The sequence below is a fragment of the Leclercia sp. EC_58 genome, assembly GCF_019584355.1.
Lineage (GTDB): Bacteria > Pseudomonadota > Gammaproteobacteria > Enterobacterales > Enterobacteriaceae > Enterobacter.
Window position 1 is genome coordinate 1827142 of sequence record NZ_VDAM01000001.1, and the last position, 115343, is coordinate 1942484.

Genomic DNA, 115343 nt, shown 5'->3' on the forward strand with positions numbered 1-115343 from the left:
CTGGCAAGGCTGGGACGGAAGTCACTGTCGTTCTCAAAATCGGTGGAGCTGCATGACAAGGTCATCGGGCATTATCTGAACATAAAACACTATCAGTAAGTTGGAGTCATTACCGCGAACAGCATGCGGTTGTTGCGCTCGATCGCTACGCCTCTTTTAGCCAGCCATGGTATGACACGCCAGATAAGCAGGCCTGTGTAGCTTATCAGGGGATGGCGATGGTCAGCGTATTAAATATCGTCTCGCAAACTCATCTGGTTGCCATCGCCCCGCGCTGGCTGGCTGAAGAGTTTGCCGAGCCGCTGAGCCTGCGGATTATGCCGTTGCCGCTGAACCTTAACTCACGCACCTGCTATCTCTCATGGCATGAAGCGGCCGGTCGCGATAAAGGTCATCAGTGGATGGAAGAGCTGTTGGTTAGCGTCTGCCGTCGATAAATGTGGTCAGGATAAATTTCAGTATTATTGTTATTTATCCTGACTTTTTTTTCGTTTCTGAAATTTTATTCTGTTGAGGATATTTTCACTGCCCTTTGCTGGCCGTAAAAATGCATGAATTACTGTGCCGCCCCCATTTTAAATGATGAACGCTCACTCACCTTCGTTCTCGTAGTCGATTTATCCATAACAAATATTAATACCTTGTTTTTCTTCTTTTGTGATCCTGCGCCAGCCGGGGTTTGCTAATTGCCTGCCTTCCGGCGAGCGGTTATGGTAACTGTCACTCTGCACAATAAAAATCGCCAGGGGTAACCCTGACAAAAAAGACGGCGCAGTGCATATTTCTCCTGTCCGTCTGAAACGATAAGCCTGGAGGCAAATCATGGAGATGTTGTCTGGCGCCGAAATGGTCGTCCGATCGTTAATCGATCAGGGCGTGAAGCAAGTGTTCGGTTACCCTGGAGGCGCGGTCCTCGATATTTACGACGCACTACATACCGTTGGCGGTATCGAACACGTCCTGGTGCGTCATGAGCAAGCCGCCGTACATATGGCTGATGGACTGGCACGTGCGACAGGTGAAGTGGGGGTCGTGCTGGTGACATCGGGTCCTGGCGCGACGAACGCCATTACGGGTATCGCTACCGCCTATATGGATTCCATTCCGATGGTGGTGCTCTCCGGTCAGGTTGCAACCTCGCTGATTGGCTATGATGCCTTTCAGGAGTGCGACATGGTCGGCATCTCCCGTCCGGTGGTGAAACACAGTTTCCTGGTCAAGCAGACGGAAGATATTCCGGGCGTGCTGAAAAAGGCCTTCTGGCTGGCGGCCAGCGGGCGTCCGGGGCCGGTGGTGGTGGATCTTCCGAAAGATATTCTCAACCCGGCCAATAAATTGCCTTATGTCTGGCCGGAGTCGGTCAGCATGCGTTCGTATAACCCTACTACCCAGGGACATAAGGGGCAGATTAAGCGTGCCCTGCAAACCCTGATAGCGGCCAAAAAGCCGGTGGTCTACGTTGGCGGCGGGGCGGTGAACGCCCAGTGCGAAACGCAGCTGCGTGCGCTTATCGAAAAGCTGAACCTGCCGGTGGCCTCCTCATTAATGGGACTCGGGGCGTTCCCGGCTTCCCATCGTCAGGCGCTCGGCATGCTCGGTATGCACGGCACGTACGAAGCCAATATGACGATGCACAACTCCGACGTTATTTTTGCCGTTGGGGTGCGCTTTGACGATCGTACCACCAATAACCTGGCGAAATATTGTCCTGATGCCACGGTGCTGCACATTGACATCGATCCCACCTCGATTTCCAAAACCGTGCCGGCGGATGTGCCAATTGTGGGCGATGCGCGTCAGGTGCTGGACCAAATGCTGGAGCTGCTGGCGCAGGAAAATTATGCCCAGCCGCTCGACGATATTCGTGACTGGTGGCTGCAGATTGAGCAGTGGCGTGCGCGTCAGTGCCTGAAATACGATACCCAAAGCGAGAACATCAAGCCGCAGGCGGTGATTGAAACTATCTGGCGTCTGACCAAAGGCGACGCTTACGTGACCTCGGACGTCGGCCAGCACCAGATGTTTGCCGCCCTCTATTACTCGTTTGATAAGCCACGTCGTTGGATCAACTCCGGCGGTCTGGGCACCATGGGCTTTGGCCTGCCCGCCGCGCTGGGCGTGAAGCTGGCATTACCGGAAGAGACGGTGGTCTGCGTGACCGGCGATGGCAGTATCCAGATGAACATTCAGGAACTCTCCACCGCGCTGCAGTACGAGCTGCCGGTGCTGGTGCTCAATCTGAACAACGGCTATCTGGGGATGGTGAAGCAGTGGCAGGATATGATCTATTCCGGTCGCCATTCGCAGTCCTATATGAATTCATTGCCGGATTTTGTGCGTCTGGCAGAGGCTTACGGCCACATTGGTATGCGTATCAGTCATCCGGCAGAGCTGGAAGCGAAGCTCAGTGAAGCCCTTGAGCACGTTAAAAATAACCGCCTGGTCTTTGTCGATGTGGTTGTGGATGGCACCGAGCATGTTTATCCGATGCATATTCGCGGCGGCGGTATGGATGAAATGTGGTTAAGCAAAACGGAGAGAACCTGATGCGCCGGATATTATCTGTATTACTGGAAAACGAGTCCGGTGCGCTGTCGCGCGTGATTGGGCTCTTTGCACAGCGTGGCTACAATATTGAAAGCCTGACGGTAGCGCCGACAGACGATCCCACGCTTTCCCGCATGACCATCCAGACGGTGGGCGACGCCAAGGTGCTGGAGCAGATCGAAAAGCAGCTGCACAAACTGGTGGATGTCTTACGCGTCAGCGAGCTGGGGCAGGGGGCCTACGTTGAACGTGAAATCATGCTGGTGAAAATTCAGGCCACCGGTTACGGGCGTGAAGAGGTGAAACGCAATGCGGATATCTTCCGCGGGCAGATAATCGATGTCACACCGTCTATCTATACCGTTCAGCTTGCCGGCACCAGCGATAAGCTGGATGCTTTCCTCGCCTCGGTGCGGGATGTGGCAAAAATTGTCGAAGTGGCGCGTTCAGGCGTTGTGGGACTTTCCCGCGGCGACAAAGTGATGCGTTAAGGATAAAAAGTTCGCCTCTCTATTGCCCGGTGCGAGTAACCGGGCTTTTTTTTGCGCACCGATGCCGGTGTCGCGACAAAAGCGGTTGCCGCACAGACTATTCTGCGTTTAGATGTTACAAGATTTAGCCATAACCCTGACGAGGTCATGGACTCTTTTCTTTCTTTTAAGGGGTAATTGTGAAACTGGATGAAATCGCCAGGCTCGCCGGTGTGTCGCGAACGACGGCAAGCTATGTGATTAACGGTAAAGCGAAGCAGTATCGTGTCAGCGACAAGACCGTTGAGAAAGTCATGGCAGTGGTTCGTGAACATAACTACCATCCGAATGCTGTCGCAGCAGGTCTGCGTGCCGGGCGTACCCGTTCGATCGGCCTGGTGATCCCGGATCTGGAGAACACCAGTTACACCCGGATCGCCAACTATCTTGAGCGTCAGGCGCGTCAGCGCGGCTATCAACTGTTGATCGCCTGCTCAGAAGATCAGCCCGATAACGAAATGCGTTGCATCGAGCATCTCCTCCAGCGCCAGGTCGATGCCATTATCGTTTCAACCTCGTTACCTCCGGAGCATCCTTTCTATCAGCGTTGGGCTAATGATTCCTTCCCGATTGTCGCCCTCGACCGTGCATTAGATCGCGAACATTTCACCAGCGTGGTGGGTGCCGATCAGGACGATGCTGAAATGCTGGCGGCAGAGCTGCGTACCTTCCCGGCGGAAAATGTCCTCTACCTGGGGGCGTTGCCGGAACTCTCCGTGAGCTTCCTGCGCGAGCAGGGTTTCCGCACCGCCTGGAAAGACGATCCCCGTAAAGTGGATTTCCTCTATGCCAACAGCTACGAGCGCGAAGCCTCGGCGCAGCTGTTCGAGAAGTGGCTGGAAACCCATCAGATGCCGCAGGCGCTGTTCACCACCTCTTTTGCCCTGTTGCAAGGGGTGATGGACGTGACGCTGCGCCGCGAAGGCAAGCTGCCGTCCGATCTGGCGATTGCGACCTTTGGCGATCACGAACTGCTCGATTTCCTGCAGTGCCCGGTGCTGGCAGTCGCCCAGCGTCATCGTGACGTGGCAGAACGGGTGCTGGAGATTGTGCTGGCGAGTCTCGATGAGCCGCGTAAGCCTAAACCGGGGCTGACGCGCATCCGTCGTAACCTCTATCGTCGCGGCATATTGAGCCGGTCATAAGAGATACAGGGCAGTGGAAACTGCCCTGAATTTATTGCTATTAATCCGCTCAGGAATGCCCTTATTCTTTTTAAGATAATTCTATAAAAAACATCGCCTCACAGCCTTATTATTTCACTTTGCTATTTAAAACTTCTTTTCATGTTTATTTAAAAGCCATTAATGACATTATTTGTATTATTTTGTTACACAACCGATCATCATTGCTGAATTATCAACCATTTTTGCCCCCTGAATTTTCCGCCATCCGCTTATCAGCGTTCGACGCGGCGGCAGCGTTGAATCTGGCGCTGTTCACCCCTGACGATATGGCTTAAAATGCCGCCCGCGTCGCAAACTGACACTTTATATTTGGTTGCGACGAGATGAGTGATTTTTAACGCTGCTCTGCATATTGGAGTTTTTTCTCACAAATATTCATCACGTTAATTTTGCCTCGCCAGTTGTACGGTTAATAGCCTGATTAACTTCCGTTCGTAAATCAGTAACATTTAGACTGATGTCGCGGAAGTCCTGGCTTGACAAGCTTTTCCATCGCTCCGTAAACTCCCTTAAGTGGGAATTTGTGGGTAAAAGTGGTGAGGAGGGGTGAGACTGGCATGTTCCGTGGAGCGACGTTAGTCAATCTCGACAGCAAAGGGCGTTTGTCGGTACCAACCCGATATCGCGACCAGCTGAACGAGAGCGCTTCTGGTCAAATGGTCTGCACCATTGACATCAACCACGCCTGCCTGTTGCTTTACCCCTTGCCTGAATGGGAAATCATTGAGCAAAAGCTGTCTCGACTGTCGAGCATGAACCCGCAGGAACGCCGCGTGCAGCGGCTGTTATTGGGTCATGCCAGTGAATGTCAGATGGATAGCGCGGGGCGTTTATTGATTGCGCCAGTGCTGCGGCAGCATGCGGGTCTGACAAAAGAAGTGATGCTGGTCGGACAGTTCAATAAGTTTGAACTGTGGGATGAAACGGCCTGGTATCAACGGGTCAAGGAAGATATCGACGCTGAGCAGTCTGATTCCGCGACATTGTCGGAACGATTGCAGGATTTGTCTCTATAAATATGATGGAAAATTATAAACATACGACGGTGCTACTGGATGAGGCCGTCAATGGCCTGAATATTCGTCCTGATGGCATCTATATTGATGGCACTTTTGGCCGGGGTGGCCACTCACGTTTAATCCTCTCCCAACTGGGCGCGGAAGGCCGTTTGCTGGCGATCGATCGCGATCCGCAGGCCATTGCCGTGGCAAAAACTATTGATGATCCACGCTTTTCTATTGTTCATGGTCCTTTCTCTGCGCTGGCTGATTACGTCAGCGAGCGCGATTTAACCGGCAAGATCGACGGCATTCTTCTCGATCTTGGCGTCTCCTCACCGCAGCTTGATGACGCTGAACGTGGCTTCTCCTTTATGCGCGACGGTCCGCTGGATATGCGTATGGATCCGACGCGCGGCCAGTCCGCCGCCGAGTGGCTGCAAACGGCTGATGAAGCGGATATCGCCTGGGTGATCAAAACCTTCGGCGAAGAGCGTTTTGGCAAGCGTATCGCGCGCGCCATCGTTGAGCGCAACCGCATTGAGCCGATGACCCGTACCAAAGAGCTGGCTGAAGTGATCGCGGCGGCAACGCCGGTGAAGGATAAGTACAAACATCCCGCCACCCGTACTTTCCAGGCAATTCGCATCTGGGTGAACAGCGAGCTCGAGGAGATCGAGCAGGCGCTGAAAAGTTCGCTTGGCGTACTCGCGCCGGGTGGTCGCCTGTCGATTATCAGCTTCCACTCGCTGGAAGATCGCATCGTGAAGCGTTTTATGCGCGAGCAAAGCCGCGGTCCGCAGGTTCCGGCCGGTTTACCGATGACGGAAGAGCAGCTCAAAAAGCTGGGTGGCCGTCAGCTGCGCGCATTGGGCAAGTTAATGCCGGGCGAGGCAGAAGTGGAAGAGAATCCACGCGCCCGTAGTTCAGTGCTGCGTATTGCAGAAAGGACGAGTGCATGATCGGCAAAGTGGCAGGCACCTTAAGCAAGGTCAAAGAGACGTTAGGCAGCAACGAGCGTCATGCGTTGCCGGGCGTGATCTGGGACGATCTGTTGCGTTTCGGCAAGCTGCCACTGTGCCTGTTTATTTGCATCATTGTGTCGGCGATCACCGTCGTGACCACCGCGCACCATACCCGTTTGTTAACGGCGCAGCGCGAACAGCTGGTGCTGGAGCGTGATGCGCTGGATATCGAGTGGCGAAATCTGATCCTTGAAGAAAATGCGCTCGGCGATCACAGCCGGGTGGAACGGATCGCAACGGAAAAGCTGCAGATGCAGCATGTTGATCCCTCTCAGGAAAATATCGTAGTACAAAAATAAGGAAAAACGCGACGCATGAAATCCGCGGCGAAGGCGCTAAAACCAAAACGTCAGGAAGAACAGGCCAGCTTTATCAGCTGGCGTTTTGCGTTGCTGTGCGGCTGCATTTTACTGGCGCTGGGTTTCCTGCTGGGACGCGTGGCGTGGCTGCAGATCATTGCCCCCGACATGCTGGTGCGCCAGGGCGATATGCGCTCCCTGCGCGTTCAGGAAGTCTCGACATCGCGTGGCCTGATCACCGACCGTTCTGGCCGCCCGCTGGCGGTCAGCGTACCGGTGAAAGCGATCTGGGCGGATCCGAAAGAGCTGCATGACGCTGGCGGGATCTCCCTGGATAACCGCTGGAAGGCGCTCTCTGACGCGCTGAAAATGCCGCTCGATCAGCTGGCTGCTCGCGTCAATGCTAACCCGAAAGGGCGCTTTATCTATCTGGCGCGTCAGGTTAACCCTGACATGGCCGACTACATCAAAAAATTGAAGCTGCCCGGCATTCACCTGCGTGAAGAGTCGCGTCGCTACTACCCGTCCGGAGAAGTGACCGCCCACCTAATTGGCTTTACCAACGTCGACAGCCAGGGGATTGAAGGCGTTGAGAAGAGTTTCGATAAGTGGCTGACCGGTCAGCCGGGCGAGCGCGTGGTGCGTAAAGACCGCTATGGTCGCGTGATTGAAGATATCTCTTCAACCGACAGCCAGGCGGCGCACAACCTGGCGTTGAGTATTGACGAGCGTTTGCAGGCGCTGGTCTACCGTGAGCTGAATAACGCCGTCGCCTTTAACAAAGCGGAATCCGGCAGCGCCGTGCTGGTGGATGTCAGCACCGGTGAAGTGCTGGCGATGGCCAACAGCCCGTCTTACAACCCGAACAATTTTACCGGCACGGCCAAAGACGCCATGCGTAACCGTGCCATCACCGACGTCTTCGAGCCGGGTTCCACGGTGAAACCGATGGTGGTGATGACCGCCCTGCAGCGCGGTATCGTCAATGAAAACACCGTGTTGAATACCGTGCCTTACCGCATCAACGGTCACGAGATCAAAGACGTGGCGCGTTACAGCGAATTGACCCTCACCGGGGTTTTACAGAAGTCGAGTAACGTTGGCGTTTCTAAGCTGGCGTTAGCGATGCCGTCCTCAGCGTTGGTAGAAACTTACTCACGTTTTGGGCTGGGAAAGGCGACCAATTTGGGGTTGGTCGGAGAACGCAGTGGCTTATATCCTCAAAAACAACGGTGGTCTGACATAGAGAGGGCCACCTTCTCTTTCGGCTACGGGCTAATGGTAACGCCGTTACAGTTGGCGCGTGTCTATGCAACGATTGGCAGCTATGGCGTCTATCGCCCGCTCTCAATTACCAAAGTTGATCCCCCGGTTCCCGGTGAGCGTATCTTCCCGGAATCGATCGTCCGTACCGTCGTTCACATGATGGAAAGCGTGGCGCTGCCCGGCGGCGGCGGCGTGAAGGCGGCGATCAAAGGCTATCGCATCGCGATCAAAACCGGTACGGCGAAAAAAGTCGGGCCAGATGGCCGCTACATCAATAAATACATTGCATATACCGCAGGCGTTGCGCCTGCGAGTAATCCGCGTTTTGCGCTGGTGGTCGTCATCAACGATCCACAGGCGGGTAAATACTACGGTGGCGCCGTTTCCGCGCCGGTCTTCGGTGCCATCATGGGCGGCGTACTGCGCACCATGAACATCGAGCCGGATGCGCTGGCAACGGGCGAGAAAAGTGAATTTGTAATTAATCAAGGCGAGGGAACAGGTGGCAGATCGTAATTTGCGCGACCTTCTTGCTCCGTGGGTAACAGGCTTACCTGCGAGAGAACTGCGAGAGATGGTACTCGACAGCCGTGTGGCTGCCTCGGGCGATCTTTTTGTGGCAGTCGTAGGTCATCAGGCGGACGGGCGTCGGTATATCCCGCAGGCGATAGCGCAAGGTGTTGCTGCCATTATTGCTGAGGCAAAAGATGAGGCCACTGACGGTGAAGTCCGTGAAATGCATGGCGTGCCGGTCATCTATCTCAGCCAGCTGAATGAACGTCTCTCTGCGCTGGCGGGACGTTTTTATAACGAACCCTCTGACCGGTTGCGTCTGGTTGGCGTAACCGGCACCAACGGTAAAACCACCACCACGCAGCTGATGGCGCAGTGGGCGCAACTGCTGGGTGAAACCAGCGCGGTGATGGGGACCGTGGGTAATGGTCTGTTGGGCAAAGTGAACCCAACGGAAAATACCACCGGCTCTGCCGTTGACGTACAGCACGTGCTCGCCGGTCTGGCAGGGCAGGGCGCGACCTTCGCGGCGATGGAAGTCTCTTCTCACGGGCTGGTACAGCACCGTGTCGCGGCGCTGAAATTTGCCGCCTCTGTGTTCACTAACCTGAGCCGGGATCACCTCGATTACCATGGCGACATGGAAAACTACGAAGCGGCGAAATGGCAGCTGTATGCCACGCATCACTGCGGTCAGGCGATCATCAACGCCGATGACGAAGTGGGTCGCCGCTGGCTGGCTAAGCTGCCAGATGCCGTTGCGGTCTCCATGGCCGATCATATCAATCCGAACTGCCATGGCCGCTGGCTGAAGGCCACCGACGTGACCTATCACGATAGCGGCGCGACCATTCGCTTTGCTTCGAGCTGGGGTGAAGGGGAAATCGAGAGTCGCCTGATGGGGGCATTCAACGTCAGCAACCTGCTGCTGGCTCTCGCGACCCTGCTGGCGCTGGGTTATCCGCTGGCGGAACTGCTCCGTACCTCCGCGCGCCTGCAGCCGGTTTGCGGCCGCATGGAAGTCTTCACCGCCCCAGGCAAACCGACGGTGGTGGTGGATTATGCCCACACGCCGGATGCGTTGGAGAAAGCGCTGGAAGCCGCGCGCCTGCACTGCGCCGGTAAACTGTGGTGCGTCTTTGGCTGCGGCGGCGATCGCGATAAAGGCAAACGTCCGCTGATGGGCGCCATTGCTGAACAATTCGCGGATATCGCGGTCGTGACCGATGACAACCCGCGCACCGAAGAGCCGCGCGCCATCATCAACGACATTCTGGCCGGTATGCTGGATGCGGGCCGTGCCCGCGTGGTGGAAGGCCGCGCAGAAGCGGTGACTAACGCCATCATGCAGGCTAACGAGAACGATGTGGTGCTGCTGGCCGGTAAAGGCCACGAAGATTATCAGATTGTCGGCACCAACCGTCTGGATTACTCCGACCGTGTAACCGCGGCGCGTCTGCTGGGAGTAGTGGCATGATCAGCGTAACGCTAAGCCAGCTTGCGACGATCCTGCGCGCAGACGTCAGCGGCGATGAGATGAGTTTCGATGCGGTGACCACCGACACGCGTAAAATCACCCCTGGCTGCCTGTTTGTGGCGCTTAAGGGTGAGCGTTTCGATGCGCACGATTTTGCTGAGCAGGCGAAAGCCGCGGGCGCAGGTGCGCTGCTGGTAAGCCGTAAACTGGATATCGACCTGCCGCAGGCGGTGGTAAAAGATACCCGTCTGGCGTTTGGTGAACTGGCGGCATGGGTTCGCCAGCAGGTTCCGACGCGCGTTGTGGCGCTGACCGGCTCCTCTGGTAAAACGTCCGTTAAAGAGATGACGGCCGCCATCCTCACCCAGTGTGGCAATACTCTCTATACCGCAGGCAATCTGAACAACGATATTGGCGTACCGATGACGCTGCTGCGTCTGACCCGCGAGCATGAGTTTGCGGTAATCGAACTCGGTGCCAATCACCAGGGGGAAATCGCCTGGACCGTTAGCCTGACGCAACCGGAAGCGGCGCTGGTGAATAACCTGGCGGCGGCACATCTGGAAGGCTTCGGCTCGCTCGAAGGCGTGGCAAAAGCGAAGGGCGAGATCTACACCGGCCTGCCGGCCAACGGTATCGCCATTATGAATGCCGATAATAACGACTGGCTGAACTGGCAAAGCGTTATCGGGGATCGCAAAACCTGGCGCTTCTCGCCTAATGCTGCGAACAGCGACTTCACCGCCAACAACATTCATGTGACCTCTCACGGCACCGAATTTACGTTGCAGACCCCAACGGGGAATGTGGACGTACTGCTGCCGCTGCCGGGCCGCCACAACATCGCCAATGCTCTGGCGGCGAGTGCGCTGGCGATGGCCGTCGGCGCGCCGCTGTCTGCTATCAAAAGCGGGCTGGCAAACCTCAAAGCTGTTCCCGGACGCCTGTTCCCGATCCCGCTGGCGGAAAACAAACTGCTGCTGGATGACTCCTACAACGCCAACGTCGGCTCCATGACCGCTGCGGTACAGGTGCTGTCTGAGATGCCAGGCTATCGCGTGATGGTGGTTGGCGATATGGCCGAGCTGGGCGATGAGAGCGAAGCCTGCCACCAGCAAGTGGGCGAGGCGGCAAAAGCCTCCGGTATCGATCGCGTATTAAGCGCCGGTCACCTCAGTAAATTTATCAGCCAGGCCAGCGGCGTCGGTGAGCATTTTGCCGATAAAGCGGCGTTGATCGCTCGCCTTAAGGCACTGGTTGCAGAACAACAAATTGTGACAGTTTTAGTGAAAGGTTCACGCAGTGCTGCCATGGAAGAGGTTGTGCACGCTTTACAGGAGAATGGGACATGTTAGTTTGGCTGGCCGAGCATTTGGTCAAATATTATTCCGGCTTTAACGTCTTTTCCTACCTGACGTTTCGCGCCATCGTCAGCCTGCTGACTGCGCTGTTCATCTCATTGTGGATGGGTCCGCGCATGATTGCCCGTCTGCAAAAACTCTCTTTTGGCCAGGTAGTACGTAACGACGGTCCGGAATCACACTTCAGTAAACGCGGTACGCCGACCATGGGCGGCATTATGATCCTCACCGCGATTGTGGTGTCGGTGCTGCTGTGGGCTTACCCGTCAAACCCGTACGTCTGGTGCGTGCTGGTGGTGCTGATTGGGTACGGAATTGTCGGTTTTGTCGATGACTACCGCAAAGTGGTACGTAAAGACACCAAAGGTCTGATCGCCCGCTGGAAGTATTTCTGGATGTCGGTGATTGCGCTGGGCGTGGCCTTCGCGCTCTATCTGGCAGGAAAAGACACCCCTGCTACCGAGCTGGTGGTGCCGTTCTTTAAAGATGTGATGCCGCAGCTGGGCCTGTTCTACATTCTGCTGGCCTACTTTGTGATTGTCGGTACCGGCAACGCGGTAAACCTGACCGACGGTCTTGATGGCCTGGCCATTATGCCAACGGTCTTCGTCGCGGCGGGCTTTGCCCTGGTGGCGTGGGCGAGCGGCAACATGAACTTCGCCAGTTATCTGCATATTCCTTATCTGCGTCACGCCGGTGAGCTGGTGATCGTCTGTACGGCGATTGTCGGCGCAGGTTTAGGCTTCCTGTGGTTCAACACCTACCCGGCGCAGGTCTTTATGGGCGACGTGGGTTCGCTGGCACTGGGCGGCGCGCTGGGCATTATCGCCGTGCTGCTGCGCCAGGAGTTCCTGCTGGTGATCATGGGCGGTGTGTTCGTGGTTGAAACCCTGTCGGTGATCCTGCAGGTAGGCTCCTTCAAGCTGCGCGGTCAGCGCATCTTCCGGATGGCACCTATCCATCACCACTATGAACTGAAAGGCTGGCCGGAACCGCGCGTCATCGTGCGCTTCTGGATTATTTCGCTGATGCTGGTGCTGATTGGCCTGGCAACGCTGAAGGTACGTTAATCATGGCAGATTACCAGGGTAAAAAAGTCGTTATCATCGGGTTAGGCTTAACTGGCCTCTCCTGCGTGGACTTTTTCCTCGCGCGGGGCGTCACGCCGCGCGTGATGGATACGCGTGTCTCTCCGCCTGGTCTGGACAAACTGCCGGAACAGGTTGAACGCCACCTTGGTGGTCTGAATGATGACTGGCTGCTGGCAGCCGATCTGATTGTGGCCAGCCCCGGTATGGCGCTGGCGCACCCTTCACTGAGCGCCGCGGCCGATGCGGGCGTTGAGATTGTCGGTGATATCGAGCTGTTCTGCCGCGAAGCGCAGGCGCCGGTTATCGCCATTACCGGTTCTAACGGAAAAAGCACCGTCACAACCCTGGTGGGTGAGATGGCGAAAGCGGCGGGTAAAAATGTCGGCGTTGGCGGCAACATTGGTTTGCCGGCGCTGATGCTGCTGGACAAAGGCTGTGAGCTGTACGTACTGGAACTCTCCAGCTTCCAGCTGGAGACCACCTCCAGCCTGCATGCGGCCGCGGCCACGATCCTGAACGTGACGGAAGATCATATGGACAGGTATCCGTTTGGTCTGCAGCAGTATCGCGCTGCCAAACTGCGTATTTATGAAAATGCGAAAGTCTGCGTCGTTAACGCCGATGATGCCCTGACCATGCCGGTACGCGGCGCCGATGACCGCTGCATCAGCTTTGGTATCACCATGGGTGATTATCATCTGAACCGTCAACTGGGTGAAACCTGGCTGCGGGTGAAAGGTGAGAAAGTGTTGAACGTGAAGGAGATGAAGCTTTCCGGTCAGCATAACTACACCAATGCGCTGGCGGCGCTGGCGCTGGCGGATGCCGTCGGTCTTCCACGTTCCTCCAGCCTGCAGGCGTTAACCACCTTTACCGGACTGGCGCACCGTTTCCAGCTGGCGCTGGAGCATAACGGCGTGCGCTGGATCAATGATTCCAAAGCCACCAACGTCGGCAGCACCGAAGCGGCGCTGAACGGCCTGCACGTCGATGGCACTCTGCATCTGCTGCTGGGTGGCGACGGTAAATCCGCCGATTTCACCTCTCTGAAGCAGTATCTCTCCGGCGATAACATCCGTCTCTACTGCTTTGGTCGTGACGGCAGGGAACTGGCTGAACTGCGGCCTGAGATTGCCGAGCAGACCGAAACCATGGAACAGGCAATGCGCCTGATTGCCCCTCGCGTGAAGCCGGGCGATATGGTGCTGCTCTCTCCAGCCTGCGCCAGCCTCGATCAGTTTAAGAATTTCGAACAGCGGGGGGATCTCTTTACCCGCCTGGCGAAGGAGTTAGGCTGATGCGTTTCTCTCTCCCTCGCCCAAAAATGCCGCGCCTGCCAGGATTTGGCATCCTGGTCTGGATCTCGTCGGCATTAAAAGGCTGGGTCATGGGCTCCCGGGATAAAGACTCCGATAGCCTGGTGATGTACGACCGCATGCTGCTCTGGCTCACGCTGGGGCTGGCGGCGATTGGTTTTATTATGGTGACCTCGGCTTCGATGCCCGTCGGGCAACGACTGGCGAACGATCCTTTCCTGTTTGCCAAGCGTGATGGGCTCTACATCATCCTGGCGTTCTGTCTGGCGATGGTGACGTTACGCCTGCCGATGGCGTTCTGGCAGCGCCACAGTACCGCCATGCTCATCGCCTCGATCGTGATGCTGCTGATCGTGCTGGTGGTCGGGAGCTCGGTGAACGGGGCATCGCGCTGGATTGCTTTTGGCCCGCTGCGTATTCAGCCGGCGGAATTTACCAAGCTGTCGCTCTTCTGCTATCTCGCCAACTACCTGGTGCGTAAGGTGGATGAGGTGCGTAACAACCTGCGCGGCTTCTTAAAACCGATGGGCGTGATTCTGGTGCTGGCGGTACTGCTGCTGGCCCAGCCGGACCTCGGGACCGTGGTGGTGCTGTTCGTCACCACGCTGGCGATGCTGTTCCTGGCGGGGGCGAAACTGTGGCAGTTCATCGCCATCATCGGGATGGGGATCTCCGCGGTCGTGCTGCTGATCCTCGCCGAGCCGTATCGTATCCGCCGCGTGACCTCTTTCTGGAATCCCTGGGAAGATCCATTCGGCAGCGGTTATCAGCTGACCCAGTCATTGATGGCCTTTGGCCGCGGTGAAATGTGGGGACAGGGGCTGGGGAACTCGGTCCAGAAACTGGAATATTTACCCGAGGCGCATACCGACTTCATCTTCTCCATTATTGGGGAAGAACTGGGTTATATCGGTGTGGTATTAGCGCTATTAATGGTATTCTTCGTCGCTTTCCGTGCGATGTCGATTGGCCGAAAAGCGCTGGTTATCGATCACCGTTTTTCAGGCTTTTTAGCCTGCTCAATCGGGATCTGGTTTAGCTTCCAGGCGCTGGTTAACGTAGGTGCCGCAGCAGGTATGCTGCCAACCAAAGGTCTGACGTTGCCGTTAATCAGTTACGGTGGTTCGAGTCTGTTGATCATGTCGACCGCCATTATGTTCTTGTTACGCATAGATTATGAAACGCGTCTGGAAAATGCCCAGGCGTTTACACGAGGTTCACGATGAATCAACCGAAGCGGTTAATGGTGATGGCGGGCGGTACTGGCGGACATGTGTTCCCCGGGCTCGCGGTTGCGCACCATTTAATGGATCAGGGCTGGCAGGTACGCTGGCTGGGAACCGCCGACCGCATGGAGGCCGATCTGGTGCCGAAGCACGGGATTGAGATCGACTTTATTCGTATCTCCGGCCTGCGCGGCAAGGGGATCAAAGCGTTGCTGCTGGCGCCGGTGCGTATTTTCAACGCCTGGCGTCAGGCGCGGGCGATCATGAAGCGTTTTAAGCCGGACGTAGTGCTGGGGATGGGCGGTTATGTCTCCGGTCCTGGCGGACTGGCGGCGTGGTCGCTCGGTATTCCGGTTGTGCTCCACGAGCAGAACGGTATCGCGGGCCTCACCAATAAATGGCTGGCGAAAATTGCCAGCAAAGTGATGCAGGCTTTTCCAGGGGCATTCCCGAAAGCCGACGTGGTAGGCAACCCGGTGCGTGTTGACGTGCTGGCCCTGCCATTGCCGCAGGAGCGACTCGTTGGCCGTGAAGGGCCGGTGCGGGTGCTGGTCGTGGGGGGCTCTCAGGGCGCGCGCGTGCTGAACCAGACTCTGCCGCAGGTTGCGGCGAAGCTCGGCAGCGCTGTGACCATCTGGCATCAAAGCGGAAAAGGCGCGCAGCAAACGGTAGAGCAAGCCTATGCCGAAGCCGGACAGCCGCAGCATAAAGTGACCGAATTTATCGACGACATGGCGGCAGCATATGCCTGGGCCGATGTCGTGGTCTGCCGCTCCGGCGCGCTGACGGTGAGCGAGATCGCCGCCGCTGGTCTGCCGGCGCTGTTTGTGCCGTTCCAGCACAAAGATCGTCAGCAGTACTGGAATGCGCTGCCGCTTGAGAAAGCTGGCGCCGCGAAAATTTTTGAACAGCCGCAGTTTACCGCCGACGCGGTCGCCACCACCCTGGCGGGCTGGGACCGGGAGACATTACTGGCGATGGCGCAGCACGCACGTGCCGCCGCGATCCCGGATGCAACGGAGCGGGTGGCGAAAGAAGTGAGCCTGGCAGCCCAGGCGTAACCCTCGCAGCGCGTGTTGCGCTGCACGATTTTTTTGAAGTAGTCGATGGCGTTTAGAGAATGAATACACAACAACTGGCGAAACTGCGTTCAATCGTGCCCGAGATGCGTCGCGTCCGGCACATTCACTTTGTTGGCATCGGCGGCGCCGGTATGGGCGGTATTGCCGAGGTGCTGGCAAATGAAGGCTACCAGATCAGCGGGTCCGATCTGGCGCCGAACCCTGTTACGCAACAGTTGGCGTCGCTGGGTGCGACCATCTATTTTAATCACCGCCCGGAAAACGTGCTTGATGCGAGCGTGGTCGTGGTCTCCAGCGCCATTCCCGCCGATAACCCGGAAATCGTTGCCGCACATGAAGCGCGTATCCCGGTGATCCGCCGCGCGGAGATGCTGGCCGAGCTGATGCGTTTTCGTCACGGCATCGCCATTGCCGGTACGCACGGTAAAACCACCACTACGGCGATGGTCTCCAGTATTTATGCCGAAGCGGGTCTCGATCCGACCTTCGTTAACGGCGGCCTGGTCAAAGCGGCGGGCGTACATGCTCGCCTGGGGCACAGCCGTTATCTCATCGCGGAAGCGGATGAGAGCGACGCCTCGTTCCTGCATTTGCAGCCGATGGTGGCGATTGTGACCAACATCGAAGCCGACCATATGGATACCTACCAGGGCGACTTCGAAAATTTAAAGCAAACCTTTATAAACTTTTTGCACAACCTGCCGTTTTATGGACGTGCGGTCATGTGCGTTGACGATCCGGTGATCCGCGAGCTGCTGCCGCGTGTCGGACGTCAGATCACCACATACGGTTTCAGCGAAGATGCTGATGTCCGCATAGAGAGTTTCAAACAGATCGGTGCGCAGGGGCATTTCACCCTGGCGCGTCAGGATAAAGAGCTGTTGCAGGTAACGCTTAACGCGCCAGGGCGCCATAACGCCCTTAACGCTGCGGCAGCCGTTGCGGTCGCCACAGAGGAAGGCATTGACGACGAGGCGATTCTGCGGGCGCTGGAAAGCTTCCAGGGAACCGGGCGCCGTTTTGATTTCCTCGGCGAGTTTCCGCTGGATGAGGTTAACGGCAAAAGCGGCACCGCAATGCTGGTGGATGACTACGGACACCACCCGACAGAAGTGGATGCCACGATCAAAGCGGCGCGCGCGGGCTGGCCGGACAAAAATCTGGTTATGCTGTTCCAGCCACACCGTTACACCCGTACCCGTGACTTATACGACGATTTCGCTAATGTGCTCTCACAGGTTGATACGTTGCTGATGCTGGAAGTGTACTCAGCGGGTGAGACGGCCATTCCGGGTGCCGACAGCCGTTCGCTGTGCCGTACCATTCGTGGGCGCGGCAAGGTCGACCCGATTCTGGTCTCCGATCATGCCCAGGCGGCAGCCATGCTTGCCCCGGTATTGACCGGCAATGATTTGATTCTGGTGCAGGGGGCAGGAAATATCGGCAAAATCGCCCGTACACTGGCCGAAATCAAACTTAAGCCGCAAATTTCGGAGGAAGAGCGCCATGGCTGATAAGATTGCGGTCCTCGCTGGCGGCACCTCGGCTGAGCGCGAGGTCTCCCTGAATTCCGGCGCCGCGGTGCTGGCAGGGCTGCGGGAAGGTGACGTTGATGCGCACCTGGTCGATCCGAAAGAGACCGACGTGACGCGCCTGAAAGAGATGGGTTTTGACAAAGTGTTTATCGCGCTGCACGGTCGCGGCGGTGAAGATGGCACGTTGCAGGGCTTGCTGGATATCATCGGCCTGCCTTATACCGGCAGCGGCGTGATGGCGTCGGCCATCTCCATGGACAAACTGCGCAGCAAACTGCTCTGGCAGGGCGCTGGCTTACCGGTTGCGCCGTGGGTGGCATTGACCCGTCGTGAATTTGAGCAGGGCCTTGCCGAAAGCGTGAGCGAGCGTATTGCTGCCTTGGGTTTACCGGTGATCGTTAAGCCCAGCCGTGAAGGCTCAAGCGTAGGAATGTCTAAAGTAGATAAAGCTGACGATATATCATCTGCATTAGCGCTGGCATTTCAACATGATGAAGAAGTTCTGGTGGAAAAATGGCTAAGCGGACCGGAATTTACCGTTGCGATGCTTGGTGAAGAAATTTTACCGTCAATTCGTATCCAACCTGCCGGAACCTTCTATGATTATGAGGCGAAGTATCTCTCTGATGAGACGCAATATTTCTGCCCAAGTGGTCTGGAAGCGGAGCGTGAAGCCATTTTAAATGCTCTGGTGCTGAAAGCCTGGCATGTACTTGGCTGCCGTGGTTGGGGACGAATTGATGTGATGCAGGATAGCGACGGGCAGTTTTATCTGCTGGAAGCCAATACCTCACCGGGTATGACAAGCCACAGTCTGGTGCCGATGGCGGCTCGCCAGGCGGGAATGAGCTTCTCGCAGCTGGTGGTTCGCATTCTGGATCAGGCGGGCTGATATGTCTCAGGCTGCGCTGAACACGCGAAACCGCGACGAGGAAGAAGAATATACTTCCCGGCGGAGTAATGGAACGCGTCTTGCAGGGATCACCTTCCTGCTCGCCGTGCTGTGTACTGTGTTTGTTAGCGGCTGGATGGTGCTCGGCTGGATGGAAGATGCACAACGTCTGCCTCTGTCGAAACTGGTAGTAACGGGTGACCGTCACTACACGCGTAATGATGATATCCGTCAGTCGATCCTGGCATTAGGATCGCCCGGCACCTTCATGACGCAGGATGTAAACATTATTCAGAGTCAGATTGAGCGCCTGCCGTGGATTAAACAGGCAAGCGTCAGAAAGCAATGGCCTGATGAATTGAAGATTCATCTGGTTGAATATGTACCCATTGCGCGTTGGAATGATCAGCATATGGTTGACGTAGAGGGAGTTTCTTTCAGCGTCCCGGCCGATCGTGTCAGCAAGCAAAATTTACCTATGTTGTATGGGCCGGAAGGCAGCGAAAACGAAGTGCTGGAAGGTTTTCGTAGCATGGGGAAAGTGCTGGCTAAGGATCGTTTTACCCTGAAACAGGCTGCAATGACGGCGCGTCGTTCCTGGCAGTTGACGCTGACGAACGATATTAAGCTGAACCTGGGGCGGGGTGACACGATGAAGCGTCTGGAACGTTTTGTAGAACTCTATCCCGTTCTGCAGCAGCAGGCGCAGGCTGAAGGCAAAAGGATTAGCTACGTTGATTTGCGCTATGACTCAGGCGCATCGGTCGGGTGGTCCCCGGCCCCGGTTGAGGAACCTAATCAGCAACAGAATCAGGCTCAGGTACAGGCAGAATAACAATGATCAAGGCGACGGACAGAAAACTGGTAGTAGGACTGGAGATTGGCACTGCGAAGGTTGCTGCTTTAGTAGGGGAAGTTCTGCCCGACGGTATGGTCAATATCATTGGCGTGGGCAGCTGCCCCTCCCGTGGTATGGATAAAGGTGGGGTAAACGACCTCGAGTCGGTGGTGAAATGCGTACAGCGCGCCATCGATCAGGCCGAACTGATGGCAGATTGCCAGATTTCCTCCGTGTATCTGGCACTCTCTGGCAAACATATCAGCTGCCAGAACGAGATCGGTATGGTGCCGATCTCAGAAGAAGAAGTCTCGCAGGAAGACGTCGAGAACGTAGTGCATACTGCGAAGTCGGTGCGTGTCCGCGATGAGCATCGCGTACTGCATGTGATCCCGCAGGAATACGCCATCGACTATCAGGAAGGCATTAAAAATCCGGTAGGACTTTCAGGCGTGCGTATGCAGGCAAAAGTGCACTTGATCACATGTCACAACGATATGGCGAAGAACATTGTTAAAGCCGTGGAACGTTGTGGCCTGAAAGTTGACCAACTTATTTTCGCCGGTCTGGCGGCAAGTTATTCGGTGCTGACCGAAGACGAACGTGAGCTGGGCGTCTGTGTCGTCGATATCGGCGGTGGTACTATGGACATGGCCGTCTATACCGGCGGTGCGCTGCGCCACACTAAAGTTATCCCTTATGCAGGGAATGTGGTCACCAGCGATATCGCGTATGCCTTTGGTACGCCACCGAGCGATGCTGAGGCGATTAAAGTGCGCCACGGGTGTGCGCTGGGCTCCATCGTGGGCAAAGATGAGAGCGTCGAAGTGCCGAGCGTCGGCGGTCGTCCGCCGCGCAGCCTGCAGCGCCAGACGTTGGCCGAGGTCATTGAGCCGCGTTATACCGAGCTGCTCAACCTCGTGAACGAAGAGATTTTGCAATTACAGGAACAGCTTCGCCAGCAGGGGGTTAAACATCATCTTGCGGCGGGGATTGTATTAACCGGCGGCGCGGCGCAAATTGAAGGTCTTGCGGCTTGCGCTCAGCGCGTGTTCCATACGCAGGTGCGCATTGGGGCACCGCTGAACATCACCGGTCTGACGGATTATGCTCAGGAGCCGTATTACTCAACGGCAGTGGGCTTGCTTCATTACGGGAAGGAAACCCATCTTAGTGGCGAAGCAGAAGTAGAAAAACGCACGTCGGTGGGTTCGTGGTTTAAACGAATCAACACCTGGCTGCGAAAAGAGTTTTAATTTTTGTAAGAGACCGGAGAGAATTAACGGTTTCAGGCGACAGGCACAAAACGGAGAGAAACTATGTTTGAACCTATGGAACTGACCAACGACGCGGTGATTAAAGTCATCGGCGTCGGTGGCGGCGGCGGTAATGCTGTAGAGCACATGGTGCGCGAGCGCATCGAAGGTGTTGAATTCTTCGCGGTGAACACCGATGCGCAGGCACTGCGTAAGACGGCTGTTGGCCAGACAATTCAGATCGGCGGCGGCATCACCAAAGGGCTGGGCGCTGGGGCAAACCCGGAAGTCGGCCGTAACGCTGCAGAAGAAGATCGTGAAGCACTGCGTGCAGCACTGGATGGTGCAGACATGGTGTTTATTGCCGCAGGCATGGGCGGTGGTACCGGAACCGGTGCTGCGCCAGTTGTTGCGGAAGTGGCTAAAGATTTAGGTATCCTGACTGTTGCTGTTGTGACCAAGCCTTTCAACTTTGAAGGCAAGAAGCGTATGGCGTTTGCAGAGCAGGGTATCACCGAGCTGTCCAAGCATGTGGACTCGCTGATCACTATTCCAAACGACAAACTGCTGAAAGTGCTGGGTCGTGGCATCTCTCTGCTGGACGCTTTTGGCGCGGCGAACGATGTCCTGAAAGGCGCAGTCCAGGGTATTGCCGAGCTGATCACCCGTCCAGGCCTGATGAACGTCGACTTTGCTGACGTGCGCACCGTGATGTCCGAAATGGGCTACGCGATGATGGGCTCCGGCGTGGCGAAAGGTGAAGACCGTGCAGAAGAAGCCGCTGAAATGGCGATCTCTTCTCCGCTGCTGGAAGATATCGATCTCTCTGGCGCGCGCGGCGTGCTGGTTAACATCACTGCGGGCTTCGACCTGCGTCTGGATGAGTTCGAAACCGTGGGTAACACCATCCGTGCGTTCGCGTCTGACAACGCAACTGTGGTAATCGGTACTTCCCTTGATCCGGAAATGAACGATGAACTGCGCGTAACGGTTGTTGCGACCGGTATCGGCATGGACAAACGTCCTGAGATCACCCTGGTGACCAACAAAACTGCACAGCAGCCGGTGATGGATCGCTACCAGCCGCACGGCATGGCGCCATTGACCCAGGAGCAGAAACCTGCCGCTAAGGTGGTGAATGACAATACGCCACAAACGCAGAAAGAGCCGGATTATCTGGACATTCCAGCATTCCTGCGTAAACAAGCTGATTAAGAATTAGCTGGAATTAGGGAATTTACGCTCTTTGTGCTAAACTGGCCGCCCGATAGTGATGTACACTCTCGGTTGGATAAGTAACTTGGCGAGATTATACGATGATCAAACAAAGGACATTAAAACGTATCGTTCAGGCGACAGGTGTCGGTTTACATACCGGCAAGAAAGTCACCCTGACGTTGCGCCCTGCGCCGGCCAATACCGGGGTCATCTATCGTCGCACCGACTTGAATCCACCGGTAGATTTCCCGGCTGATGCCAAATCTGTGCGTGATACCATGCTCTGTACTTGCCTGGTAAATGAGCATGACGTGCGGATCTCTACCGTAGAGCACCTGAATGCCGCCCTGGCGGGTCTGGGTATCGACAACATTATTGTTGAAGTCGATGCGCCGGAAATCCCGATTATGGATGGTAGTGCTGCACCGTTCGTCTACCTGTTGTTGGACGCCGGTATCGAAGAATTGAACAGTGCGAAGAAATTCGTACGTATCAAAGAGACCGTTCGTGTCCAGGATGGCGACAAATGGGCTGAATTCAAGCCGTTTAATGGTTTTTCGTTGGATTTCACCATCGACTTCAACCATCCGGCGATTGATTCCAGCACCCAGCGCTATGCGATGAACTTCTCTGCTGATGCGTTTATGCGTCAGATCAGTCGAGCGCGTACGTTTGGTTTCATGCGTGATATCGAATATCTGCAGTCCCGCGGCCTGTGCCTGGGCGGCAGCTTCGATTGTGCCATCGTTGTTGACGATTATCGCGTACTGAACGAAGACGGCCTGCGTTTTGAAGACGAATTCGTTCGTCACAAAATGCTGGATGCAATCGGCGACCTGTTCATGTGTGGTCACAACATCATTGGTGCGTTTACCGCGTATAAATCCGGTCACGCGCTGAACAACAAATTGTTGCAGGCTGTTCTGGCAAAACAGGAAGCCTGGGAATATGTGACCTTCGAAGACGAAGCTGAACTGCCACTGGCATTCAAAGCACCGAGCACGGTTCTGGCGTAACGGTAAATTCCGTTATGTAAATTCGACTGGTTGACCTGGCACTCTCTCCGGCCAGGGAGACCAGTCGTTTTTGTTTTTATCTTCCCCGTATCGCTGTAGTCAATGGCGCGTTTGCTGATTTCATCACCATTTTTAACCTCCTCTGTGGCGCAATACTGCTGCTGCAACCCGGCTTTAGTGTTACTATCTTTGCGCGAAAATATAAAAATCATACGGTGAGCCGAAGGTTCATTTACTTGTGGTGGGGCAATTGAGCGGAATTCTGACGCGCTGGCGACAATTTGGCAGACGTTACTTCTGGCCGCATCTCCTTCTGGGGATGGTCGCGGCGAGTCTTGGCCTGCCCGCGCTCAGTAGTAACACCGAAACCGCAAATCCGGCAAAGACCACTACCACCCGCCACGATCTGAGCACGCGGGTCAATTTCACGAATCTCGCCCTGCTGGAAGCGAACCGCCGACCCAACTTCACGGTAGATTACTGGCATCAGCATGCGATTCGTACCGTCATCCGGCATCTCTCCTTTGCCATGGCGCCACAGGCGTTACCCGTAGTTGATGAGCCTCTCCCGGTACAGGCGCATCATCTGGCGCTGCTCGATACACTCACAACGCTGCTTACGCAGCAAAGCAAGCCGCCGGTTATTGTCCGTCAGGTCGCGCTTGCCGCATTTTATCCACAGACCGCTTTCTCCGTCTCCGCCTGGATTAGCCAGGTGCAGGGCATCCGCGCCGGACCTCAACGCCTCAGCTAAATTAACCCTTGTTCACTATCTTAATTTAACTGCCCATCATGGGGTGTTTGAGAATTTATTATGTTAATCAAATTACTAACTAAAGTTTTCGGTAGTCGTAACGATCGTACCCTGCGCCGCATGCGCAAAGCCGTCGGTGTTATCAATGGCCTTGAGCCAGCGATGGAAAAACTCTCTGATGAAGAGTTGAAAGCCAAAACCGCTGAATTCCGTGCCCGCCTTGCAAAAGGTGAAACCGTTGAAAGCCTGATCCCGGAAGCGTTCGCCGTTGTGCGTGAAGCGAGTAAGCGCGTGTTTGGCATGCGTCATTTCGACGTGCAGCTGCTGGGCGGGATGGTGCTGAACGACCGCTGCATCGCCGAGATGCGTACCGGTGAAGGTAAAACCCTGACCGCGACACTGCCTGCCTACGTCAACGCCCTGTCGGGTAAAGGCGTGCACGTAGTGACCGTCAACGACTATCTGGCGCAGCGTGACGCCGAAAACAACCGTCCACTGTTCGAATTCCTCGGTATGACCGTCGGGATCAACATGTCTGGTTTGCCAGCGCCTGCGAAACGCGAAGCCTATAACGCCGACATCACCTACGGTACCAACAACGAATACGGCTTTGACTACCTGCGTGACAACATGGCCTTCAGCCCGGAAGAGCGCGTCCAGCGTAAGCTGCACTATGCGCTGGTGGATGAGGTGGACTCCATTCTGATCGACGAAGCGCGTACGCCGCTGATCATCTCTGGCCCGGCTGAAGACAGCTCCGAGATGTATCGTAAAGTCGATAAAATCATTCCGCACCTGATCCGTCAGGAGAAAGAGGACTCCGACACCTTCCAGGGTGAAGGTCACTTCTCCGTTGACGAAAAAGCCCGTCAGGTGAACCTGACCGAGCGCGGTCTGGTGCAGATCGAAGAGTTGCTGGTTGCCCAGGGCATTATGGAAGAGGGCGAGTCACTCTACTCCCCAGGCAATATCATGCTGATGCACCACGTGACCGCGGCGCTGCGTGCGCACGTGCTCTTTACCCGTGACGTTGACTACATCGTTAAAGATGGCGAAGTCATTATCGTCGATGAACACACCGGTCGTACCATGCAGGGTCGCCGCTGGTCCGACGGTCTGCATCAGGCGGTTGAAGCCAAAGAAGGTGTCGATATCCAGAACGAAAACCAGACCCTGGCATCCATTACCTTCCAGAACTACTTCCGTCTGTACGAGAAGCTGGCAGGGATGACCGGTACGGCGGATACCGAAGCCTTCGAATTCAGCTCCATCTATAAGCTGGATACCGTAGTCGTTCCAACCAACCGTCCAATGATCCGTAAGGATATGCCGGACCTGGTCTACATGACCGAAGCGGAAAAAATTCAGGCCATCATTGAAGATATCCGCGATCGTACCGCTGCAGGCCAGCCGGTGCTGGTGGGGACTATCTCCATTGAAAAATCGGAAGTGGTCTCCAATGAGCTGACCAAAGCCGGTATCAAACACAACGTGCTGAACGCCAAGTTCCACGCTAAAGAGGCCGATATCGTTGCCCAGGCGGGCTATCCGGCAGCTGTGACCATCGCCACCAACATGGCGGGTCGTGGTACCGACATTATGCTGGGCGGTAGCTGGCAGGCTGAAGTAGCTGCGCTGGAAAACCCAACCCCGGAACAGATTGCGCAGATCAAAGCCGACTGGCAGGTTCGTCACGATGCGGTTCTGGCTGCGGGCGGTCTGCACATCATCGGTACGGAACGTCACGAATCTCGTCGTATTGACAACCAGCTGCGTGGCCGTGCGGGTCGTCAGGGTGATGCTGGTTCATCCCGCTTCTACCTGTCGATGGAAGATGCGTTGATGCGTATTTTCGCCTCTGACCGTGTGTCGGGCATGATGCGTAAACTGGGTATGAAGCCGGGCGAAGCGATTGAACACCCGTGGGTGACCAAAGCCATCGCCAACGCCCAGCGTAAAGTGGAAAGCCGTAACTTCGATATTCGTAAGCAGCTGCTTGAGTACGATGATGTGGCGAACGACCAGCGTCGCGCTATCTACACCCAGCGTAACGAACTGCTGGACGTTTCCGACGTGAGCGAAACCATCAACAGCATTCGCGAAGATGTCTTCAAAGCGACTATCGATAACCATATTCCACCGCAATCTCTGGAAGAGATGTGGGATGTTGAAGGTCTGCAGGCGCGTCTGAAAAACGACTTCGACCTGGATCTGCCGATTCAGGAGTGGCTGGATAAAGAGCCGGAGCTGCATGAAGAGACCCTGCGCGAGCGTATTTTCGCTAACGCCCTGGAAGTCTATAAGCGTAAAGAAGAAGTGGTTGGCGCCGAGATGATGCGTCATTTCGAAAAAGGCGTGATGCTGCAAACCCTGGACTCCCTGTGGAAAGAGCATCTGGCAGCGATGGACTATCTGCGTCAGGGTATTCACCTGCGTGGCTATGCGCAAAAAGATCCGAAGCAGGAGTACAAGCGCGAATCCTTTGCGATGTTTGCCTCTATGCTTGAATCACTGAAGTACGAAGTGATCAGCACCCTGAGCAAGGTCCAGGTGCGCATGCCGGAAGAAGTGGAAGAGATGGAACAGCAGCGTCGTGAAGAAGCGGAGCGTCTGGCTCAGATGCAGCAGCTCAGCCATCAGGACGACGAAGAAGCCGCCGCTGCCGCGATTGCCGCGCAGTCCGGTGAGCGTAAGGTCGGTCGTAACGATCCGTGCCCGTGCGGTTCCGGTAAAAAATACAAACAGTGCCATGGCCGTCTGAGCTAAGCCTGTATCACACTTAAAAGGCGCAGATATCTGCGCCTTTTTTATGGATGTAAGACAATGAAAATACTGCAAATCGCTGTCGGGATCATTCGTAATTCCGATAACCAAATCTTTATTACCCAGCGTGCGGCCGATGCGCACATGGCGAATAAATGGGAGTTTCCTGGCGGTAAGATTGAGTCCGGCGAGACCCCGGAACAGGCGCTTATCCGCGAGCTTCAGGAAGAGGTGGGCATCACGCCGCGCGGTGCGACCCTGTTCGACAAACTGGAATATACCTTTCCCGATCGCCATATCACGCTGTGGTTCTGGCTGGTGGAAAACTGGGAGGGGGAACCCTGGGGCAAAGAGGGACAGCCTGGAAACTGGGTGACGCTGAACGCGCTGGATGCCGATAAATTCCCACCGGCAAATGCGCCTGTCATCGCGCGTTTAGTGGCGGACTGACTGGCCTGCGAGCGGGGTGCCGGCAGGCCATGGTGATGTTACTGCTGCTCTTCGCTCCAGTCATCGCTGTCAGACATATCGCCTGAGCTGGGAATGCGTTTCTCTTCCGCAGCCCACTCGCCCAGATCGATTAGCTGACAGCGCTTGCTGCAAAAAGGGCGGAACGGGCTCTGTTCGCCCCAGACAACGGGCTTGCCACAGGTGGGGCAGTTCACGGTGGTGACATCAGACATCTTAACTCCTTAGCAGCACGCCAGTTCAAAGTCGAGGCGTTCCGGCACCAGACCATGTTCACTGTCGAGCGGCATGAAACGGATCGCAAAGCGGCTCTTATGGCCTGAAATTTGCGGGTAAAGCTGATCGGCAAGGGAGAGCTGCAGGCGCAGGAGATCCGCATCTTCCCCGTTATCCTGATAAAAACCATTCAGGCTGGTTTGCTTGCGGAATGGCGCGGAGTTGCGGATCAAATCCAGGATCAGCGACAGCGCCTGGTTTAACGGCTCAAGGCTGTTCAGCCAGCTTTGCACCTGGATGTCGCGCTGCTCCTGGGGCATATGCAGCCAGATGTGCAAGGTCGGTAAATCGAAACTGCAGCAGCCACCGGGAATGCTCAGGCGCTGACGCACCAGGGCGACCAGGCGGTCTTCACGCAAAAACTGGCCGATACGCGGCGCCGCCATTAATATGCCGCTGCTGTTTTTCAGCTGCTGGCGCAGGCTGTCGATACGGCTGTTATCCACCCCCGGCACTTCCGCCCAGGCCTGCAGTTTACGCTGCTGACGTTCCAGCTCTTTCAGCAATTCTGTGCGAACTTCGCCACGCTCTAACACGTCCAGCAGGTCGCTCACGTTGCGGAAAAAGTGCAGCGCCGAGGTGTGGTCATGAATCGGAAGCAGACCAGAAAGCTGCTGGATCAAAAATTCGATACGCAGCCAGGTGCGCATTTTTTCGTTGAGGGGATGCTCGAAAAGAACATGGGTGTGCATTAGGCTTTTTCCTGTAAAACGGCCTGCGCCAGATATTGCTGATGCAGGCGAGCCACATCCGATGCAATGGCATCCGGTGAGCCGTTATTATCAATCACATCATCCGCGACGGCCAGACGCGCTTCACGCGTGGCCTGCGCGGCAAGAATTTGTTCCGCATGTTCACGCCCGACGTTATCACGGGCGATGGTGCGCTGAATTTGTGTTGCCGGAGAGACGTCAACAACCAGTACCCGATCCGCTTTATCATGGAGATTATTTTCCACAAGAAGCGGGACAACCCAGAGCACATAAGGGGAAGTGGCGCGTGCTATCTGTTTCTGCGTCTCCTGCTGGATAAGCGGGTGAAGCAGGGCGTTAAGCCAGGCTTTCTCTTCAGGATGCGTGAAAATGCGTTCGCGCAGCATTCGACGATTAAGGGTGCCATCAGGCTCAATAATGTCGCTGCCGAAATGGTCTGCAATAGCGCGTAGTGCGGGTGTACCTGGCTCTACCACCTGGCGGGCAAGAATGTCGGCATCAATTATCGTGATACCCAGACGAGAGAAGGCTTCAGCCACAGTGCTTTTGCCACTGCCAATGCCTCCCGTTAATGCAACGATGTACCCCATTAAATAAAATCCTGGGAAATATTCATTATTGATATCAATTGCTTAAGATTTAATCTTTTGTCAGCAAAGATTAAGCTCTGCTTACGTACTTTTTACCAGGTAAATTTATAGGATTGTAGCGTAAAAAAAGTGATTTTCGCAGTCTTGCGCAACAGGTATTAGTGCGTATGATAGCGTCACTGGAGTTGTGTGTTACGTTTTTCGACATTTACCCCAGTACCCCAGGAATCCGCAAATGCGTATCGAAGAAGATTTGAAGTTAGGTTTCAAAGACGTTCTTATCCGCCCTAAACGTTCTACTCTGAAAAGTCGCTCCGACGTTGAACTTGAACGTCAATTCACCTTTAAGCATTCCGGTCAGACCTGGTCTGGCGTACCCGTTATCGCCGCTAACATGGATACCGTTGGAACGTTTGCGATGGCAAAAGCGCTGGCTTCCTTCGACATTCTGACCGCTGTACACAAGCACTACAGCGTGGAAGAGTGGAATGCGTTTGCAGGCTCCGTATCTGAAAACGTGCTGAAGCACGTGATGGTCTCTACCGGCACCTCTGATGCCGATTTCGAAAAAACGAAACAGATCCTGATTGCTAACCCAAACCTCAACTTCGTCTGTATTGATGTTGCGAATGGCTATTCTGAGCACTTCGTTCAGTTCGTCAGCAAGGCGCGTCAGGCCTGGCCGACCAAAACCATTATCGCGGGTAACGTGGTTACCGGTGAAATGTGTGAAGAGCTGATCCTCTCCGGGGCAGATATCGTGAAAGTGGGCATTGGCCCGGGTTCTGTCTGCACAACCCGTGTGAAAACCGGCGTTGGCTATCCGCAGCTGTCAGCAGTCATCGAGTGTGCTGACGCAGCCCACGGTCTGGGTGGCCAAATCATCAGTGACGGTGGATGCACCATGCCGGGCGACGTGGCAAAAGCATTCGGCGGCGGCGCAGACTTCGTGATGCTGGGCGGTATGCTGGCGGGCCACGACGAGAGCGGCGGTAGCGTTGTTGAAGAAAACGGTGAAAAGTTCATGCTGTTCTACGGCATGAGCTCAGAATCGGCCATGAACCGCCACGTAGGTGGTGTTGCGCAGTATCGTGCCGCGGAAGGTAAAACCGTTAAGCTGCCTCTGCGCGGCCCGGTTGAGAATACCGCGCGTGATATCCTGGGTGGCCTGCGTTCAGCATGTACCTACGTGGGGGCATCCCGCCTGAAAGAGCTGACCAAGCGCACGACCTTTATCCGCGTTCAGGAGCAGGAAAACCGCGTTTTCAACAGCCTGTAATGCTTCTCGCTGGCGCGTTTTCGCGCCAGCGTTATCCCGCACTCATCGCATCTCCCAGATGGAAAATCGGCAGATACATCGCGACCACCAGCGTGCCGATAATCAACCCCGTCACAATCAACAGTACTGGCTCCAGCAGTGAGGCTAAATTGTCCGCCTGCTGAAAGGTCTGCTCATTATGATGCTGCGCCAGATTGCTCAGCATGGTGTCCAGCGCGCCCGATGCTTCGCCTGTGCGTACCAGCTGAATGCAGAGTGGCGTAAAAATTTCTGCCTCATTCAGGGCTGACCAGATGGGCATCCCTTGCATGATGCGATGCCGTATCGTCTGTAATTTCTCCTGCCAGAAGGGGCACTCCAGCGTCTCCTCCGTACTTTCCAGCCCTTGTATAAAGGCGATGCCCGCCTGCTGCGTGAGCGAGAGAACGGTAAATATCTGGCTGAGCTTTTGCCCCCGTACCAGCGGGCCAATCACCGGGCTGTTCAGCAGCAGACGCTGGGTAGCGTATCGCCACCGTCGTTTGCGGCGAAGAAACAGCAGACCGGATGTTATCGCTATAAGAATGAACAGTAGCGCCACCCCCCGTTCCTGAAGCACGTTTGCCAGCCCCATCACTGCCCGGGTCAGGGCAGGTAATGGGGTGTTAAAGGTTTTATAGATAGCGGCAAACTCCGGCAGCACCAGCGTGACCATCGCCAGCACTACGGCGAAAGCCAGGCCGAGAATGATCACCGGATAACGCAGCGCTTTTTTTACCTTTGCGCTGAGTTGCTGCTGGGTTTTTTGCTGCTGCGCGAGCTGGCGACAACATTCATCCAGCTTGCCGGTCAGCTCCCCGGTTTTGATCATCGAAACATAAAGCGGCGGAAAAACATGCGGCCATTTTTTCAGGGCGTCAGAGAAGGCGCACCCGGCACTGAGGTCGTCGGCGACGCTTTGCAACAACGCCTGCCATTGCCTGGCCGGGTGCTGCTGCGCCAGAAGCGCCAGCCCTGCCGACAGGGTTAACCCCGCCTGCAGCAGTGTCGCCAGCTGGTGGATAATGTCGTAGCGATGCTGCGCCTGCCACCGTGTCTGTTGCGCGCATCGCCTGAGTTCCAGGGGAACGAGCGCTTTGCCATGTAGGATAGCCCATGCCGTTTGTTTGTCGGGTGCCCAAAGCGCGCCCGCCTGCCGCTCCCCCTGCGGGCTGAGTGCCCGCCAGCGCCAGAGCTGATTACCTGCCATCCGGCGCACCCAGCATCTGCACCAGCTCTTCGAGGGTGGTGTGCCCCTGTTCTACCGCCATGCAGCCATGCTCAAACAGCGTGGTCATACCCGTCTGGCGGGCCAGCTTTTCGATCTCTTCCACCGGCGCTCCGTTGGCAATGGCGGTGCGCAGCTCGCGGGTGATCACCATCACCTCGAAGATTGCCACCCGGCCATAAAAACCGTGGTAGCAGCGGTCGCAACCCACCGGCTGCCAGTGTGGCAACGGGCGAGGCCACAACGCCTGGGGCAGAGGGGTATCCCGGCGGGCCTCCTGACGACAGTGCGGGCACAGCCGACGTACCAGCCGCTGGGCGATCACCAGAGACAATGCCGAAGAGATCATCCAGCGCGCCACCCCCATTTGCTGCAGGCGAACCAGCGTTTCGGCGGTAGAGTTGGTATGCAGCGTCGACAGCACCAGATGGCCGGTCTGGGCGGCATTGATGGCGATCTCGGCCGTTTCGCCATCGCGTATTTCGCCCACCATGATGATGTCTGGATCCTGGCGTAAAAATGCGCGCAATACGCTCTGGAAGGTTAACCCCGCCCGGGGGTTTATGGGGGTCTGGTTTAGCCCCTCGAGCGGGATTTCAACAGGATCTTCTACGCTGCAGATGTTCACAGCGGGCGTGTTCCGGGCCTGTAAGGCGCTGTAAAGGGTAACGGTTTTACCACTGCCGGTGGGGCCGGTCACCAGAATCAGCCCCTGGGATTTATGCAGCGCTTCGGCGAATAATCGCTGCTGGATGGTGCTCATGCCCAGCTGATCCAGCAGGAGCGCCTGCTGCTCCTGCTGCAAAAGCCGCAGCACAATTTTTTCCCCGTTGCGACAGGGGAGGGTGGCAATACGAAACGAGACGGGGGCGCCGGATAGCTCAACCGTAAATTGTCCATCCTGGGGTAAGCGCCGCTCGGCGATATCCAGATTGCCCAGCACCTTCAGCCTGGCGATAAGCGTAGTGCCCAGCTCGGACGAAAGAGGCTGTTGCGGATACAACACGCCGTCGATGCGTAACCGGATCTGCCAGCTCTCGTCGGCGGGCTCGATGTGAATATCCGATGCCCGCTGGCTCATCGCCTGCATCAGGGTGCGGTTGAGGATTTCAATGGCGGAGCGGGTGGAGATGGCGGCCACAGGCAGATGCGAGTCTGACGCGGTTTGCCGGTGCTTTTCCATTCTCTCGCTGGTCCAGCATTCGATATCTATCCTTTTCTGCGTCGCGAAACGTAACGCCTCCAGCAGCTCAGCAGGCGGGTTACCGACCACTGCAATCGTGACTCTGTCCGGGGCGCTGGTCAGCAACAAAGCGTTGTGACGCTGACACAGCGCGGTGAGCTGGTCAGAATTCATTGCACGTTCTCCTCGCCAGCCGTAAAGCGGAACACCTCTTCACAGGCCTGTTTCAGCGCGCTGTCGTTGGCAATGGTGCAAACGCGCGTCCAGCCGGTGATGCCGTTGCCATTATTCCATTGCGGCGTCATCACGACCTCCAGACCGTTCAGGCTCTCCTGACCCGTCAGGGTAACGGTACCCTTGGCAATGCTCATGGCTGAGACATAGCGGGAGGTGGCAGGGGAGGGAACGCCGTTGACGCCCGCGTCGCAGCTTTCTGTCCCGCCATGATCGAGCGCGCAAAGTTCAACGGCGGTACGGTAGGGCAGGAAGGTTTGCAGCATATCGGTGAGAGCGGCTTTTCGCAGGTAGTTCTGATAGGCCGGAATGCCGATAGCGCTGAGTATGGCGACGATGCCGATGACGACCATTAGCTCGATGAGGGTAAATCCTTTTTGTCTTTCCATGAGTCTCTCCTTGTGTGAACTGGCACTACTGTGTCAGTACGGCAAAACAGGAGCGAGTGGCAAAAATCATTTCGGGAAGCAGGATTCAGCGAGGAGTGTTGACGTTACAGCGTGGTGCAGCGGGTTTGCGAGAGGGGTCGTAAATCGGGCGAGCCCGGCCCTGGCAGACCGGGCTGAAGTCAGCTAGCGAAAGCGCATCGACAGATCGAGGGCGCGAATGTGTTTAGTCAGCGCGCCAACGGAGATGAAGTCGACGCCGGTTTCGGCAAATTCACGTAAGGTTTCACGCGTCACGTTGCCGGAGACCTCGAGACGGGCCTGACCGTTAGTACGCTTTACGGCTTCACGCATCTGCTCAGTTTCGAAGTTATCCAGCATGATGATGTCGGCACCCGCTTTCAGCGCGTCTTCCAACTCCTGCAGGCTTTCTACTTCAACTTCGACCGGCACATCCGGATGCAGCCAGAAGGCTTTTTCCACCGCCTGGCGAACGGAGCCGGAGGCGATAATGTGGTTCTCTTTGATCAGGAAGGCATCGGACAACCCCAGGCGATGGTTGGCGCCGCCGCCGCACAGCACGGCATATTTCAGCGCGGTACGCAGGCCGGGCAGGGTTTTGCGCGTATCCAGCAGTTGGGTGTTTGTGCCTTCCAGCAGGTTGACGTAGCTGCGCACTTCGCTTGCCACGCCCGAGAGCGTCTGGACAAAGTTCAGCGCGGTGCGTTCACCGGTGAGCAGAACGCGCGACGGCCCTTCAAGTTCAAAGAGCGGCTGGTTAGCCACAATGCTGTCGCCATCTTCGACATGCCACGTCACCTGAACGCCGTCCCCGGCCAGTTGCGTAAAGACCTCTTCCACCCAACGTTTACCACAGAAAACACCATCTTCACGGGTGATGACAACCGCATGGGAACGGGCATCTTCCGCCAGCAGCTGGGCGGTAATGTCGTTGTCTGCGTTAACGTCTCCACCCAGATCTTCGCGCAGCGCATTGGCGACGCTTGCTGGAATATCCATATTTATACGTTCCAGCAGTACGTTACGTCTGTGGTCGGGGTTGTAGCGGCGTGGCGGCATGTTAAAACTCCAAATTGGTAACGAATCATAAGATTGAAACATGCTACTCTGAACCGGGAATCAGCACCATATATAAGGAGATCCTACATGCACTCAGAACATGGCTGGCTGGTGGAGGCTCGGCGTGTTCCTTCGCCACACCACGATTGCCGCCCGGAGGATGAAATTCCGTCGCTGCTGGTTGTGCATAACATCAGCCTGCCGCCCGGCGAGTTCGGCGGCCCGTGGATTGACGCGTTATTCACCGGGACAATCGATCCCGATGCTCACCCCTTTTTCGCAGAAATTGCCCACCTGCGCGTTTCTGCCCATTGTCTGATTCGTCGTGACGGCGAGATCGTCCAGTATGTTCCTTTCGATAAACGCGCCTGGCATGCGGGCGTTTCTCAGTATCAGGGGCGTGAACGCTGCAACGATTTTTCCATCGGTATTGAGCTCGAAGGGACAGATACGCTGCCCTACACCGATGTCCAATATAAGCAACTGGCTGCGGTAACGCGCACGCTGATTTCACTCTACCCAGATATCGCCCACAACGTGACCGGACACAGCGATATTGCGCCGCAGCGCAAGACCGATCCCGGCCCGGCGTTTGACTGGGAACGATTCAAAACCCTGCTTACCGCCCTGTCAGAAAAGGAGATGACATGACGTTATTTACCATGCTGCTGGTGTTGATTGCCGAGCGTTTGTTTAAGCTGGGCGAGCACTGGCATCTGGACCATCGGATGGAAGTGCTGTTTCGTCGCATCCGCCACTTTTCCATGCTTCGCACACTGCTGATGACGGCGGGCGTGATGGTGGTGGTATTCCTGCTGCTGCGGTCGCTGTATGGTCTCTTCTTCAACGTGCCGCTGCTGGTGGTGTGGATCCTGCTCGGTGTGCTCTGTATTGGCGCGGGCAAGGTGCGTTTGCACTACCATGCCTATCTGAAGGCGGCCACTAACGGAGACGCCCATGCCCGTGGGGCGATGGCCAGCGAGCTGACCTTAATCCACGGCGTACCGCCGGAGTGCGATGAGCGCGAGTTTTTACGCGAACTGCAGAATGCGCTGCTGTGGATTAACTTCCGCTTCTATCTGGCGCCATTGTTCTGGTTTGTGGTGGGCGGCGCGTGGGGTCCGGTTCTGCTGATGGGCTATGCGTTTTTACGCGCCTGGCAGAGCTGGCTGGCACGTTATCTGACCCCGCACGAGCGGTTGCAGTCCGGCATCGATGCGATCCTGCACGTTGTGGACTGGCTACCGGTGCGGCTGTTCGGCGTGGTGTATGCCCTGATCGGCCACGGCGAGAAAGCCCTGCCGGCATGGTTCGCCTCGCTGGGCGATCGCCACACCTCGCAATATCTGGTGTTAACACGTCTGGCCCAGTTCTCCCTGGCGCGCGAGCCGCACACGGATAAGATCGCAACGCCGAAAGCGGCCGTTTCGATGGCTAAGAAAACCTCTTTTGTGGTGGTGGTGATTGTGGCGCTGCTGACCATTTACGGCACGCTGGTATGAGTTGATATGCTGTAATAGAATAATTCAAATTGTATCGAAAGGGATTGTGACAATGTACATTACTCGGCTCAAGTTAAAGAATTGGAGAAATTTTCGAGATTTTGATGCGCCCTTCCGGTAATGCTGCCAACTTACTGATTTAGTGTATGATGGTGATTTTAAGGTGCTTGCGTGGCTTCCATTTCCATCAGATGTCCTTCCTGCTCCGCTACTGAAGGCGTGGTGCGTACAAGGCTGGGACGGAAGTCACTGTCGTTCTCAAAATCGGTGGAGCTGCATGACAAGGTCATCGGGCATTATCTGAACATAAAACACTATCAGTAAGTTGGAGTCATTACCCGCCCTTCCATGAGTGTACATATCTCATTGGTCCGAATGCTTCCGGCAAATCGAATCTTTTTGACGTTTTTCGCTTCCTGCGTGATGTCTGCAAACCTCAGGGGGGAGGATTACAAAAAGCTATTGCTGATCGAGGTGGGATTCCAAAGTTACGTTGCTTGCATGCGCGTAGACCTCCTGAAGTCAGAATTGAAGTACATCTGTCAGATAATTCAGATGATCTGGAGCCAAAATGGAAATATATTTTATCTTTCATGCCAGAGGGTAAAGGTGCGCAAAGAACATTAATAAAATCTGAAGAAATTTGGCTGCGAGGAAATATAATCAAGCAGCGTCCTACTCAGGATGACGAAAAAGATACAATTAGACTTACACAAACTCTTTTAGAGCAAATTCAAGTAAATGCTGAATTTAGAGAGATATTTGAATTTTTTAGCGAGACAACGTATCTTCATCTTGTACCTCAACTGTTAAAGTACGGTGATATCATCGGTGGTCGACTATTAGAGGATGATCCTTTTGGACAAGGCTTTTTGGAACGCCTGGCAAAAACACCGACCAGAGTTCGTGATTCCAGACTAAGAAAAATTGAAATGGCGCTAACATTAGCCGTTCCTCAGTTTAAACAGTTACGATTCGTTAAAGATGACATTACTGGAAGGCCTCATTTAGAAGCGCTTTATACTCATCATCGACCAAATGCTGGATGGCAAAGAGAAGAGCATTTTTCTGATGGAACGTTGAGATTATTAGGGCTTTTTTGGTCATTGCTTGACGGTAACTCTTTATTACTCTTAGAGGAGCCTGAACTATCTCTTAACGACGCTATAGTAAAGGAAATACCAGTAATTTTGCAGAAAATTCAAAAGGATAAAAAAAGAAGGCGTCAATTGATTATTAGTACGCATAGTGAGGTTTTATTAAGTAATTTAGGTATTGATGCTCGAGGTATTTTGGTCCTTGAACCTGGCGTTGAGGGGACAAAAGTAAGACAAATTAATACCGAAGAGAAAAATGCAATTGAATGTGGACTATCAATTGCTGAAGTTGTGTTGCCTAAAACCCGACCTGAAAAAGCTGAACAGTTGGGGTTGTGGGAATGAGAAATATTGTATTAGCTACGGAAGATGAGTTAAGTGAATTTTTAGGCGAGAAGTTAATCAAAGAAGCTAATACTACTCTAAATGTTACTCTTAGACTAAGAAAAGGAGGATTTGGCTATTTAAAAAGTAAATTACCAAGTTTATGCAGTCTTTCTAAAAGCCAGTCTGTAATATTATTTACAGACTTAGACAATGCAGAGTGTCCAGTAAAATTAATTAGCCATTGGATGAATGGCATGGAAAAACCGCAAGGTCTTTTATTTCGCGTCGTAGTTAGAGAAATAGAATCATGGGTTTTGGCTGATCACAAAGCTTTTTCTGCCTATTTTGGAATTAGTCAAGCAAAATTACCTTCAGATCCTGATTCTTTACCTAATCCAAAAGCAGCTCTTCTAAAATTAATAGGGGGCTCCCGACGAGAAATCAAAGACGCCATGATCGCCAAAAAAGGAGCATTGGCTATTCAGGGAGTCGGCTATAATACAGTTTTAGTCGATTTTATTAAAACCTCATGGAGTTCAATAAGGGCTCAAGAACGTTCTAAAAGTTTGAAAAAAGCATTTATAAGAATTAACGAATTTTAATGCCCGATATGGAAACGAATCACTCGGGCATACCGTTATATTATATGTTATCAGCTGACGGGATGCCGAAATCGGGCATCCCGTTTTCGTTCCAGCGTACGGTTTTCAGGCGGGTGTGGCGGTTTGGATCGTACAGCGGATCGCCTTCGATTTCGGTGTAGTTGCGCGCATGGTAAACCAGCACGTCTTCCCCCTCCGGCGTTTGGGTAAAGCTGTTGTGACCCGGTCCATACTGGCGGTTCTCGTAGCTGGTGGTGAACACCGGCTGCGGGGATTTATGCCAGTTCGCCGGGTTACGTGGGTCAGCATTGAGGTCGATCCACAGCAGTCCCATGCAGTAGTTTTCATCGGTGGCGCTGGCGGAGTAGCTGATAAACAGCCGATCGCCGTGGAACAGCACCGCCGGACCTTCGTTGACCCAGAAACCGCGGCACTCCCAGTCATATTCCGGTTTGCTGAGCATCACCGGATCGCCTTTGAGCGTCCATGGGTTTTCCATTTCGCACAGATAAAGGTTCGAGTTACCGGTGATATCCGGGGCTTTTTGCGCCCAGAGATACCAGCGTTTACCCTGATGGACAAAGGTGGTGGCATCCAGCGCAAAGGTATCAAAGTGCGTTTTGATCTGCCCCTTCTCTACCCACTTGCCGGTGAGCGGGTCGCTGTCGGTGCACTCCAGGGCATACATCCGGTGCTGGAACATGCCCAGCTCGTCCAGCGCCTGAGTGTGGGCTGCTGCGAAGTAGATGTACCATTTGCCGTCGATAGCGTGCAGTTCCGGCGCCCAGATCAGATTGCCCATCGGGCCGCTGTCGGGTTTGCGCCAGACCACGACCTCTTCCGCGCTGCGCAGGCCTTCCAGCGAGTCGGCGCGGCGGATCGCCAGCCGGTCATACTCCGGAACCGAGGCGATAAAGTAGTACTGTCCTTCATGATGAAGAATGTACGGGTCAGCGCGTTGTTCAATAAACGGGTTTGGCCAGGTTTGCATTCGGCTTTCCTTATTCAGCGGCTTTGAGTTCCTGATAGTCATTCAGCTCGCGGTAGTTATTGCGACGCTTCTCCAGGTCTTCCTGGATCCGCTTCATCGTCTCACGGTCAACTTTCAGCAGACGTACCACGCCAGCGGTAATGAGATATCCAATGCCAGGAATAACGGTAAAGAGCAGGACGATGCCGTTGATGGCGTCCGCGCTTTGCGCTTTTGCGCCTGCATCATAACCGTACCAGGAGAGCAGGAAGCCCACCATGGCACCGGCAATGGCCAGCCCCAGCTTGAGGAAGAAGATGTTGCCGGAGAAGCTGATCCCGGTGATGCGTTTACCGGTTTTCCATTCGCCGTAGTCATCCACGTCGGCCATCAGGGACCAGTGCAGCGGGGACGGGATCTGGTGCAGGATGTTCAGCAGGAAGTAGAGCACCACAATGGTCACGGTGGCTTTTGGATCGAAGAAATAGAAGGCACAGGAGAAGATCGCCAGCGCGATGTTGGTCCAGAAGAAGACCTTCAATTTACACCAGCGGTCGGTCAACACTTTTGCCATAACGCTGCCGAGCATCATGCCCACCACACCCAGGCTGATAAACAGGGTCGCGAAGTGGGTGCTTTGGCCCATCACCCAGGTGACGTAATACATGGTGGCCGCCATGCGGATAAAGCCAGGGCAGACGTTACACAAGGTCAGCAGCAGGATGCGCACCCACTGGTCGTTTTTCCAGACATCTTTCAGATCGTTTTTCAGTTCGTCATGGGTCTGTACCGCCGGGCGCACACGCTCGCGCACCGTGGCGAAGCAGAACAGGAACATGCAGGTGCCAATCAGTGCCAGCACGGTCATGGCCATCTGATAACCTTTGGCTTTGTCCTCGCCGCCGAACCAGTCGGCCATCGGCAGCAGCGTCAGCGACAGCAGCAGCGTGGCAATACCTACCAGCACAAAGCGGTAGGACTGGCAGGCAACACGCTCTTTAGGATCGTTGGTGATCACCCCGCCCAACGAGCAGTAAGGAATGTTAATCGCCGTATAGGTCAGAGAGAGCAGGAAGTAGGTAACGAAGGCATAGATAACTTTGCTGTTGTAGGTCCAGTCCGGGGTGGTGAACATCAGGATGCTGAACAGCGCATAGGGGAAGGCGATCCACAGCAGCCATGGACGAAATCGCCCATACTTACTGCGGGTACGGTCGGCGATGGCACCCATAATCGGGTCGGTAACGGCATCAATTACGCGTACCGAGAGCAGCAGTACGCCCACCAGGGCGGGTGCCAGGCCAAAGATATCCGTATAAAAATAATTCACAAACAACATGATGGCGCCAAAGATGATGTTGCACCCGGCATCACCCATCCCATAGCCGATCTTTTCTTTCACTGATAATTTATTGTTATCCATCGACGTTTCTCCGAGTAGCGGTATGGAGAGAATTATTCGCTGGCAAAGGAAAATATGCGTTGCAGTATAACGTCGCTGATATGGATAAAATTGCTGTTGACGGGAAAGTGTGAGGAAGGTAACAACCCTCTGCGTCCGGGAGGACACAGAGGGAAGAGAATTAGTGCGCTTTTACCGTTTTAGCATTTTTCTGCTTACACATGTAGCCCACCCCGAGGATCACAATCCATACCGGGATCAGGTAGACCGAAATGGCCATGCCTGGGGTCATCAGCATGATAACCAGTACGGCGGCCATGAACAGCAGGCAAATCCAGTTACCCAGCGGGTAGAGCAGGGCAGGGAAACGCGTTTTCACGCCTTGCTGCTGCTTGGTACGACGGAACTTCATGTGCGCCAGGCTAATCATCGCCCAGTTGATCACCAGGGCAGAGACCACCAGCGCCATCAGCAGGCCGAAGGCCGATTCCGGTGCCAGGTAGTTAATCAGCACACACAGGGCCGTCACAATAGCCGACACGATAATGGTGTTTACCGGTACGCCACGTTTATCAACAGAAAGCAGCGCTTTCGGGGCGTTACCCTGCTGGGCCAGGCCGAACAGCATACGGCTGTTGCAGTAGACGCAGCTGTTGTAAACCGACAGCGCCGCGGTCAGTACTACTACGTTCAGCGCGTTCGCCACGAAAGTGTCGCCCAGCTCGTGGAAGATCAGGACAAACGGGCTGGTATCTGCGGTGACGCGGGTCCATGGCAGCAGAGAGAGCAGTACGGCCAGCGAGCCCACATAGAAGATCAGGATACGGTAGATAACCTGGTTGGTCGCTTTCGGGATGCTCTGCTCCGGGTTGTCTGCTTCTGCGGCGGTAATACCCACCAGCTCCAGCCCCCCGAAGGAGAACATGATGATCGCCATCATCATCACCAGCCCGGTCATGCCGTGCGGCAGGAAGCCGCCCTGATCCCACAGGTTGCTGACGCTTGCCTGAGGGCCGCCATTGCCGCTGAAGAGCAGCCAGCCGCCGAACAGAATCATCGCCACAACGGCAATAACTTTAATAATGGCGAACCAGAACTCCATCTCGCCGAACACTTTCACGTTGGTCAGGTTAATGGCGTTGATTACCACAAAGAAGACCGCCGCTGAGGCCCAGGTTGGGATTTCAGGCCACCAGAACTGGATATATTTACCGACCGCGGTCAGTTCCGCCATCGCGACAAGAACATAGAGTACCCAGTAGTTCCAGCCGGACGCGAAGCCGGCAAAACTGCCCCAGTATTTGTAGGCAAAATGGCTGAAGGAACCGGCTACCGGCTCTTCGACCACCATCTCACCTAACTGACGCATAATAAGGAATGCGATAAAACCGGCAATGGCATAGCCCAGAATAATACCCGGCCCGGCAGACTGAATAACCGATGCGCTACCCAGGAACAGGCCGGTACCGATCGCACCACCGAGGGCAATAAGCTGGATATGGCGGTTTTTAAGGCCGCGCTTTAGCTGATCGCCGTGCTGTTGACCTTCCATTATAAAACCTCGTGTGTGGTTGTTATGTTCACGCTCTGGCGTGTGTAATTATGAAATTCCATTTCATGTATTTATTAGTTTACGGTTCAATTGGCTGAAATAACCGACTGTGTCTTCCGTATTCGGAAGAATAGTGGTAAGCGACGGCGAATGCACCTGCTTTATGCGAGGAGAAAGCGAGTTCGAATAAAAAGAAAGCATTTGTAAATCGTCCCGTTTAAGTCCCTTTATCAACCTATAGAATAAAAATGCGCCATAAGTGGGCAGATTTTCATTTTTTACTCCGCTAAATCGGTTCAGATCGCACTTTTCACCGTTTCAATAAAGTTAAAACTGCCTCTTTCGGGGTAATCAATTCATATGTGCAGAGTTACACTTTTGAAACGTTATTTCTGTAAGGTTGTTAAAATAAGCAGGGTTTAATGATTTCAATCAAAACCAATATGGACACAAGGTGAATACTTTGTTACTTTAGCGATACGAACATGAAATTGGTAAGACCAATTGACTCCGGGCAAAAAGGCGTAAGACAGGGAATATGGCCTACAGCAAAATTCGCCAACCAAAATTATCCGATGTGATTGAGCAGCAGCTGGAGTTTTTGATCCTTGAGGGGACCCTGCGCCCCGGTGAAAAACTACCACCTGAACGCGAACTGGCTAAACAGTTCGACGTTTCCCGTCCCTCGCTGCGTGAGGCGATCCAACGCCTTGAAGCCAAGGGCCTGCTGCTTCGTCGCCAGGGTGGCGGAACCTTTGTGCAAAACAGCCTGTGGCAGAGTTTCAGCGACCCGTTAGTGGAGCTGCTCTCCGACCACCCAGAATCCCAGTTTGATCTGCTTGAGACCCGTCACGCGCTTGAAGGCATCGCGGCTTATTACGCGGCGCTGCGCAGCAATGATGCCGATCGCGAGCGCATCCGCGAACTGCATCAGGCCATCGAACGGGCTCAGGAATCCGGCGATCTCGACGCCGAGTCCGACGCCGTCGTCCAGTATCAAATCGCCGTCACTGAAGCGGCCCACAACGTGGTGCTCCTCCATCTGCTACGCTGCATGGAGCCAATGCTTGCCCAGAATGTTCGTCAGAATTTTGAATTGTTGTATGCCCGCCGGGAGATGCTTCCGCTGGTCAGCAACCATCGCACCCGAATATTCGAGGCGATAATGGCCGGGGAGCCGGAGCAGGCGCGTGAAGCGTCGCACCGTCACCTGGCTTTCATTGAGGAAATCTTGCTGGACCGCAGCCGTGAACAGTCGCGTCGCGAACGTTCATTACGCCGCATACAGCAACGAAAGGATTAAGCGCCAGTTTTTTAGAGCGCGGCAACTAAACGCAGAACCTGTCTTATTGCGTTTTCTGGCGAAAATGCAATGGGACAGGTTCCAGACAAATCAACGTATTAGATAGATAAGGAATACCCCCATGTCAGAACGTCTCCAAAATGACGTGGATCCGATCGAAACTCGCGACTGGCAACAGGCGATCGAATCGGTCATCCGTGAAGAAGGTGTTGAGCGCGCTCAGTATCTGATTGAACAGATGCTTTCTGAAGCCCGCAAAGGCGGCGTGAAAGTAGCTGCAGGTGCAGGGGCTAACAACTACGTAAACACGATTGCCGTTGAAGACGAACCGGAATACCCGGGCAATCTGGATCTGGAACGCCGTATCCGTTCTGCAATCCGCTGGAACGCCATCATGACCGTTCTGCGCGCATCCAAAAAAGATCTGGAGCTGGGTGGCCACATGGCATCCTTCCAGTCCTCTGCAACCGTTTATGAAGTGTGCTTTAACCACTTCTTCCGCGCGCGCACTGAAAAAGATGGCGGCGACCTGGTTTACTTCCAGGGCCACATCTCTCCGGGCGTCTACGCACGTGCCTTCCTGGAAGGTCGTCTGACTGAAGAGCAGATGAACAACTTCCGTCAGGAAGTTCACGGTAAAGGTCTCTCTTCTTATCCGCACCCGAAACTGATGCCAGAATTCTGGCAGTTCCCGACCGTTTCCATGGGTCTGGGCCCAATCGGTGCGATCTACCAGGCTAAATTCCTGAAATATCTGGAGCACCGTGGCCTGAAAGATACCTCTCAGCAGACCGTTTACGCCTTCCTGGGCGACGGCGAGATGGATGAGCCAGAATCCAAAGGCGCGATCACCATCGCGACCCGTGAGAAGCTGGACAACCTCTGCTTCATCATCAACTGTAACCTGCAGCGTCTGGATGGTCCGGTAACCGGTAACGGCAAGATCATCAACGAACTGGAAGGCATCTTCGCAGGTGCTGGCTGGAACGTTATCAAAGTGATGTGGGGCGGTCGTTGGGATGAGCTGCTGCGTAAAGATACCAGCGGTAAGCTGATCCAGCTGATGAACGAAACCGTTGACGGCGACTACCAGACCTTCAAATCCAAAGATGGTGCCTATGTTCGTGAGCACTTCTTCGGTAAATATCCTGAAACCGCAGCGCTGGTTGCAGACTGGACTGACGAGCAGATCTGGGCCCTGAACCGTGGTGGTCACGATCCGAAGAAAGTTTACGCTGCACTGAAAAAAGCGCAGGAAACCAAAGGCAAAGCAACCGTCATCCTGGCTCATACCGTTAAAGGTTATGGCATGGGTGACACTGCCGAAGGTAAAAACATCGCGCACCAGGTTAAGAAAATGAACATGGACGGCGTGCGTTATATCCGCGACCGTTTCAACGTTCCAGTGACCGACGAGCAGGTTGAAAACCTCTCCTACATCACCTTCCCGGAAGGTTCTGAAGAACACACCTATCTGCACGCGCAGCGTCAGAAACTGAACGGCTACCTGCCGTCCCGTCAGGTGAACTTCACTGAGAAACTGGAACTGCCAGCGCTGGAAGACTTCTCTCAGCTGCTGGAAGAGCAGAACAAAGAGATCTCTACCACTATCGCCTTCGTGCGTGCCCTGAACGTGATGCTGAAGAACAAGTCGATCAAAGATCGTCTGGTACCAATCATCGCGGACGAAGCGCGTACCTTCGGTATGGAAGGTCTGTTCCGTCAGATCGGTATCTACAGCCCGAACGGCCAGCAGTACACCCCGCAGGACCGTGAGCAGGTTGCATACTACAAAGAAGACGAGAAAGGTCAGATCCTGCAGGAAGGTATCAACGAGCTGGGCGCAGGCGCATCCTGGCTGGCTGCTGCGACCTCTTACAGCACCAACAACCTGCCGATGATCCCGTTCTACATCTACTACTCCATGTTCGGGTTCCAGCGTATCGGTGACCTGTGCTGGCAGGCAGGCGACCAGCAGGCTCGCGGCTTCCTGATCGGTGGTACTTCCGGTCGTACGACTCTGAACGGCGAAGGTCTGCAGCACGAAGATGGTCACAGCCACATTCAGTCTCTGACTATCCCGAACTGTATCTCTTACGATCCGTCTTACGCGTACGAAGTGGCAGTCATCATGCATGACGGTCTGCAGCGCATGTACGGTGAAGCGCAAGAGAACATTTACTACTACATCACCACCCTGAACGAAAACTACCACATGCCGGCCATGCCGGAAGGTGCCGAGGAAGGTATCCGTAAAGGTATCTACAAACTCGAAACCGTTGAAGGTAGCAAAGGTAAAGTTCAGCTGCTGGGCTCCGGTTCTATCCTGCGTCACGTTCGTGAAGCAGCGCAGATCCTGGCGAAAGACTACGGTGTGGGCTCCGACGTGTACAGCGTAACCTCCTTCACTGAACTGGCGCGTGATGGCCAGGATTGTGAGCGCTGGAACATGCTGCACCCGCTGGAAACTCCGCGCGTTCCGTACATCGCTCAGGTGATGAACGACGCTCCGGCCGTAGCATCTACTGACTACATGAAACTGTTCGCAGAGCAGGTTCGTACTTACGTTCCAGCTGATGATTATCGCGTACTGGGTACTGACGGCTTCGGTCGTTCTGACAGCCGCGAAAACCTGCGTCACCACTTCGAAGTTGATGCTTCTTACGTGGTTGTAGCAGCCCTGGGCGAACTGGCTAAACGTGGCGAAATCGATAAGAAAGTGGTTGCGGACGCAATTACCAAATTCAACATCGATGCAGAAAAAGTTAACCCGCGTCTGGCGTAAGAGGTAAAAGAATAATGGCTATCGAAATCAATGTACCGGACATCGGGGCTGATGAAGTTGAAATCACCGAGATCCTGGTCAAAGTGGGCGACAAAGTTGAAGCTGAACAGTCGCTGATCACCGTAGAAGGCGACAAAGCCTCTATGGAAGTCCCGTCTCCTCAGGCTGGCATCGTTAAAGAGATCAAAGTCTCTGTTGGCGATAAAACCGAGACGGGCAAACTGATCATGATTTTCGATTCCGCCGACGGTGCAGCAGCAGCTGCACCTGCGCAGGAAGAGAAGAAAGAAGCCGCTCCGGCCGCCGCTGCTCCAGCAGCTGCCGCGGCAGCGAAAGAAGTGAACGTGCCTGACATCGGCGGTGACGAAGTTGAAGTCACTGAGATCCTGGTGAAAGTGGGCGATACCGTTGCGGCTGAGCAGTCTCTGATCACCGTAGAAGGCGACAAAGCCTCTATGGAAGTGCCAGCGCCGTTCGCCGGTACCGTTAAAGAGATCAAGATCAACACCGGTGACAAAGTCTCTACCGGCTCCCTGATCATGGTCTTCGAAGTGGCGGGTGCTGAAGGCGCTGCGGCTCCAGCGAAAGCGGAAGCTGCTCCGGCTCAGGCTGCTGCTCCAGCTGCGGCTGGCGGTGCGAAAGAGGTTAACGTACCGGACATCGGTGGTGACGAAGTTGAAGTCACTGAAGTGATGGTGAAAGTGGGCGACAAAGTTGCCGCTGAACAGTCACTGATCACCGTTGAAGGCGACAAGGCTTCTATGGAAGTGCCTGCGCCGTTCGCCGGTACCGTTAAAGAGATCAAAATCAGCACCGGCGACAAAGTCTCTACCGGCTCCCTGATCATGGTCTTCGAAGTGGAAGGCGCTGCGCCTGCTGCTGCTCCGGCTGCCGCTGCTGCGCCAGCACCTGCTGCTGCACCGGCTCAGGCTGCTAAACCTGCTGCGGCTCCGGCTGCTAAAGCGGAAGGCAAATCTGAGTTCGCTGAGAACGACGCTTATGTCCACGCGACTCCGCTGATTCGTCGCCTGGCGCGCGAATTCGGTGTGAACCTGGCGAAAGTGAAAGGAACTGGCCGTAAAGGTCGTATCCTGCGCGAAGACGTTCAGGCTTACGTGAAAGAAGCGGTTAAACGCGCTGAAGCGGCACCTGCTGCTGCCACCGGTGGCGGTATCCCGGGCATGCTGCCTTGGCCGAAAGTGGACTTCAGCAAGTTCGGCGAAATCGAAGAAGTGGAACTGGGCCGTATCCAGAAAATCTCTGGTGCTAACCTGAGCCGTAACTGGGTGATGATCCCGCACGTTACCCACTTCGACAAAACCGATATCACCGATCTGGAAGCGTTCCGTAAACAGCAGAACGCCGAAGCTGAGAAGCGTAAACTGGACGTGAAATTCACCCCAGTGGTCTTCATCATGAAGGCGGTTGCTGCGGCTCTGGAACAGATGCCACGCTTCAACAGCTCCCTGTCCGAAGATGGCCAGAAGCTGACGCTGAAGAAATACATCAACATCGGTGTTGCGGTTGATACGCCAAACGGTCTGGTTGTTCCGGTCTTCAAAGACGTGAACAAGAAGAGCGTTACCGAGCTGTCCCGTGAACTGACCACCATCTCCAAGAAAGCGCGTGATGGTAAGCTGACTGCCGGCGAAATGCAGGGCGGCTGCTTCACTATCTCCAGCATCGGCGGCCTGGGTACCACCCACTTCGCGCCGATCGTGAACGCGCCGGAAGTGGCGATCCTTGGTGTCTCCAAGTCTGCGATGGAGCCGGTGTGGAATGGTAAAGAGTTTGTGCCGCGTCTGATGATGCCAATCTCTCTCTCCTTCGACCACCGCGTGATCGACGGTGCTGATGGTGCGCGCTTTATCACCATCATCAACAACATGCTGAGCGACATTCGCCGCCTGGTGATGTAAGTAAAAAAGCCGGCCTGACGGCCGGCTTTTTTCTGTTAATCTCATGCAGTTCGTGAGGTTATTGGCGAAAGCGGAAATTCGTGAGCCGTTTGTTGTTTCAAAATTGTTAACAATTTTGTAAACTGCGGGCGGATAGAACGTCCCGGTGGATGAAGGGCGACAAAGTACCTGGACCGCCGGAAATCAATAAGAGGTCATGATGAGTACTGAAATCAAAACTCAGGTCGTGGTACTTGGGGCAGGCCCTGCAGGTTATTCTGCTGCCTTCCGTTGCGCTGATTTAGGTCTGGAAACCGTCATCGTAGAACGCTACAACACCCTGGGTGGTGTTTGTCTGAACGTCGGCTGTATCCCTTCTAAAGCGCTGCTGCACGTAGCGAAAGTTATCGAAGAAGCTAAAGCGCTGGCTGAACACGGTATCGTCTTCGGCGAGCCGAAAACCGATATCGACAAAATCCGTACCTGGAAAGAGAAAGTCATCAATCAGCTGACCGGCGGTCTGGCGGGTATGGCTAAAGGCCGTAAAGTGAAAGTGGTTAACGGTCTGGGTAAATTCACCGGGGCCAACACCCTGGAAGTGGAAGGCGAAAACGGCAAAACCGTGATCAACTTCGACAACGCGATCATCGCGGCTGGCTCCCGTCCGATCGAACTGCCATTCATTCCACATGAAGATCCGCGCGTGTGGGACTCCACCGATGCGCTGGAGCTGAAAGAAGTACCAAAACGCCTGCTGGTTATGGGCGGTGGTATCATCGGTCTGGAAATGGGTACCGTTTACCATGCGCTGGGTTCAGACATTGACGTGGTTGAGATGTTCGACCAGGTTATCCCGGCTGCTGACAAAGACATCGTTAAAGTCTTCACCAAACGCATCAGCAAGAAATTCAACCTGATGCTGGAAACCAAAGTGACTGCCGTTGAAGCGAAAGAAGACGGTATTTACGTTTCCATGGAAGGCAAAAAAGCCCCTGCTGAAGCGCAGCGTTACGACGCGGTGCTGGTGGCGATCGGTCGTGTGCCGAACGGTAAAAACCTCAATGCAGGTGCAGCGGGCGTAGAAGTTGACGACCGTGGCTTCATCCGCGTTGACAAGCAGCTGCGCACTAACGTGCCGCACATCTTTGCTATCGGCGATATCGTCGGTCAGCCAATGCTGGCGCATAAAGGTGTTCACGAAGGCCACGTTGCCGCAGAAGTTATCGCCGGTATGAAGCACTACTTCGACCCGAAAGTGATCCCATCTATCGCCTACACCGAGCCAGAAGTGGCATGGGTCGGTCTGACCGAGAAAGAAGCGAAAGAGAAAGGCATCAGCTACGAAACCGCCACCTTCCCGTGGGCTGCTTCTGGCCGTGCTATCGCTTCCGACTGCGCAGACGGTATGACCAAACTGATCTTCGACAAAGAGACTCACCGCGTGATCGGTGGTGCAATTGTCGGTACCAACGGCGGCGAGCTGCTGGGTGAGATCGGTCTGGCGATCGAAATGGGCTGTGACGCTGAAGACATCGCGCTGACCATCCACGCTCACCCGACTCTGCACGAGTCTGTTGGCCTGGCGGCAGAAGTGTTTGAAGGCAGCATCACCGACCTGCCAAACGCGAAAGCGAAGAAGAAATAATTTTCTTCCGGCATGAAAAAAGCGGCTCCTGAGCCGCTTTTTTTTATTCTGAAAACCTACTGCACGACCTGCTGCCAGCGATCGTCCGGGTTAAACGTCGGGATCGCTTTCGCTTCCTCCGCTGACTTCTCGCCCAGATTCGCCTGCCAGACCCGATCGTCGCCGTTGATCATAAAGCTCATCACCCCGGTCTCGCCGTAGCTCACCGGCCAGGCGATCATCGCAAAGCCTGATTGACTGTCCGGCAGAATGCGGAAGCGATAGCCGTGATACCCCTGACCAGGCTCTTTCGGGCTGAAGGTCGGGCCGAGCGGGCTGGGCGCTTCGCCAGGCTGCACAGGCCAGTAGAGGCCATCTTTTTTGCCCTCGCTGCTGACAATCTTCTGCGCATAGTGCGTGGTAAGCGCGTAATAGCGCTCCTGCGCATCCACATAGGCATGCAGCGCTTCGATGGCGGCCAACTCGTTGCGTCCAGTCTCGCGGGTCAGGATCGCTTCGGCCCCCTCCTTGATATCGAATTGCCAGCCAGCAGCGGTTTTGACAACCGGGATCGGCAACTGCCAGTCGCTGTTTCCCACCACAAGATGTGCCGTATTACCCTCGATGATCGTATTGTGCCGGACTTTCCAGTCACGCAGGAAGCGATCGACGGCATCAGGCTCGACCCCTTCAGGTGGCAGAAAAGCGCGCCAGTTATCCCCCAGCAGATTATTCATTGCGCTTTCATTTTGCTCCCGGATGGCGCTTGCCAGGGCATCGGTCGCCTGGTCGGGCGTGTTGAAGGATTGCTGCGCCATCGTCGTGGCTGAAACCATGAACAACACCATTCCACAGAGTAGTTTGCTTTTCATGTCGGCTCCCTTAACGATGACGGAATTCACGGTGTTCAGCCCGCCCGGCAGGCATCTGCCGTAGCTGCTGATGTTGGGCTGCTATCTGTCTGCTCTGCGCCCCGCGCTGCTGTTGCGCTTGCCAGCTGGCGGAACGGCTGTCGTTGCCGCTTAGCGCATTTGCGCGGGTTGGCAGGGCATGTACGCTGCGCTGTTGCGCAGGGTGTGAAACCCGTTTCTCTTGTCCCTGGGTTGTCGCCTGATGCCGCATGGTTGCTCTGTGTGTGGTGTGCGGCTGGGTATCGTAGCCACGGAAGTTGTTGCGTTGAGATAGCTGCTTTAACTGTTGATTCGAGACCTGACGCTGCGTATCTCTGTTTCCGGAATGGATTGTCTGTGGGAAGGTCTTGCCTGTCGACTTCTCCATTTGGCTCAGGGCAGCCTGACGCTGGCTATCGCGATTGACCGGTTTTTGTTGTGTGGAACTGAGCCCCGTTACCGTATTTGTGGCGTGAAAACGGTTGTTAAGCGGGTTCGTCGGATAGGGCACGTTCTCACGGTAGGCCGGGTTATGCTGCCAGGTGCGGTTAGCGTCAGTCAGATGTTCGCCACTTATCTTATTGAAATTATTTACATTGATATTGATATTATTATCACCGTTACGGTTATAGCCGCCGTGATGATCCCAGTCATCATCGTGGTGATGGTGATCCCAGTCGTCGTCGTCCCAGTCAATATTGCTGAAGATGGCGTAGGTTGTTGCTACCCCCAGGCTAAAGCCTAACCCTTTAACCAGGCTGTTGGTAAATTGCTCGCCAGGAGAAGGAGGCAAATAGACCGGCGGATAGGCGGTGTTCGGCCAGGTGCCGTATACGGTATTAGGGTTATAGGTGGGGACGTAAACCACCTGCGGATCGGCCGATTCTATCTTGATCACCGTTGGGTTTGCCGGGGGAGTATATGTGTCCGACTCGCGGGTGGTGGTTTTAGCGGGCGCAGGTTTTGTCACGGTGGTGACAGTCTGCTGGGGCGTCGATTGTAATGCCCCGGTTTGCTGCGCCAGCAAGCGCAGACGTTGAACGGAGTCCATCACATCCTTCGGCTGCGCGAGGAACGCATCGCCCAGGTTTTGTACCCACGGCGGATTTTCGCCCATTAGCGACATCAGTTGCGGGAAGGCGACCAGCGATTTTACGCTGGGATCCCAGGGTTGCCCTGCAACGGCCTGTATCGCGGCATCTCCCTGCATACGTGGGTTGTCACGGGACCACTGGGCCGCCTGTATCACGTTCGTCGGATAGGTCGCCGCCATTAGAATCTGCGACAGCAGGGTGTCGGGATAGAGGGCGATGGGCGCCACCCACTGGTCGATTTGCGCGGCGGTATAGACCACCGGGGCCGGCTGCGCGGGAGCAGGCACCGGTGCGGCTTGCGCTGTCGGCGCGGGCTGTGGTGGCTGAGTGACGGTCTCCGGCGCGCGGCTATTTACGTAGACGACGCCAGATGCGGCTAACAGCCCGGCGCTACACAGGAGAACAAGCATATGTGGCTTAAAGAGCAACTTCATAATAAGACTCCGACGAAAGCGAGGCCGTGAGGCATTTACGTTGTCGCGAGTATATGCACCCGGGGATGACTTTTTTGACTTAAACTGGGAACCGCGCCGAATGACCGGATAAAGAGTGTGAGCAGTTATTACACAAATTATACCGGATAGCGAAAAACGCGCCGGGGTTTCAAATGGCCGCTCTTGCGAGCGGCCAGTAGCTAGTTGCCGAGGTTAATGACAAACAGCACTGTGATGTCGGATATGCTCCAGCCACCGTGCAGCGCGGTAAGCAGTAAACCGGTCACAACGATCAGCGCATAGATTCGCATCTCCATTGTGTGCGTTCCTTTGCAGGCTACGCGGGTTCATTCTCCACCGGGAGAGGCAGAACCAGGCAAATTGAGGTTTTGCCGCGTAGGTTATGGAACTGCTCCCGGGCCCGGTGACTGGTTGCTACACCAGCGAAGCAGGCCAGTGAAAAGATTAATAAAATCAGATCAAATAAATAAGTGAAAAGATGCGCTTACACAGGCTTTCATCCGAAACAGGATAACGCTACGCAAAATTAGAATATTGGCTTGCAAGGCAGAGGGGCGTGATGCAAAATTCGACTCGTTGGGGTTTTGCCGCAAATCTGCCAACCCGGTGTGCTACCACCGCAAGGCAACAAACTAACCGCCTCAGGGCGGTTTTTTTGTGCCCGAAATTCGTCCCGCCTCGCTGCTATACCATGCTTAACGATTCAGCAAACAATTTAATGTTGCTTTTTTGTAAACGGATTAACACTGTCTGAAAATCCTGCTATGCTGCCCGACGCGGTATCGGGCATATACCCTACAAACTGCTGTCTCACAGGAGCGTGAAGAGAACGCCCGCCGCATATGACAATGAGAGCGAGGAGAACCGTCGTGCTAGAAGAATACCGTAAGCACGTAGCAGAACGTGCCGCCGAGGGGATTGTACCCAAACCGTTAGATGCAACCCAAATGGCCGCGCTCGTCGAGCTGCTGAAGAATCCGCCAAAAGGCGAAGAAGAATTCCTGTTAGATCTGTTGATTAACCGCGTACCGCCAGGCGTAGATGAAGCTGCCTACGTAAAAGCCGGTTTCCTTGCTGCGATTGCCAAAGGCGAAGCAACGTCCCCACTGGTTACTCCTGAAAAAGCAATTGAACTGCTCGGCACCATGCAGGGTGGTTATAACATTCATCCGCTGATTGATGCCCTGGACAGCGACACGCTGGCGCCTGGCGCCGCCAAAGCCCTGTCCCACACGCTACTGATGTTCGATAACTTCTACGACGTAGAAGAGAAAGCCAAAGCGGGCAACAGCTACGCGAAGCAGGTGATGCAGTCCTGGGCCGATGCCGAGTGGTTCCTGAGCCGCCCTGCGCTGGCGGAAAAAATGACCGTTACCGTCTTCAAGGTGACTGGCGAAACCAACACCGATGACCTCTCTCCGGCGCCGGATGCGTGGTCACGCCCGGATATCCCACTGCACGCCCTGGCGATGCTGAAAAACGCCCGCGAAGGTATTGAGCCGGATCAGCCAGGCGTTGTAGGCCCGATCAAACAGATCGAAGCCCTGCAGAAAAAAGGCTTCCCGCTGGCGTACGTGGGTGACGTAGTCGGTACCGGCTCTTCCCGTAAGTCCGCGACCAACTCCGTGCTGTGGTTCATGGGTGATGATATCCCACACGTGCCGAACAAGCGCGGTGGTGGCCTGTGCCTCGGCGGCAAAATTGCGCCAATCTTCTTCAACACCATGGAAGATGCGGGCGCACTGCCAATTGAAGTGGATGTCTCTAACCTGAACATGGGCGACGTGATTGACGTTTACCCGTTCAAAGGCGAAGTGCGTAACCACGAGACCAACGAGCTGCTGGCGAGCTTTGAACTGAAAACCGACGTGCTGATCGACGAAGTGCGTGCCGGTGGCCGTATCCCGCTGATCATCGGTCGTGGCCTGACTACCAAAGCGCGTGAAGCGCTGGGTCTGCCGCACTCAGACGTGTTCCGTCAGGCGAAAGACGTGGCGGAAAGCAACCGTGGTTACTCTCTGGCGCAAAAAATGGTTGGCCGCGCATGCGGCGTAGCCGGTATCCGTCCGGGCGCGTACTGCGAGCCGAAGATGACCTCCGTGGGCTCTCAGGACACCACCGGTCCAATGACCCGTGACGAACTGAAAGACCTGGCGTGCCTGGGCTTCTCCTCAGACCTGGTGATGCAGTCCTTCTGCCACACCGCGGCCTATCCGAAGCCGGTTGACGTCACCACGCACCACACGCTGCCAGACTTCATCATGAACCGCGGCGGTGTCTCCCTGCGTCCGGGCGACGGCGTGATCCACTCCTGGCTGAACCGCATGCTGCTGCCGGATACCGTCGGTACCGGTGGTGACTCCCACACCCGCTTCCCGATTGGTATCTCCTTCCCGGCGGGCTCCGGTCTGGTGGCCTTTGCGGCTGCAACAGGCGTGATGCCGCTGGACATGCCGGAATCGGTGCTGGTGCGTTTCAAAGGTAAAATGCAGCCGGGCATCACCCTGCGCGACCTGGTGCATGCGATCCCGCTGTACGCCATCAAACAGGGCCTGCTGACCGTTGAGAAGAAAGGCAAAAAGAACATCTTCTCTGGCCGCATTCTGGAGATCGAAGGTCTGCCGGATCTGAAAGTGGAGCAGGCGTTCGAGCTGACCGATGCCTCCGCCGAGCGTTCCGCTGCGGGCTGTACCATCAAGCTCAACAAAGAGCCGATTATCGAGTACCTGACCTCCAACATCGTGCTGCTGAAGTGGATGATTGCTGAAGGCTACGGCGACCGCCGTACGCTGGAGCGTCGTATTCAGGGCATGGAGAAATGGCTGGCAGATCCGCAGCTGCTGGAAGCCGACGCCGATGCAGAATATGCCGCGGTGATCGAGATCGACCTGGCTGACATCAAAGAGCCAATCCTCTGTGCGCCGAACGACCCGGACGATGCACGTCTGCTCTCCGACGTTCAGGGCGACAAGATCGACGAAGTGTTCATCGGCTCCTGTATGACCAACATCGGTCACTTCCGTGCTGCCGGTAAACTGCTGGATACCCATAAAGGCCAGCTGCCAACCCGTCTGTGGGTGGCGCCGCCAACCCGTATGGATGCGGCTCAGCTGACGGAAGAGGGCTACTACAGCGTGTTTGGTAAGAGTGGGGCGCGTATCGAAATCCCTGGCTGTTCCCTCTGTATGGGTAACCAGGCGCGCGTGGCTGACGGTGCGACGGTGGTCTCCACCTCTACCCGTAACTTCCCGAACCGTTTAGGTACCGGTGCAAACGTCTACCTGGCTTCTGCGGAGCTGGCGGCGGTTGCAGCGCTGATTGGTAAACTGCCAACGCCGGAAGAGTACCAGACCTTCGTGTCGCAGGTAGATAAGACCGCGGTGGATACCTATCGCTATCTGAACTTCGACCAGCTCTCTCAGTATACTGAGAAAGCGGACGGGGTGATCTTCCAGACGGCGGTGTAATCAACGCCTCATTGCCCGGTGGCTCGACGCTTACCGGGCCTGTCAAACCCATCGCCCACGCGGTGGGTTTTTTATTTTCATTCCTTCCACCCGTTCGGCTTTTTTTCTTCCCCGCTGCTGCGATAATTACTGCAAGAGCTTTGCAGAGGAAAATACTATGGATTACGAATTTCTGCGTGATATCACCGGTGTGGTGAAAGTGCGGATGTCGATGGGCCACGAGGTGGTCGGTCACTGGTTTAACGAGGAAGTAAAAGAGAACCTGGGCCTGCTCGATGAAGTGGAACAGGCTGCGCGCACGGTCAAAGGCAGTGAACGATCCTGGCAACGCGCCGGGCATGAATACACGCTGTGGATGGATGGCGAAGAGGTCATGGTTCGCGCCAATCAGCTGGAGTTTTCCGGCGACGAGATGGAAGAGGGGATGAGCTACTACGATGAAGAGAGTCTGTCGCTGTGCGGCGTAGAGGATTTTCTGCAGGTGGTGGCGGCCTACCGCGAGTTTGTGAAGCAGAAATAGTATCAGGAGCATCCCTGCTCCTGACGCATCTTATACGGTCGCGATATTGCGGCCGTAGTAAATTTCGCGCATCTCTTTCCACAGCAGGTCAGTAATGACCTTGCGCTCATCTTCGCTTAAATCTTCCGGCCGGGTATGGAACATGTAGTGCTTAAGATCGAACTCCTTAAGCAGCATCTTGGTATGGAAGATATTCTCCTGATAAACATTCACATCCATCATGTCATACAGCGCTTTCATGTCTTCGGACATGAAGTTCTGAATGGAGTTAATTTCATGGTCGATAAAGTGCTTCATACCATTGATATCGCGGGTAAAACCGCGCACACGGTAGTCAATGGTCACGATATCGGACTCAAGCTGATGAATTAAGTAATTGAGCGCGTTAAGCGGGGAGATCACGCCGCAGGTAGACACTTCAATATCGGCGCGGAAAGTACACAGCCCGCCTTCCGGATGGCTCTCCGGGTAGGTATGTACGCAGATATGGCTTTTATCGAGATGGGCAACCACCGCTTCCGGCAGCGGACCGGGATGCTCCGTATGGTCGATAAGGGTGGGATCGACGGGCTCCTCGCTGACCAGAATGGTGACGCTGGCGCCCTGAGGTTCATAATCCTGACGCGCAATGTTCAGGATATTGGCGCCAATGATAGAGCAGGTTTCTGACAGGATCTCGGTCAGTCGGTTGGCGTTATAGAGTTCATCGATATAGGCGATATAACCATCGCGCTCTTCCGCCGTTTTTACATAGCAGATATCGTAAATACAAAAACTCAGGCTTTTGGTCAGGTTGTTAAAGCCATGCAGTTTCAGCTTTTTCAATTCGTTCACCCCCTCAGAGCATCGTGCAAATATTGCGGTAAGGCAAAGGCTGCGGTATGGACGGCCGGATTGTAATAGCGGCAGGTCAGATTCGCCTGCTGGAAGCGCGCCTGAATAATGCCGGTGGAGAGATGGCGCAGGGCATCGTTGTCCGTCGCCCAGGCAAAGGTCATGACACCGCCGTAATAGGTCGGGATTGCCGCCTGGTAGAAGCTGACGTCGGTAAAGTAGTGGCTCAGCTTGCGGTGGCTGTCGATGGCCTCGTCCTGCTGCAGGAAGCAGACGCCGTTCTGGGCAACGAAGATACCGCCAGGGTTCAGGCAGCGTTTGCAGCCTTCATAGAAGGCCGAGGTAAAGAGACTCTCACCGGGACCAATCGGATCGGTGCAATCGGAGATGATCACATCGAAGGTCTGCGTCGTCTGGTTAACAAAATTGACGCCGTCGTCGATCACAAGCGTAAAGCGCGGATCGTCGTAGCTGCCAGCATTATGGTTCGGCAGGTACTGGCGGCAGAAAGAGACGACGCCCGCGTCAATCTCGACCATGGTGATGCTTTCAATGGATTTATGGCGGGAGACTTCGCGCAGCATAGCGCCGTCGCCGCCGCCGATGATCAGCACATGTTTCGCATTGCCGTGTGCCAGCAGCGGGACGTGGGTCATCATTTCATGATAAATGAACTCGTCACGCTCGGTGGTTTGCACCACGCCATCCAGCGCCATCACCCGGCCAAAGGCCGCGTTTTCGAAAATGATCAGATCCTGATGATCGGTTTTCTCATGATAGAGCACGTTATCAATGGCAAAGTACTGTCCAAAATGGTCATGCAGCGTTTCATGCCACATATTTTTTTCGGCCATGGGATGATACCTCCTTTGTTAACACCCGCATAAAACGGGGGCAACATCATAGCTAACTATGACCGTGGTTGCACGGTCATAAATTCAGCAAAGGGGCATCGGATGAGGATTTACTTAACGTAGGCAAGGAGGCTCAGCGAGTCGCGAGCCAGGGCTTTACATTTTTTTGCCGTGGGAATGCCGATGCCGCTGAGATCGCGGTAGCTGTCTTCACCGAGGGTTTTCATGTCAAAACTGTCGTAGTTGCTCAGATCCCACTGGTTCTGTTGAGCAAAAAAGACCAGGGCGCGGCGAATCTGACCGTTGGGTAAATTCTGGTAGCCGCAGTCGTTTTTCAGGAACACGAACACCGCCGTTAAATCCGCCATATCTTCGGCTTCATTTTCACTCAGCGCATAGCTGTTTGCGCAACTAATCATCAGGGTGCTGAACAGAATTGTTCGGAAAAACGTCTTCATTGCTTCTACCAATACGTCACGGAAATTCAACGTTAGCACACTTCCCGTCGGCACGACGATCTTTATTATTGCGGCTTTTCTTGACCTTCCGGCAAGGGGAGGGTTTATGCTCAGGCGATTGACTGCTGCGAATAAGGAGATGAACATGCAACGCCGTGATTTTTTAAAATATTCTGCCGCACTGGGCGTCGCCAGTGCGCTGCCCCTCTGGAGCCGCGCGGCCTTTGCCGCCGAGCGGCCCGTTTTGCCGATCCCGAATTTACTCACGCCCGATGCACGCAATCAGGTGAATCTGGTGGTGCAGGCGGGGAAAACCGCCTTTGGTGGGCACAACGCCACCACCTGGGGTTACAACGGCAACCTGCTCGGCCCGGCCATTCAACTACGCAAGGGAAAAGCGCTGACCGTTAACATCCACAATACCCTGAACGAAGAGACCACCGTCCACTGGCACGGTCTGGAAGTGCCGGGCAAGGTAGACGGCGGACCGCACGGCATCATTAAGCCCGGCGGCCAGCGGACGGTGACCTTTACTCCGGATCAGCGAGCGGCGACCTGCTGGTTTCATCCCCATCAGCACGGCAAAACCGGCCATCAGGTGGCGATGGGGTTAGCCGGTCTGGTACTGATTGAGGATGATGAGAGTCGTTTGCTGCGCCTGCCAAAGCAGTGGGGCATCGACGATGTTCCGGTGATTGTGCAGGACAAGAAATTTACCGCCGACGGGCAAATTGACTATCAGCTGGATGTGATGAGCGCCGCGGTGGGCTGGTTTGGCGACACGCTGCTGACCAACGGGGCGATCTACCCGCAGCACAATGCCCCGAAAGGGTGGCTGCGCCTGCGACTGCTCAACGGCTGTAACGCCCGCTCGCTCAATTTCGCCGCCAGCGATAAGCGTCCACTCTATGTCGTCGCCAGCGACGGCGGGCTGCTGGCTGAGCCGGTAAAAGTGACCGAGCTGCCAATGCTGATGGGGGAGCGTTTCGAGGTGCTGGTGGACATCAGCGACGGCAAGCCCTTTGACCTGATAACCCTGCCGGTAAGCCAGATGGGGATGGCGGTGGCGCCGTTCGATAAACCGCAGCCGGTGCTGCGCATTCAGCCGCTGCTGGTGACCGCGTCGGGCGTATTGCCGGACACCCTGACCACGCTGCCCGCTCTGCCGTCGCTGGAAGGAGTGACCCAGCGCAAACTCCAGCTCTCCATGGACCCGATGCTCGACATGATGGGCATGCAGGCGTTAATGAAGAAATATGGCGACCAGGCGATGGCGGGGATGCATCACGGCCAGATGAAGGGCCATATGAATCATGGTCAGATGGGGGGAATGGATCACAGCATGCATGGGTTCGATTTCCATAACGGCAACCGGATCAATGGCAAAGCCTTTGATATGCACACGCCACAGTTTGCCGCCGCTAAAGGGCAGTATGAACGTTGGGTGATCTCCGGGGAAGGGGACATGATGCTGCATCCGTTCCATATTCACGGCACCCAGTTCCGCATCCTCACGGAAAACGGCAAAGCGCCAGCGGTGCATCGCGCGGGCTGGAAGGATACGGTGCGCGTGGAAGGCGGGGTAAGCGAGGTATTAGTGAAGTTCGATCATGACGCGCCGAAAGAGTATGCCTATATGGCGCACTGCCATCTGTTAGAGCATGAAGATACCGGGATGATGCTCGGATTCACGGTGTAAAAAAGCCGGGTGGCGGCGTCGCCTCACCCGGCCTGGATAGCGTACCCGTAGGCCCGGTAAGCGCAGCGCCACCGGGCTTTTTAGTTACTTACTTTCGTCAGGTAACGCATACGCGACAATATAGTCGCCCATCTTCGTCCCAAACGAACCATGACCCCCCGCAGAGATGACAACGTACTGCTTGCCATTTACTTCATAGGTCATCGGTGTAGCCTGTCCACCCGCAGGCAGACGGCCCTGCCACAGTTTTTCACCGTTGCTCATGTTGTACGCGCGCAGATAGTTATCGGCGGTTGCCGCGATGAACAGTACGTTACCGGCGGTGGAAATTGGGCCACCCAGCATTGGCATACCCATATTGAACGGCACCGGGATCGGCATCGGGAACGGCATGCTGTCCTGTGGCGTACCAATACGTTTTTTCCAGACGACCTGGTTGGTTTTCAGATCCAGCGCAGAGATATAACCCCATGCAGGCTGTTTACACGGCAGGCCAAACGGAGAGAGGAACGGGTTCAGCGTCACGCCATACGGCACGCCGTACTGCGGCTGAATACCGGATTCCGTACCGGTGCCCTGGGCATCTTTCGGCTGTTCCATCGGGTTGCCCGGGCCGCGTGGGATCAGTTTAGAGACAAACGGCAGCGCCATCGGGTTGGCAATCGCCACCTGACGGTTCGGGTCAACGGAGATACCGCCCCATTCGAACATCCCCAGGTTACCCGGGAACACCAGCGTGCCCTGCTCGGATGGTGGGGTGAAGATGCCTTCATAACGCAACTGGTGGAACATCACGCGGCACACCAGCTGGTCGAACATGGTGGCGCCCCACATGTCCGCACCGCTGAGATCTTTCTTCGGACGGAAGCTCAGATCGGAGAACGGCTGGGTTTTGGTGACGTAATCGCCTTTCGCCGCGCCCTGCGGAACCGGTTTTTCCGGTGCCGGCACGACCAGCTCGCCGTTACGACGGTCCAGCACAAAGATATTACCTGTCTTCGCCGGGGCGTAGATCACCGGTACGGTTTTACCGTTGACGGTAATGTCTGCCAGCGTCGGCTGGGACGGCATGTCCATATCCCACAGATCGTGGTGGACGGTCTGGTAGCTCCAGGCCAGTTTACCGGTGGTCGCATTCAGCGCCAGAACAGAGCTGGCATAACGCTCCTGCTCTGGCGTGCGGTTGCCACCCCAGATGTCCGGTGTGGTCACACCCATCGGCAGGTAGACCAGGTCCAGCTTCGCGTCATAGGCGGCTGGCGCCCAGGAGTTTGGCGAGTTAAAGGTAAAGGTGTGTTCATCCGACGGGATAGCGTTTGGATCTTTCGCACCCGGATCGAAGGCCCACAGCAGCTTACCGGTGTTAACGTCAAAACCGCGGATCACGCCAGAGGTTTCGCGAACGGAGAAGTTATCCGTTACCGAACCGGCAATTACGATAGTTTTATCGGTGATGATTGGCGGTGAAGTAGGTTCATACAGACCCGGGGTCTGATCCGGCATGTTGGTCTGCAGGTTCAGCACACCTTTGTTGGCAAAGGTTTCGCACAGCTTGCCGGTTTCGGCGTTGATGGCAAACAGACGACCGTCGTTCACCGGCAGCATGATGCGGCGCGGACAGTCGGCGATCACCTCCGGGCTGGCGTTATCGGCGCGCGCTTCGTGGTAAGAGACGCCACGGCAGGTCACGTGCTGGAACTGGTTGTTGGTTTTCAACTGCGGATCGAAGTGCCATTTCTCTTTACCGGTGGCCGCGTCAAGCGCGAACAGACGCTGGTGCGCCGTACACAGGTAGAGCATGTTGCCCACTTTAATTGGGGTCACTTCGTTGGTCAGTTCACCCGGATCGTTCGGCATCTTGAGATCGCCGGTACGGAATACCCAGGCTTCTTTCAGGTTTTTCACGTTGTCCGCGTTGATCTGCTTCAGCGGGGAGTAACGCTGGCCTTCCTGGTTACGGCCATAGGCAGGCCAGTCACCATCTGCCACGTCGGAGATCGCCGCCGCAGGCGTAGATTCCGCATTCAGGGTGCCTTTCACCTCCTGCGGATCGTTAAAGCCAGCCCAGGTCAGAATGCCACCGCTAATCAGCAGCGCCACGACCAGAGCGGCAACCGCACCGCTGGAGCGCACAAGCAGGCGACGCCAGACGAAAGGCAGGATCAGCCAGATACCGAAGAAGACCAGGATGTCACTACGCGGGGTCAGGGCCCAGAAGTCGAAGCCGACCTCCCATACGCCCCAGATCATCGTAGCCAGCAGCAGGGCCGCATAGAGCCACAGTGCCGATTGTTTACTGCGCCAGAGAAGCAGGGTGACGCCGAGCATAACCACACCTGCTACCGGGTAGTACCAGGAGCCGCCAATGGCTACCAGCCAGACCCCGCCGATTAACAGATACAGTCCGCAAAATGCAGCGAACAGGGCTGTTAGCCTCACGAGTAAACGTGAATGTTGATTTTTTGTTTCCGCCATAAAAGACACTCGATAAGTTTGTTAATTATTTAGTAGCAATTAATTATAGGACTTAACAAGTGTGATCGGAATCACAAATATGGCTTTTGTGAACTCACGCGCCAGGAGGATCCATTTGCTGGTATACTTCAGGGCTTATGTAGCGATGCCGGACGCGAATCCATAGGCATTGAGAAATTCGTTATAAAATCATACGGTTAGTAAAATGAAACATACTGTTGAAGTGATGATCCCTGAAGCGGAGATCAAAACGCGTATCGCCGAACTGGGTCGTCAGATCACCGAACATTATAAAGACAGCGGCAGTGAAATGGTGCTGGTGGGTCTGTTACGCGGTTCCTTCATGTTTATGGCCGATCTCTGCCGCGAAGTGCAGGTCTCCCATGAAGTCGATTTTATGACCGCCTCCAGCTATGGCAGCGGCATGTCGACCACCCGTGATGTTAAAATTCTCAAAGATCTGGATGAAGACATTCGCGGCAAAGATGTTCTGATTGTGGAAGACATCATCGATTCCGGCAACACCCTGTCAAAAGTACGCGAAATTCTCAGCCTGCGCGGCCCTAAATCGCTGGCGATTTGTACCCTGCTGGATAAACCGACCCGCCGCGAAGTGGATGTTCCCGTGGAGTTTGTCGGTTTCTCGATCCCGGACGAATTTGTGGTGGGCTACGGGATTGACTACGCGCAGCGCTATCGCCATCTGCCGTATGTCGGCAAAGTGGTGCTGCTGGACGAGTAAAGTAGGTATTGCCCGGCGGCGCTACGCTTAACGGGCCTGCGGACTAAAAACGGCAACTTGCGTTGCCGTTTTGCGTTTACTTGTGGTTAACGTGCTTCTGGGTCAGGTTAGAGACACCCTGACGGTAGCGCTGCTCCAGAGTTTCCCGGTTGGTGGCGGTCACTTCCAGATCGCGCAGCAGGCCATCATGAATGCCATACGCCCAGCCGTGGATCGTCACTTTTTGCCCGCGTTTCCACGCCGACTGCATAATGGTGGAGTGGCCGAGGTTGTAGACCTGTTCCATCACGTTCAGCTCGCACAGGGTGTCCAGGCGGCGCTCCTGCGGCATTTGCCCCAGCAGTGAGCTATGTTTGAACCAGATATCGCGAATGTGCAGTAGCCAGTTGTCGATAAGGCCCAGTTCCGGATTTTCAACCGCTGCCTGCACGCCGCCGCAGCCGTAGTGACCACAAATGATGATGTGTTCGACTTCCAGAACATCCACCGCATACTGCACCACGGAGAGACAGTTCAGGTCGGTGTGGATCACCAGGTTCGCAACGTTGCGGTGAACAAAGAGTTCGCCAGGTTCAAGGCCGGTAAGACGTTCAGCCGGAACACGGCTGTCGGAGCATCCAATCCAGAGAAAGCGTGGTTTCTGCGACTGAGACAGTTTCTCAAAAAATCCGGAATCTTCTTCCAGCAGCATCTTTGACCATAGTGCGTTATTGCTGATGAGTGTATCTATGTCATTCATGGAGGCTAACGGCCTGTAACCGAGTGATTGCGTTGCGCTACTATAGGGTAACCCGACTTTTAATGAAACCACACAACGTGTGTCAGAACTATAGGTAAGTTTATTTCATGGCGATTGCACTTGAGCTTGAGCAACTTAAAAAAACCTATCCGGGCGGCGTCCAGGCGCTGCGCGGGATAGATCTCAAAGTAGAAGCCGGTGATTTTTATGCGCTTCTGGGGCCTAACGGGGCAGGTAAATCCACCACCATCGGTATCATCAGCTCGCTGGTGAACAAATCCTCCGGCCGGGTGAGCGTGTTTGGCTATGACCTGGAGAAAGATGTGGTCAACGCCAAACGCCAGCTGGGGCTGGTGCCGCAGGAGTTTAACTTCAATCCGTTTGAGACCGTACAGCAGATTGTGGTCAACCAGGCGGGTTACTACGGCGTGGAGCGCAAAGAGGCGGTCGCGCGCAGCGAAAAGTATCTTAAGCAGCTCGATCTGTGGGAGAAGCGTAACGAACGTGCGCGGATGTTGTCCGGCGGCATGAAGCGTCGCCTGATGATTGCCCGCGCCCTGATGCACGAGCCAAAGCTGCTGATCCTTGATGAACCCACCGCCGGGGTGGATATCGAGCTTCGCCGCTCAATGTGGAGCTTTTTGAAGGACTTAAACGACAAAGGCACCACCATTATCCTTACCACCCACTATCTGGAAGAGGCTGAGATGCTCTGCCGCAATATCGGCATCATTCAGCACGGCGAGCTGGTGGAAAACACCTCAATGAAAGATCTGCTCTCCAAGCTGAAGTCAGAGACGTTCATTCTCGACCTGGCGGCAAAAAGTCCGCTGCCGAAGCTGGTAGGCTATCAGTACCGTCTGGTGGATACCTCCACGCTTGAAGTGGAAGTGCTGCGCGAGCAGGGGATCAACAGCGTCTTCAGCCAGTTGAGCGAGCAGGGGATTCAGGTATTAAGTATGCGTAACAAAGCAAACCGACTGGAAGAGCTCTTCGTCTCGCTGGTCCATGAGAAACAAGGAGATCGCGCATGATGCAGCTTTACTGGGTGGCGCTGAAAAGTATCTGGGCCAAAGAGATCAACCGTTTCATGCGTATCTGGATCCAGACCCTGGTTCCGCCGGTGATCACCATGACCCTCTACTTTATTATCTTCGGCAACCTGATTGGCTCGCGCATCGGCGAGATGCACGGCTTTACCTATATGCAGTTTATTGTGCCGGGCCTGATCATGATGGCGGTCATCACCAACGCCTACGCCAACGTGGCGTCGTCGTTCTTCAGCGCCAAGTTCCAGCGCAACATTGAAGAGCTGCTGGTGGCGCCGGTGCCTACCCACGTCATCATCGCCGGTTACGTCGGCGGCGGGGTAGCGCGCGGCCTGTGCGTCGGCATTCTGGTCACCGCCGTTTCGCTGTTCTTTGTGCCGTTCCAGGTGCACTCCTGGCTGTTTGTCGGCCTGACGCTGCTGCTGACGGCGATACTGTTCTCCCTGGCGGGGCTGCTGAACGCGGTATTCGCCAAAACCTTTGACGATATCAGCCTGATCCCGACCTTCGTCCTGACGCCGCTCACCTACCTCGGCGGGGTCTTCTACTCCCTGACGCTGCTGCCGCCGTTCTGGCAGGGGCTGTCACACCTGAACCCCATCGTCTATATGATCAGCGGTTTCCGCTTTGGTTTCCTCGGCATTTCCGACGTGCCGCTGGTGACCACCGTTGCCGTGCTGGTGATCTTTATCGTTGCCTTCTATCTGCTGTGCTGGAACCTGATCCAGCGCGGACGCGGGCTGCGTAGCTAACCATCAGGCCCGGCGGCGTTCTGCTGCCGGGCCGCTTTATTGACCACCGTCACCCCCATACCTTATCTCTCCCGCTACACTACCCCTTTCTGATGAGAGGTGACGATGCTGGGTTGGGTAATAACGTGCCATGAAGAACACGCGCAGCTGATGGCGGATCGGCTTGCCGCTCGCTTTGGGCCGCTGGTACAGTGCCAGGTGGTCAATTTCTGGCGCGGCTTAAGCTGCAATATGCTCAGCCGTATGTTGTGTGATGCCCAGCACCATGCCGACAGCGGTGATGGGGTGATCTTCCTGACCGACATCTCCGGCGCAGCGCCCTATCGCGCAGCAGCCCTGCTCAGCCATAAGCATGAGAATTGCGAAGTGATCTCCGGGATAAGCTATCCGCTGCTGGAGATGATGTACCCCCTGCGTGAAACGACCGACAGCGCCAGCTTTCGTAACGCCATCGTGGCCCACGGCGCGCCGGACGTCAGCAGCCTTTGGCACCAGCAGCAGAAAAACCCGCCCTTCGTTCTGCTGCATGGACCGGAGAAATATTAAGCATTGGTATTACTGGCGCTTTTGCTACAATGTCGTCCGATTTTCGTACTGAATAATTCACTATGTTCTCGCGTATTTTTCTTCTGCTTCTGCTGCTGGTTTCCGGCGGCGCTTCTGCCAGTCTGCTAAGCCAGCAAGGGGCTCCGGCCCGTTATATGCAAACCACCGAAGACGCCACCATCTGGGCGCAGGTAGGTAACCGCGTCGTGACCGTCGGCAATGTGCGCGCCGGGCAGATCATCGCCGTTTCTCCCACCCCGGCGGATTACTATGAATTCCGGTTTGGCTTTGGCACCGGTTTTATCGACAAAGGGCATCTGGGCGAAGTGCAGGGCAAACAGCGGGTGGAGGATAGCTTGGGCGATCTGAACAAGCCTCTCAGCAACCAGAATTTAATTACGTGGAAGGATACGCCGGTCTACAACGCCCCCAGCGCCGGTAGCGCCCCGTTCGGTACGCTGGCAGATAATCTGCGCTATCCGATCCTCAATAAACTCAAGGATCGCCTGAATCAGACGTGGTATCAGATCCGCATCGCTAACCGCCTGGCCTGGGTCAGCAGTCTGGATGCGCAGGAAGATAATGGCCTGCCGGTGCTCACTTATCACCATATCCTGCGCGATGAAGAGAACACCCGTTTCCGCCATACCTCAACCACCACCAGCGTACGCGCCTTCAATAACCAGATGACCTGGCTGCGCGACCAGGGCTACACCACGCTGACGATGTATCAGCTCGAAGGTTATGTGCGTAACAAAATGAACCTGCCCGCCAGGGCAGTGGTGATCACCTTTGACGACGGCCTGAAGTCGGTCAGCCGCTATGCCTGGCCAATCCTCAGGCAGTACGGCTTTCACGCCACGGCGTTTATCATCTCCTCACGGATCAAAGCGCATCCGCTGAAGTGGGATCCAAAGACACTGCAGTTTATGAGCATCTCCGAGCTGCGGGAGATCCAGGATGTTTTCGACGTGCAGTCGCATACCCATTTCCTGCACCGGGTGGACAATAACCGCCATCCGATCCTGCTCAGCCGCAGTTACCATAACATCCTGATGGATTTCAAACACTCCCGCCGCGCGCTGGCGCAGTTTAACCCGCACGTACTGTATCTCTCCTACCCGTTTGGCGGTTACAACGATAACGCGGTGAAAGCGGCGAATGATGCAGGGTTTCACCTGGCGGTGACAACGGTGAAAGGGAAGGTAAAACCGGGGGATAATCCATTCCTGCTGAAGCGTTTATACGTTCTCAGAACGGACTCTTTAGAGACCATGTCGCGGCTGATCAGTAATCAGCCGCAAGGATAACGATCAGGCGACCTGTACCGGGATCGCTTTCGCGGTGCGTTTCATGTCGTTGTCACCCTCGAAGTAGGCCACTTTCGGCTGCCAGCGGCGGGCTTCCTCGTCGGACATCATAACGAAGCTGGCGATGATGACGATATCACCCACGTTGGCACAGTGCGCGGCCGCGCCGTTCACGGAGATGATTTTAGAACCCCGTTCAGCCGCGATAGCATAGGTTGAGAAACGATTGCCGTTACTCACGTTCCAGATATCAATGGCTTCGTTTTCAAGAATACCCGCCGCGTCGAGAAAATCCTGATCGATCGCGCAGGAGCCTTCATAGTGCAGATCGGCCTGAGTGACCTTCACACGGTGAAGCTTACCTTGCAACATTTTGCGAATCATGGTGTTACCTTTACTCTTCTTCGTAACCCACTTGCCTGCAAGTGGGAAGGGAAACTAATCCATTAGCTATCTATCAGCCCAGTCATTACTGAGCCAGTTCAACGACACTGTTGTCAATGAGGCGCGCCTGACCGAGCCATGCAGCAACCAGGATCACCGCGCGTTTGCTGGTGGCAGAGAGTTCCAGCAGCGTATCGGCATCGCGGATCTGAATATCATCAGCCCGGAAACCTTTGTCATTCAGCTCCTGTTCAGCAATGGCGATAATCTCTTCGCTGCTCAGGGCTTTCTGCTGCAGCTTTTCAACCATCGCGCTCATCACCTTATACAGGCCCGGCGCGATTTTGCGCTGGTCAGCGGTGAGGTAGCCGTTGCGGGAGCTCAGCGCCAGGCCATCTTTGGCACGTACGATCGGCACGCCAACGATGTCGATATCGTAGCCCATGTCGGCCACCATCTTGCGGATCAGGGCCAGCTGCTGGAAATCTTTCTCGCCGAAGCAGGCGATATCCGGCTGCACAAGGTTAAAGAGCTTGCTGACGATGGTGGAGACGCCGCGGAAATGACCCGGACGGCTGGCGCCCTCCAGCATGGTGGAGATGCCTGGTACGTCCACATAGGTTGTCTCTTCCGTGCCCTTCGGATAGACATCATTCGGTGCCGGGGCGAAGACGAAATCGACCTGATGCTTTTTCAGCTTCTCGCAATCTTCCTGCAGCGTGCGCGGGTAGCGGGCCAGGTCGTCGGCGCGGTCAAACTGCATCGGGTTAACGAAAATGCTCACCACCACCACATCGGCGCGGGCTTTGGCTTCGTCCACCAGCTTCATGTGACCGTCATGCAGGTTGCCCATGGTGGGAACCAGCGCGATACGTTTACCTTCCTGGCGCAGGCGACGAATGTGCTGGCGCAGCAGCGGCAGAGTTTCAATGATTAGCACAACAAGACTCCTTACTGGAAACTGTGTTCTTCACCCGGGTAAACACCCGATTCAACGTCGGCAATATACTGCCTGACTGCGCCGCGCATGTCGCCTGCGTCGATAAGGAAATTCTTCGCAAATTTCGGGATATGCCCGCCGGTAATGCCAAAGGCATCGTGCATTACCAGGATCTGGCCGTCGGTGACATTACCAGCACCAATGCCAATCACCGGAATAGAGAGCGCCTCGGTAATGCGTTTCGCCAGTGCAACCGGCACGCACTCCAGCACCAGCAGCTGTGCGCCCGCTGCTTCAATTGCCAGCGCATCATCAAACAGCGTCTGGGCGGCGTCACCGCGCCCTTGCACCTTATAGCCACCAAAGATATTGACCGACTGCGGGGTTAATCCCAGATGGCCGCAGACCGGTACCGCGCGCTCGGTGAGCATACGCACGGTCTCAACCAGCCAGGCACCGCCTTCTACTTTGACCATGTTGGCGCCGGCGCGCATCACCGTGGCGGCACTTTCGAACGCCTGCTCATGCGTGGCGTAGGCCATAAACGGCAGATCGGCGAGCAGCAGACAGGCTGGCGCACCGCGGCGAACTGCCCGGGTATGATAAGCAATATCCTCGACCGTTACCGGCAGAGTGGAGTCATGTCCCTGGACCGTCATCCCTAACGAGTCGCCGACCAGCATGACGTTAATGCCCTCTTCGGCAAAGAGTTTGGCGAAGCTGTAGTCATAGGCGGTAATGGTGGCGAAGCGCTGCTTGTCCTGTTTGCATTTCTGCAGGGTGGCGATGGTGGTTGGTTTCATACTGTTTCCTGATAGCCCAAAGCGAATCTTTGCGCATTCTAACAGTAACATTCGGGGGAACAATGATTTTAGGCAACCGATTAACCACAAATATTTCGTGGTTAATCAACTAAAATTTGCTGTTACCAGTTGGCCGGTTTTTCGGCGTTAAGCTGCGTCAGCAGGGCGCTGAGACTTTCGCCGTCGGGGAAAATCAGATCGGGGGCGATTTCAAACAGTGGCCAGAGCATAAAGCCGCGGCGTTTCATGTCGTAATGCGGCACGGTCAGGCGTTCGGTGTTAATCACCGCATCACCAAACAGCATGATATCTAAATCGAGGGTGCGCGGTCCCCAGCGCTCTTCTTTACGCACGCGCCCCTGCTGCAGCTCAATGCGCTGGGTGTTGTCCAGCAGCGCCTCAGCGCTAAGGGCGGTTTCCAGCGCAATGGCGGCGTTGAGGTAGTCGGGCTGATCCTGCGGGCCCAGAGGAGGCGTACGATAGAAAGAGGAGAGGGCGACAACGCGGGTCTGCGGAATGTCGCCCAGCGCCTGGACGGCAGCATTGACCTGCTCCAGCGGAGAGGCCAGATTACTGCCGATGGCGATATAGGCCAGGGTCATGCGGCGCCTTCGCGGCGTGGAGCACGCTTACGTGGACGACGATGGCGGCGACGCGGCGTCGGCTCTTCATCGAGACCGGTCAGCATGTCCTTCTGTGCCGGTGGCGCAGAAACCTGGAACTCACCCCACCACTGCACCAGCGCCTGCAGCTCACGGTTGTTCTCCGCTTCGGCACGCAGGGCCATCAGATCGTAAGCCGCACGGAATTTTGGATGCTCCATTAGCTTCCATGCGCGTTTACCCTGACGACGGGACATCCGCAGCTGAAGCTGCCAGATATCACGCACCAGCGTGGTGATGCGTTTCGGGATCGCCAGCGAACGGCAGGCTTCATCCAGCACATCGTTGGCAGCCAGGGCGAAGGCATCGTAGTAGGCCAGACCGCTCTCCTGAGCAATCTTCTGCGCCGTCTCCAGCAGCGGATACCAGAACATTGCCGCAAAGAGGAATGCCGGGTTAACGCGCATATCGTTCTGAATGCGGTTATCGGTATTCTTCAGCACCTGGTCGATGATACGTTCCATCGCGCTGTCACCTTTTTCGGTGAAGTTGCGCGTAATGGTCGGGAACAGGGGCTGGAACAGGCTGTATTCACGCAGCAGCTGATAGGTGGCAAAACCGTGACCAGCCTGCAGCAGCTTCAGCGCCTCTTCAAACAGACGCGCCGGGGGCACATCGTTGATCAGCGTCGCCAGGCGCGGGATCGGCTCGGCGGTTTCTGGGCTGATGCGCATACCCAGCTTGGCGGCAAAACGCACGGCACGCAGCATCCGCACCGGATCTTCACGGTATCGGGTTTCCGGGTTGCCGATCAGGCGAATCAGACCCGCTTTCAGGTCCGGCACCCCACCCACGAAATCGCGGACGGTAAAGTCAGCCACGCTGTAATAAAGGCTGTTAATCGTGAAATCGCGACGCTGGGCATCTTCTTCGATAGAGCCGAAGATATTGTCACGCAGCAGCATACCGTTCTGGCCGCGCTGGGACGTGGTGCGATCGGTTGGCGTGCCTTCGTGATGACCACGGAAGGTGGCCACTTCGATGATCTCCGGCCCAAACATCACGTGAGCAAGACGGAAGCGACGGCCAACCAGACGGCAGTTGCGGAATAATTTACGCACCTGCTCAGGCGTGGCGCTGGTGGTCACGTCAAAATCTTTCGGCTTTTTGCCCAGCAACAGGTCACGCACCCCGCCACCAACGAGATACGCCTCATAGCCGGCTTTATTCAGGCGATAAAGCACCTTAAGGGCGTTTTCACTGATATCTTTGCGGGAAATAGCATGCTGTTCGCGCGGAATAACCGACATCGTATTTTGAACAATGACGTCATCCGCCATGCTCTCATCGCGGCTCAGCACCTTACGGCAAAAATTAGCGACTCGGGTAAAAATAGTACACCTCGGTAGTGTGTGTTTCAGAATTCAGGACAAAAAATAGCGGCTAATCATAGCTCAGCGAGACGCATTTGAGAATGCTGGATTTTCGGCACGCGAATGAGCGACCAGTTGGCCACCGCTTTTTCCAGCAATTCTTCGGTGCGCAGATCCTGCCACTCATTTGTTACATCCTGGTTTAGAAATTGTAAAGCATTGATAAGAACAGGGCGAGGATCGCCGGTTGGTAATGCGGGGGCATGATTCTGTTTCGAGAGTTTCATCCCTTTTTCATTCACCACCAGTGGCAGGTGAATGTAGTCCGGAACCGGCCAGCCAAACAGCCGGTAGAGCGAAATCTGCCGGACGGTAGGTTCAATCAGGTCGGCCCCGCGCACAATTTCGCTCACGCCCTGGAAATGGTCATCCACCACCACCGCCAGGTTATAAGCAAACAGTCCGTCCCGCCGATGGATAATGAAATCCTCGCCCGCCAGGCGCGCATCGGCGTGGAGCTCACCCTGTAACCGGTCGGTAAAGCAGGTGACGGGATGCTGTTGCATCACGCGCACCGCCGCATTTTCCGGGCCGTGATGCAGGGTGCGGCAGTGGCCGTCATAGACGCCGCCGACGCTCTGAATGCGGGCGCGGGTGCAGGTGCAGTAATAGGAAAGGCCCTGGGCGTGCAGCCAGGCCAGGCGTTCCCGGTAGGCCTCGTGGCGTTGAGATTGCCAGAGAATGTCGCCGTCCCAGTGCAGGCCGTAATGTTCCAGTTGCCGCAGAATGGACTCTGCTGCACCGGGAACTTCACGCGGAGGATCGATATCTTCAATCCGCACGCGCCAGATACCCTGCCGGGCACGGGCTTGCAGATAGCTGCCAAGGGCGGCAATAAGCGAGCCGAAATGCAGTTCGCCAGAGGGGGATGGCGCGAAGCGCCCAATATAGTCAGCAGGCATAATTACACGGCGCAGAAAGTAATCAGGCGGGAGAGAACTCCCGCCTGTGGTAGCGTCATAACAGGGCTGGCATTAACCGGCCATCTGTTTTTCGCGGATTTCTGCCAGCGTTTTACAGTCGATGCACAGGTCGGCTGTCGGACGGGCTTCCAGACGACGAATGCCGATTTCGACACCGCAGGACTCGCAGAAGCCGAAATCTTCGTCTTCGACTTTTTTCAGCGTTTTCTCAATCTTTTTGATCAGCTTACGCTCGCGGTCACGGTTACGCAGTTCGAGGCTGAACTCTTCTTCCTGGGCGGCACGGTCTACCGGATCCGGGAAGTTAGCCGCTTCGTCCTGCATATGTGTAACGGTGCGATCCACTTCATCCCGGAGTTGATTACGCCATGCTTCAAGGATTCGCTTGAAGTGTGATAGCTGGGCTTCATTCATATACTCTTCGCCCGGCTTCTCTTGATACGGCTCCACCCCAGCGATGGCGAGAATACTCAGGGACGATGTTTTACGGTTTTGCCCTTCTTGCATGTTGCTTCTCCTTAACACGCACTATCGATCCCCGTGTTGGGGGAAAAATCAGGCCGCTATAAATAGCAGATGCTTTTCCGTATGGCAATTATCTAAACGTAACACTTGACAAGCCTGTGAGGAAAAGCGTATTTGCGCACACGACCAGAATACTTATTAGCCAACGCTCAACCCCTTTCATAACGTGGCGGGGAGAGCGGATCTCAGAGTGATATTATCGGCAGAAAGTTCAGCTTTATATACCAAAACCTCTACCCCCTGCTTTTGTGCCTCATTCAACAGTTGCGCGTACTTAAGGTCAATATGGCGAGCAGGTGAAAATCGCCCAATTGCGCTGTGCAATACCGCAAATAACAGCACGGCGCGTTTGCCCGCCGCCGCTACACTCATGAGCTCCCGGAGGTGCTTCTGCCCTCGCAGCGTCACCGCATCCGGGAAATAACCGTTATCTTTCTCAGCTAACGTCACTGATTTCACTTCAATATAGCACTCAGGGCGATCATCTGCCTGCAACATAAAGTCGATTCTGCTGCTTTCGCTGCCATATTTTACTTCGCTTTTTAAGAGGTTATAGCCGCGCAGTTCCGGAATAAAATCCAGACTAATCGCCTCTTTGACCAGCTGGTTTGCTCGCAGCGTATTGACGCAAATATATTCTCCGTCCGCGGTCTGGGTTATTTCCCAGGTGTGAGGATATTTACGTTTGATATTACTGGAGGTGGAGTACCAGACGGTATCCCCCGGCGTGGCGCAGCCGGTCATCGCCCCGGTATTGGGGCAGTGCAGGGTCAGGGTTTCACCGTTGGGCGTTACCACGTCGGCAAGAAAACGTTTATAGCGTTGTATCAGCGTGGCGGGCTGTAGGGGAGGGGTAAACTGCATGCAAATTCCTTGTTATTCGGTAAGCGTCCAGCGCTGGAGCGGCGTGTAGCGCGTGCGCCCGCCTGCGAAACGGCTCTCGTAGAGGACAAAATCTTTCACCGCAAACGACCAGTGAAAACCCGGTGGCGGAATGGCGACGGCGTGGCTGGCATCGCGCAGTAGGGTGATATGCGGATGAAACGGCTGTGGGCTTTGATAGCAGCCGCTGCGCGCCGCCTGGGCCCGCAACATATTGGCTAGCTGTAATAACCCCCGCGGCGGCTGACGGGTACCCAGCCAGACCACGCGAGAGCGCAGCCACTGTCCGGCATCGTCCAGCGTCAGGGTAAACTCCGGCTGGCGGATGCGTCCGGCCATTGCCGCCAGCGCCTGCTGCTTCTCGGAGCTGACATCCCCTAAAAACGCCAGCGTCAGGTGCAGGTTACCTCCCGCCACCGGACGGCCCGCTTCCGGCGCAAAGTGGTCGGCGCGCCAGCGGACGATCTGCCGCTGGAGCGGGGCAGGCATTTCAATGGCAAAAAACAACCTTTTTGACTCGGACATACGGCGCACTCGGTAATGAATTGTGGCGATGCTACAATGTACGCCGTCTAAAGTTAACCCTCTGGAGCCATTCGTGTCCTTGTTGCCGGTCGCCGCTGTCCTTCCCGATCTCCTTCACGCCTTACAACACGCCCCCCAGGTGCTGCTGAACGCGCCAACCGGTGCGGGTAAATCGACCTGGCTGCCGCTGCAGATCCTGGCGCAGGGGGCGATCAACGGCAAAATTATCCTGCTCGAACCGCGCAGGCTCGCTGCTCGCAACGTGGCGCAGCGCCTGGCGGAGCTGCTGGGGGAAAAGCCCGGCGAGACGGTCGGCTACCGGATGCGCGCCGAAACCTGCGTGGGGGCCAACACCCGGCTGGAGGTGGTCACCGAGGGGATCCTCACCCGGATGCTGCAGCAGGATCCCGAGCTTAACGGCGTAGGGCTGGTGATCCTCGATGAGTTCCACGAGCGCAGTTTGCAGGCGGATCTGGCGCTGGCGTTGCTGCTGGATGTCCAGCAGGGGCTGCGGGACGATCTCAAACTGCTGATCATGTCTGCGACGCTGGATAACGAGCGGCTCCAGCGCCTGCTGCCGGAGGCACCCACCATTGTGTCTGAGGGCCGGACGTTTCCGGTGGAGCGGCGCTATCAGTCGCTCTCCGCCCAGCTGCGTTTCGACGAAGCGGTGGCGGTGGCGACCGCCGAACTGTTGCGCCAGGAGCCGGGCTCGCTGCTGCTGTTCTTACCCGGCGTGATTGAGATCCAGCGTGTGCAGGAGCAGCTGTCACGTCGCGTAAGTGATGACGTGGTGCTCTGCCCGCTGTATGGCGCGCTGCCGCTGGCCGAGCAGCGTAAAGCGATCCTGCCAGCCCCGCCGGGGCAGCGCAAAGTGGTGCTGGCAACCAATATTGCCGAAACCAGCCTGACCATCGAGGGCATCCGGCTGGTGGTGGATTCGGCCCAGGAGAGGGTGGCGAATTTCGACCCGCGCACCGGCCTGACCCGTCTGTTGACCCAGCGCGTGAGCCAGGCCTCCATGACCCAGCGCGCCGGGCGCGCCGGGCGACTGGAGCCGGGTATCTGCCTGCATCTTACGCCGTTTGAGCAGGCAGAACGCGCCGCGGCGCAGGGCACACCCGAAATTATGCAAAGCGATCTCAGCGGCCTGCTGATGGAGCTGTTGCAGTGGGGCTGCCGGGAGCCCTCGCAATTAAACTGGCTGGATCTGCCGCCTGCGACTAACCTTGCGGCGGCCCGGCGCTTATTAACGCAGCTTGGGGCGCTGGCGGGAGAGCAGCTCACCGCCTTTGGTCAGAAGATGGCGACGCTTGGCAACGATCCGCGGCTGGCGGCCATGCTGGCCAGCGCGACGGATGACGACGATATTGCGACGGCGGCAAAGCTGGCCGCTATCCTTGAACAGCCGCCGCGTGGCGCCAGTAGCGATCTGACTCAGGCCTTCTCCCGCAATCAGCCGGAGTGGCAGCAGCGCGCCCGACAGCTGAGTGCACGCCTGAACAGCCGGGGCGGGGCACCGGAGAGCGACCGGGTGCCCGTGCTGCTGGCGAAGGCCTTTCCTGACCGGATTGCCCGCCACCGTGGGCTTGATGGACGCTATCAACTGGCGAACGGCATGGGCGCGATGCTACAGAGCGACGACGCCATGACCCGCCACGAGTGGCTGATTGCCCCGCTGCTGTTGCAGGGCAGCCAGTCGCCAGATGCCCGTATTCTGCAGGCCATAGCAGTGGATATTGATACTCTGATCGCCGCTTCTCCGGGCCTGGTGGCACAGTCTGACACCGTAGAGTGGGATGAAGCGCAAGGCACGCTGAAGGCGCTGCGGCGTTCGCAGATTGGCCGCCTGACGGTGAGCGTTAAGCCGCTGGCAAAGCCCTCGGAAGAGGAGCTGCATCAGGCGATGCTTAACGGCATCCGCGATAAAGGGCTCAGCGTACTGAACTGGACCCCGGAGGCGGAGCAGTACCGGCTCCGCCTGCACTGCGCGGCCCAGTGGCTGCCGGAGTATGCGTGGCCCGCGGTAGATGAAGCCTCGCTGCTGGCAAATCTGGAAAACTGGTTACTGCCGCAAATGAGTGGCGTACACTCCCTGCGCGCGTTGAAAGCGCTGGATGTTAAGGCGGCGTTACAGAACTTAACCGACTGGTCGTTACGCCAACGTCTGGATACCGAGCTTCCGGGGCATTACACTGTGCCCACCGGCAGCCGGATAGCCATTCGTTATCATGAAGATAATCCTCCGGCGCTGGCAGTACGCATGCAGGAGATGTTTGGCGAGGCGACCACGCCTGCCATTGCGCAGGGGCGGGTGCCGCTGGTGCTGGAGCTGTTGTCACCGGCCCAGCGTCCGCTACAGATCACCCGGGATTTGGGTGCATTCTGGGCTGGCAGCTACCGCGAGGTGCAAAAAGAGATGAAAGGGCGTTATCCCAAACATGTCTGGCCGGACGACCCGGCAAATACCGCGCCGACCCGTCGCACGAAGAAGTATTCGTAGCGCCACCCGGCAATACCCTCTGAGAGGGTAAATTTGAGAGATTTCTTCTTCCTCCATCAGGGGGAAGACCAGAGAATCGGGCCTTTGCGCCTGATAGTTGCGGAGAGAAAGCATGGCGGGGAATGACCGCGAGCCAATTGGACGTAAAGGAAGACCTGCCCGTCCGGCAAAAGAAAAGGCAGGCCGTCGACGCCTCAGAGATGAAGAGTACGACGATGTTGATAATGAGTATGACGATGACGCACCTGCGCCACGTAAAGGAAAAGGCAAAAAAGGTAAACCTCGTGGCAAGCGCGGCTGGTTCTGGCTGCTGCTGAAGCTGTTTATTGTTTTCCTCATCCTGCTGGCGATCTATGGCGTCTATCTGGATCAGAAGATCCGCAGCCGTATTGACGGCAAAGTCTGGCAGCTGCCGGCGGCGGTCTATGGCCGGATGGTTAACCTTGAGCCGGATATGTCCATCAGCAAGAACGAGATGGTCAAGCTGCTGGAGGCGACCCAGTACCGCCAGGTGACGAAGATGACCCGTCCCGGCGAGTTTACGGTGCAGGCGAAGAGCATTGAGATGATCCGCCGTCCGTTTGACTTCCCGGATAGCAAAGAGGGGCAGGTGCGCGCGCGTCTGACCTTCGACGGCGATCATCTGGAAACCATTGAGAACATGGAGAACAACCGTCAGTTCGGTTTCTTCCGTCTCGATCCGCGGCTGATCACCATGCTCTCCTCGCCAAACGGCGAGCAGCGCCTCTTTGTTGCGCGTAATGGCTTCCCGGATCTGCTGGTGGATACCCTGCTGGCGACCGAGGACCGTCACTTCTATGAGCACGATGGCGTCAGCCTCTACTCCATTGGTCGTGCGGTGCTGGCGAACCTGACCGCAGGACGCACGGTGCAGGGGGCAAGTACCCTGACCCAGCAGCTGGTGAAGAACCTGTTCCTCTCCAGCGAACGCTCCTACTGGCGTAAGGCCAACGAAGCCTACATGGCCGTGCTGATGGATGCGCGCTACAGCAAAGACCGCATTCTTGAGCTCTATATGAACGAGGTCTATCTCGGTCAGAGCGGCGACAATGAAATTCGCGGCTTCCCGCTGGCGAGCCTCTACTACTTTGGCCGTCCGGTGGAAGAGCTGAGCCTCGACCAGCAGGCGTTGCTGGTGGGCATGGTGAAAGGGGCGTCGATCTACAACCCGTGGCGTAACCCGAAACTGGCCCTGGAGCGGCGTAATCTGGTGCTGCGTCTGCTGCAGCAGCAGCAGGTGATCGACCAGGAGCTGTATGACATGCTCAGCGCACGTCCGTTGGGCGTACAGCCGCGCGGCGGCGTCATCTCCCCGCAGCCTGCATTTATGCAGATGGTGCGTCAGGAGCTGCAGGCCAAACTGGGCGATAAAGTTAAAGATCTCTCCGGCGTGAAGATCTTCACCACCTTTGACTCCGTGGCGCAGGATGCCGCAGAGAAGGCGGCGGTAGAAGGCATTCCGGCGCTGAAAAAACAGCGCAAGCTGAGCGATCTGGAGACCGCGATGGTGGTGGTCGATCGTACCACCGGCGAAGTGCGGGCGATGGTCGGCGGGGCAGAGCCGCAGTTTGCGGGCTATAACCGCGCCATGCAGGCACGCCGTTCGATCGGCTCTCTGGCTAAACCGGCGACCTATCTCACCGCTTTGAGCCAGCCGAACCAGTATCGTCTCAACACCTGGATCGCCGATGCCCCGATTGCCCTGCGCCAGCCAAATGGCCAGGTCTGGTCGCCGCAGAACGACGATAAGCAGTACAGCGGCCAGGTGATGCTGGTGGACGCCCTGACGCGTTCCATGAACGTGCCGACGGTTAACCTTGGAATGGCGCTGGGCCTGCCTGCGGTGACAGATACCTGGCTGAAGCTGGGCGTGCCGAAAGATCAGCTGCATCCGGTTCCGGCCATGCTGCTGGGGGCGCTGAACCTGACGCCAATTGAAGTGGCGCAGGCGTTCCAGACCATCGCCAGCGGCGGGAACCGTGCTCCGCTCTCTGCGCTGCGTTCAGTGATTGCCGAAGACGGCACTCCGCTGTACCAGAGCTTCCCGCAGGCGGAGCGTGCTGTACCGGCGCAGGCTGCCTATATGACCCTCTGGACCATGCAGCAGGTTGTGCAGCGTGGTACCGGACGTCAGCTGGGGGCGAAGTACCCTGGCCTGCATCTGGCGGGTAAAACCGGGACCACCAATAACAACGTCGACACCTGGTTTGCGGGTATCGACGGACGTGAAGTGGTGATCACCTGGGTAGGGCGCGATAACAACCAGCCGACGAAGCTGTACGGCGCCAGCGGGGCGATGTCTATCTACCAGCGCTATCTGGCTAACCAGTCGCCGGTGCCGTTAACCCTGACGCCACCGGAAGATATCGTCGATATGGGCGTGGATGAGTCGGGCAACTTTGTGTGTGGCGGCGGCATGCGCCGTGTGCCGGTCTGGACCAGCAACCCGGACTCTCTGTGTCAGCAGGCTGCCCCGGAACCATCGGGCAATCCGTTTGACCAGTCTTCTCAGCCGCAGTCGCAGCCGCAACAACAGCAGCCGCAGCAGCAGCCCGAGAAGAAAGAGAGCGACGGTGTCGCGGGCTGGATCAAGGATATGTTCGGCGGTTAACTCACCACTATTCCCTCTCCTGCGGGAGAGGGAATTTTCACCTCAATTAAACATCCCTCCAACACTGATATCTCCATTTATTAACCCTCTATTTTCCATTGTTTAATTCTTATACCCTCATTTCCTGTAGGGGCGCATATCGCTTGCTATGCCGTGAATGTTTCGCATAATATGCTGCGGTCATAATAATAATTCTCGTTTACGTTATCATTCACGCTTTCATCAGAGATATACCAATGGCGCTTTCAAAAACTGCTCAGCCAATGCAATCTTCACTGCGTAAAATCGCAGTTGTTGTAGCCACAGCGGTTAGCGGCATGTCTGCTTACGCTCACGCTGCCGAAACCCCTAAAAAAGAAGAAACGATTACCGTCACCGCAGCGCCTGCTCCGCAGGAGAGTGCATGGGGACCGGCGGCGACCATTGCGGCACGCCAGTCCGCTACCGGCACCAAGACGGATACCTCCATTGAGAAGGTGCCGCAGTCGATTTCCGTGGTGACCGCGGAAGAGATGGCGCTGCACCAGCCGCGCTCGGTGAAAGAAGCACTGAGCTATACGCCAGGGGTGGCAGTCGGTACGCGTGGCGCGTCCAATACATACGACTACCTGATTATTCGTGGCTTTGCTGCCGATGGCCAAAGCCAGAACAACTACCTCGACGGCATGAAGATGCAGGGCAACTTCTATAACGACGCGGTAATTGACCCTTATATGATTGAGCGCGCGGAAGTGATGCGCGGCCCGACCTCCGTTCTCTACGGCAAAAGCAGCCCGGGTGGTTTGCTGAACATGGTCAGCAAACGTCCACTGACCGAGCCGCTGAAAGAGGTTCAGTTTAAAGTCGGGACGGACAGCCTGTTCCAGACCGGGTTCGACTTCAGCGATGCGCTGGACGACGACGGCGTATACTCTTATCGCCTGACCGGTCTGGCGCGTTCTAACAACGCCCAGCAGGAGCGTGCGGAAGAGCAGCGTTACACCATTGCGCCGTCCTTCTCCTGGCGTCCGTCTGATAAAACCAACTTCACTTTCCTCTCCTATTTCCAGAACGAACCGGAGACCGGTTACTACGGTTGGTTGCCGAAAGAGGGCACGGTTGATCCGCTGCCAAACGGCGATCGCCTGCCGACCGACTTCAACGAAGGGGCGAAAAACAATACCTACTCCCGTAACCAGAAGATGGTCGGGTATAGCTTCGATCACGAATTCAACGACACCTTCACCGTGCGTCAGAACCTGCGTTTTGCCGAGAATAAAACCTCGCAGAACAGCGTCTATGGTTACGGCGTCTGCTCCGATGCGGCGAACAGTGGCAACGCCCTCTGTAACGCGCTATCACCTGCGGACAAAGGCCATTACCTGGCGCGTAAATATGTGGTTGACGATGAGAAGCTGCAAAACTTCACCGTTGATACCCAGCTGCAGAGCAAATTCGCCACCGGCGACGTTGACCATATCCTCCTGACCGGCGTTGACTATATGCGTATGCGTAACGATATCAACGCCTGGTTTGGCTATGACGCTTCCGTTCCGCTGCTGGATCTCTACAACCCGGTGTATAGCGATTTCGATTTCGACTCAAAAAACCCGGCGAACTCCGGTCCGTATCAGATCCTGAACAAGCAGCAGCAGACCGGTCTCTACGTGCAGGATCAGGCGCAGTGGAACAAGGTGTTGGTCACCCTGGGGGGCCGCTACGACTGGGCAGAGCAGGATTCGTTTAACCGCGTCGCGGGCACCACCGCATCACGTGATGACAACCAGTTCACCTGGCGCGGCGGGGTGAACTACCTGTTCGATAACGGCGTGACGCCATACTTCAGCTACAGCGAATCTTTCGAGCCCTCTTCCCAGACCGACGCGCAGGGTAAGCCGTTTGCGCCTTCTAAAGGCAAGCAGTACGAAGTGGGCGTGAAGTACGTGCCGAGCGATCGTCCGATCGTTCTGACCGGGGCCCTGTATCAACTGACCAAAACCAACAACCTGATGGCCGATCCTGCGGGCTCGTTCTTCTCGGTTGAAGGCGGCGAGATCCGCGCCCGCGGCGTGGAGATCGAAGCCAAAGCAGCGCTGTCTGCCAGCGTGAACGTGGTGGGGTCTTACACCTACACCGACGTGGAGTACACCACCGACACCAACTACAAAGGCAACACCCCGGCGCAGGTGCCTGAGCATATGGCTTCCCTGTGGGGGGATTACACCTTCTACGATGGCGCACTCTCTGGCCTGACCCTGGGCACCGGCGGACGCTTCTCCAGCTCCAGCTATGGCGATCCGGCGAACTCCTTCAAGGTGGGCAGTTACGCGGTGATGGATGCGCTGGTGCGCTACGATCTGGCGCGCTTTGGCATGGCGGGCTCAAACGTGGCGCTGCACGTGAACAACCTGCTGGATCGTGAATACGTCGCCAGCTGCTTCAACACCTATGGCTGCTTCTGGGGAGCAGAACGCCAGGTTGTTGCGACTGCGACCTTCCGCTTCTAACCTTTAAATTTGGGCACGTTTTTCGTGCCCTTTTCTTTACTTAAGTTGGCTGACATGCAGGAAAACAACCCGCAATCCGATACCACTTTTGCGCTCGATGGCGTCTCCTTTCGCGTTCCCGGACGCACGCTGCTGCATCCCCTTTCGCTGACCTTCCCCGCAGGCCAGGTGACCGGCCTTATCGGCCATAACGGCTCCGGCAAATCCACCTTACTGAAAATGCTTGGCCGCCATCAGCCGCCGTCTGAGGGCGATATCCTGCTTGATGGACAGCCGCTGGAGAGCTGGAACAGCAAAGCCTTTGCCCGCAAGGTGGCCTATCTGCCGCAGCAACTGCCGCAGGCGGAGGGTATGACCGTTCGCGAACTGGTGGCGATCGGCCGTTATCCGTGGCATGGCGCGCTGGGGCGTTTTGGCGTGGCCGACCGCGAGAAAGTGGAAGAGGCGATTGCGCTGGTGGGGTTAAAACCGTTGGCCCATCGTCTGGTGGATAGCCTCTCCGGCGGCGAGCGCCAGCGCGCCTGGATCGCCATGCTGGTGGCTCAGGATAGCCGTTGTTTACTGCTGGATGAGCCGACATCGGCCCTCGATATCGCCCATCAGGTGGATGTGCTGGCACTGGTGCATCGCTTAAGCCAGCAGCGCGGGCTGACGGTGATTGCGGTGCTGCACGACATCAACATGGCGGCGCGTTACTGCGATTACCTGGTGGCGCTGCGCGGCGGGGAGATGATCGCCCAGGGCACGCCTGCCGAGCTGATGCGCAGCGAGACGCTGGAAAACATTTACGGCATTCCTATGGGTATTCTGCCGCATCCTGCGGGAGCGGCACCGGTGAGCTTTGTCTACTGATGCCTGATTTTATGATTAGCCGTCGCCGCCTGCTGACGGCCATGGCCCTCTCGCCGCTGCTGTGGAAAATGAACACGGCGCAGGCTGCCGCTATCGATCCGCAGCGCATTGTGGCCCTGGAGTGGCTCCCCGTTGAGCTGCTGCTGGCGCTTGGCGTGACCCCTTACGGCGTGGCCGATATTCCCAACTACACCTTATGGGTGAACGAGCCCCGGCTGCCAGAGTCGGTTATCGACATCGGCCTGCGTACCGAGCCCAACCTCGAGCTGCTCACCCAGATGAAACCTTCGTACCTGGTCTGGTCGGCCGGGTATGGCCCGTCAGAAGAGAAGCTGGCGCGCATTGCGCCGGGACGGGGTTTTGCCTTCAGCGACGGGAAAAAGCCGCTGACTAACGCCCGGAAATCGTTAACCGAGATGGCACAGCTCCTGAATCTGGAGAGTGCGGCCCGCCAGCATCTCGACCATTTCGACAGCGTGATTGACAGTTTCAAACCGCGCTTCGCCGGTCGCGGCGATCGCCCGCTGTTGATGGTAACGTTGCTCGATGCCCGCCATATGCTGGTGTTTGGCAATAACTGCCTGTTCCAGGAAGTGCTGGATCGCTATGGGATTAAAAACGCCTGGGAAGGGGAGATGACCTTCTGGGGCAGTACCGCCGTCGGGATCGACCGTCTGGCGGCGTTTAAGGATGTGGATGTGCTCTGCTTCGATCACGGCAATGAACGGGAAATGCAGACCTTAATGGCGACGCCGCTGTGGCAGGCGATGCCGTTTGTTCGCCAGCAGCGCGTGAAGCGTGTTCCCGCGGTGTGGTTCTACGGCGCGACGCTGTCGGCGATGCACTTTGCCCGCGTGCTGGATAGCGCCCTGGGAGGCCAGGCATGAGGTCACGGATTGCCCTTTTCCCGGCGCTCTTTATGGCGCTGCTGCTGGCCGTTGCGCTGGGCTTAACCTGGTGGAACCTGAGCATTGCGCTGCCGCGCAGCCAGTGGGGTAGCGCGCTGGCCGCCCCGGATATCGATAATATTCAACAGATGCTGTTCCACTACAGCCTGCTGCCGCGGCTGGCGATCTCGCTGCTGGTGGGGGCCGGGCTCGGGCTGGTGGGCGTACTGTTCCAGCAGGTGCTGCGTAACCCGCTCGCCGAGCCAACCACCCTGGGGGTGGCGACCGGCGCCCAGCTGGGGATGACTATTATCACCCTGTGGGCGCTGCCGGGCGTACTGGCGGCGCAGTTCGCCGCGCTGGTGGGCGCTTGCGTCGTCGGGGCGATTGTCTTTGGCGTGGCCTGGGGTAAACGCCTCTCGCCGGTCACCCTGATCCTGGCAGGCCTGGTGGTGAGCCTCTACTGTGGCGCGATCAACCAGCTGCTGGTGATTTTCCATCATGACCAGCTGCAAAGCATGTTCCTCTGGAGTACCGGGACGCTGACGCAAACCGACTGGAGCATCGTCCAGCGCCTCTGGCCGCAGCTGCTCGGCGGTGTGGTGCTGACTCTGCTGCTGCTGCGCCCGCTCACCCTGATGGGGCTTGATGATGGCGTGGCGCGTAACCTCGGGTTGGCGCTCTCGCTGGCGCGTCTGGCAGCGCTGACGCTGGCGATTGTTATCAGTGCTCTGCTGGTGAATGCTGTGGGCATCATCGGCTTTATCGGCCTGTTCGCGCCGCTGCTGGCGAAAATGCTGAGGGCACGGCGCTTGCTCTCCCGACTGATACTGGCCCCGCTGATTGGGGCGCTGATCCTCTGGCTCTCTGACCAGGTGATCCTCTGGCTGACCCGGGTGTGGATGGAAGTCTCCACCGGTTCTGTAACCGCCCTGATCGGCGCGCCGCTGCTGCTGTGGCTGCTGCCGCGTCTGCGCAGCATGAGCGCCCCGGCAATGAACGCGGGCGATAAAGTGCAGGCCGAGCGCCACCACGTGGTGTGGTTTGCCCTGGCAGGCGGCGCGGTACTGCTGCTGGCGGTGATAGCGGCGATGGCGTTTGGCCGGGATGCGCAGGGATGGCACTGGGCGAGCGGAGCGATGCTCGACAAACTGTTGCCGTGGCGCGCGCCGCGTATTTTTGCCGCCCTGATGGCCGGGGTGATGCTGGCGGTGGCGGGCTGCATTATTCAGCGTCTCACCGGTAACCCGATGGCGAGCCCGGAAGTGCTGGGGATCAGCTCCGGTGCGGCGTTCGGCGTGGTGCTGATGCTCTTCTTTGTGCCGGGTAATGCCTTTGGCTGGCTGATGCCTGCGGGTAGCCTTGGTGCCGCAGCGACGCTGCTGATAATCCTGGTCTCCGCCGGGCGCGGCGGCTTCTCGCCGCACCGGATGCTGCTGGCGGGGATGGCGCTGAGTACCGCCTTCACCATGCTGCTGATGATGCTGCAGGCCAGCGGCGATCCGCGTATGGCGCAGATCCTGACCTGGATTTCCGGCTCAACCTATAATGCGACGACCGAACAGGTCATGAGCACCGGGATGGCAATGATCGTGCTGCTGGCGCTGGTGCCGCTCTGCCGTCGCTGGCTGACGGTGCTGCCGCTGGGGGGCGACACGGCCCGTTCGGTGGGCATGGCGTTGAACCGCTCGCGAATCGGCCTGCTGCTGCTGGCTGCAGCGCTGACGGCGACGGCGACCCTGACGATTGGCCCGCTGAGTTTTATCGGGCTGATGGCGCCGCACATCGCGCGGATGATGGGCTTCCGCCGGACGATGCCGCACATTGTGATGTCGGCGTTAATCGGAGGGATAGTGCTGGTGTTCGCCGACTGGTGCGGCCGGATGGTGCTGTTCCCGTATCAGATCCCGGCGGGGCTGCTCTCCACCTTTATCGGTGCGCCGTACTTTATCTATCTGCTGCGCAAGCAGAGCCGGTAAAAAAATGCCGGGTAGCGCTAACGCTTACCCGGCCTGGCAAATCCTCGGACCGTAGGCCGGGTAAGGCGAAGCCGCCACCCGGCAACTCACGGCTCAGAGTTTGGCAAACACCTTCCGCGCCGCCTCGATGGTTTTGTTGATATCCTCTTCGCTGTGCGCAACCGACATAAAGCCCGCCTCAAACGCCGACGGCGCCAGGTAGACACCTTCCTCCAGCATCAGATGGAAGAAGCGCTTGAAGCGCTCAACATCGCACTGCACCACATCCTGATAACAGGTGACGGTTTTAGCCGTGGTGAAGAAGATCCCGAACATGCCCCCCACGTGGTTTACCACCAGCGGAATACCCGCATCCTCCGCCGCTTCCAGCAGACCGTTTGCCAGTTGGGTGGTGCGATCGGTCAGGGTGGTGTGGATCCCCGGCTGGGCCACTTCGGTCAGGCAGGCGAAACCGGCTGCCATGGCAATTGGGTTCCCGGAGAGGGTGCCCGCCTGGTAGACCGGACCGGTTGGGGCCAGCGCATCCATCACCTCTTTGCGGCCGCCAAAGGCGCCTACCGGCATACCGCCGCCGATGATTTTGCCCAGACAGGTGAGATCCGGCACCACGTCGTAATAAGACTGGGCGCCCGCCAGCGCCACGCGGAAGCCGGTCATGACTTCGTCGATAATCAGCAGCGCGCCGAACTCATCGCACAGCGCACGCAGGCCCTGCAGGAAGCCCGGCTGCGGTGGAATGCAGTTCATGTTGCCCGCCACCGGCTCAACGATGATGCAGGCGATCTCCTGCGGATACTGCTCAAAGGCGGCATGCACCGAATCGAGATCGTTATAGGTACAGGTCAGGGTATGCTTCGCGAAATCCGCCGGCACGCCCGGCGAGTTCGGCTGGCCGAGGGTCAGGGCGCCGGAACCGGCTTTCACCAGCAGACAGTCGGCATGACCGTGGTAGCAACCTTCAAATTTGATGATTTTGTCACGGCCGGTAAAACCACGGGCCAGACGGATGGCGCTCATGGTCGCTTCGGTACCGGAGTTCACCATGCGCACCATATCCATGGTCGGGACCAGTTCAGTCACCAGCGCCGCCATTTTGACTTCCATCTCGGTTGGCGCGCCAAAACTTAAACCGCGCTCCGCCGCTTCGATGACCGCGTTACGGATAGCCGGGTGGTTATGCCCCAGTACCATCGGGCCCCATGAGCCGACATAGTCGATATAGGCTTTGCCATCCACATCATACAGATAGGCGCCATCGGCACGTTCAATAAACAGCGGTGTACCGCCCACGCCGGTAAAGGCACGGACCGGGGAGTTAACACCGCCAGGGATTAGCTCGCGGGCAGCGCTGTAAAGCGTTTCAGACTTACTCATGGCGTGATTCCTGGCTCGTATAAAATGGTTAAGCGCACTATTCTAAGTGATTCGTGGAAGGTTATGAAATTTTTACCTTGGTAATGCATTAACAATTGTTAAGCAATTTTCAGAAGACGGCTGGACGGTCTCTGGTAAAATCTCTGCGGCGATTTGTATGACGAAAATTAACAGGCAATGAAATCAGATTCCCCCTCATTTGAAGAACAACAATTTGCGCGCGCGCAATACCGTATCAGCATCCGTCGGCTGCTCAACCGCGACAAGACGCCGCTGGCAATTTTGCTGGGCGCAGCCGTTGTCGGCACGCTGGCCGGACTGGTGGGCGTCGCGTTCGAAAGGGCCGTCAATGGCGTACTGAACTGGCGCATTGGCACCGTTGCGGGTTATGCCGATCGTGAAGGGGTAGTCTGGATCCTGGCGTTCGGCTTATCTGCCCTGCTTGCGATGGTCGGTTATTTTCTGGTGCGTAAATTCGCCCCAGAAGCGGGCGGCTCGGGTATCCCTGAGATAGAAGGGGCGCTCGAAGAGCTGCGTCCGGTCCGCTGGTGGCGTGTACTGCCCGTTAAGTTTATCGGCGGAATGGGGACGCTTGGAGCGGGGATGGTGCTCGGACGGGAAGGGCCGACCGTACAGCTGGGCGGTAATGTTGGCCGTATGGTCAGCGATCTGTTCAGGATGCGCAGCGCTGAAGCACGCCATACGTTGCTGGCAACCGGTGCCGCCGCGGGGCTTTCCGCTGCGTTTAATGCCCCGCTGGCGGGGATCCTCTTTATCATTGAAGAGATGCGCGCCCAGTTTCGCTATAACCTGATCTCGATTAAAGCGGTCTTCACCGGCGTGATTATGTCGAGCATTGTCTTTCGGCTTTTCAATGGCGAAGGGGCGGTCATTGAGGTCGGTAAGTTGACCAACGCCCCGGTCAATACGCTGTGGCTCTACCTGATCCTCGGCATGATTTTTGGCATTGTTGGCCCGCTGTTTAATGCCCTTATTATTCGTGCTCAGGATATGTTCCAGCGGATCCACGGCGGCAATACAACCCGATGGGTGCTGGTGGGTGGCCTGCTGGGGGGCGTGTGCGGCGTGCTGGGCTTTATCGAACCCAACGCGGCTGGGGGTGGCTTTGGGCTGATCCCCATTGCGGCTGCGGGTAACTTCAGCATTGGCCTGCTGCTGTTTATGTTTATCTCGCGGGTCATCACCACCGTACTCTGCTTCTCTTCCGGCGCCCCTGGCGGCATTTTTGCCCCGATGCTGGCGTTGGGTACGTTACTGGGTACGGCCTTTGGCATGGCCGCCGCCGCAGGCTTCCCGGCGTATCATCTTGAGGCCGGTACCTTTGCCATCGCCGGAATGGGGGCGCTGCTGGCGGCTTCGTTGCGCGCGCCGCTGACCGGCATTGTGCTGGTGCTGGAGATGACCGACAATTACCAGCTCATTTTGCCAATGATCATTACCTGCCTGGGGGCCACACTATTAGCCCAGTTCCTCGGCGGACAACCGCTATACTCCACCATTCTTGCCCGTACCCTGGCGAAGCAGAATACTTGAATGAATTACCAGGGTATTAGATAATGACAACAAGAATTGGGTGATTTTTACCCACTAGCAGTATTCATGGGAGCATAAGATGAGTGATGACGTAGCGCTGCCGTTGCAGTTTACCGAAGCAGCAGCCAAAAAAGTAAAAGACCTGATTTCCGATGAAGACAACCCGGAGCTGAAATTGCGTGTGTACATTACCGGCGGCGGCTGCAGCGGCTTCCAGTATGGATTCACCTTTGACGATCAGGTTAACGATGGCGACATGACCATTGAGAAGCAGGGCGTCGCGCTGGTTGTTGACCCGATGAGCCTGCAGTATCTGGTCGGTGGCTCTGTTGACTACACCGAAGGTCTGGAAGGTTCACGCTTTGTGGTAACCAACCCGAACGCGACCAGCACCTGCGGGTGTGGTTCTTCGTTCAGCATCTGACGGTAATGCCCGGTGGCGCTTCGCTTACCGGGCCTACTCGTTATCTTACATTATCATCCAGCGCAAAGGTTGGCAGCTTCAGATGCCAGCGGATTGCCGCCAGTCTGATTGCCAGCGTCACCACCATCCCCAGCATCGCCGCCTGTTCCAGCGGAACATGAAAGGTATACCAGGCCGTGGCGTGAACGATCCCGCCCAAAATACAGGCCGTAGCGTAGATTTCCGTTCGCAGGATCATCGGCACTTCGCGCGCCAGAATATCGCGGATAATCCCGCCGCCCACGCCGGTCACCACCCCCATACAGATAGCCACCATCGGGCCGGTGCCCGCCATAAAGGCTTTGTTTACGCCAATGCCGACGAACACCGCGAGGCCAACTGCATCCAGCACCGGCAGCAGCCATTTCGGCAGGCGACGCGGCTGGCGGACAAGAATGATGGTTAACAGGCAGGTGACCATGGCCACCACCAGGTCGGTGGGATCCTTGACCCAGAATACCGGGCCATGATCCAGCGCCATGTCGCGGATCGTTCCGCCGCCGACGGCCGTGACCACACCCAACACCAGCACGCCAAACGGATCCATACGTAACTTACCGGCCAGCAGAACGCCGGAAATCGCAAAAACGGCTGTGCCAAGAATATCCAGCCAGTAAACGAGCATCGTAATCCTCGAGAAATTAGTGGCTCTGCGACAGCGCAGAGCAGAGTTGTTTTGCGGCGAGGATAATACGCGGGCTCGCGCGCTCAAACCAGTCACTGTTCAGTGGAATCACGGGTATTTTTAGCTGACCTTGCCAGTACTGTTCTATTTTAGGAATATCGCCCGCCGAACCGCCCACCACAATCGCCTGAGGCTGGCGCGCCAGTACCTGCTCACGGCTCACCTGGGGCCAAGGAACCCGGCTGGCCGCGAAGATATTTTCCCCGCCACACAGCTCAACAACCTGATGTTGCAGGGAGCCCTGGCTGGTGGTGAAGAGCGGCTGTTGACCGAACTGAATGAATACCCGCTTTTTCGGCAGTGCGCCGTAGGTGGCCTTGAGGGCGGCAAAATCAGCCATCATCTGCTGCGCAGCCTGCTGCGCCTGCGCCGGAGTGGGGCTCCAGCGGGCGAGATCGCGCAGGGCCTGGGCAATCTGCTCTATGCGGGTGGCATCGATCCATTGCACTTTTATGCCAAGCGAGGTGAGCTGGTTGACCTGACGCTCGGCATTGCCGCCGCGCCAGGCCAGCACTAGATCGGGCTTCAGCGCGACGATGCGTTCGACATTAATGCCTTGCCAGGTGGCGACCTGTTCAATGTTAGCGGCTTCGGGAGGATAGTCGGAATAACTGCTGACCCCGACGGGGGTGATCCCGGCGGCAAACGCCAGTTCGGTATTGGCAGGGGAGAGGGTAATTACACGCGGCGCGGCCAGAAGCCACGCCGGTGTCAGCAGAAGCAGCGCAAGCAGCGCCCTTTTGAGCGGCTTAGCCACGCGCCAGTTTCTGCACCAGCGTCTCAACCATCAGGCTGGACTGTTTGGCAGCAACCACGAGGAACTCGTCGAAGCTCAGGTGAGACTGCTGATCCGCAACGTCAGAGATGGCGCGAACCACGACGAACGGCACGCTAAAGTTATGGCAAACGTGCGCGATGGCGGTCGCTTCCATTTCCACGGCGATCGCCTGCGGGAAGTTGTGGCGGATTTTTGCCAGGTTCACGGAGCCGTTGATAAAGGCGTCGCCGCTGACAATCAGGCCGCGCACGGCGTTCAGGTTCAGCTCTGCAATGCAATTTTCCGCAGCAGCAACCAGTTTTTCATCGGCCTTGAAGCCTGCCGGGCAGCCCGGAAGCTGGCCATACTCGTAACCAAAGGCGGTCACATCGGCGTCGTGGTAGCGCGCTTCGTCAGAGACCACGATGTCGCCCACTTTCAGGGTTGGCGCAAGACCGCCCGCAGAGCCGGTGTTGATGATCACGTCTGGCTTGCAGCGTTCCAGCAGCAGGGTGGCGCCCAGCGCGGCGGAAACTTTACCGATACCCGATTTCAGCAGAGCAACTTCAGTTCCGTTCAGCGTGCCAGTGTAAATTTCGCAACCGCCCAGGGAGAGGGTCTGACGGTTCTCAATTTTGTCACGCAGCAGCGTAACTTCTTCTTCCATTGCTCCAATAATACCGATTTTCATAGATTTACTCGCGATGTGCCTTGTTAAGATGCATAGTCTATCATGCGGTTAAGGGGAAACGCATTCTCACGCGGGGGAGCACATGGCACCAATCGATTTTCGCACCAAGATTAACTGGCAGCGTCGCTACCGCTCTCCGCAGGGGAACAAGAGCGAACACGAGATCCTGCGGATCTTCGAAAGCGACCGCGGGCGCATCATTAACTCACCGGCGATCCGTCGGTTACAGCAAAAAACGCAGGTCTTCCCGCTCGAACGCAACGCCGCTGTGCGTACCCGGCTCACCCACTCGCTGGAGGTTCAGCAGGTTGGGCGCTATATCGCCAAAGAGATCCTGAGCCGCCTTAAAGAGCAGCGCCTGCTGGCAACCTACGGCCTGGACGAGCTGACGGGGCCGTTCGAAAGCATCGTTGAGATGGCGTGCCTGATGCACGATATCGGTAATCCCCCCTTTGGTCATTTTGGCGAAGCGGCGATCAATGACTGGTTCCGCCAGCGTCTGTACCCTGCTGATGCCGCAAGCCAGCCGCTGAGCGACGATCGCTGCGTTGTGCAGGATCTGCGGCTGCGTGAAGGCGAGGAGGCGCTGAATGCGCTTCGTCGCAAGGTGCGCCAGGATTTGTGTCACTTTGAGGGGAATGCGCAGGGCATCCGGATGGTGCACTCCCTGATGCGCATGAATCTTACCTGGGCGCAGGTGGGATGCATTCTGAAATATACCCGTCCCGCCTGGTGGCAGGGCGATCCTCCCGAGACGCACAATTATTTGATGAAAAAGCCGGGCTATTATTTCTCTGAAGAGGCGTATATAGAGCGGCTGCGTCAGGAGCTCTCCCTTCCGCAGTATGGCCGTTTTCCATTAACCTGGATTATGGAAGCGGCAGACGATATCTCCTATTGCGTTGCCGATCTGGAAGATGCTGTCGAAAAAAGAATATTCAGCGTCGAGGGGCTTTATCAGCATCTTTATGATGCCTGGGGCAACCATGAAAAAGGTTCATTGTTTTCGCAGGTTGTCGAAAACGCCTGGGAGAAGTCACGTTCGAACACCCTCAGCCGCAGCACCGAAGATCAGTTCTTTATGTATTTACGCGTCAATACCCTTAATAAACTGGTGCCCTATGCGGCTGAGCGTTTTATAGACAATATTGAGCAGATCTACCGCGGGGAATTTAATCATGCTCTGCTTGAGGATGACAGTGGATTCAGTCAACTCCTTGAGCTCTATAAGAATGTGGCGATGCGGCACGTGTTCAGCCATCCGGATGTCGAGCAGCTGGAATTACAGGGCTATCGCGTGATAACCGGCCTGCTGGAGATCTATCGCCCGCTGCTGCAATTATCCGTGGACGACTTTAGCGAGCTGGTTGAAAAGGAACGGGTACGCCGTTTTCCGATTGAGACCCGGCTATTTCATAAACTTTCGACGCGCCATCGGCTGGCATATGTGGAATCTATTGGTAAATTAAATCGCCAGCAGGCGGACTGGCCGGTGCTGGAGTTTTATTATCGCTGCCGGCTGATCCAGGACTATATTAGCGGAATGACGGACTTGTATGCATGGGATGAATACCGCAAGTTGATGGCGGTGGAATAAAGAGGAGTTTTGTAAAGACGGACAATAAATTTTTACTTTTTCCAGAAACTTAATACCGGAACTAAGCCCAGCAAAACGAATCTGATGTACACAGCAATTGTGCGTGACCTGTAAATCGAGATTAAGAAACATGAAAAAAACCACTTTAGCAATGAGTGCACTGGCTCTGAGTTTAGGATTAGCGTTGTCTCCACTGTCTGCTAGCGCAGCGGAGACCGTATCGTCGGCCGCCACTGCACAGCAGATGCCAAGCCTGGCGCCGATGCTGGAAAAAGTGATGCCATCGGTGGTCAGTATCAATGTCGAGGGCAGCACCACCGTCAACACGCCACGCATGCCACGTAACTTCCAGCAGTTCTTCGGCGATAACTCGCCGTTCTGCCAGGACGGTTCCCCGTTCCAGAGCTCTCCATTCTGCCAGGGCGATGGCGGCGGTAACGGCGGCGGCCAGCAGCAGAAGTTTATGGCGCTGGGCTCCGGCGTCATCATCGATGCCGCCAAAGGCTACGTCGTCACCAACAACCACGTGGTGGATAACGCCACCAGCATTAAGGTTCAACTGAGCGACGGGCGTAAGCTCGACGCCAAAATCGTCGGGAAAGATCCTCGCTCTGATATCGCCCTGATTCAGATTCAGGATCCGAAAAACCTGACCGCGATTAAGCTCGCCGACTCTGACGCGCTGCGCGTAGGGGATTATACCGTGGCAATCGGTAACCCGTTCGGTCTGGGTGAGACGGTCACCTCCGGTATCGTTTCTGCCCTTGGCCGTAGCGGTCTCAACGCAGAAAACTATGAAAACTTTATCCAGACGGATGCGGCGATTAACCGCGGTAACTCCGGTGGTGCGCTGGTCAACCTGAACGGTGAGCTGATTGGGATTAACACCGCGATCCTCGCCCCGGACGGCGGCAACATCGGGATTGGCTTCGCTATCCCAAGTAACATGGTGAAAAACCTGACCGCGCAAATGGTTGAGTTTGGTCAGGTTAAACGCGGTGAGCTGGGGATTCTGGGCACCGAGCTGAACTCCGAGCTGGCGAAAGCGATGAAGGTTGATGCCCAGCGCGGTGCGTTTGTCAGCCAGGTCATGCCAAACTCCTCCGCAGCGAAAGCGGGGATCAAAGCCGGGGATGTCATCACCACCCTGAACGGCAAACCGGTGAGCAGCTTCGCGGCACTGCGTGCGGAAGTGGGCTCCATGCCGGTGGGCAGCAAAGTGACCCTGGGCCTGCTGCGTGAAGGTAAACCGGTTAACGTGAATCTGGAACTGCAGCAGAGCAGCCAGAATCAGGTGGATGCCGGCACCATCTTCAGCGGCATCGAAGGTGCGGACATGAGCAACAAAGGCCAGGATAAAGGCGTGTCGGTGGACAACGTTAAAGCCAACAGCCCGGCTGCCCGTATCGGCCTGAAGAAAGGGGATGTGATTATCGGAGCGAACCAGCAGCCGGTTAAGAACATCGCTGAACTGCGCAAAATCCTCGACAGCAAACCGTCGGTACTGGCGCTGAACATCCAGCGTGGCGACACCTCTCTCTATCTGCTGATGCAGTAATCCGTTCAGCCCCTGTTTCCGCCCGGAAACAGGGGCTTTTTTCTGCCGTTCTGTGAACCCTTCCACAAGTCCATACTTCTCCCTGTGAGTTTGTGCATCTGCACAATGCAGCACTGATTAATCTTCCTTATGCTTGAGCTCTGCTCAGAGGAGGGCGACATGGCTGGCTGGCATCTTGATACCAAAATGGCGCAGGATATTGTGGCGCGAACAATGCGCATCATCGACACCAATATCAACGTGATGGACGCACGTGGCCGGATCATCGGCAGTGGCGACCGCGAGCGTATTGGGGAATTGCACGAAGGCGCACTGCTGGTGCTCTCCCAGGGGCGCGTGGTGGACATTGATGACGCGGTGGCGCGACATCTGCACGGTGTGCGGCAGGGGATTAACCTGCCGCTGCGTCTTGAGGGTGAAATTGTCGGGGTTATCGGGCTTACCGGTGAGCCGGAATCTTTGCGCAAATATGGCGAGCTGGTCTGTATGACGGCGGAGATGATGCTGGAGCAATCCCGCCTGATGCACCTGCTGGCGCAGGACAGCCGCCTGCGTGAAGAACTGGTCATGAACCTGATCCAGGCGGAAGAGCATACCCCGGCATTAACGGAGTGGGCTCAACGCCTGGGTATCGACCTTAACCAGCCCCGCGTTGTAGCGGTGATTGAGGTCGATAGTGGGCAGCTGGGCGTCGATAGCGCCATGGTGGAGCTGCAACAGCTACAGAACGCGCTGGCCACGCCGGAGCGTAACAATCTGGTGGCGATCGTCTCGTTGACCGAAATGGTGGTGCTGAAACCGGCGTTAAACCAGTTTGGCCGCTGGGATGCAGAAGATCATCGCCGCCGCGTGGAGCAGCTGATTGCGCGGATGAAAGAGAACGGGCAGCTGCGTTTTCGCGTGGCATTAGGTAACTATTTTACCGGCCCGGGAAGCATTGCCCGCTCCTGGCGTACGGCCCGAACCACGATGATGGTCGGCAAGCAGCGTATGCCGGAAAGCCGCAGCTATTTTTACCAGGATTTGATGTTGCCGGTGCTGCTCGACAGCCTGCGCGGCGGCTGGCAGGCCAACGAACTGGCGCGTCCGCTGGTGCGTCTGAAAGCGATGGATAACAACGGCCTGCTGCGGCGCACCTTACAGGCGTGGTTCCGTCATAACGTGCAGCCACTGGCGACCTCAAAAGCGCTCTTTATTCATCGTAATACGCTGGAGTACCGCCTGAACCGGATATCGGAGTTAACGGGGCTGGATCTGGGGAATTTTGACGACCGTCTGTTACTGTATGTGGCCTTGCAGTTGGACGAGCAGCGGTGATTTTTGCCCGGTGGCGCTGCGCTTACCGGGCCTGCAAAACCCGGGAGTAGGCCGGGTAAGGCGAAGCCGCCACCCGGCACACAGGAACGGCTTATTTGTTACGGGTCAGCTTCTCAAGATCCGCTTCGATTTCCGTGATCTTGTGGGCAACCACGCTTTCCAGATGACGCAGGTCATCCAGGATCTTACGCTTCAGATCCACTTCAGTGCGATCGCGCTGGCAAATCTGATCCAGTTCATCGATCACATAGCGCAGATTTGGGCTGATCTCCTGCACCTCTTTGTAACCCTGGCCGATGCCATCGGCAACGACAGTTTTACGCTGACGCGGGTACTTGAACTTTACACTTTTGGCGAAGAACTCGCCCTTATCCTTGTGAAAATAGATTTTCAGGATATCGTTATTGGCTTCCTGACGGAGGCTGTAACGGTCAATTTCATCAGGATTAGTAATGCCCAGACTTTTCAGATTATCGTACATAGCGGTACCCTTGATCTCAACATAACCCATGAATAATTCACGAAAAAATCTATTTTCGCCACCCTCAGATATAAAAAAAGCGGGGTCGCCCCCGCTTTTTGTTATACCCGATTAATCGATGGTGCGCAGTAGTTCGTTGATACCAACTTTGCCGCGGGTTTTCGCATCGACTTTTTTAACGATCACCGCACAGTACAGGCTGTATTTGCCATCTTTAGAAGGCAGGTTGCCGGATACCACCACGGAGCCCGCCGGAACGCGACCGTAATGCACTTCACCGGTTTCACGATCGTAAATACGGGTGCTCTGACCGATGTAGACGCCCATGGAGATCACGGAACCTTCTTCTACGATCACGCCTTCAACCACTTCGGAGCGTGCGCCGATGAAGCAGTTGTCTTCGATAATGGTCGGGTTAGCCTGCAGCGGCTCAAGAACCCCACCGATACCCACGCCGCCAGAGAGGTGGACGTTTTTACCGATCTGCGCACAGGAGCCAACGGTCGCCCAGGTATCTACCATGGTACCTTCGTCAACGTAAGCACCGATGTTAACGTAAGAAGGCATCAACACGGTGTTGCGGGCAATGAATGCACCCTGACGAACGGCTGCTGGTGGCACCACGCGGAACCCTTCTTTCTGGAAACGCGCTTCGTCGTAATCGGCGAATTTCATCGGGACTTTATCGAAGTAGCGGCTTTCCGCACCGTCGATAACCTGGTTATCGTTAATACGGAAAGAGAGCAGTACCGCTTTCTTCAGCCACTGGTGAGTGACCCACTGACCGTCGATCTTTTCGGCTACACGCAGCGCGCCGGAATCAAGCAGAGAAATAACCTGATTAACCGCCTCGCGGGTCACGGTATCCACATTTGCCGGAGTAATTTCGGCGCGACGCTCAAAAGCGGACTCAATAACGTTCTGTAACTGCTGCATAGTTCAACTCTTTCCAGGTAAAAAAAACATCACCCTTTATCGTTTGGATTGAGGGCTGCTGTCAACCGTTGTTGCACTTCCTGTTGCAGGGCATTATTAAGCCCACGACGGTCGGCGGTGGCGATTATAAATAAATCTTCTACTCGCTCGCCAATGGTTGTAATTCTGGCGCCATGCAGCGAAATTCCCAGATCCGCAAAAACCTGCCCGACCCGGGCCAGCAGCCCCGGCTGGTCGAGGGCGATCAGCTCGAGGAACGATTTCCGGTCGGTATGCGTCGGCAGGAAATTGACCTCCGTATCGACGGTAAAGTGGCGCAGTTTGGCCGGCTGTCGACGCGGCTGCGGTGGCTGCCAGCTGTGCTGGGTGATCGCCTGCTCCAGCCCGAAGCGGATCGGCTCGTGACGATCGGCAGACAGCGGACTGCCGTCCGGCTCCAGCACAATAAAGGTATCCATTGCCATCCCGTCGCGGGTGGTGAAAATCTGCGCGTCATGCACGCTGAGATTACGCCTGTCGAGCTCGGCGCAGACGGCGGCGAACAGGTAAGGGCGGTCGGGGCTCCAGATGAAGATCTCTGTTCCCCCACGGGTCGCCTGCGGGCTCAGCAGGATCAGCGGTTTCGTCAGATCGTGCTGCAACAGATGACGGGCGTGCCAGGCCAGCTGGTTTGGGCTGTGGCGCACAAAGTAGTTGGCGCGACAGCGGGCCCAAATCTGATGCAGCGCCTCTTCATTGATATTCTCCATCCGCAGCAGCGCCAGAGCCTGCATCTGGTGATGGCGCACGCGTTCGCGCATGTCCGGGGTGCTCTGCATGCCGCGACGCAGCTGTTTCTCGGTGGCGAAATAGAGCTCGCGCAGCAGGCTCTGCTTCCAGCTGTTCCACAGCGTTTCGTTGGTGGCGCAGATATCGGCTACCGTCAGGCAGACCAGAAAACGCAGGCGGTTTTCCGTCTGTACCTCTTCGGCAAACTGTTTGATCACCTCGGGATCCTGAATATCGCGCCGCTGGGCGGTGACCGACATCAGCAGATGATGGCGAACCAGCCAGGCCACCAGCTGGGTTTCGCGCGAATTGAGCCCGTGTAGTTCGGCGAATTTCAGCACATCTTCTGCACCGAGGATCGAGTGGTCGCCGCCGCGCCCTTTGGCGATATCGTGGAACAGGGCGGCAATCAGGATCAGCTCCGGGTTGGTGAGGCGCGGCCAGAGTTCAACGCAGAGCGGGTGACGGCTGCGCACCTCCTCCTGGGCGAAGCTCTCCAGCTTCAGCATCACGCGGATAGTGTGTTCATCAACGGTGTAGGCATGGAACAGGTCAAACTGCATCTGGCCGACGATATGCGACCACTGCGGCATATAGGCCCAGAGCACACTGTGACGGTGCATCGGCAGCAGCCCGCGGCTTACCGCGCCCGGATGACGCAACATGCTCAGAAACAGCGACCGCGCTTCGGGGATATAGCACAAAGGCTGAGTGAGATGGCGGCGGGCATGGCGCAGGTGGCGCAGAGTGGTGGAGTAGATCCCGGTGATGGTGCTGTTACGCACCATGGCGTAAAACATCCGCAGGATCGCTTCCGGCTTGCGGATAAACAGCGTCTCGTCACGGAGATCGATCAGCGTGCCCCGCAGCTGAAACTCATCGTCGATCGGACGCGGTTTTTCATCGGCGGTCAGGGCGAGGATCGCCTCGTCAAACAGCTGCAGCAGCATCTGGTTGAGCTCGCCGACCCGGCGGGTGACGCGGAAGAAGTCCTTCATCATCTGCTCGACCGGCTCGTTACCTTCGCCGCTGTAGTGCAGGCGCTGGGCGACGCTTAACTGACGATCGAACAGCAGGCGGTTGTCGTAGCGGGTCACTTCGAGATGCAGGGCAAAACGGATGCGCCACAGCAGATGCAGACACTCGTTCAGTTCGGTGCGTTCGGCTTCGGTGAGAAAGCCAAAGCCGACCATCTCATCGAGCGAAGTGGCGCCGAAATGGCGACGGGCCACCCACTGCAGGGTGTGGATATCGCGCAGGCCGCCGGGGCTGCTTTTGATATCCGGCTCCAGGTTGTAGCTGGTGCCGTGGTAGCGCTGGTGGCGCACCTGCTGCTCATCGACCTTGGCGGCAAAGAACTTCTCTGACGGCCAGAAGCCGTCGCTGAATATGTGCTTTTGCAGCTCCAGGAACAGCGCCACGTCGCCAATCAGCAGCCGCGTTTCAATCAGGTTGGTGGCGACGGTGAGATCGGATAATCCTTCCAGCAGACACTCTTCCAGGGTACGAACACTGTGGCCGACTTCCAGCTTGACGTCCCACAGCAGGGTCAACAGTTCGCCCACTTTTTGCGCCTGCTCGTCAGGCAGCTTTTTGCGGCTCAGGATCAGCAGATCGATATCCGACAGCGGGTGCAGCTCGCCACGGCCATAGCCGCCTACAGCCACCAGCGCGACGTCGGCCAGCTGGCCAAAACCGTAATCAATCCACAAACGCTGCAGAAGCTGATCGATAAATTCCGTGCGCGCCTCAATCAGCGCTTCGGCGGAGATCCCGCTGTCAAAGGCCTCGCCCAGCCAGCGCTGGAAAGTGTCGATATGCGCTTTAATACCCGCGCACATCAGCTCGGCCGTGGGCCAGACGCCGGGGTTATCCGGCTGACCAGGAAGGGTGGGGAGTGCCGTATTGGCATACTGTTCGGGTAAAAGGTTACTCATTGCGCGCCACCCATAAGAAAAAACGATAGCCATTAAAAAAGCCGGCATTTGCCGGCTTCTTATCATGCGTCTTGCGAGAGTATCGCCGGGATGGTTTCATCCTTGCGTAACGTCAGAATTTCGCAGCCGTTGTCTGTCACCACAATAGTATGCTCGTACTGGGCAGACAAGCTCCGGTCTTTGGTTTTCACCGTCCAGCCATCCTTCATGGTACGGATGCGGTAATCGCCGGAGTTGACCATCGGCTCGATGGTGAAGGTCATGCCCGCCTGCAGCACCACGCCGCCGTCATCAGCATCATAGTGCAGAACCTGCGGCTCTTCGTGGAACACACGGCCAATACCGTGACCGCAGTATTCGCGCACCACAGAGAAACCCTGGGCTTCAACGAATTTCTGAATCGCCGCACCGAGAGTACGCAGGCGAATGCCCGGCTTAACCATCTTCAGCGCCAGATAAAGGCTCTCCTGGGTCACCTTGCACAGGCGCTCACCCAGAATGGTGGGTTTGCCGACGATGAACATCTTAGAGGTGTCACCGTGGTAGTCATCTTTAATGACGGTCACGTCGATGTTAACGATGTCGCCATCTTTCAGCAGTTTTTCGTCATCCGGAATGCCGTGGCACACCACTTCATTAATAGAGATGCAGACGGATTTCGGGAAGCCGTGATAGCCGAGGCAGGCGGAGACCGCGTGCTGCTCGTTCACGATATAGTCGTTACAGATGCGATCCAGTTCGCCCGTGCTAACGCCCGGCTTAACGAACGGCTCGATCATTTCCAGCACTTCAGCGGCCAGACGACCGGCGACGCGCATCTTTTCAATTTCTTCAGGTGTCTTAATAGAGATAGCCATGTAATCTGTCCATCAGTGTCGTTTTTTTCGACAATACTAGTCTAAGTGTTGTCAATGGTAACAGTCAGGCGCACATGCTGCCAAACTGAGATTCCTTTACCGCACACACCGCTAACAATTGTTGGTTTCGGGTAGCGATTTGTGATATAAAGCGCGCCGGACTTCCGATCCATTTCAGATACACAGGATGGACGGGAGCGACAAATCTCACTTTGTGTAACAACACACACGTATCGGCACATATTCCGGGGTGCCCTTTGGGGTCGGTAATATGGGATACGTGGAGGCATAACCCCAACTTTTAAATAGAGGTTTTAAAACATGGCAACTGTTTCCATGCGCGACATGCTCAAGGCTGGTGTTCACTTCGGTCACCAGACCCGTTACTGGAACCCGAAAATGAAGCCTTTCATCTTCGGCGCACGTAACAAAGTTCACATCATCAACCTTGAGAAAACTGTACCAATGTTCAACGAAGCCCTGGCTGAGCTGAACAAGATCTCTTCCCGTAAAGGGAAGATTCTGTTCGTTGGTACTAAGCGCGCTGCAAGCGAAGCTGTGAAAGAAGCTGCTAACAGCTGCGACCAGTTCTTCGTGAACCATCGCTGGCTGGGCGGTATGCTGACTAACTGGAAAACCGTTCGTCAGTCCATCAAGCGCCTGAAAGATCTGGAAACCCAGTCTCAGGACGGTACTTTCGAAAAGCTGACCAAAAAAGAAGCGCTGATGCGCACTCGTGAGCTGGACAAGCTGGAAAACAGCCTGGGCGGTATCAAAGACATGGGCGGCCTGCCGGACGCACTGTTCGTTATCGATGCTGACCACGAGCACATCGCAATCAAAGAAGCTAACAACCTGGGTATCCCAGTATTCGCAATCGTTGATACCAACTCCGATCCGGACGGTGTTGACTTCGTTATCCCGGGTAACGACGATGCAATCCGTGCTGTTAGCCTGTACCTGAGCGCTGTAGCTACTACCGTTCGTGAAGGCCGTTCCCAGGATCTGGCTTCTCAGGCGGAAGAAAGCTTCGTAGAAGCTGAATAATAAGGTTCTACCCCTTATTAGTACCGTGTATGAATAGGGGCCCATTACCGGCCCCTTTTTTCAATTTATACTGTTTGGCCGCAGGCCGGGCAGTTCACATCTCCCGAGGATTTTAGAATGGCTGAAATTACCGCATCCCTGGTAAAAGAGCTGCGTGAACGTACTAGCGCAGGCATGATGGAGTGTAAGAAAGCGCTGGTTGAAGCTAACGGCGACATCGAGCTGGCTATCGAAAACATGCGTAAATCCGGTGCGATCAAAGCAGCTAAGAAAGCAGGCAACGTTGCTGCTGACGGCGTGATCAAAACCAAAATCGAAGGCAACTTCGGCGTGATTCTGGAAGTTAACTGCCAGACTGACTTCGTTGCTAAAGATGGTGGTTTCCAGGCATTCGCTGACAAAGTACTGGACGCAGCTGTTGCAGGTAAAGTGACTGATGTTGAAGTCCTGAAAGCACAGTTCGAAGAAGAGCGCGTTGCGCTGGTAGCGAAAATCGGTGAGAACATCAACATTCGCCGTGTTGCTATCCTCGAAGGTGACGTACTGAACAGCTACCAGCACGGTGCACGTATCGGTGTTCTGGTTGCGGCTAAAGGCGCTGACGAAGAGCTGGTTAAACAGCTGGCAATGCACGTTGCTGCAAGCAAGCCAGAATTCGTTAAGCCAGAAGACGTCTCTGCTGAAGTGGTAGAAAAAGAGTACCAGGTTCAGCTGGACATCGCCATGCAGTCTGGCAAGCCAAAAGAGATCGCAGAGAAAATGGTTGAAGGCCGCATGAAGAAATTCACCGGCGAAGTTTCTCTGACTGGTCAGCCATTCGTTATGGATCCAAGCAAATCTGTTGCGCAGCTGCTGAAAGAGCACAACGCTGACGTAACTGGCTTCATCCGCTTCGAAGTGGGCGAAGGCATCGAGAAAGTTGAGACTGACTTCGCAGCAGAAGTTGCTGCAATGTCCAAGCAGTCTTAATCAGCGAAAAGAAGCCGCCTGAGGGCGGCTTCTTTTTGTGTACGGCAGTGTAATTCAGCCAGACGCCTATAGAGTCTGTGTTGAGATGCGATATATCATGTCGCCAGAATTAACCTCATCTTAATCGTTGACAGTCCCAGGAAAGAAATATGGCTACCAATGCAAAACCTGTTTACAAACGTATTCTGCTTAAGCTGAGTGGCGAAGCGCTGCAGGGGTCGGAAGGCTTCGGTATTGACGCAAGCATCCTTGACCGCATGGCGCAGGAGATCAAAGAACTGGTTGAACTGGGCATCCAGGTTGGCGTAGTCATTGGCGGTGGTAACCTTTTCCGTGGTGCAGGGCTGGCAAAAGCTGGCATGAACCGCGTTGTGGGCGATCACATGGGTATGTTGGCAACGGTCATGAATGGCCTGGCAATGCGTGATGCCCTGCATCGTGCCTATGTGAATGCGCGCCTGATGTCCGCTATTCCTTTGAATGGCGTCTGTGATAACTACAGCTGGGCCGAAGCGATCAGCCTGCTGCGCAATAACCGCGTGGTGATCCTCTCCGCCGGTACGGGTAACCCGTTCTTTACGACCGATTCCGCAGCCTGTCTGCGCGGTATCGAAATCGAAGCCGATGTGGTGCTGAAAGCCACTAAAGTGGATGGCGTGTTTACTGCCGATCCGGCAAAAGATCCTGCAGCCACCATGTACGATCAGCTGACCTATAGCGAAGTACTGGATAAAGAGCTGAAAGTGATGGATCTTGCCGCCTTCACGCTGGCTCGCGACCACAAATTGCCGATTCGTGTCTTCAATATGAATAAGCCTGGCGCGCTGCGTCGCGTTGTAATGGGCGAAAAAGAAGGCACTTTGATCACGGAATAATTTCCGTCGACGATAAATACAGGTAAGATTCCGCTCTACTTTCTATGGGTTTCTTACCTGGACACGCCCCGGGCGTTGTCATGAATTAAACGGGACTATACTTAGCACATCATTAACGGTGGTGCTGGCGGATAGTCTGCCTGAGACAAGTTTTCAAGGATTCGTAACGTGATTAACGACATCAGAAAAGATGCTGAAGTACGCATGGATAAATGCGTCGAAGCGTTCAAAAACCAAATCAGCAAGATTCGTACAGGCCGTGCTTCCCCAAGCCTGCTGGACGGCATCGTGGTGGAGTACTACGGTACGCCAACGCCACTGCGTCAGCTGGCTAACGTGACGGTCGAAGATACCCGTACGCTGAAAATCAACGTGTTTGACCGCTCTATGGGCCCGGCCGTTGAGAAAGCGATCATGGCTTCCGATCTGGGTCTGAACCCAAGCTCAGCCGGTACCGACATTCGCGTTCCACTGCCACCGCTGACCGAAGAGCGTCGTAAAGACCTGATCAAAGTGGTGCGTGGCGAAGCCGAGCAGGGCCGTGTTTCCGTACGTAACGTTCGCCGTGACGCGAACGATAAAGTGAAGGCGCTGCTGAAAGAGAAAGAGATCAGCGAAGACGACGATCGCCGTTCCCAGGACGACGTTCAGAAACTGACCGACGCCGCTATCAAGAAAATTGACGCGGCGCTGGCAGAAAAAGAAGCAGAGCTGATGCAGTTCTGATTTCTGTCGTAATCTGATAAAACGCCGTACAGAAGGTCTTTGGGCTTTGCTGGCGGCGTTTTGCTTTTCTGGTTCACTTTTCCGGGCATCACATGAAGCAATTAACTCTCCTTGGCTCGACCGGCTCAATCGGTTGCAGCACTCTCGATGTTGTTCGCCATAATCCAGACCACTACGCGGTGGCCGCCCTTGTCGCAGGCAAAAACGTTCATCGTATGGTGGAACAGTGCCTGGAGTTCACCCCGCGCTACGCGGTGATGGATGATGAAGCGAGCGCCCGGCAGGTTAAGGCGCTGCTGGCGGAGAAGGGCAGCCGTACCGAGGTGCTGAGCGGGCCAGAGGCTGCCTGTGAAATGGCCGCGCTGGATGACGTCGACCAGGTCATGGCCGCTATCGTTGGCGCGGCGGGGTTACTGCCTACGCTTGCCGCGATCGATGCCGGAAAATCCGTTTTGCTGGCCAATAAAGAGTCGCTGGTGACCTGTGGTCGCCTGTTCATGGACGCCGTGAAGCGCAATGGCGCGCGCCTTTTGCCGGTAGATAGCGAACATAACGCGATTTTTCAGAGTTTACCGCAACCCTTTCAGGAGAACCTGGGGTACGCTGATCTCGAGCAGAATGGCGTCTCTTCTATCCTGCTTACCGGGTCTGGTGGCCCGTTCCGTGACACGCCGCTGTCTGAACTGGTCTCAATGACCCCGGATCAGGCATGCCGTCACCCGAACTGGTCGATGGGGCGTAAAATCTCCGTTGATTCGGCCACCATGATGAATAAAGGTCTGGAATATATTGAAGCCCGCTGGTTATTCAACGCCTCGGCAGCGCAGATGGAAGTGTTGATTCATCCCCAGTCGGTGATCCACTCCATGGTGCGTTATCGTGATGGCAGCGTGATGGCGCAATTAGGTGAACCTGATATGCGCACGCCTATCGCCCATACGATGGCCTGGCCAAACCGCGTAAGCTCAGGCGTTAAGCCACTCGATTTTTGCAAGCTGAGTGCGCTGACGTTTAGCGCGCCTGATTATCAGCGTTATCCGTGTCTGAAGCTGGCGATGGAGGCCTTCGAGCAGGGGCAAGCGGCGACGACCGCACTTAACGCGGCGAATGAAATCGCTGTCGCCGCCTTCCTCGAAAAGCAGATCCGCTTTACGGATATCGCTGCGCTGAACCTGTCTGTGCTTGAGGCGATGGATCTACGCGAACCGCAAAGTGTGGATGACGTATTGACCGTCGACGCAAAAGCGAGGCTCACGGCGCAAAAAGCGGTGACGCACCTCGCAAGCTGGTGATAATCCACCCGCAGGTGGTCATGCTATTTGTTAGCGTTGGGCTTCAGTGATATAGTCTGCGCCACCTGATTGCGGGTAGTTGACGTTCTGTGGTCAGGTAAGCCGTGGTATGACACGGCTTTTTTACGTAAAGGCTTCAGTATTCCTGAGTACCGTTAAATCCTTTCAGGGACCAAAAACGCGTTATGTTGTCTGCGAACCAACCAATAAGCGAAAACTTGCCGGCTCATGGCTGTCGTCATGTAGCAATCATCATGGATGGCAATGGCCGCTGGGCGAAAAGACAAGGGAAGATCCGAGCCTTTGGGCATAAAGCTGGGGCGAAATCTGTGCGCCGCGCGGTTTCTTTTGCCGCCAATAACGGCATTGACGCGTTAACGCTCTATGCTTTCAGCAGTGAAAACTGGAATCGACCTGCGCAGGAAGTCAGCGCGTTGATGGAATTGTTCGTGTGGGCATTAGACAGCGAAGTAAAAAGCCTGCACCGCCACAACGTTCGCCTGCGTATTATCGGCGATACCAGTCGTTTTAACTCACGTCTGCAGGAACGCATTCGTAAAGCGGAGGCGTTGACCGGGCAAAATACCGGCTTAACGCTCAATATCGCTGCGAATTATGGCGGACGTTGGGATATTGTCCAGGGTGTGCGGCATTTGGCTGAACAGGTTCAGGAAGGGCTCTTAAGGCCGGACCAGATTGATGAAGAGGCGCTGAGCAAGCAAATCTGCATGAGTGAACTGACACCCGTGGATTTAGTAATTAGGACAGGGGGAGAACATCGCATCAGTAACTTTTTGCTGTGGCAAATTGCCTATGCCGAACTTTACTTTACAGATGTTCTTTGGCCCGATTTTGATGAACAAGACTTTGAAGGTGCGCTGCATGCCTTTGCCAATCGAGAGCGTCGTTTCGGTGGTACCGAGCCTGGTGGCGAAAACGCCTGATGGGGGTAGCTTTTGCTGAAGTATCGCCTGATTTCTGCGTTTGTTTTAATACCTGTTGTCATCGCGGCGCTGTTTTTACTGCCTCCGGTGGGATTTGCGATTGTCACACTGGTCGTTTGCATGCTGGCGGCGTGGGAATGGGGACAGCTTAGCGGCTTTACCTCGCGTTCCCAGCGGGTATGGCTGGCGGTGCTGTGCGGCCTGATGCTGGCGCTGATGCTCTTCATGCTGCCAGAGTACCATCACAATATCCATCAACCGATCATTGCAGGTTCGCTCTGGCTTTCGCTGGGATGGTGGCTGGCAGCGTTGCTGCTGGTGCTCTTCTATCCGGGCTCTGCCTCGCTGTGGCGTAACTCGAAAGTGCTGCGCCTCTGCTTTGGGCTGTTTACCATCGTTCCTTTCTTCTGGGGAATGCTTGCCCTCCGCACCTGGCATTATGACGATAACCCATACAGCGGCGCGTTATGGCTGCTTTATGTCATGATTCTCGTCTGGGGGGCTGACTCTGGCGCCTATATGTTTGGTAAACTGTTTGGCAAACATAAGCTGGCCCCGAAAGTCTCTCCGGGTAAAACCTGGCAGGGCTTTATCGGCGGTCTGTTTACGGCGGCGATTATCTCCTGGGGTTACGGCATATGGGCCAACCTCGAGGTCGCACCGGCAACATTATTGGTCTGTTCAATTGTCGCAGCGCTGGCTTCCGTGCTGGGTGATTTGACCGAGAGTATGTTTAAGCGTGAAGCAGGGATCAAAGACAGTGGCAATCTCATTCCAGGGCACGGTGGTATCCTGGATCGCATAGACAGCCTGACGGCGGCAGTACCCGTGTTTGCCTGCCTGTTTTTGCTGGTGTTTGGGACGATTTAACGGAAGGTTTTATGCTTAGCATTCTCTGGAATCTGGCGGCATTCATTGTTGCACTGGGTGTACTTATCACGGTGCATGAATTTGGCCATTTCTGGGTTGCTCGGCGCTGTGGGGTGCGTGTTGAGCGCTTTTCCATTGGCTTTGGTAAAGCGCTCTGGCGTCGTACCGATCGCCACGGCACAGAATTTGTTATTGCCCTCATCCCTTTAGGCGGCTACGTCAAGATGCTGGATGAACGCGTAGAGTCGGTGGCTCCTGAAATGCGCCACTACGCGTTCAACAACAAAACTGTTGGTCAGCGCGCCGCTATCATTGCTGCCGGTCCGGTTGCAAATTTCATCTTTGCTGTCTTTGCTTACTGGCTGGTGTTTATCATCGGTGTCCCTGGCGTTCGTCCGGTTGTTGGTGAAATTACACCCAACTCCATCGCGGCAAGCGCGCAAATTAATCCGGGGATGGAACTTAAAGCAATTGATGGCATCGAAACCCCTGACTGGGATGCCGTTCGGTTGCAACTGGTCGCCAAAATTGGCGATGAGAGAACCACCGTTAGCGTGTCATCTTTCGGTTCAGAGCAGCGTCAGAATAAAATTTTGGATTTGCGCCACTGGACCTTTGAGCCGGATAAAGAAGATCCTGTTGCGGCATTAGGTATCCGGCCGCGCAGCGCGCAGATTGAACCGGTACTGGCTGAAGTCCAGGCTGATTCAGCAGCGCGTAAAGCAGGTTTGCAAGCTGGCGACAGGATCGTTAAAGTCGATGGTCAGCCTTTAACGCAATGGATGACCTTTGTTACTCTGGTGCGTGATAATCCAGGAACGCCGCTGGCGCTGGAGATAGAAAGGCAGGGGAGTCCGCTCTCCTTAACGTTGATTCCGGATACCAAGCCGGGCGGCGGAAAGGCTGAAGGGTTCGCAGGCGTGGTGCCTAAAGTGATCCCGCTGCCTGATGAGTACAAGACAATACGCCAGTATGGGCCGTTCAGCGCCATCCTTGAAGCCACGGATAAAACATGGCAACTGATGAAGCTGACCGTGCAGATGCTGGGGAAATTGATTACCGGTGATGTAAAACTGAACAACCTCAGTGGGCCGATCTCGATCGCTCAGGGGGCTGGGATGTCAGCAGAGTTCGGGGTGATTTACTATCTGATGTTTCTTGCGCTCATTAGCGTGAACCTCGGGATAATCAACCTGTTCCCACTTCCCGTTTTAGACGGGGGCCATCTGCTGTTTTTAGCGATAGAGAAGCTAAAAGGCGGGCCGGTATCCGAGCGAGTTCAAGACTTTAGTTATCGCATTGGTTCGATTTTACTGGTGCTGTTAATGGGGCTTGCACTTTTCAATGATTTCTCTCGGTTGTAAGAGAGTGTTAGGAAGAACGCATAATAACGATGGCGATGAAAAAGTTGCTCATAGCGTCGCTGCTGTTTAGCAGCGCGACCGTATACGGTGCTGACGGGTTCGTAGTGAGAGATATTCATTTCGAAGGCCTTCAGCGAGTCGCCGTTGGTGCGGCCCTCCTCAGTATGCCAGTGCGCCCAGGCGACACGGTTAATGATGAAGACATTAGTAATACCATTCGCGCCCTGTTTGCCACTGGCAACTTTGAGGACGTTCGCGTTCTGCGCGATGGTGATACGCTACTGGTTCAGGTGAAAGAGCGTCCGACAATTGCGAGCATCACTTTCTCCGGCAACAAGTCGGTGAAAGACGATATGCTCAAGCAGAACCTTGAGGCCTCTGGCGTTCGCGTTGGCGAATCCCTGGATCGCACCACCCTCTCTGATATCGAGAAAGGGCTGGAAGATTTCTACTACAGCGTCGGTAAATACAGCGCCAGCGTGAAAGCGGTTGTCACGCCGCTGCCGCGTAACCGTGTCGATCTGAAACTGGTCTTCCAGGAAGGTGTTTCCGCGAAGATTCAGCAGATCAACATCGTTGGTAACCATGCATTCAGCACCGATGAACTGATCTCAACGTTCCAGCTGCGTGATGAAGTGCCGTGGTGGAACGTTGTCGGCGATCGTAAATACCAGAAACAGAAACTGGCGGGTGACCTCGAAACCCTGCGCAGCTACTATCTGGATCGCGGTTACGCCCGTTTCAACATTGACTCGACTCAGGTCAGTCTGACTCCGGACAAGAAAGGCATCTACATTACCGTTAACATCACTGAAGGCGATAAATATACGCTTTCGGGCGTTGAAGTAAGCGGCAACCTCGCGGGCCATTCTGCAGAGATTGAGAGCCTGACCAAACTGCAGCCGGGTGAACTCTATAGCGGTTCCAAAGTCACCAAAATGGAAGACGGCATTAAGAAGCTGCTCGGCCGTTATGGTTACGCTTACCCGCGCGTTCAGACCCAGCCTGAAATCAACGATACGGATAAAACCGTTAAGCTACACGTAAACGTCGATGCGGGTAACCGTTTCTACGTGCGTAAGATCCGCTTTGAGGGTAACGATACCTCCAAAGATTCTGTCCTGCGCCGCGAAATGCGCCAGATGGAAGGGGCGTGGCTGGGCAGCGACCTGGTTGATCAGGGTAAAGAGCGTCTGAACCGTCTGGGCTACTTCGAAACGGTGGATACCGACACCCAGCGTGTGCCAGGTAAACCGGATCAGGTCGACGTGGTCTATAAAGTTAAAGAGCGTAACACCGGTAGCTTTAACTTTGGTGTCGGTTACGGCACAGAGAGTGGCGTTAGCTTCCAGGTGGGTGTACAGCAGGATAACTGGTTAGGTACGGGTTACTCCGTGGGTATCAACGGTACCAAGAACGACTACCAGACTTACTCTGAGCTCTCTGTGACTAACCCTTACTTCACCGTTGATGGTGTGAGTCTGGGCGGTCGTATCTTCTATAACGACTTTAAAGCGGATGATGCGGACCTGTCTTCGTATACCAACAAAAGCTACGGCGTTGATGGTACGCTCGGCTTCCCGGTTAACGAATATAACACACTGCGTGCGGGCTTAGGTTACGTCCATAACGACCTGTCGAACATGCAACCGCAGGTGGCAATGTGGCGTTATCTGGACTCTATCGGACAGTCTGCCAGCACCTCGAATGATGATAACGGTTTTGCCGCAGATGACTTCACCTTCAACTATGGCTGGACGTACAACCGCCTCGACCGTGGTTTCTTCCCGACCGAAGGTTCTCGCGTCAACCTGAACGGTAAAGTGACCATTCCGGGCTCGGATAACGAGTTCTACAAGGTTACGCTGGATACCGCGTCCTACTTCCCGATCGATGAAGACCATAAATGGGTGGTTCTGGGTCGTACGCGCTGGGGTTACGGCGATGGTTTAGGTGGCAAAGAGCTGCCATTCTATGAAAACTTCTACGCCGGTGGCTCAAGTACCGTACGTGGCTTCCAGTCCAACAACATTGGTCCGAAAGCAGCCTACTACGGCGGTAACGACGAAGATAACTGCGATAAGTCTTCATCAAGCGAAGTATGTAGCTCTGACGATGCAGTCGGTGGTAACGCCATGGGTGTTGCCAGCCTGGAGTTTATTACCCCTACGCCGTTTATCAGCGATAAGTATGCTAACTCCGTTCGTACCTCCTTCTTCCTGGATGCGGGTACCGTATGGGATACTAACTGGGAAAATACCAGTGCGACCAGGGCTGCAGGTATTCCGGACTACAGCGATCCGAGCAATATTCGTATGTCTGCGGGTCTCGCACTACAATGGATGTCACCGCTGGGGCCGTTGGTCTTCTCTTACGCCCAGCCGTTTAAGAAATATGATGGAGACAAGGCGGAGCAGTTCCAGTTTAACATTGGTAAAACCTGGTAATTGTCCGTCGCAAAGGAATGCGTTGGCAGTGTAGCGCTGACAACTGGCGATCGCAGGATCGCCTTGCCACGCAAAGAACGGTACCTTCGGGTGCCAATGGGATGGTAAGGAGTTAATTGTGAAAAAGTGGTTATTAGCTGCAGGTCTCGGTTTAGCGATGGCAACTTCTGCTCAGGCAGCGGACAAAATTGCAATCGTCAATATGGGTAACTTGTTCCAGCAGGTTGCGCAGAAAACGGGTGTTTCTGCCAAGCTGGAGAGCGAGTTCAAAGGCCGTGCAAGCGAACTGCAGGGTATGGAAAACGATCTGCAATCCAAAATGCAGCGTCTGCAGCGCGATGGTTCTACCATGAAAGCGAGCGAACGTAGCAAACTGGAAAAAGACGTAATGGCTCAGCGTCAGACTTTCTCTCAGAAAGCGCAAGCTTTTGAGCAGGATCGTCAACGTCGTTCTAACGAGGAGCGCGGCAAGCTGGTTACCCGTATCCAGTCCGCTGTGAAAGCTGTAGCTGCCGATCAGAGCATCGATCTGGTTGTTGATGCCAACGCCGTTGCATTCAACAGCAGCGATGTTAAAGACATCACCGCTGATGTCCTGAAACAGGTTAAATAAGTAATGCCTTCAATTCGACTCGCTGATTTAGCTCAGCAGTTGGATGCAGAATTACACGGTGATGGCGATATCGTCATCACCGCTGTTGCGTCCATGCAATCTGCTAAAGCAGGCAATATCACCTTCATGGTAAGCCCTAAGTACCGTGAACATCTGGCGCTTTGCCAGGCGTCTGCTGTCGTCATGACGCAGGACGATTTGCCGTTTGCCGCAGGTGCTGCGCTGGTAGTGAAGAACCCCTACCTGACGTATGCCCGTATGGCACAAATTCTGGATACCACGCCGCAGCCGGCGCAAAACATCGCACCCAGTGCGGTGATTGACCCAACGGCGCAGCTGGGTAACAACGTATCAATTGGTGCAAATGCGGTTATCGAATCAGACGTCGTGCTGGGCGATAACGTGGTCATCGGTGCCGGTTGCTTCGTCGGTAAAAAAACAAAAATTGGTGCTGGCTCTCGCCTGTGGGCCAATGTCTCTGTTTATCATGAGATCGAAATTGGCGAAAACTGCCTGATCCAGTCCAGTACTGTTATCGGTTCGGATGGTTTCGGTTATGCCAACGATCGTGGTAACTGGGTTAAGATCCCGCAGCTTGGCCGGGTGATCATCGGCGACCGCGTCGAAATCGGTGCATGCACGACTATTGACCGTGGTGCGCTTGATGACACGATCATCGGTAATGGTGTTATCATCGATAACCAGTGCCAGATTGCACATAACGTTGTGATTGGCGACAATACTGCCGTTGCCGGTGGCGTTATTATGGCGGGCAGCCTGAAGATTGGCCGTTACTGTATGATTGGCGGCGCCAGCGTCATTAACGGGCATATGGAAATATGCGATAAGGTTACGGTTACCGGTATGGGCATGGTTATGCGTCCAATCACCGAACCGGGCGTCTACTCTTCAGGCATTCCGTTGCAGCCTAACAAGGTGTGGCGTAAGACTGCAGCCCTGGTGATGAATATTGATGATATGAGCAAGCGCCTCAAGGCCATTGAGCGCAAAATCGATCAACAAGACTAAGCGTTCACCCGTTTAACGCACACTTCCCGGCCTGTCGGCTTTCTTATAAACCGGCAGGCCGTGTTATTATTGCCATTCAGATATTTTGACAGGAAGAGTATTTTGACTACTGACACTCATACTCTGCATATTGAAGAGATTTTAGAACTTCTGCCGCACCGCTACCCGTTTTTGCTGGTAGACCGTGTGCTGGATTTTGAAGAAGGTCGTTTTCTGCGCGCAGTGAAAAATGTTTCTGTAAACGAGCCATTCTTCCAGGGGCATTTCCCTGGGAAGCCTATCTTCCCGGGCGTATTGATCCTGGAAGCGATGGCTCAGGCTACCGGTATTCTGGCGTTTAAAAGCGTTGGGAAGCTGGAGCCAGGTGAGCTCTATTACTTCGCAGGTATCGACGAAGCGCGTTTCAAGCGCCCGGTTGTGCCTGGTGATCAGATGATCATGGAAGTGACTTTTGAAAAAACGCGTCGCGGCCTGACTCGCTTCAAAGGCGTTGCTCTGGTTGACGGCAAGGTTGTTTGCGAAGCTACCATGATGTGTGCGCGTAGCCGGGAGGCCTGATACGTGATTGATAAAACCGCCTTTATTCATCCAACCGCCATTGTGGAAGAGGGTGCCGTTATCGGTGCTAACGTCCACATTGGTCCATTCTGTATTGTTGGACCCCATGTCGAAATTGGTGAGGGTACCGTACTGAAATCTCACGTCGTTGTGAATGGTCATACGACTATTGGCTGCGACAACGTGATCTATCAGTTCGCCTCCATCGGTGAAGTTAACCAGGATCTGAAATATGCTGGCGAACCAACCCGTGTGGAAATTGGCGATCGTAACCGCATTCGCGAAAGCGTCACCATTCATCGTGGCACAGTACAGGGCGGTGAGTTGACGAAGGTGGGCAGCGATAACCTGTTTATGGTCAACGCGCATATCGCGCATGACTGTACCGTGGGTGACCGCTGCATTCTCGCCAACAACGCAACGCTGGCGGGGCACGTATCAGTTGATGATTTTGCAATCATTGGCGGCATGACCGCTGTCCATCAGTTCTGCATCATTGGTGCGCACGTGATGGTTGGCGGCTGCTCCGGCGTAGCGCAGGACGTTCCGCCGTATGTGATTGCGCAGGGTAACCATGCGACGCCGTTTGGCGTCAACATCGAAGGCCTTAAGCGTCGCGGTTTTAGCCGTGAAGCGATTATGGCTATCCGCAACGCTTACAAGCAGTTGTACCGTAACGGTAAAACGCTGGAAGAGGCTAAGCCGGAAATTGCCGAACTGGCGAAGCAGCATCCTGAGGTGAACGCGTTTGTGGAGTTCTTCGCACGCTCAACCCGTGGTCTGATTCGTTAATGGTCGATAGTCGCCCGCTGACGATCGCCCTCGTCGCCGGAGAAACCTCCGGCGATATTCTTGGTGCTGGTCTGATTCGAGCGCTCAAAGCGCGCGTTCCCAACGCGCGCTTTGTCGGCGTGGCTGGCCCATTGATGCAGGCTGAAGGCTGCGAAGCCTGGTACGAAATGGAAGAGCTGGCGGTGATGGGCATCGTCGAGGTACTGGGTCGCCTGCGCCGGTTGCTGCATATTCGCGCCGATCTGACGCGTCGTTTTACCGAACTTAAGCCCGATGTGTTCGTGGGCATTGATGCGCCTGACTTCAACATTACCCTTGAAGGTAATCTGAAAAGACAGGGGATCAAAACTATCCATTACGTCAGTCCGTCCGTCTGGGCGTGGCGACAGAAACGCGTTTTCAAAATAGGCAGATCGACGAATCTGGTATTGGCCTTCCTGCCTTTCGAAAAAGCGTTTTACGATAAATTCAACGTTCCGTGCCGCTTTATCGGCCATACCATGGCCGACGCCATGCCGCTGGATCCCGATAAAAATGGCGCACGTGACCTGCTGGGTATTTCACATGATGCCCACTGCCTGGCGCTGTTGCCGGGGAGCCGCGGCGCAGAAGTCGAAATGCTCAGCGCTGATTTTCTGAAAACTGCGCAAATTCTGCGTCAGACTTACCCTGACCTGGAAGTGGTCGTGCCCTTGGTGAATGCCAAACGCCGGGAGCAGTTCGAGCGTATTAAGGCGGAAGTCGCCCCCGATCTGCATGTCCATCTGTTGGATGGCAAAGGCCGTGAGGCGATGGTCGCCAGCGATGCCGCGTTGCTGGCATCAGGTACCGCTGCGCTGGAGTGCATGCTGGCGAAATGCCCGATGGTGGTGGGTTATCGTATGAAGCCGTTTACCTTCTGGCTGGCAAAACGGCTGGTGAAAACGGATTACGTCTCCCTGCCGAACCTGCTTGCCCGACGTGAGCTGGTGAAAGAGCTACTGCAGGATGAGTGTCAGCCGCAGGCATTAGCCGCTGCGCTGCTGCCGCTGCTGGCTAACGGCAAAACCAGCCATGAAATGCATGACACCTTCCGGGAACTGCATCAGCAAATCCGCTGTAATGCCGATGAGCAGGCGGCTGACGCGGTGCTGGAGCTAGCAAAATGATTGAATTTGTTTACCCTCATGCCCATCTGGTGGCGGGAGTGGATGAAGTAGGGCGTGGGCCGCTGGTGGGTGCAGTGGTGACTGCCGCAGTGATCCTCGATCCTGCTCGCCCAATTATCGGTCTGAATGACTCGAAGAAATTATCCGAGAAGCGCCGCCTGGCGTTATACGATGAAATTAAAGAGAAAGCGCTGGCCTGGAGTGTCGGGCGGGCGGAACCGCATGAGATCGACGAGCTGAATATTCTGCATGCCACCATGCTGGCGATGCAGCGTGCCGTCGCCGGGCTGAGCGTGGTGCCAGAGTATGTGCTGATCGACGGTAATCGTTGTCCGGCGCTGCCCATGCCGTCGCTGGCAGTGGTAAAAGGCGACAGCCGGGTGGCGGAAATTAGCGCCGCTTCGATCATTGCTAAAGTCACGCGCGATGCTGAAATGGCCGCGCTGGATCTCACATTTCCCCAGTATGGTTTTGCCCAGCATAAGGGGTATCCTACCGCTTTCCATCTGGAAAGACTGGCTGAACACGGCGCAACTGAACATCATCGCCGCAGTTTTGGACCGGTGAAACGCGCACTGGGACTGATGTCCTGAATCAAGACGCCAATAAGTAACGCGGAATCTGAAGATGGCTGAACCACGTTTCGTACACCTACGGGTGCACAGCGACTATTCCATGATTGATGGGCTGGCGAAGACCGGGCCGCTGGTGAAAAAGGCGGCCTCGCTTGGCATGCCTGCGCTGGCG

General features: G+C 55.8%; 101 protein-coding genes and 2 pseudogenes (1 of these 103 running past the window's edge). 69 read left to right on the top strand and 34 right to left on the bottom strand.

The genetic code is table 11. The features are described 5' to 3' along the window. The 24 genes and pseudogenes from FHC51_RS08900 to mutT all read left to right on the top strand — a co-directional run. A partial coding sequence (locus FHC51_RS08900) for an IS1 family transposase (RefSeq protein ID WP_000641146.1) occupies positions 1 to 99 on the top strand: 99 nt, incomplete at its 5' end. Positions 100 to 110: 11 nt separating this feature from the next. Then, positions 111 to 437, top strand: a pseudogene (gene leuO, locus FHC51_RS08905) (transcriptional regulator LeuO); the annotation flags it as partial. 385 nt (positions 438 to 822) lie between these two features. Then, the gene (gene ilvI, locus FHC51_RS08910) at positions 823 to 2547 is read left to right on the top strand and encodes an acetolactate synthase 3 large subunit (RefSeq protein ID WP_220435360.1); all 1725 of its coding nucleotides are present in this window, start codon (positions 823 to 825) and stop codon (positions 2545 to 2547) included. Beyond that, the gene (gene ilvN, locus FHC51_RS08915; protein ID WP_032616525.1) at positions 2547 to 3038 is read left to right on the top strand and encodes an acetolactate synthase small subunit; all 492 of its coding nucleotides are present in this window, start codon (positions 2547 to 2549) and stop codon (positions 3036 to 3038) included. The genes ilvI and ilvN overlap by 1 nt, the downstream gene beginning before the upstream one ends. 179 nt (positions 3039 to 3217) lie before the next feature. Further along, positions 3218 to 4222: a catabolite repressor/activator gene (cra, locus tag FHC51_RS08920; RefSeq protein ID WP_220435361.1), complete on the top strand. Its 1005-nt coding sequence runs from the start codon at positions 3218 to 3220 to the stop codon at positions 4220 to 4222. 599 nt (positions 4223 to 4821) lie between these two features. Continuing rightward, positions 4822 to 5280: a division/cell wall cluster transcriptional repressor MraZ gene (mraZ, locus tag FHC51_RS08925; RefSeq protein WP_103178262.1), complete on the top strand. Its 459-nt coding sequence runs from the start codon at positions 4822 to 4824 to the stop codon at positions 5278 to 5280. 2 nt (positions 5281 to 5282) lie between these two features. Then, on the top strand, positions 5283 to 6224 hold the full coding sequence (gene rsmH / locus FHC51_RS08930; RefSeq protein WP_103178263.1) for a 16S rRNA (cytosine(1402)-N(4))-methyltransferase RsmH: 942 nt from the start codon (positions 5283 to 5285) through the stop codon (positions 6222 to 6224). Continuing rightward, positions 6221 to 6586, top strand: coding sequence for a cell division protein FtsL (gene ftsL, locus FHC51_RS08935; RefSeq protein WP_103823242.1), 366 nt, complete (start codon positions 6221 to 6223; stop codon positions 6584 to 6586). The genes rsmH and ftsL overlap by 4 nt, the downstream gene beginning before the upstream one ends. Positions 6587 to 6601: 15 nt before the next feature. Next, complete coding sequence (locus tag FHC51_RS08940; RefSeq protein ID WP_114315899.1) at positions 6602 to 8368, top strand: peptidoglycan glycosyltransferase FtsI; 1767 nt, start codon at positions 6602 to 6604, stop codon at positions 8366 to 8368. Further along, positions 8355 to 9842 (top strand): UDP-N-acetylmuramoyl-L-alanyl-D-glutamate--2,6-diaminopimelate ligase, encoded by a 1488-nt coding sequence (murE, locus tag FHC51_RS08945; protein WP_220435362.1) that lies wholly within the window; start codon positions 8355 to 8357, stop codon positions 9840 to 9842. Before FHC51_RS08940 ends, murE begins: the two co-directional genes overlap by 14 nt. Continuing rightward, positions 9839 to 11197, top strand: coding sequence for a UDP-N-acetylmuramoyl-tripeptide--D-alanyl-D-alanine ligase (gene murF / locus FHC51_RS08950; protein WP_103823245.1), 1359 nt, complete (start codon positions 9839 to 9841; stop codon positions 11195 to 11197). The genes murE and murF overlap by 4 nt, the downstream gene beginning before the upstream one ends. Then, positions 11191 to 12273, top strand: a complete 1083-nt coding sequence (mraY, locus tag FHC51_RS08955; RefSeq protein WP_220435363.1) for a phospho-N-acetylmuramoyl-pentapeptide-transferase — start codon at positions 11191 to 11193, stop codon at positions 12271 to 12273. The genes murF and mraY overlap by 7 nt, the downstream gene beginning before the upstream one ends. Before the next feature lie 2 nt (positions 12274 to 12275). After that, positions 12276 to 13592 carry a UDP-N-acetylmuramoyl-L-alanine--D-glutamate ligase gene (gene murD / locus FHC51_RS08960; protein ID WP_220435364.1) on the top strand — a complete coding sequence of 439 codons (1317 nt, stop codon included), beginning with the start codon at positions 12276 to 12278 and terminating at the stop codon, positions 13590 to 13592. Next, on the top strand, positions 13592 to 14836 hold the full coding sequence (ftsW, locus tag FHC51_RS08965) for a cell division protein FtsW (protein WP_039030375.1): 1245 nt from the start codon (positions 13592 to 13594) through the stop codon (positions 14834 to 14836). The genes murD and ftsW overlap by 1 nt, the downstream gene beginning before the upstream one ends. Beyond that, positions 14833 to 15897, top strand: coding sequence for an undecaprenyldiphospho-muramoylpentapeptide beta-N-acetylglucosaminyltransferase (murG, locus tag FHC51_RS08970; RefSeq protein ID WP_103823248.1), 1065 nt, complete (start codon positions 14833 to 14835; stop codon positions 15895 to 15897). The genes ftsW and murG overlap by 4 nt, the downstream gene beginning before the upstream one ends. Before the next feature lie 59 nt (positions 15898 to 15956). Continuing rightward, complete coding sequence (gene murC, locus FHC51_RS08975) at positions 15957 to 17432, top strand: UDP-N-acetylmuramate--L-alanine ligase (RefSeq protein ID WP_114315896.1); 1476 nt, start codon at positions 15957 to 15959, stop codon at positions 17430 to 17432. Next, the gene (locus FHC51_RS08980; RefSeq protein ID WP_156237816.1) at positions 17425 to 18345 is read left to right on the top strand and encodes a D-alanine--D-alanine ligase; all 921 of its coding nucleotides are present in this window, start codon (positions 17425 to 17427) and stop codon (positions 18343 to 18345) included. The genes murC and FHC51_RS08980 overlap by 8 nt, the downstream gene beginning before the upstream one ends. Position 18346: 1 nt before the next feature. Continuing rightward, positions 18347 to 19180 carry a cell division protein FtsQ gene (gene ftsQ, locus FHC51_RS08985; RefSeq protein ID WP_114315894.1) on the top strand — a complete coding sequence of 278 codons (834 nt, stop codon included), beginning with the start codon at positions 18347 to 18349 and terminating at the stop codon, positions 19178 to 19180. Positions 19181 to 19182: 2 nt separating this feature from the next. Beyond that, complete coding sequence (gene ftsA / locus FHC51_RS08990) at positions 19183 to 20439, top strand: cell division protein FtsA (RefSeq protein WP_103178274.1); 1257 nt, start codon at positions 19183 to 19185, stop codon at positions 20437 to 20439. A gap of 63 nt (positions 20440 to 20502) precedes the next feature. Next, the gene (gene ftsZ, locus FHC51_RS08995) at positions 20503 to 21654 is read left to right on the top strand and encodes a cell division protein FtsZ (RefSeq protein WP_103178275.1); all 1152 of its coding nucleotides are present in this window, start codon (positions 20503 to 20505) and stop codon (positions 21652 to 21654) included. Between the two features lie 101 nt (positions 21655 to 21755). Beyond that, positions 21756 to 22673, top strand: coding sequence for a UDP-3-O-acyl-N-acetylglucosamine deacetylase (gene lpxC / locus FHC51_RS09000; RefSeq protein WP_103178276.1), 918 nt, complete (start codon positions 21756 to 21758; stop codon positions 22671 to 22673). A 250-nt stretch (positions 22674 to 22923) separates the two neighbouring features. Continuing rightward, positions 22924 to 23427 carry a secA translation cis-regulator SecM gene (gene secM, locus FHC51_RS09005; RefSeq protein WP_114315893.1) on the top strand — a complete coding sequence of 168 codons (504 nt, stop codon included), beginning with the start codon at positions 22924 to 22926 and terminating at the stop codon, positions 23425 to 23427. 60 nt (positions 23428 to 23487) lie between these two features. Then, the gene (secA, locus tag FHC51_RS09010; RefSeq protein ID WP_103823254.1) at positions 23488 to 26193 is read left to right on the top strand and encodes a preprotein translocase subunit SecA; all 2706 of its coding nucleotides are present in this window, start codon (positions 23488 to 23490) and stop codon (positions 26191 to 26193) included. A gap of 57 nt (positions 26194 to 26250) precedes the next feature. Beyond that, complete coding sequence (mutT, locus tag FHC51_RS09015) at positions 26251 to 26640, top strand: 8-oxo-dGTP diphosphatase MutT (RefSeq protein ID WP_103178278.1); 390 nt, start codon at positions 26251 to 26253, stop codon at positions 26638 to 26640. A 38-nt stretch (positions 26641 to 26678) separates the two neighbouring features. Here the strand turns inward: mutT and yacG are convergent, their stop codons facing one another. Genes yacG through coaE form a run of 3 tightly spaced genes read right to left on the bottom strand, consistent with a single transcriptional unit; the run spans position 26679 to position 28237 of the window. Beyond that, the gene (gene yacG, locus FHC51_RS09020; protein WP_103823255.1) at positions 26679 to 26873 is read right to left on the bottom strand and encodes a DNA gyrase inhibitor YacG; all 195 of its coding nucleotides are present in this window, start codon (positions 26871 to 26873) and stop codon (positions 26679 to 26681) included. Positions 26874 to 26882: 9 nt separating this feature from the next. Further along, on the bottom strand, positions 26883 to 27626 hold the full coding sequence (gene zapD, locus FHC51_RS09025) for a cell division protein ZapD (RefSeq protein ID WP_156237819.1): 744 nt from the start codon (positions 27624 to 27626) through the stop codon (positions 26883 to 26885). After that, positions 27626 to 28237: a dephospho-CoA kinase gene (coaE, locus tag FHC51_RS09030; RefSeq protein ID WP_114387945.1), complete on the bottom strand. Its 612-nt coding sequence runs from the start codon at positions 28235 to 28237 to the stop codon at positions 27626 to 27628. The genes zapD and coaE overlap by 1 nt, the downstream gene beginning before the upstream one ends. 235 nt (positions 28238 to 28472) lie before the next feature. On the opposite strand from coaE, the gene FHC51_RS09035 reads away from it, so the two are divergent. After that, the gene (locus FHC51_RS09035; protein WP_220435365.1) at positions 28473 to 29516 is read left to right on the top strand and encodes a GMP reductase; all 1044 of its coding nucleotides are present in this window, start codon (positions 28473 to 28475) and stop codon (positions 29514 to 29516) included. Positions 29517 to 29547: 31 nt separating this feature from the next. Here the strand turns inward: FHC51_RS09035 and hofC are convergent, their stop codons facing one another. The 4 genes from hofC to nadC all read right to left on the bottom strand — a co-directional run bounded on the left by hofC (position 29548) and on the right by nadC (position 33645). Continuing rightward, a complete protein-coding gene (gene hofC / locus FHC51_RS09040; protein WP_220435366.1) occupies positions 29548 to 30744 on the bottom strand; it encodes a protein transport protein HofC in 1197 nt (398 codons plus the stop codon). After that, positions 30734 to 32119: a type II secretion system protein GspE gene (gene gspE / locus FHC51_RS09045; RefSeq protein WP_156237821.1), complete on the bottom strand. Its 1386-nt coding sequence runs from the start codon at positions 32117 to 32119 to the stop codon at positions 30734 to 30736. The genes hofC and gspE overlap by 11 nt, the downstream gene beginning before the upstream one ends. Next, positions 32116 to 32568, bottom strand: a complete 453-nt coding sequence (gene ppdD / locus FHC51_RS09050) for a prepilin peptidase-dependent pilin (RefSeq protein WP_114315886.1) — start codon at positions 32566 to 32568, stop codon at positions 32116 to 32118. The genes gspE and ppdD overlap by 4 nt, the downstream gene beginning before the upstream one ends. Positions 32569 to 32751: 183 nt before the next feature. Then, positions 32752 to 33645, bottom strand: coding sequence for a carboxylating nicotinate-nucleotide diphosphorylase (gene nadC / locus FHC51_RS09055; protein WP_114315885.1), 894 nt, complete (start codon positions 33643 to 33645; stop codon positions 32752 to 32754). Between the two features lie 87 nt (positions 33646 to 33732). Between nadC and ampD the strand changes: the two genes are divergently transcribed. From ampD to FHC51_RS09080, 5 genes and pseudogenes are all read left to right on the top strand, one after another. After that, positions 33733 to 34296 carry a 1,6-anhydro-N-acetylmuramyl-L-alanine amidase AmpD gene (gene ampD / locus FHC51_RS09060; RefSeq protein ID WP_220435367.1) on the top strand — a complete coding sequence of 188 codons (564 nt, stop codon included), beginning with the start codon at positions 33733 to 33735 and terminating at the stop codon, positions 34294 to 34296. After that, positions 34293 to 35147 carry a beta-lactamase regulator AmpE gene (ampE, locus tag FHC51_RS09065; RefSeq protein WP_220435368.1) on the top strand — a complete coding sequence of 285 codons (855 nt, stop codon included), beginning with the start codon at positions 34293 to 34295 and terminating at the stop codon, positions 35145 to 35147. Before ampD ends, ampE begins: the two co-directional genes overlap by 4 nt. Positions 35148 to 35378: 231 nt before the next feature. After that, positions 35379 to 35471 (top strand): annotated as a pseudogene (locus tag FHC51_RS22900) (IS1 family transposase); the annotation flags it as partial. 41 nt (positions 35472 to 35512) lie between these two features. After that, positions 35513 to 36589, top strand: a complete 1077-nt coding sequence (locus FHC51_RS09075) for an AAA family ATPase (RefSeq protein WP_220436670.1) — start codon at positions 35513 to 35515, stop codon at positions 36587 to 36589. Further along, the gene (locus tag FHC51_RS09080) at positions 36586 to 37173 is read left to right on the top strand and encodes a DUF4276 family protein (protein WP_220435370.1); all 588 of its coding nucleotides are present in this window, start codon (positions 36586 to 36588) and stop codon (positions 37171 to 37173) included. Before FHC51_RS09075 ends, FHC51_RS09080 begins: the two co-directional genes overlap by 4 nt. Positions 37174 to 37213: 40 nt before the next feature. On the opposite strand, the gene FHC51_RS09085 is transcribed toward FHC51_RS09080, so the two are convergent. From FHC51_RS09085 to aroP, 3 genes are all read right to left on the bottom strand, one after another. Further along, on the bottom strand, positions 37214 to 38164 hold the full coding sequence (locus FHC51_RS09085) for a family 43 glycosylhydrolase (protein WP_220435371.1): 951 nt from the start codon (positions 38162 to 38164) through the stop codon (positions 37214 to 37216). A 10-nt stretch (positions 38165 to 38174) separates the two neighbouring features. Next, positions 38175 to 39566: a glycoside-pentoside-hexuronide (GPH):cation symporter gene (locus FHC51_RS09090; protein WP_103823266.1), complete on the bottom strand. Its 1392-nt coding sequence runs from the start codon at positions 39564 to 39566 to the stop codon at positions 38175 to 38177. 160 nt (positions 39567 to 39726) lie between these two features. Then, a complete protein-coding gene (gene aroP, locus FHC51_RS09095; protein ID WP_146052349.1) occupies positions 39727 to 41097 on the bottom strand; it encodes an aromatic amino acid transporter AroP in 1371 nt (456 codons plus the stop codon). 538 nt (positions 41098 to 41635) lie between these two features. Here aroP and pdhR point away from each other — a divergent pair. The 4 genes from pdhR to lpdA all read left to right on the top strand — a co-directional run bounded on the left by pdhR (position 41636) and on the right by lpdA (position 48728). Next, positions 41636 to 42400, top strand: coding sequence for a pyruvate dehydrogenase complex transcriptional repressor PdhR (gene pdhR / locus FHC51_RS09100; protein WP_039030352.1), 765 nt, complete (start codon positions 41636 to 41638; stop codon positions 42398 to 42400). A 121-nt stretch (positions 42401 to 42521) separates the two neighbouring features. Then, positions 42522 to 45185, top strand: a complete 2664-nt coding sequence (aceE, locus tag FHC51_RS09105) for a pyruvate dehydrogenase (acetyl-transferring), homodimeric type (RefSeq protein ID WP_103178292.1) — start codon at positions 42522 to 42524, stop codon at positions 45183 to 45185. 14 nt (positions 45186 to 45199) lie between these two features. After that, positions 45200 to 47104 (top strand): pyruvate dehydrogenase complex dihydrolipoyllysine-residue acetyltransferase, encoded by a 1905-nt coding sequence (aceF, locus tag FHC51_RS09110; RefSeq protein WP_103178293.1) that lies wholly within the window; start codon positions 45200 to 45202, stop codon positions 47102 to 47104. A 199-nt stretch (positions 47105 to 47303) separates the two neighbouring features. After that, positions 47304 to 48728 carry a dihydrolipoyl dehydrogenase gene (gene lpdA, locus FHC51_RS09115; protein WP_103178294.1) on the top strand — a complete coding sequence of 475 codons (1425 nt, stop codon included), beginning with the start codon at positions 47304 to 47306 and terminating at the stop codon, positions 48726 to 48728. Positions 48729 to 48784: 56 nt separating this feature from the next. Here lpdA and FHC51_RS09120 read toward each other — a convergent pair whose 3' ends face one another. Continuing rightward, complete coding sequence (locus FHC51_RS09120) at positions 48785 to 49579, bottom strand: DUF2950 family protein (RefSeq protein WP_220435372.1); 795 nt, start codon at positions 49577 to 49579, stop codon at positions 48785 to 48787. Positions 49580 to 49589: 10 nt separating this feature from the next. After that, complete coding sequence (locus FHC51_RS09125; protein ID WP_220435373.1) at positions 49590 to 51125, bottom strand: DUF3300 domain-containing protein; 1536 nt, start codon at positions 51123 to 51125, stop codon at positions 49590 to 49592. Positions 51126 to 52015: 890 nt separating this feature from the next. On the opposite strand from FHC51_RS09125, the gene acnB reads away from it, so the two are divergent. Then, positions 52016 to 54613 carry a bifunctional aconitate hydratase 2/2-methylisocitrate dehydratase gene (acnB, locus tag FHC51_RS09130; protein WP_156237827.1) on the top strand — a complete coding sequence of 866 codons (2598 nt, stop codon included), beginning with the start codon at positions 52016 to 52018 and terminating at the stop codon, positions 54611 to 54613. A 157-nt stretch (positions 54614 to 54770) separates the two neighbouring features. Further along, the gene (gene yacL, locus FHC51_RS09135; RefSeq protein WP_103178299.1) at positions 54771 to 55133 is read left to right on the top strand and encodes a protein YacL; all 363 of its coding nucleotides are present in this window, start codon (positions 54771 to 54773) and stop codon (positions 55131 to 55133) included. A gap of 30 nt (positions 55134 to 55163) precedes the next feature. Here yacL and speD read toward each other — a convergent pair whose 3' ends face one another. The 3 genes from speD to FHC51_RS09150 form a co-directional block, all read right to left on the bottom strand. Next, complete coding sequence (speD, locus tag FHC51_RS09140) at positions 55164 to 55958, bottom strand: adenosylmethionine decarboxylase (protein WP_103181029.1); 795 nt, start codon at positions 55956 to 55958, stop codon at positions 55164 to 55166. A gap of 5 nt (positions 55959 to 55963) precedes the next feature. Further along, positions 55964 to 56821 (bottom strand): polyamine aminopropyltransferase, encoded by an 858-nt coding sequence (speE, locus tag FHC51_RS09145; RefSeq protein ID WP_103178300.1) that lies wholly within the window; start codon positions 56819 to 56821, stop codon positions 55964 to 55966. A 110-nt stretch (positions 56822 to 56931) separates the two neighbouring features. Then, positions 56932 to 57279, bottom strand: coding sequence for a YacC family pilotin-like protein (locus FHC51_RS09150; RefSeq protein ID WP_103178301.1), 348 nt, complete (start codon positions 57277 to 57279; stop codon positions 56932 to 56934). Positions 57280 to 57424: 145 nt separating this feature from the next. Between FHC51_RS09150 and cueO the strand changes: the two genes are divergently transcribed. Beyond that, positions 57425 to 58978 (top strand): multicopper oxidase CueO, encoded by a 1554-nt coding sequence (gene cueO / locus FHC51_RS09155; RefSeq protein WP_220435374.1) that lies wholly within the window; start codon positions 57425 to 57427, stop codon positions 58976 to 58978. Positions 58979 to 59062: 84 nt separating this feature from the next. Here the strand turns inward: cueO and FHC51_RS09160 are convergent, their stop codons facing one another. Continuing rightward, positions 59063 to 61453 (bottom strand): glucose/quinate/shikimate family membrane-bound PQQ-dependent dehydrogenase, encoded by a 2391-nt coding sequence (locus FHC51_RS09160; protein WP_103823274.1) that lies wholly within the window; start codon positions 61451 to 61453, stop codon positions 59063 to 59065. A 205-nt stretch (positions 61454 to 61658) separates the two neighbouring features. Between FHC51_RS09160 and hpt the strand changes: the two genes are divergently transcribed. Beyond that, complete coding sequence (hpt, locus tag FHC51_RS09165; protein WP_103178304.1) at positions 61659 to 62195, top strand: hypoxanthine phosphoribosyltransferase; 537 nt, start codon at positions 61659 to 61661, stop codon at positions 62193 to 62195. A gap of 76 nt (positions 62196 to 62271) precedes the next feature. Here the strand turns inward: hpt and can are convergent, their stop codons facing one another. Then, the gene (can, locus tag FHC51_RS09170) at positions 62272 to 62934 is read right to left on the bottom strand and encodes a carbonate dehydratase (RefSeq protein WP_103178305.1); all 663 of its coding nucleotides are present in this window, start codon (positions 62932 to 62934) and stop codon (positions 62272 to 62274) included. A gap of 107 nt (positions 62935 to 63041) precedes the next feature. Between can and FHC51_RS09175 the strand changes: the two genes are divergently transcribed. The 4 genes from FHC51_RS09175 to FHC51_RS09190 all read left to right on the top strand — a co-directional run bounded on the left by FHC51_RS09175 (position 63042) and on the right by FHC51_RS09190 (position 66591). Further along, positions 63042 to 63968 carry an ABC transporter ATP-binding protein gene (locus FHC51_RS09175; RefSeq protein ID WP_103178306.1) on the top strand — a complete coding sequence of 309 codons (927 nt, stop codon included), beginning with the start codon at positions 63042 to 63044 and terminating at the stop codon, positions 63966 to 63968. Continuing rightward, a complete protein-coding gene (locus tag FHC51_RS09180; protein ID WP_103823275.1) occupies positions 63965 to 64735 on the top strand; it encodes an ABC transporter permease in 771 nt (256 codons plus the stop codon). Before FHC51_RS09175 ends, FHC51_RS09180 begins: the two co-directional genes overlap by 4 nt. Before the next feature lie 105 nt (positions 64736 to 64840). Further along, positions 64841 to 65281: a PTS sugar transporter subunit IIA gene (locus FHC51_RS09185; protein WP_103823276.1), complete on the top strand. Its 441-nt coding sequence runs from the start codon at positions 64841 to 64843 to the stop codon at positions 65279 to 65281. 62 nt (positions 65282 to 65343) lie between these two features. After that, a complete protein-coding gene (locus tag FHC51_RS09190; RefSeq protein WP_156237831.1) occupies positions 65344 to 66591 on the top strand; it encodes a polysaccharide deacetylase family protein in 1248 nt (415 codons plus the stop codon). Positions 66592 to 66594: 3 nt separating this feature from the next. On the opposite strand, the gene panD is transcribed toward FHC51_RS09190, so the two are convergent. The 9 genes from panD to thpR all read right to left on the bottom strand — a co-directional run bounded on the left by panD (position 66595) and on the right by thpR (position 73608). After that, entirely contained in the window at positions 66595 to 66975 is a 381-nt protein-coding gene (gene panD / locus FHC51_RS09195; protein WP_032616579.1) for an aspartate 1-decarboxylase, read from the bottom strand. An 85-nt stretch (positions 66976 to 67060) separates the two neighbouring features. Next, the gene (gene panC / locus FHC51_RS09200; protein WP_103823278.1) at positions 67061 to 67915 is read right to left on the bottom strand and encodes a pantoate--beta-alanine ligase; all 855 of its coding nucleotides are present in this window, start codon (positions 67913 to 67915) and stop codon (positions 67061 to 67063) included. Positions 67916 to 67926: 11 nt separating this feature from the next. Then, positions 67927 to 68718, bottom strand: a complete 792-nt coding sequence (gene panB / locus FHC51_RS09205; RefSeq protein ID WP_220435375.1) for a 3-methyl-2-oxobutanoate hydroxymethyltransferase — start codon at positions 68716 to 68718, stop codon at positions 67927 to 67929. Between the two features lie 122 nt (positions 68719 to 68840). Further along, positions 68841 to 69320 (bottom strand): 2-amino-4-hydroxy-6-hydroxymethyldihydropteridine diphosphokinase, encoded by a 480-nt coding sequence (folK, locus tag FHC51_RS09210; protein WP_103823280.1) that lies wholly within the window; start codon positions 69318 to 69320, stop codon positions 68841 to 68843. After that, positions 69317 to 70714 carry a polynucleotide adenylyltransferase PcnB gene (gene pcnB / locus FHC51_RS09215; protein WP_220436671.1) on the bottom strand — a complete coding sequence of 466 codons (1398 nt, stop codon included), beginning with the start codon at positions 70712 to 70714 and terminating at the stop codon, positions 69317 to 69319. The genes folK and pcnB overlap by 4 nt, the downstream gene beginning before the upstream one ends. Positions 70715 to 70767: 53 nt before the next feature. Continuing rightward, positions 70768 to 71655, bottom strand: coding sequence for a tRNA glutamyl-Q(34) synthetase GluQRS (gene gluQRS, locus FHC51_RS09220; protein WP_220435376.1), 888 nt, complete (start codon positions 71653 to 71655; stop codon positions 70768 to 70770). A gap of 72 nt (positions 71656 to 71727) precedes the next feature. After that, the gene (gene dksA, locus FHC51_RS09225) at positions 71728 to 72183 is read right to left on the bottom strand and encodes an RNA polymerase-binding protein DksA (RefSeq protein WP_012016093.1); all 456 of its coding nucleotides are present in this window, start codon (positions 72181 to 72183) and stop codon (positions 71728 to 71730) included. 177 nt (positions 72184 to 72360) lie between these two features. After that, complete coding sequence (gene sfsA, locus FHC51_RS09230; RefSeq protein ID WP_114387924.1) at positions 72361 to 73065, bottom strand: DNA/RNA nuclease SfsA; 705 nt, start codon at positions 73063 to 73065, stop codon at positions 72361 to 72363. A gap of 12 nt (positions 73066 to 73077) precedes the next feature. Continuing rightward, positions 73078 to 73608, bottom strand: coding sequence for an RNA 2',3'-cyclic phosphodiesterase (gene thpR / locus FHC51_RS09235; RefSeq protein WP_220435377.1), 531 nt, complete (start codon positions 73606 to 73608; stop codon positions 73078 to 73080). 73 nt (positions 73609 to 73681) lie between these two features. Here thpR and hrpB point away from each other — a divergent pair, with 73 nt between their 5' ends. From hrpB to fhuB, 6 genes are all read left to right on the top strand, one after another. Then, entirely contained in the window at positions 73682 to 76111 is a 2430-nt protein-coding gene (gene hrpB, locus FHC51_RS09240) for an ATP-dependent helicase HrpB (RefSeq protein ID WP_220435378.1), read from the top strand. Between the two features lie 112 nt (positions 76112 to 76223). Further along, a complete protein-coding gene (gene mrcB / locus FHC51_RS09245) occupies positions 76224 to 78743 on the top strand; it encodes a bifunctional glycosyl transferase/transpeptidase (RefSeq protein ID WP_114387921.1) in 2520 nt (839 codons plus the stop codon). A 236-nt stretch (positions 78744 to 78979) separates the two neighbouring features. Beyond that, entirely contained in the window at positions 78980 to 81229 is a 2250-nt protein-coding gene (gene fhuA / locus FHC51_RS09250; RefSeq protein WP_103178319.1) for a ferrichrome porin FhuA, read from the top strand. A 54-nt stretch (positions 81230 to 81283) separates the two neighbouring features. Further along, positions 81284 to 82081: a Fe3+-hydroxamate ABC transporter ATP-binding protein FhuC gene (fhuC, locus tag FHC51_RS09255; RefSeq protein ID WP_103823288.1), complete on the top strand. Its 798-nt coding sequence runs from the start codon at positions 81284 to 81286 to the stop codon at positions 82079 to 82081. 11 nt (positions 82082 to 82092) lie between these two features. Further along, the gene (fhuD, locus tag FHC51_RS09260; RefSeq protein ID WP_375373806.1) at positions 82093 to 82968 is read left to right on the top strand and encodes a Fe(3+)-hydroxamate ABC transporter substrate-binding protein FhuD; all 876 of its coding nucleotides are present in this window, start codon (positions 82093 to 82095) and stop codon (positions 82966 to 82968) included. Then, entirely contained in the window at positions 82965 to 84947 is a 1983-nt protein-coding gene (gene fhuB, locus FHC51_RS09265) for a Fe(3+)-hydroxamate ABC transporter permease FhuB (protein WP_220435379.1), read from the top strand. The genes fhuD and fhuB overlap by 4 nt, the downstream gene beginning before the upstream one ends. A gap of 93 nt (positions 84948 to 85040) precedes the next feature. Here fhuB and hemL read toward each other — a convergent pair whose 3' ends face one another. After that, a complete protein-coding gene (gene hemL, locus FHC51_RS09270) occupies positions 85041 to 86321 on the bottom strand; it encodes a glutamate-1-semialdehyde 2,1-aminomutase (protein ID WP_220435380.1) in 1281 nt (426 codons plus the stop codon). 177 nt (positions 86322 to 86498) lie between these two features. Between hemL and clcA the strand changes: the two genes are divergently transcribed. Beyond that, a complete protein-coding gene (gene clcA / locus FHC51_RS09275; protein ID WP_114387916.1) occupies positions 86499 to 87875 on the top strand; it encodes a H(+)/Cl(-) exchange transporter ClcA in 1377 nt (458 codons plus the stop codon). A gap of 79 nt (positions 87876 to 87954) precedes the next feature. Further along, positions 87955 to 88299, top strand: coding sequence for an iron-sulfur cluster insertion protein ErpA (gene erpA / locus FHC51_RS09280; RefSeq protein ID WP_039030319.1), 345 nt, complete (start codon positions 87955 to 87957; stop codon positions 88297 to 88299). Positions 88300 to 88339: 40 nt separating this feature from the next. On the opposite strand, the gene FHC51_RS09285 is transcribed toward erpA, so the two are convergent. From FHC51_RS09285 to mtnN, 3 genes are read right to left on the bottom strand one after another with little or no spacing between them, the layout of a single operon-like run. Next, positions 88340 to 88963, bottom strand: coding sequence for a TRIC cation channel family protein (locus FHC51_RS09285; RefSeq protein ID WP_220435381.1), 624 nt, complete (start codon positions 88961 to 88963; stop codon positions 88340 to 88342). A gap of 16 nt (positions 88964 to 88979) precedes the next feature. Continuing rightward, positions 88980 to 89780, bottom strand: coding sequence for a vitamin B12 ABC transporter substrate-binding protein BtuF (btuF, locus tag FHC51_RS09290; protein WP_103823294.1), 801 nt, complete (start codon positions 89778 to 89780; stop codon positions 88980 to 88982). After that, positions 89773 to 90471: a 5'-methylthioadenosine/S-adenosylhomocysteine nucleosidase gene (gene mtnN / locus FHC51_RS09295; RefSeq protein WP_103823295.1), complete on the bottom strand. Its 699-nt coding sequence runs from the start codon at positions 90469 to 90471 to the stop codon at positions 89773 to 89775. The genes btuF and mtnN overlap by 8 nt, the downstream gene beginning before the upstream one ends. A gap of 82 nt (positions 90472 to 90553) precedes the next feature. Between mtnN and dgt the strand changes: the two genes are divergently transcribed. The 3 genes from dgt (at position 90554) to cdaR (ending at position 94943) form a co-directional block, all read left to right on the top strand. Beyond that, positions 90554 to 92068, top strand: coding sequence for a dGTPase (gene dgt, locus FHC51_RS09300; protein ID WP_103823296.1), 1515 nt, complete (start codon positions 90554 to 90556; stop codon positions 92066 to 92068). Positions 92069 to 92198: 130 nt separating this feature from the next. Further along, positions 92199 to 93626, top strand: a complete 1428-nt coding sequence (gene degP / locus FHC51_RS09305) for a serine endoprotease DegP (protein ID WP_103178329.1) — start codon at positions 92199 to 92201, stop codon at positions 93624 to 93626. A 159-nt stretch (positions 93627 to 93785) separates the two neighbouring features. Continuing rightward, complete coding sequence (gene cdaR, locus FHC51_RS09310; protein ID WP_103178330.1) at positions 93786 to 94943, top strand: DNA-binding transcriptional regulator CdaR; 1158 nt, start codon at positions 93786 to 93788, stop codon at positions 94941 to 94943. Positions 94944 to 95034: 91 nt separating this feature from the next. Here cdaR and FHC51_RS09315 read toward each other — a convergent pair whose 3' ends face one another. From FHC51_RS09315 to map, 4 genes are all read right to left on the bottom strand, one after another. Continuing rightward, positions 95035 to 95424: a DUF3461 family protein gene (locus FHC51_RS09315; RefSeq protein ID WP_032616607.1), complete on the bottom strand. Its 390-nt coding sequence runs from the start codon at positions 95422 to 95424 to the stop codon at positions 95035 to 95037. A gap of 111 nt (positions 95425 to 95535) precedes the next feature. Continuing rightward, positions 95536 to 96360 carry a 2,3,4,5-tetrahydropyridine-2,6-dicarboxylate N-succinyltransferase gene (gene dapD / locus FHC51_RS09320; RefSeq protein WP_008501915.1) on the bottom strand — a complete coding sequence of 275 codons (825 nt, stop codon included), beginning with the start codon at positions 96358 to 96360 and terminating at the stop codon, positions 95536 to 95538. A 29-nt stretch (positions 96361 to 96389) separates the two neighbouring features. After that, the gene (gene glnD, locus FHC51_RS09325) at positions 96390 to 99065 is read right to left on the bottom strand and encodes a bifunctional uridylyltransferase/uridylyl-removing protein GlnD (RefSeq protein ID WP_220435382.1); all 2676 of its coding nucleotides are present in this window, start codon (positions 99063 to 99065) and stop codon (positions 96390 to 96392) included. Between the two features lie 62 nt (positions 99066 to 99127). Continuing rightward, entirely contained in the window at positions 99128 to 99922 is a 795-nt protein-coding gene (map, locus tag FHC51_RS09330) for a type I methionyl aminopeptidase (RefSeq protein WP_220435383.1), read from the bottom strand. 321 nt (positions 99923 to 100243) lie between these two features. Between map and rpsB the strand changes: the two genes are divergently transcribed. The 16 genes from rpsB to dnaE all read left to right on the top strand — a co-directional run. Beyond that, the gene (rpsB, locus tag FHC51_RS09335; RefSeq protein WP_103178332.1) at positions 100244 to 100969 is read left to right on the top strand and encodes a 30S ribosomal protein S2; all 726 of its coding nucleotides are present in this window, start codon (positions 100244 to 100246) and stop codon (positions 100967 to 100969) included. A 117-nt stretch (positions 100970 to 101086) separates the two neighbouring features. Then, a complete protein-coding gene (gene tsf, locus FHC51_RS09340) occupies positions 101087 to 101938 on the top strand; it encodes a translation elongation factor Ts (RefSeq protein ID WP_103178333.1) in 852 nt (283 codons plus the stop codon). Between the two features lie 149 nt (positions 101939 to 102087). Continuing rightward, positions 102088 to 102813: a UMP kinase gene (gene pyrH / locus FHC51_RS09345; protein WP_032616613.1), complete on the top strand. Its 726-nt coding sequence runs from the start codon at positions 102088 to 102090 to the stop codon at positions 102811 to 102813. Positions 102814 to 102981: 168 nt separating this feature from the next. Next, positions 102982 to 103539, top strand: a complete 558-nt coding sequence (gene frr / locus FHC51_RS09350) for a ribosome recycling factor (protein ID WP_103178334.1) — start codon at positions 102982 to 102984, stop codon at positions 103537 to 103539. Between the two features lie 92 nt (positions 103540 to 103631). Then, positions 103632 to 104831 (top strand): 1-deoxy-D-xylulose-5-phosphate reductoisomerase, encoded by a 1200-nt coding sequence (gene ispC, locus FHC51_RS09355; protein ID WP_103178335.1) that lies wholly within the window; start codon positions 103632 to 103634, stop codon positions 104829 to 104831. A gap of 185 nt (positions 104832 to 105016) precedes the next feature. Then, positions 105017 to 105775 (top strand): (2E,6E)-farnesyl-diphosphate-specific ditrans,polycis-undecaprenyl-diphosphate synthase, encoded by a 759-nt coding sequence (gene ispU, locus FHC51_RS09360; protein ID WP_103178336.1) that lies wholly within the window; start codon positions 105017 to 105019, stop codon positions 105773 to 105775. 12 nt (positions 105776 to 105787) lie between these two features. After that, positions 105788 to 106645: a phosphatidate cytidylyltransferase gene (gene cdsA / locus FHC51_RS09365; protein WP_103823299.1), complete on the top strand. Its 858-nt coding sequence runs from the start codon at positions 105788 to 105790 to the stop codon at positions 106643 to 106645. Between the two features lie 11 nt (positions 106646 to 106656). Further along, entirely contained in the window at positions 106657 to 108009 is a 1353-nt protein-coding gene (rseP, locus tag FHC51_RS09370; protein ID WP_103178338.1) for a sigma E protease regulator RseP, read from the top strand. A gap of 29 nt (positions 108010 to 108038) precedes the next feature. Beyond that, positions 108039 to 110456 carry an outer membrane protein assembly factor BamA gene (bamA, locus tag FHC51_RS09375; protein WP_103823300.1) on the top strand — a complete coding sequence of 806 codons (2418 nt, stop codon included), beginning with the start codon at positions 108039 to 108041 and terminating at the stop codon, positions 110454 to 110456. Positions 110457 to 110574: 118 nt separating this feature from the next. Continuing rightward, on the top strand, positions 110575 to 111069 hold the full coding sequence (gene skp, locus FHC51_RS09380) for a molecular chaperone Skp (protein ID WP_103178340.1): 495 nt from the start codon (positions 110575 to 110577) through the stop codon (positions 111067 to 111069). 3 nt (positions 111070 to 111072) lie between these two features. Beyond that, positions 111073 to 112098, top strand: a complete 1026-nt coding sequence (lpxD, locus tag FHC51_RS09385) for a UDP-3-O-(3-hydroxymyristoyl)glucosamine N-acyltransferase (RefSeq protein WP_103823301.1) — start codon at positions 111073 to 111075, stop codon at positions 112096 to 112098. 102 nt (positions 112099 to 112200) lie between these two features. After that, positions 112201 to 112656: a 3-hydroxyacyl-ACP dehydratase FabZ gene (gene fabZ, locus FHC51_RS09390; protein WP_007373234.1), complete on the top strand. Its 456-nt coding sequence runs from the start codon at positions 112201 to 112203 to the stop codon at positions 112654 to 112656. Between the two features lie 3 nt (positions 112657 to 112659). Next, a complete protein-coding gene (gene lpxA, locus FHC51_RS09395) occupies positions 112660 to 113448 on the top strand; it encodes an acyl-ACP--UDP-N-acetylglucosamine O-acyltransferase (RefSeq protein WP_220435384.1) in 789 nt (262 codons plus the stop codon). Beyond that, on the top strand, positions 113448 to 114596 hold the full coding sequence (lpxB, locus tag FHC51_RS09400) for a lipid-A-disaccharide synthase (protein ID WP_103823303.1): 1149 nt from the start codon (positions 113448 to 113450) through the stop codon (positions 114594 to 114596). The genes lpxA and lpxB overlap by 1 nt, the downstream gene beginning before the upstream one ends. Beyond that, entirely contained in the window at positions 114593 to 115189 is a 597-nt protein-coding gene (gene rnhB / locus FHC51_RS09405; RefSeq protein ID WP_114387906.1) for a ribonuclease HII, read from the top strand. Before lpxB ends, rnhB begins: the two co-directional genes overlap by 4 nt. Positions 115190 to 115223: 34 nt before the next feature. Further along, positions 115224 to 115343, top strand: partial view of a DNA polymerase III subunit alpha gene (dnaE, locus tag FHC51_RS09410; RefSeq protein WP_220435385.1) — the beginning only. Its footprint extends 3363 nt past the window's final position; the window shows 120 of its 3483 coding nt (coding positions 1–120); it begins with the start codon at positions 115224 to 115226; its stop codon lies off the right edge, out of view.

What these genes read in the sequence shown, in the direction of transcription:
- glnD (WP_220435382.1), bottom strand. Translation starts at nt 99,065, where the DNA reads ATGAGTAACCTTTTACCCGAACAGTATGCCAATACGGCACTCCCCACC.
- ppdD (WP_114315886.1), bottom strand. Translation starts at nt 32,568, where the DNA reads ATGGAAAGACAAAAAGGATTTACCCTCATCGAGCTAATGGTCGTCATC.
- FHC51_RS09085 (WP_220435371.1), bottom strand. Translation starts at nt 38,164, where the DNA reads ATGCAAACCTGGCCAAACCCGTTTATTGAACAACGCGCTGACCCGTAC.
- speE (WP_103178300.1), bottom strand. Translation starts at nt 56,821, where the DNA reads ATGGCCGAAAAAAATATGTGGCATGAAACGCTGCATGACCATTTTGGA.
- FHC51_RS09285 (WP_220435381.1), bottom strand. Translation starts at nt 88,963, where the DNA reads ATGCTCGTTTACTGGCTGGATATTCTTGGCACAGCCGTTTTTGCGATT.
- panB (WP_220435375.1), bottom strand. Translation starts at nt 68,718, where the DNA reads ATGAAACCAACCACCATCGCCACCCTGCAGAAATGCAAACAGGACAAG.
- FHC51_RS09185 (WP_103823276.1), top strand. Translation starts at nt 64,841, where the DNA reads ATGCTGGGTTGGGTAATAACGTGCCATGAAGAACACGCGCAGCTGATG.
- yacL (WP_103178299.1), top strand. Translation starts at nt 54,771, where the DNA reads ATGGATTACGAATTTCTGCGTGATATCACCGGTGTGGTGAAAGTGCGG.
- dgt (WP_103823296.1), top strand. Translation starts at nt 90,554, where the DNA reads ATGGCACCAATCGATTTTCGCACCAAGATTAACTGGCAGCGTCGCTAC.
- murD (WP_220435364.1), top strand. Translation starts at nt 12,276, where the DNA reads ATGGCAGATTACCAGGGTAAAAAAGTCGTTATCATCGGGTTAGGCTTA.
- dapD (WP_008501915.1), bottom strand. Translation starts at nt 96,360, where the DNA reads ATGCAGCAGTTACAGAACGTTATTGAGTCCGCTTTTGAGCGTCGCGCC.
- fhuC (WP_103823288.1), top strand. Translation starts at nt 81,284, where the DNA reads ATGCAGGAAAACAACCCGCAATCCGATACCACTTTTGCGCTCGATGGC.
- zapD (WP_156237819.1), bottom strand. Translation starts at nt 27,626, where the DNA reads ATGCACACCCATGTTCTTTTCGAGCATCCCCTCAACGAAAAAATGCGC.
- FHC51_RS09180 (WP_103823275.1), top strand. Translation starts at nt 63,965, where the DNA reads ATGATGCAGCTTTACTGGGTGGCGCTGAAAAGTATCTGGGCCAAAGAG.
- ispU (WP_103178336.1), top strand. Translation starts at nt 105,017, where the DNA reads ATGTTGTCTGCGAACCAACCAATAAGCGAAAACTTGCCGGCTCATGGC.
- pdhR (WP_039030352.1), top strand. Translation starts at nt 41,636, where the DNA reads ATGGCCTACAGCAAAATTCGCCAACCAAAATTATCCGATGTGATTGAG.
- hpt (WP_103178304.1), top strand. Translation starts at nt 61,659, where the DNA reads ATGAAACATACTGTTGAAGTGATGATCCCTGAAGCGGAGATCAAAACG.
- FHC51_RS09125 (WP_220435373.1), bottom strand. Translation starts at nt 51,125, where the DNA reads ATGAAGTTGCTCTTTAAGCCACATATGCTTGTTCTCCTGTGTAGCGCC.
- fhuA (WP_103178319.1), top strand. Translation starts at nt 78,980, where the DNA reads ATGGCGCTTTCAAAAACTGCTCAGCCAATGCAATCTTCACTGCGTAAA.
- gspE (WP_156237821.1), bottom strand. Translation starts at nt 32,119, where the DNA reads ATGAATTCTGACCAGCTCACCGCGCTGTGTCAGCGTCACAACGCTTTG.
- murG (WP_103823248.1), top strand. Translation starts at nt 14,833, where the DNA reads ATGAATCAACCGAAGCGGTTAATGGTGATGGCGGGCGGTACTGGCGGA.
- can (WP_103178305.1), bottom strand. Translation starts at nt 62,934, where the DNA reads ATGAATGACATAGATACACTCATCAGCAATAACGCACTATGGTCAAAG.
- clcA (WP_114387916.1), top strand. Translation starts at nt 86,499, where the DNA reads ATGAAATCAGATTCCCCCTCATTTGAAGAACAACAATTTGCGCGCGCG.
- rnhB (WP_114387906.1), top strand. Translation starts at nt 114,593, where the DNA reads ATGATTGAATTTGTTTACCCTCATGCCCATCTGGTGGCGGGAGTGGAT.
- tsf (WP_103178333.1), top strand. Translation starts at nt 101,087, where the DNA reads ATGGCTGAAATTACCGCATCCCTGGTAAAAGAGCTGCGTGAACGTACT.
- rpsB (WP_103178332.1), top strand. Translation starts at nt 100,244, where the DNA reads ATGGCAACTGTTTCCATGCGCGACATGCTCAAGGCTGGTGTTCACTTC.
- hofC (WP_220435366.1), bottom strand. Translation starts at nt 30,744, where the DNA reads ATGGCAGGTAATCAGCTCTGGCGCTGGCGGGCACTCAGCCCGCAGGGG.
- FHC51_RS09150 (WP_103178301.1), bottom strand. Translation starts at nt 57,279, where the DNA reads ATGAAGACGTTTTTCCGAACAATTCTGTTCAGCACCCTGATGATTAGT.
- ftsQ (WP_114315894.1), top strand. Translation starts at nt 18,347, where the DNA reads ATGTCTCAGGCTGCGCTGAACACGCGAAACCGCGACGAGGAAGAAGAA.
- pyrH (WP_032616613.1), top strand. Translation starts at nt 102,088, where the DNA reads ATGGCTACCAATGCAAAACCTGTTTACAAACGTATTCTGCTTAAGCTG.
- lpxD (WP_103823301.1), top strand. Translation starts at nt 111,073, where the DNA reads ATGCCTTCAATTCGACTCGCTGATTTAGCTCAGCAGTTGGATGCAGAA.
- FHC51_RS09120 (WP_220435372.1), bottom strand. Translation starts at nt 49,579, where the DNA reads ATGAAAAGCAAACTACTCTGTGGAATGGTGTTGTTCATGGTTTCAGCC.
- ampE (WP_220435368.1), top strand. Translation starts at nt 34,293, where the DNA reads ATGACGTTATTTACCATGCTGCTGGTGTTGATTGCCGAGCGTTTGTTT.
- fhuB (WP_220435379.1), top strand. Translation starts at nt 82,965, where the DNA reads ATGAGGTCACGGATTGCCCTTTTCCCGGCGCTCTTTATGGCGCTGCTG.
- gluQRS (WP_220435376.1), bottom strand. Translation starts at nt 71,655, where the DNA reads ATGCCTGCTGACTATATTGGGCGCTTCGCGCCATCCCCCTCTGGCGAA.
- mraZ (WP_103178262.1), top strand. Translation starts at nt 4,822, where the DNA reads ATGTTCCGTGGAGCGACGTTAGTCAATCTCGACAGCAAAGGGCGTTTG.
- sfsA (WP_114387924.1), bottom strand. Translation starts at nt 73,065, where the DNA reads ATGCAGTTTACCCCTCCCCTACAGCCCGCCACGCTGATACAACGCTAT.
- rsmH (WP_103178263.1), top strand. Translation starts at nt 5,283, where the DNA reads ATGATGGAAAATTATAAACATACGACGGTGCTACTGGATGAGGCCGTC.
- thpR (WP_220435377.1), bottom strand. Translation starts at nt 73,608, where the DNA reads ATGTCCGAGTCAAAAAGGTTGTTTTTTGCCATTGAAATGCCTGCCCCG.
- ampD (WP_220435367.1), top strand. Translation starts at nt 33,733, where the DNA reads ATGCACTCAGAACATGGCTGGCTGGTGGAGGCTCGGCGTGTTCCTTCG.
- coaE (WP_114387945.1), bottom strand. Translation starts at nt 28,237, where the DNA reads ATGGGGTACATCGTTGCATTAACGGGAGGCATTGGCAGTGGCAAAAGC.
- panD (WP_032616579.1), bottom strand. Translation starts at nt 66,975, where the DNA reads ATGATTCGCAAAATGTTGCAAGGTAAGCTTCACCGTGTGAAGGTCACT.
- dksA (WP_012016093.1), bottom strand. Translation starts at nt 72,183, where the DNA reads ATGCAAGAAGGGCAAAACCGTAAAACATCGTCCCTGAGTATTCTCGCC.
- hemL (WP_220435380.1), bottom strand. Translation starts at nt 86,321, where the DNA reads ATGAGTAAGTCTGAAACGCTTTACAGCGCTGCCCGCGAGCTAATCCCT.
- ilvN (WP_032616525.1), top strand. Translation starts at nt 2,547, where the DNA reads ATGCGCCGGATATTATCTGTATTACTGGAAAACGAGTCCGGTGCGCTG.
- mrcB (WP_114387921.1), top strand. Translation starts at nt 76,224, where the DNA reads ATGGCGGGGAATGACCGCGAGCCAATTGGACGTAAAGGAAGACCTGCC.
- lpxC (WP_103178276.1), top strand. Translation starts at nt 21,756, where the DNA reads ATGATCAAACAAAGGACATTAAAACGTATCGTTCAGGCGACAGGTGTC.
- aceE (WP_103178292.1), top strand. Translation starts at nt 42,522, where the DNA reads ATGTCAGAACGTCTCCAAAATGACGTGGATCCGATCGAAACTCGCGAC.
- mtnN (WP_103823295.1), bottom strand. Translation starts at nt 90,471, where the DNA reads ATGAAAATCGGTATTATTGGAGCAATGGAAGAAGAAGTTACGCTGCTG.
- map (WP_220435383.1), bottom strand. Translation starts at nt 99,922, where the DNA reads ATGGCTATCTCTATTAAGACACCTGAAGAAATTGAAAAGATGCGCGTC.
- ispC (WP_103178335.1), top strand. Translation starts at nt 103,632, where the DNA reads ATGAAGCAATTAACTCTCCTTGGCTCGACCGGCTCAATCGGTTGCAGC.
- yacG (WP_103823255.1), bottom strand. Translation starts at nt 26,873, where the DNA reads ATGTCTGATGTCACCACCGTGAACTGCCCCACCTGTGGCAAGCCCGTT.
- mraY (WP_220435363.1), top strand. Translation starts at nt 11,191, where the DNA reads ATGTTAGTTTGGCTGGCCGAGCATTTGGTCAAATATTATTCCGGCTTT.
- FHC51_RS09160 (WP_103823274.1), bottom strand. Translation starts at nt 61,453, where the DNA reads ATGGCGGAAACAAAAAATCAACATTCACGTTTACTCGTGAGGCTAACA.
- ftsW (WP_039030375.1), top strand. Translation starts at nt 13,592, where the DNA reads ATGCGTTTCTCTCTCCCTCGCCCAAAAATGCCGCGCCTGCCAGGATTT.
- lpdA (WP_103178294.1), top strand. Translation starts at nt 47,304, where the DNA reads ATGAGTACTGAAATCAAAACTCAGGTCGTGGTACTTGGGGCAGGCCCT.
- ilvI (WP_220435360.1), top strand. Translation starts at nt 823, where the DNA reads ATGGAGATGTTGTCTGGCGCCGAAATGGTCGTCCGATCGTTAATCGAT.
- FHC51_RS09035 (WP_220435365.1), top strand. Translation starts at nt 28,473, where the DNA reads ATGCGTATCGAAGAAGATTTGAAGTTAGGTTTCAAAGACGTTCTTATC.
- folK (WP_103823280.1), bottom strand. Translation starts at nt 69,320, where the DNA reads ATGACCCTGGCCTATATCGCCATCGGCAGTAATCTGGCCTCTCCGCTG.
- FHC51_RS09080 (WP_220435370.1), top strand. Translation starts at nt 36,586, where the DNA reads ATGAGAAATATTGTATTAGCTACGGAAGATGAGTTAAGTGAATTTTTA.
- ftsL (WP_103823242.1), top strand. Translation starts at nt 6,221, where the DNA reads ATGATCGGCAAAGTGGCAGGCACCTTAAGCAAGGTCAAAGAGACGTTA.
- ftsA (WP_103178274.1), top strand. Translation starts at nt 19,183, where the DNA reads ATGATCAAGGCGACGGACAGAAAACTGGTAGTAGGACTGGAGATTGGC.
- bamA (WP_103823300.1), top strand. Translation starts at nt 108,039, where the DNA reads ATGGCGATGAAAAAGTTGCTCATAGCGTCGCTGCTGTTTAGCAGCGCG.
- degP (WP_103178329.1), top strand. Translation starts at nt 92,199, where the DNA reads ATGAAAAAAACCACTTTAGCAATGAGTGCACTGGCTCTGAGTTTAGGA.
- secA (WP_103823254.1), top strand. Translation starts at nt 23,488, where the DNA reads ATGTTAATCAAATTACTAACTAAAGTTTTCGGTAGTCGTAACGATCGT.
- murC (WP_114315896.1), top strand. Translation starts at nt 15,957, where the DNA reads ATGAATACACAACAACTGGCGAAACTGCGTTCAATCGTGCCCGAGATG.
- cueO (WP_220435374.1), top strand. Translation starts at nt 57,425, where the DNA reads ATGCAACGCCGTGATTTTTTAAAATATTCTGCCGCACTGGGCGTCGCC.
- murF (WP_103823245.1), top strand. Translation starts at nt 9,839, where the DNA reads ATGATCAGCGTAACGCTAAGCCAGCTTGCGACGATCCTGCGCGCAGAC.
- ftsZ (WP_103178275.1), top strand. Translation starts at nt 20,503, where the DNA reads ATGTTTGAACCTATGGAACTGACCAACGACGCGGTGATTAAAGTCATC.
- lpxB (WP_103823303.1), top strand. Translation starts at nt 113,448, where the DNA reads ATGGTCGATAGTCGCCCGCTGACGATCGCCCTCGTCGCCGGAGAAACC.
- erpA (WP_039030319.1), top strand. Translation starts at nt 87,955, where the DNA reads ATGAGTGATGACGTAGCGCTGCCGTTGCAGTTTACCGAAGCAGCAGCC.
- aroP (WP_146052349.1), bottom strand. Translation starts at nt 41,097, where the DNA reads ATGGAAGGTCAACAGCACGGCGATCAGCTAAAGCGCGGCCTTAAAAAC.
- FHC51_RS09175 (WP_103178306.1), top strand. Translation starts at nt 63,042, where the DNA reads ATGGCGATTGCACTTGAGCTTGAGCAACTTAAAAAAACCTATCCGGGC.
- nadC (WP_114315885.1), bottom strand. Translation starts at nt 33,645, where the DNA reads ATGCCGCCACGCCGCTACAACCCCGACCACAGACGTAACGTACTGCTG.
- FHC51_RS09090 (WP_103823266.1), bottom strand. Translation starts at nt 39,566, where the DNA reads ATGGATAACAATAAATTATCAGTGAAAGAAAAGATCGGCTATGGGATG.
- mutT (WP_103178278.1), top strand. Translation starts at nt 26,251, where the DNA reads ATGAAAATACTGCAAATCGCTGTCGGGATCATTCGTAATTCCGATAAC.
- FHC51_RS08980 (WP_156237816.1), top strand. Translation starts at nt 17,425, where the DNA reads ATGGCTGATAAGATTGCGGTCCTCGCTGGCGGCACCTCGGCTGAGCGC.
- cdaR (WP_103178330.1), top strand. Translation starts at nt 93,786, where the DNA reads ATGGCTGGCTGGCATCTTGATACCAAAATGGCGCAGGATATTGTGGCG.
- fhuD (WP_375373806.1), top strand. Translation starts at nt 82,093, where the DNA reads ATGATTAGCCGTCGCCGCCTGCTGACGGCCATGGCCCTCTCGCCGCTG.
- FHC51_RS08940 (WP_114315899.1), top strand. Translation starts at nt 6,602, where the DNA reads ATGAAATCCGCGGCGAAGGCGCTAAAACCAAAACGTCAGGAAGAACAG.
- rseP (WP_103178338.1), top strand. Translation starts at nt 106,657, where the DNA reads ATGCTTAGCATTCTCTGGAATCTGGCGGCATTCATTGTTGCACTGGGT.
- FHC51_RS09190 (WP_156237831.1), top strand. Translation starts at nt 65,344, where the DNA reads ATGTTCTCGCGTATTTTTCTTCTGCTTCTGCTGCTGGTTTCCGGCGGC.
- FHC51_RS09315 (WP_032616607.1), bottom strand. Translation starts at nt 95,424, where the DNA reads ATGTACGATAATCTGAAAAGTCTGGGCATTACTAATCCTGATGAAATT.
- aceF (WP_103178293.1), top strand. Translation starts at nt 45,200, where the DNA reads ATGGCTATCGAAATCAATGTACCGGACATCGGGGCTGATGAAGTTGAA.